Source organism: Defluviimonas sp. D31, assembly GCF_033436765.1.
In the GTDB taxonomy this organism is placed as follows: domain Bacteria; phylum Pseudomonadota; class Alphaproteobacteria; order Rhodobacterales; family Rhodobacteraceae; genus Albidovulum.
In genome coordinates, this window is record NZ_JAWQFN010000002.1 from 1 (window position 1) to 108,325 (window position 108,325).

The 108,325-nt window shown below is 67.2% G+C and carries 116 protein-coding genes, 1 tRNA gene and 1 pseudogene (1 of these 118 cut by a window edge); 68 read left to right on the plus strand and 50 right to left on the minus strand.

Going from position 1 to position 108,325, the window contains the following annotated elements:
* Positions 1-172: 172 nt before the first annotated feature.
* Positions 173-355 (minus strand): hypothetical protein, encoded by a 183-nt coding sequence (locus R5H32_RS03650; RefSeq protein ID WP_318337343.1) that lies wholly within the window; start codon positions 353-355, stop codon positions 173-175.
* 150 nt (positions 356-505) lie between these two features.
* Between R5H32_RS03650 and R5H32_RS03655 the strand changes: the two genes are divergently transcribed.
* A complete protein-coding gene (locus R5H32_RS03655; RefSeq protein WP_318337344.1) occupies positions 506-1,243 on the plus strand; it encodes a helix-turn-helix domain-containing protein in 738 nt (245 codons plus the stop codon).
* Positions 1,244-1,771: 528 nt separating this feature from the next.
* Positions 1,772-3,109, plus strand: coding sequence for an 8-oxoguanine deaminase (locus R5H32_RS03660; protein WP_318337345.1), 1,338 nt, complete (start codon positions 1,772-1,774; stop codon positions 3,107-3,109).
* 175 nt (positions 3,110-3,284) lie between these two features.
* Here the strand turns inward: R5H32_RS03660 and guaD are convergent, their stop codons facing one another.
* Entirely contained in the window at positions 3,285-4,565 is a 1,281-nt protein-coding gene (guaD, locus tag R5H32_RS03665) for a guanine deaminase (protein WP_318337346.1), read from the minus strand.
* A 130-nt stretch (positions 4,566-4,695) separates the two neighbouring features.
* Here guaD and mgtE point away from each other — a divergent pair, with 130 nt between their 5' ends.
* A complete protein-coding gene (gene mgtE, locus R5H32_RS03670; protein WP_318337347.1) occupies positions 4,696-6,078 on the plus strand; it encodes a magnesium transporter in 1,383 nt (460 codons plus the stop codon).
* Positions 6,075-6,629 carry a 5-formyltetrahydrofolate cyclo-ligase gene (locus tag R5H32_RS03675; protein WP_318337348.1) on the plus strand — a complete coding sequence of 185 codons (555 nt, stop codon included), beginning with the start codon at positions 6,075-6,077 and terminating at the stop codon, positions 6,627-6,629. Before mgtE ends, R5H32_RS03675 begins: the two co-directional genes overlap by 4 nt.
* Before the next feature lie 9 nt (positions 6,630-6,638).
* Here R5H32_RS03675 and eda read toward each other — a convergent pair whose 3' ends face one another.
* The gene (gene eda / locus R5H32_RS03680; protein ID WP_318337349.1) at positions 6,639-7,280 is read right to left on the minus strand and encodes a bifunctional 4-hydroxy-2-oxoglutarate aldolase/2-dehydro-3-deoxy-phosphogluconate aldolase; all 642 of its coding nucleotides are present in this window, start codon (positions 7,278-7,280) and stop codon (positions 6,639-6,641) included.
* An 82-nt stretch (positions 7,281-7,362) separates the two neighbouring features.
* Positions 7,363-9,162, minus strand: a complete 1,800-nt coding sequence (edd, locus tag R5H32_RS03685; protein ID WP_318337350.1) for a phosphogluconate dehydratase — start codon at positions 9,160-9,162, stop codon at positions 7,363-7,365.
* Positions 9,163-9,353: 191 nt separating this feature from the next.
* Here edd and R5H32_RS03690 point away from each other — a divergent pair, with 191 nt between their 5' ends.
* The 3 genes from R5H32_RS03690 to R5H32_RS03700 all read left to right on the plus strand — a co-directional run bounded on the left by R5H32_RS03690 (position 9,354) and on the right by R5H32_RS03700 (position 11,357).
* Positions 9,354-9,518, plus strand: a complete 165-nt coding sequence (locus tag R5H32_RS03690) for an RSP_7527 family protein (protein ID WP_318337351.1) — start codon at positions 9,354-9,356, stop codon at positions 9,516-9,518.
* Between the two features lie 97 nt (positions 9,519-9,615).
* Positions 9,616-10,818: an RSP_2647 family RNA methyltransferase gene (locus R5H32_RS03695; protein WP_318337352.1), complete on the plus strand. Its 1,203-nt coding sequence runs from the start codon at positions 9,616-9,618 to the stop codon at positions 10,816-10,818.
* On the plus strand, positions 10,815-11,357 hold the full coding sequence (locus R5H32_RS03700) for an RSP_2648 family PIN domain-containing protein (protein ID WP_318337353.1): 543 nt from the start codon (positions 10,815-10,817) through the stop codon (positions 11,355-11,357). The genes R5H32_RS03695 and R5H32_RS03700 overlap by 4 nt, the downstream gene beginning before the upstream one ends.
* A gap of 7 nt (positions 11,358-11,364) precedes the next feature.
* On the opposite strand, the gene serS is transcribed toward R5H32_RS03700, so the two are convergent.
* The gene (gene serS / locus R5H32_RS03705) at positions 11,365-12,654 is read right to left on the minus strand and encodes a serine--tRNA ligase (RefSeq protein WP_318337354.1); all 1,290 of its coding nucleotides are present in this window, start codon (positions 12,652-12,654) and stop codon (positions 11,365-11,367) included.
* A 445-nt stretch (positions 12,655-13,099) separates the two neighbouring features.
* Here serS and yajC point away from each other — a divergent pair, with 445 nt between their 5' ends.
* From yajC to R5H32_RS03750, 9 genes are all read left to right on the plus strand, one after another.
* Positions 13,100-13,429, plus strand: a complete 330-nt coding sequence (gene yajC, locus R5H32_RS03710) for a preprotein translocase subunit YajC (RefSeq protein ID WP_318337355.1) — start codon at positions 13,100-13,102, stop codon at positions 13,427-13,429.
* A gap of 36 nt (positions 13,430-13,465) precedes the next feature.
* On the plus strand, positions 13,466-15,136 hold the full coding sequence (gene secD / locus R5H32_RS03715; protein ID WP_318337356.1) for a protein translocase subunit SecD: 1,671 nt from the start codon (positions 13,466-13,468) through the stop codon (positions 15,134-15,136).
* An 11-nt stretch (positions 15,137-15,147) separates the two neighbouring features.
* Complete coding sequence (secF, locus tag R5H32_RS03720) at positions 15,148-16,122, plus strand: protein translocase subunit SecF (RefSeq protein ID WP_318337357.1); 975 nt, start codon at positions 15,148-15,150, stop codon at positions 16,120-16,122.
* Positions 16,122-16,478 (plus strand): Mth938-like domain-containing protein, encoded by a 357-nt coding sequence (locus R5H32_RS03725; protein ID WP_318337847.1) that lies wholly within the window; start codon positions 16,122-16,124, stop codon positions 16,476-16,478. The genes secF and R5H32_RS03725 overlap by 1 nt, the downstream gene beginning before the upstream one ends.
* 40 nt (positions 16,479-16,518) lie before the next feature.
* A complete protein-coding gene (gene ccmA, locus R5H32_RS03730; protein ID WP_318337848.1) occupies positions 16,519-17,145 on the plus strand; it encodes a heme ABC exporter ATP-binding protein CcmA in 627 nt (208 codons plus the stop codon).
* Positions 17,146-17,224: 79 nt separating this feature from the next.
* On the plus strand, positions 17,225-17,881 hold the full coding sequence (gene ccmB / locus R5H32_RS03735; protein WP_318337358.1) for a heme exporter protein CcmB: 657 nt from the start codon (positions 17,225-17,227) through the stop codon (positions 17,879-17,881).
* Between the two features lie 56 nt (positions 17,882-17,937).
* Positions 17,938-18,666 (plus strand): heme ABC transporter permease, encoded by a 729-nt coding sequence (locus tag R5H32_RS03740; RefSeq protein ID WP_318337359.1) that lies wholly within the window; start codon positions 17,938-17,940, stop codon positions 18,664-18,666.
* Positions 18,666-18,821, plus strand: coding sequence for a heme exporter protein CcmD (ccmD, locus tag R5H32_RS03745; RefSeq protein ID WP_263336475.1), 156 nt, complete (start codon positions 18,666-18,668; stop codon positions 18,819-18,821). Before R5H32_RS03740 ends, ccmD begins: the two co-directional genes overlap by 1 nt.
* Positions 18,814-19,353 (plus strand): DsbE family thiol:disulfide interchange protein, encoded by a 540-nt coding sequence (locus R5H32_RS03750; RefSeq protein WP_318337360.1) that lies wholly within the window; start codon positions 18,814-18,816, stop codon positions 19,351-19,353. Before ccmD ends, R5H32_RS03750 begins: the two co-directional genes overlap by 8 nt.
* Positions 19,354-19,361: 8 nt before the next feature.
* Here R5H32_RS03750 and R5H32_RS03755 read toward each other — a convergent pair whose 3' ends face one another.
* Both R5H32_RS03755 and acnA read right to left on the minus strand, forming a co-directional pair.
* On the minus strand, positions 19,362-19,667 hold the full coding sequence (locus R5H32_RS03755; protein ID WP_318337361.1) for an antibiotic biosynthesis monooxygenase family protein: 306 nt from the start codon (positions 19,665-19,667) through the stop codon (positions 19,362-19,364).
* Positions 19,668-19,845: 178 nt separating this feature from the next.
* Positions 19,846-22,536: an aconitate hydratase AcnA gene (gene acnA, locus R5H32_RS03760; protein WP_318337362.1), complete on the minus strand. Its 2,691-nt coding sequence runs from the start codon at positions 22,534-22,536 to the stop codon at positions 19,846-19,848.
* Positions 22,537-22,761: 225 nt separating this feature from the next.
* On the opposite strand from acnA, the gene R5H32_RS03765 reads away from it, so the two are divergent.
* Positions 22,762-23,469, plus strand: a complete 708-nt coding sequence (locus tag R5H32_RS03765; RefSeq protein WP_318337363.1) for a DUF1223 domain-containing protein — start codon at positions 22,762-22,764, stop codon at positions 23,467-23,469.
* Between the two features lie 21 nt (positions 23,470-23,490).
* Here R5H32_RS03765 and R5H32_RS03770 read toward each other — a convergent pair whose 3' ends face one another.
* The 6 genes from R5H32_RS03770 to purB all read right to left on the minus strand — a co-directional run bounded on the left by R5H32_RS03770 (position 23,491) and on the right by purB (position 28,338).
* Complete coding sequence (locus R5H32_RS03770) at positions 23,491-24,366, minus strand: lysophospholipid acyltransferase family protein (protein WP_318337364.1); 876 nt, start codon at positions 24,364-24,366, stop codon at positions 23,491-23,493.
* 233 nt (positions 24,367-24,599) lie between these two features.
* Positions 24,600-25,598 (minus strand): flagellar motor switch protein FliG, encoded by a 999-nt coding sequence (locus R5H32_RS03775; protein WP_318337365.1) that lies wholly within the window; start codon positions 25,596-25,598, stop codon positions 24,600-24,602.
* Between the two features lie 163 nt (positions 25,599-25,761).
* A complete protein-coding gene (locus R5H32_RS03780) occupies positions 25,762-25,929 on the minus strand; it encodes an adenylosuccinate lyase (RefSeq protein ID WP_263336464.1) in 168 nt (55 codons plus the stop codon).
* A 204-nt stretch (positions 25,930-26,133) separates the two neighbouring features.
* Complete coding sequence (locus R5H32_RS03785; RefSeq protein ID WP_318337366.1) at positions 26,134-26,718, minus strand: imm11 family protein; 585 nt, start codon at positions 26,716-26,718, stop codon at positions 26,134-26,136.
* Positions 26,678-26,890 carry a hypothetical protein gene (locus R5H32_RS03790; protein WP_318337367.1) on the minus strand — a complete coding sequence of 71 codons (213 nt, stop codon included), beginning with the start codon at positions 26,888-26,890 and terminating at the stop codon, positions 26,678-26,680. Before R5H32_RS03790 ends, R5H32_RS03785 begins: the two co-directional genes overlap by 41 nt.
* Before the next feature lie 143 nt (positions 26,891-27,033).
* On the minus strand, positions 27,034-28,338 hold the full coding sequence (purB, locus tag R5H32_RS03795; RefSeq protein ID WP_318337368.1) for an adenylosuccinate lyase: 1,305 nt from the start codon (positions 28,336-28,338) through the stop codon (positions 27,034-27,036).
* Between the two features lie 433 nt (positions 28,339-28,771).
* On the opposite strand from purB, the gene R5H32_RS03800 reads away from it, so the two are divergent.
* Positions 28,772-29,188, plus strand: a complete 417-nt coding sequence (locus R5H32_RS03800) for a DUF6314 family protein (RefSeq protein ID WP_318337369.1) — start codon at positions 28,772-28,774, stop codon at positions 29,186-29,188.
* A gap of 21 nt (positions 29,189-29,209) precedes the next feature.
* On the opposite strand, the gene R5H32_RS03805 is transcribed toward R5H32_RS03800, so the two are convergent.
* Entirely contained in the window at positions 29,210-30,433 is a 1,224-nt protein-coding gene (locus R5H32_RS03805; RefSeq protein ID WP_318337370.1) for a bifunctional alpha/beta hydrolase/OsmC family protein, read from the minus strand.
* 218 nt (positions 30,434-30,651) lie between these two features.
* Between R5H32_RS03805 and R5H32_RS03810 the strand changes: the two genes are divergently transcribed.
* Positions 30,652-30,870 (plus strand): hypothetical protein, encoded by a 219-nt coding sequence (locus R5H32_RS03810; protein ID WP_318337371.1) that lies wholly within the window; start codon positions 30,652-30,654, stop codon positions 30,868-30,870.
* Between the two features lie 45 nt (positions 30,871-30,915).
* Here R5H32_RS03810 and dddP read toward each other — a convergent pair whose 3' ends face one another.
* Complete coding sequence (dddP, locus tag R5H32_RS03815) at positions 30,916-32,259, minus strand: dimethylsulfonioproprionate lyase DddP (protein ID WP_318337372.1); 1,344 nt, start codon at positions 32,257-32,259, stop codon at positions 30,916-30,918.
* A 314-nt stretch (positions 32,260-32,573) separates the two neighbouring features.
* Here dddP and R5H32_RS03820 point away from each other — a divergent pair, with 314 nt between their 5' ends.
* Complete coding sequence (locus tag R5H32_RS03820; protein ID WP_318337373.1) at positions 32,574-32,885, plus strand: hypothetical protein; 312 nt, start codon at positions 32,574-32,576, stop codon at positions 32,883-32,885.
* A gap of 65 nt (positions 32,886-32,950) precedes the next feature.
* Here R5H32_RS03820 and glnA read toward each other — a convergent pair whose 3' ends face one another.
* Both glnA and R5H32_RS03830 read right to left on the minus strand, forming a co-directional pair.
* Complete coding sequence (gene glnA / locus R5H32_RS03825) at positions 32,951-34,357, minus strand: type I glutamate--ammonia ligase (RefSeq protein WP_318337374.1); 1,407 nt, start codon at positions 34,355-34,357, stop codon at positions 32,951-32,953.
* A gap of 73 nt (positions 34,358-34,430) precedes the next feature.
* Positions 34,431-34,769: a P-II family nitrogen regulator gene (locus R5H32_RS03830; protein ID WP_263336444.1), complete on the minus strand. Its 339-nt coding sequence runs from the start codon at positions 34,767-34,769 to the stop codon at positions 34,431-34,433.
* 178 nt (positions 34,770-34,947) lie between these two features.
* Here R5H32_RS03830 and R5H32_RS03835 point away from each other — a divergent pair, with 178 nt between their 5' ends.
* The 3 genes from R5H32_RS03835 (at position 34,948) to tig (ending at position 38,289) form a co-directional block, all read left to right on the plus strand.
* Positions 34,948-36,690, plus strand: a complete 1,743-nt coding sequence (locus tag R5H32_RS03835) for an NAD(P)H-hydrate epimerase (protein ID WP_318337375.1) — start codon at positions 34,948-34,950, stop codon at positions 36,688-36,690.
* Positions 36,691-36,850: 160 nt separating this feature from the next.
* Positions 36,851-36,935 (plus strand) — tRNA-Leu (locus R5H32_RS03840).
* 19 nt (positions 36,936-36,954) lie between these two features.
* Positions 36,955-38,289, plus strand: coding sequence for a trigger factor (gene tig, locus R5H32_RS03845; protein WP_318337376.1), 1,335 nt, complete (start codon positions 36,955-36,957; stop codon positions 38,287-38,289).
* Between the two features lie 67 nt (positions 38,290-38,356).
* On the opposite strand, the gene R5H32_RS03850 is transcribed toward tig, so the two are convergent.
* From R5H32_RS03850 to R5H32_RS03870, 5 genes are all read right to left on the minus strand, one after another.
* Positions 38,357-39,337, minus strand: coding sequence for a S8/S53 family peptidase (locus R5H32_RS03850; RefSeq protein ID WP_318337377.1), 981 nt, complete (start codon positions 39,335-39,337; stop codon positions 38,357-38,359).
* 223 nt (positions 39,338-39,560) lie between these two features.
* Positions 39,561-40,184 carry a hypothetical protein gene (locus R5H32_RS03855; RefSeq protein WP_318337378.1) on the minus strand — a complete coding sequence of 208 codons (624 nt, stop codon included), beginning with the start codon at positions 40,182-40,184 and terminating at the stop codon, positions 39,561-39,563.
* Positions 40,185-40,328: 144 nt separating this feature from the next.
* Entirely contained in the window at positions 40,329-40,964 is a 636-nt protein-coding gene (locus tag R5H32_RS03860) for a class I SAM-dependent methyltransferase (RefSeq protein WP_318337379.1), read from the minus strand.
* Positions 40,965-40,998: 34 nt separating this feature from the next.
* Positions 40,999-41,757: a CDP-diacylglycerol--serine O-phosphatidyltransferase gene (gene pssA, locus R5H32_RS03865; RefSeq protein ID WP_318337380.1), complete on the minus strand. Its 759-nt coding sequence runs from the start codon at positions 41,755-41,757 to the stop codon at positions 40,999-41,001.
* A 3-nt stretch (positions 41,758-41,760) separates the two neighbouring features.
* On the minus strand, positions 41,761-42,453 hold the full coding sequence (locus tag R5H32_RS03870) for a phosphatidylserine decarboxylase (protein WP_318337381.1): 693 nt from the start codon (positions 42,451-42,453) through the stop codon (positions 41,761-41,763).
* Positions 42,454-42,647: 194 nt separating this feature from the next.
* Between R5H32_RS03870 and R5H32_RS03875 the strand changes: the two genes are divergently transcribed.
* Entirely contained in the window at positions 42,648-44,534 is a 1,887-nt protein-coding gene (locus R5H32_RS03875; protein ID WP_318337382.1) for a PhoX family phosphatase, read from the plus strand.
* Between the two features lie 27 nt (positions 44,535-44,561).
* On the opposite strand, the gene R5H32_RS03880 is transcribed toward R5H32_RS03875, so the two are convergent.
* A complete protein-coding gene (locus R5H32_RS03880) occupies positions 44,562-45,746 on the minus strand; it encodes an aminotransferase class I/II-fold pyridoxal phosphate-dependent enzyme (RefSeq protein WP_318337383.1) in 1,185 nt (394 codons plus the stop codon).
* A gap of 287 nt (positions 45,747-46,033) precedes the next feature.
* Here R5H32_RS03880 and R5H32_RS03885 point away from each other — a divergent pair, with 287 nt between their 5' ends.
* A complete protein-coding gene (locus R5H32_RS03885; protein ID WP_318337849.1) occupies positions 46,034-46,459 on the plus strand; it encodes a GFA family protein in 426 nt (141 codons plus the stop codon).
* A 120-nt stretch (positions 46,460-46,579) separates the two neighbouring features.
* Here R5H32_RS03885 and rplI read toward each other — a convergent pair whose 3' ends face one another.
* The 4 genes from rplI to R5H32_RS03905 all read right to left on the minus strand — a co-directional run bounded on the left by rplI (position 46,580) and on the right by R5H32_RS03905 (position 48,695).
* Positions 46,580-47,158 (minus strand): 50S ribosomal protein L9, encoded by a 579-nt coding sequence (gene rplI / locus R5H32_RS03890; RefSeq protein ID WP_318337384.1) that lies wholly within the window; start codon positions 47,156-47,158, stop codon positions 46,580-46,582.
* A 12-nt stretch (positions 47,159-47,170) separates the two neighbouring features.
* Entirely contained in the window at positions 47,171-47,398 is a 228-nt protein-coding gene (rpsR, locus tag R5H32_RS03895) for a 30S ribosomal protein S18 (RefSeq protein WP_105514010.1), read from the minus strand.
* A gap of 28 nt (positions 47,399-47,426) precedes the next feature.
* Positions 47,427-47,798, minus strand: coding sequence for a 30S ribosomal protein S6 (rpsF, locus tag R5H32_RS03900; protein WP_318337385.1), 372 nt, complete (start codon positions 47,796-47,798; stop codon positions 47,427-47,429).
* A gap of 120 nt (positions 47,799-47,918) precedes the next feature.
* On the minus strand, positions 47,919-48,695 hold the full coding sequence (locus R5H32_RS03905; RefSeq protein WP_318337386.1) for a cytochrome b: 777 nt from the start codon (positions 48,693-48,695) through the stop codon (positions 47,919-47,921).
* A 128-nt stretch (positions 48,696-48,823) separates the two neighbouring features.
* Between R5H32_RS03905 and fabD the strand changes: the two genes are divergently transcribed.
* The 11 genes from fabD (at position 48,824) to cysE (ending at position 60,036) form a co-directional block, all read left to right on the plus strand.
* Positions 48,824-49,753 carry an ACP S-malonyltransferase gene (gene fabD, locus R5H32_RS03910; RefSeq protein ID WP_318337387.1) on the plus strand — a complete coding sequence of 310 codons (930 nt, stop codon included), beginning with the start codon at positions 48,824-48,826 and terminating at the stop codon, positions 49,751-49,753.
* Positions 49,754-49,827: 74 nt separating this feature from the next.
* The gene (fabG, locus tag R5H32_RS03915) at positions 49,828-50,565 is read left to right on the plus strand and encodes a 3-oxoacyl-ACP reductase FabG (RefSeq protein WP_318337388.1); all 738 of its coding nucleotides are present in this window, start codon (positions 49,828-49,830) and stop codon (positions 50,563-50,565) included.
* 184 nt (positions 50,566-50,749) lie between these two features.
* The gene (locus tag R5H32_RS03920; protein WP_128515501.1) at positions 50,750-50,983 is read left to right on the plus strand and encodes an acyl carrier protein; all 234 of its coding nucleotides are present in this window, start codon (positions 50,750-50,752) and stop codon (positions 50,981-50,983) included.
* Positions 50,984-51,050: 67 nt separating this feature from the next.
* A complete protein-coding gene (locus tag R5H32_RS03925; protein WP_318337389.1) occupies positions 51,051-51,575 on the plus strand; it encodes a GNAT family N-acetyltransferase in 525 nt (174 codons plus the stop codon).
* Positions 51,576-51,751: 176 nt separating this feature from the next.
* Positions 51,752-52,495, plus strand: a complete 744-nt coding sequence (locus R5H32_RS03930) for a 1-(5-phosphoribosyl)-5-[(5-phosphoribosylamino)methylideneamino] imidazole-4-carboxamide isomerase (RefSeq protein ID WP_318337390.1) — start codon at positions 51,752-51,754, stop codon at positions 52,493-52,495.
* A 302-nt stretch (positions 52,496-52,797) separates the two neighbouring features.
* Positions 52,798-54,060: a beta-ketoacyl-ACP synthase II gene (fabF, locus tag R5H32_RS03935; protein WP_318337391.1), complete on the plus strand. Its 1,263-nt coding sequence runs from the start codon at positions 52,798-52,800 to the stop codon at positions 54,058-54,060.
* Positions 54,060-55,217 (plus strand): endolytic transglycosylase MltG, encoded by a 1,158-nt coding sequence (mltG, locus tag R5H32_RS03940; RefSeq protein ID WP_318337392.1) that lies wholly within the window; start codon positions 54,060-54,062, stop codon positions 55,215-55,217. The genes fabF and mltG overlap by 1 nt, the downstream gene beginning before the upstream one ends.
* Before the next feature lie 269 nt (positions 55,218-55,486).
* Positions 55,487-55,765, plus strand: coding sequence for a hypothetical protein (locus tag R5H32_RS03945; RefSeq protein WP_318337393.1), 279 nt, complete (start codon positions 55,487-55,489; stop codon positions 55,763-55,765).
* Positions 55,766-55,877: 112 nt separating this feature from the next.
* Positions 55,878-58,145, plus strand: coding sequence for a phage tail protein (locus R5H32_RS03950; RefSeq protein WP_318337850.1), 2,268 nt, complete (start codon positions 55,878-55,880; stop codon positions 58,143-58,145).
* Positions 58,138-58,848, plus strand: a complete 711-nt coding sequence (locus R5H32_RS03955) for a DUF2793 domain-containing protein (RefSeq protein WP_318337394.1) — start codon at positions 58,138-58,140, stop codon at positions 58,846-58,848. The genes R5H32_RS03950 and R5H32_RS03955 overlap by 8 nt, the downstream gene beginning before the upstream one ends.
* Positions 58,849-59,226: 378 nt before the next feature.
* Positions 59,227-60,036: a serine O-acetyltransferase gene (gene cysE, locus R5H32_RS03960; RefSeq protein ID WP_318337395.1), complete on the plus strand. Its 810-nt coding sequence runs from the start codon at positions 59,227-59,229 to the stop codon at positions 60,034-60,036.
* A gap of 56 nt (positions 60,037-60,092) precedes the next feature.
* Here cysE and R5H32_RS03965 read toward each other — a convergent pair whose 3' ends face one another.
* The 6 genes from R5H32_RS03965 to R5H32_RS03990 form a co-directional block, all read right to left on the minus strand.
* The gene (locus R5H32_RS03965; RefSeq protein WP_318337396.1) at positions 60,093-61,376 is read right to left on the minus strand and encodes a pyruvate dehydrogenase complex dihydrolipoamide acetyltransferase; all 1,284 of its coding nucleotides are present in this window, start codon (positions 61,374-61,376) and stop codon (positions 60,093-60,095) included.
* 12 nt (positions 61,377-61,388) lie between these two features.
* Positions 61,389-62,750 carry a pyruvate dehydrogenase complex E1 component subunit beta gene (locus R5H32_RS03970; protein ID WP_318337397.1) on the minus strand — a complete coding sequence of 454 codons (1,362 nt, stop codon included), beginning with the start codon at positions 62,748-62,750 and terminating at the stop codon, positions 61,389-61,391.
* 13 nt (positions 62,751-62,763) lie between these two features.
* Complete coding sequence (pdhA, locus tag R5H32_RS03975) at positions 62,764-63,753, minus strand: pyruvate dehydrogenase (acetyl-transferring) E1 component subunit alpha (RefSeq protein ID WP_263336364.1); 990 nt, start codon at positions 63,751-63,753, stop codon at positions 62,764-62,766.
* A 403-nt stretch (positions 63,754-64,156) separates the two neighbouring features.
* A complete protein-coding gene (locus tag R5H32_RS03980; RefSeq protein WP_263336362.1) occupies positions 64,157-64,459 on the minus strand; it encodes an FtsB family cell division protein in 303 nt (100 codons plus the stop codon).
* 103 nt (positions 64,460-64,562) lie between these two features.
* The gene (locus R5H32_RS03985; RefSeq protein WP_318337398.1) at positions 64,563-65,456 is read right to left on the minus strand and encodes a fructose bisphosphate aldolase; all 894 of its coding nucleotides are present in this window, start codon (positions 65,454-65,456) and stop codon (positions 64,563-64,565) included.
* Positions 65,457-65,553: 97 nt separating this feature from the next.
* Positions 65,554-66,348, minus strand: a complete 795-nt coding sequence (locus R5H32_RS03990; protein ID WP_318337399.1) for an SDR family oxidoreductase — start codon at positions 66,346-66,348, stop codon at positions 65,554-65,556.
* A 166-nt stretch (positions 66,349-66,514) separates the two neighbouring features.
* On the opposite strand from R5H32_RS03990, the gene R5H32_RS03995 reads away from it, so the two are divergent.
* A complete protein-coding gene (locus R5H32_RS03995) occupies positions 66,515-67,357 on the plus strand; it encodes an isocitrate lyase/phosphoenolpyruvate mutase family protein (protein ID WP_318337400.1) in 843 nt (280 codons plus the stop codon).
* Positions 67,358-67,393: 36 nt separating this feature from the next.
* On the opposite strand, the gene R5H32_RS04000 is transcribed toward R5H32_RS03995, so the two are convergent.
* Complete coding sequence (locus R5H32_RS04000) at positions 67,394-68,584, minus strand: phosphoglycerate kinase (protein ID WP_318337401.1); 1,191 nt, start codon at positions 68,582-68,584, stop codon at positions 67,394-67,396.
* 150 nt (positions 68,585-68,734) lie between these two features.
* Between R5H32_RS04000 and R5H32_RS04005 the strand changes: the two genes are divergently transcribed.
* The 3 genes from R5H32_RS04005 (at position 68,735) to R5H32_RS04015 (ending at position 70,921) form a co-directional block, all read left to right on the plus strand.
* A complete protein-coding gene (locus tag R5H32_RS04005) occupies positions 68,735-69,241 on the plus strand; it encodes a peptidylprolyl isomerase (RefSeq protein ID WP_318337402.1) in 507 nt (168 codons plus the stop codon).
* Positions 69,234-69,848, plus strand: coding sequence for a peptidylprolyl isomerase (locus R5H32_RS04010; protein ID WP_318337403.1), 615 nt, complete (start codon positions 69,234-69,236; stop codon positions 69,846-69,848). Before R5H32_RS04005 ends, R5H32_RS04010 begins: the two co-directional genes overlap by 8 nt.
* A gap of 86 nt (positions 69,849-69,934) precedes the next feature.
* Positions 69,935-70,921, plus strand: coding sequence for a DUF3179 domain-containing protein (locus tag R5H32_RS04015; protein WP_318337404.1), 987 nt, complete (start codon positions 69,935-69,937; stop codon positions 70,919-70,921).
* Between the two features lie 204 nt (positions 70,922-71,125).
* Here the strand turns inward: R5H32_RS04015 and R5H32_RS04020 are convergent, their stop codons facing one another.
* Positions 71,126-71,881 (minus strand): heparan-alpha-glucosaminide N-acetyltransferase, encoded by a 756-nt coding sequence (locus R5H32_RS04020; protein ID WP_318337405.1) that lies wholly within the window; start codon positions 71,879-71,881, stop codon positions 71,126-71,128.
* 41 nt (positions 71,882-71,922) lie between these two features.
* Complete coding sequence (gene tyrS / locus R5H32_RS04025; RefSeq protein ID WP_318337851.1) at positions 71,923-73,173, minus strand: tyrosine--tRNA ligase; 1,251 nt, start codon at positions 73,171-73,173, stop codon at positions 71,923-71,925.
* Positions 73,174-73,236: 63 nt separating this feature from the next.
* On the opposite strand from tyrS, the gene R5H32_RS04030 reads away from it, so the two are divergent.
* Positions 73,237-74,358 (plus strand): anhydro-N-acetylmuramic acid kinase, encoded by a 1,122-nt coding sequence (locus R5H32_RS04030; protein ID WP_318337406.1) that lies wholly within the window; start codon positions 73,237-73,239, stop codon positions 74,356-74,358.
* Here the strand turns inward: R5H32_RS04030 and rarD are convergent.
* Both rarD and R5H32_RS04040 read right to left on the minus strand, forming a co-directional pair.
* Complete coding sequence (gene rarD / locus R5H32_RS04035; protein WP_318337407.1) at positions 74,321-75,244, minus strand: EamA family transporter RarD; 924 nt, start codon at positions 75,242-75,244, stop codon at positions 74,321-74,323. The two genes, R5H32_RS04030 and rarD, sit on opposite strands and share 38 nt — an antisense overlap.
* Before the next feature lie 95 nt (positions 75,245-75,339).
* Positions 75,340-76,275: a fatty acid desaturase gene (locus tag R5H32_RS04040; protein WP_318337408.1), complete on the minus strand. Its 936-nt coding sequence runs from the start codon at positions 76,273-76,275 to the stop codon at positions 75,340-75,342.
* A 121-nt stretch (positions 76,276-76,396) separates the two neighbouring features.
* Between R5H32_RS04040 and R5H32_RS04045 the strand changes: the two genes are divergently transcribed.
* Positions 76,397-76,813, plus strand: coding sequence for a globin domain-containing protein (locus R5H32_RS04045; protein WP_318337409.1), 417 nt, complete (start codon positions 76,397-76,399; stop codon positions 76,811-76,813).
* Between the two features lie 7 nt (positions 76,814-76,820).
* Here R5H32_RS04045 and R5H32_RS04050 read toward each other — a convergent pair whose 3' ends face one another.
* From R5H32_RS04050 to R5H32_RS04060, 3 genes are all read right to left on the minus strand, one after another.
* Positions 76,821-77,153, minus strand: a complete 333-nt coding sequence (locus tag R5H32_RS04050; protein ID WP_318337410.1) for a YrdB family protein — start codon at positions 77,151-77,153, stop codon at positions 76,821-76,823.
* 14 nt (positions 77,154-77,167) lie between these two features.
* Complete coding sequence (gene eno, locus R5H32_RS04055) at positions 77,168-78,445, minus strand: phosphopyruvate hydratase (RefSeq protein WP_318337411.1); 1,278 nt, start codon at positions 78,443-78,445, stop codon at positions 77,168-77,170.
* Between the two features lie 75 nt (positions 78,446-78,520).
* Positions 78,521-79,396 (minus strand): DMT family transporter, encoded by an 876-nt coding sequence (locus tag R5H32_RS04060; protein ID WP_318337412.1) that lies wholly within the window; start codon positions 79,394-79,396, stop codon positions 78,521-78,523.
* Positions 79,397-79,538: 142 nt separating this feature from the next.
* On the opposite strand from R5H32_RS04060, the gene R5H32_RS04065 reads away from it, so the two are divergent.
* The gene (locus R5H32_RS04065) at positions 79,539-80,840 is read left to right on the plus strand and encodes an FAD-binding oxidoreductase (RefSeq protein WP_318337413.1); all 1,302 of its coding nucleotides are present in this window, start codon (positions 79,539-79,541) and stop codon (positions 80,838-80,840) included.
* Between the two features lie 14 nt (positions 80,841-80,854).
* Here the strand turns inward: R5H32_RS04065 and R5H32_RS04070 are convergent, their stop codons facing one another.
* Together R5H32_RS04070 and R5H32_RS04075 are read right to left on the minus strand one after the other, a co-directional pair.
* Positions 80,855-81,268 carry a Fur family transcriptional regulator gene (locus tag R5H32_RS04070; RefSeq protein ID WP_318337414.1) on the minus strand — a complete coding sequence of 138 codons (414 nt, stop codon included), beginning with the start codon at positions 81,266-81,268 and terminating at the stop codon, positions 80,855-80,857.
* A gap of 150 nt (positions 81,269-81,418) precedes the next feature.
* Positions 81,419-82,405, minus strand: coding sequence for a calcium/sodium antiporter (locus R5H32_RS04075; RefSeq protein WP_318337415.1), 987 nt, complete (start codon positions 82,403-82,405; stop codon positions 81,419-81,421).
* 190 nt (positions 82,406-82,595) lie between these two features.
* On the opposite strand from R5H32_RS04075, the gene R5H32_RS04080 reads away from it, so the two are divergent.
* From R5H32_RS04080 to R5H32_RS04120, 9 genes and pseudogenes are all read left to right on the plus strand, one after another.
* Positions 82,596-84,128, plus strand: a complete 1,533-nt coding sequence (locus tag R5H32_RS04080; RefSeq protein WP_318337416.1) for a trimethylamine methyltransferase family protein — start codon at positions 82,596-82,598, stop codon at positions 84,126-84,128.
* A gap of 228 nt (positions 84,129-84,356) precedes the next feature.
* Positions 84,357-84,842, plus strand: a pseudogene (rplU, locus tag R5H32_RS04085) (50S ribosomal protein L21); the annotation flags it as partial.
* Positions 84,843-84,878: 36 nt separating this feature from the next.
* Complete coding sequence (rpmA, locus tag R5H32_RS04090) at positions 84,879-85,148, plus strand: 50S ribosomal protein L27 (RefSeq protein ID WP_263336308.1); 270 nt, start codon at positions 84,879-84,881, stop codon at positions 85,146-85,148.
* Positions 85,149-85,440: 292 nt separating this feature from the next.
* Entirely contained in the window at positions 85,441-85,980 is a 540-nt protein-coding gene (locus R5H32_RS04095; protein WP_318337417.1) for a GNAT family N-acetyltransferase, read from the plus strand.
* Positions 85,981-85,985: 5 nt separating this feature from the next.
* Positions 85,986-86,519 carry a GNAT family N-acetyltransferase gene (locus R5H32_RS04100; protein ID WP_318337418.1) on the plus strand — a complete coding sequence of 178 codons (534 nt, stop codon included), beginning with the start codon at positions 85,986-85,988 and terminating at the stop codon, positions 86,517-86,519.
* 392 nt (positions 86,520-86,911) lie between these two features.
* Positions 86,912-87,940 (plus strand): GTPase ObgE, encoded by a 1,029-nt coding sequence (gene obgE, locus R5H32_RS04105; protein WP_318337419.1) that lies wholly within the window; start codon positions 86,912-86,914, stop codon positions 87,938-87,940.
* Entirely contained in the window at positions 87,928-89,043 is a 1,116-nt protein-coding gene (proB, locus tag R5H32_RS04110) for a glutamate 5-kinase (protein WP_318337420.1), read from the plus strand. The genes obgE and proB overlap by 13 nt, the downstream gene beginning before the upstream one ends.
* A 55-nt stretch (positions 89,044-89,098) precedes the next feature.
* Positions 89,099-90,352 (plus strand): glutamate-5-semialdehyde dehydrogenase, encoded by a 1,254-nt coding sequence (locus R5H32_RS04115; RefSeq protein ID WP_318337421.1) that lies wholly within the window; start codon positions 89,099-89,101, stop codon positions 90,350-90,352.
* On the plus strand, positions 90,349-90,711 hold the full coding sequence (locus tag R5H32_RS04120; RefSeq protein ID WP_318337422.1) for a TraR/DksA family transcriptional regulator: 363 nt from the start codon (positions 90,349-90,351) through the stop codon (positions 90,709-90,711). Before R5H32_RS04115 ends, R5H32_RS04120 begins: the two co-directional genes overlap by 4 nt.
* Here R5H32_RS04120 and R5H32_RS04125 read toward each other — a convergent pair.
* Complete coding sequence (locus R5H32_RS04125; protein ID WP_318337423.1) at positions 90,705-91,307, minus strand: histidine phosphotransferase family protein; 603 nt, start codon at positions 91,305-91,307, stop codon at positions 90,705-90,707. The two genes, R5H32_RS04120 and R5H32_RS04125, sit on opposite strands and share 7 nt — an antisense overlap.
* 29 nt (positions 91,308-91,336) lie before the next feature.
* Here R5H32_RS04125 and R5H32_RS04130 point away from each other — a divergent pair, with 29 nt between their 5' ends.
* From R5H32_RS04130 to R5H32_RS04140, 3 genes are all read left to right on the plus strand, one after another.
* On the plus strand, positions 91,337-91,516 hold the full coding sequence (locus tag R5H32_RS04130) for a DUF3553 domain-containing protein (protein WP_318337424.1): 180 nt from the start codon (positions 91,337-91,339) through the stop codon (positions 91,514-91,516).
* 137 nt (positions 91,517-91,653) lie between these two features.
* Positions 91,654-92,439, plus strand: a complete 786-nt coding sequence (locus R5H32_RS04135; protein WP_318337425.1) for a GNAT family N-acetyltransferase — start codon at positions 91,654-91,656, stop codon at positions 92,437-92,439.
* A complete protein-coding gene (locus R5H32_RS04140) occupies positions 92,436-93,275 on the plus strand; it encodes a lysophospholipid acyltransferase family protein (protein ID WP_318337426.1) in 840 nt (279 codons plus the stop codon). Before R5H32_RS04135 ends, R5H32_RS04140 begins: the two co-directional genes overlap by 4 nt.
* 10 nt (positions 93,276-93,285) lie before the next feature.
* On the opposite strand, the gene R5H32_RS04145 is transcribed toward R5H32_RS04140, so the two are convergent.
* Both R5H32_RS04145 and R5H32_RS04150 read right to left on the minus strand, forming a co-directional pair.
* Entirely contained in the window at positions 93,286-93,906 is a 621-nt protein-coding gene (locus R5H32_RS04145; protein WP_318337427.1) for a thiamine phosphate synthase, read from the minus strand.
* 55 nt (positions 93,907-93,961) lie between these two features.
* Positions 93,962-94,297, minus strand: coding sequence for a TfoX/Sxy family protein (locus tag R5H32_RS04150; RefSeq protein WP_318337428.1), 336 nt, complete (start codon positions 94,295-94,297; stop codon positions 93,962-93,964).
* 62 nt (positions 94,298-94,359) lie between these two features.
* Between R5H32_RS04150 and R5H32_RS04155 the strand changes: the two genes are divergently transcribed.
* Positions 94,360-95,097 carry an RNA methyltransferase gene (locus R5H32_RS04155; protein ID WP_318337429.1) on the plus strand — a complete coding sequence of 246 codons (738 nt, stop codon included), beginning with the start codon at positions 94,360-94,362 and terminating at the stop codon, positions 95,095-95,097.
* A 38-nt stretch (positions 95,098-95,135) separates the two neighbouring features.
* Here the strand turns inward: R5H32_RS04155 and R5H32_RS04160 are convergent, their stop codons facing one another.
* Positions 95,136-95,810 (minus strand): hypothetical protein, encoded by a 675-nt coding sequence (locus R5H32_RS04160; protein ID WP_318337430.1) that lies wholly within the window; start codon positions 95,808-95,810, stop codon positions 95,136-95,138.
* Positions 95,811-96,115: 305 nt separating this feature from the next.
* Here R5H32_RS04160 and ctaA point away from each other — a divergent pair, with 305 nt between their 5' ends.
* The 3 genes from ctaA to R5H32_RS04175 are packed head-to-tail and all read left to right on the plus strand — an operon-like array spanning position 96,116 to position 99,933.
* Positions 96,116-97,270 carry a heme A synthase gene (ctaA, locus tag R5H32_RS04165; RefSeq protein WP_318337431.1) on the plus strand — a complete coding sequence of 385 codons (1,155 nt, stop codon included), beginning with the start codon at positions 96,116-96,118 and terminating at the stop codon, positions 97,268-97,270.
* Complete coding sequence (locus R5H32_RS04170; RefSeq protein ID WP_318337432.1) at positions 97,267-98,751, plus strand: carboxypeptidase M32; 1,485 nt, start codon at positions 97,267-97,269, stop codon at positions 98,749-98,751. The genes ctaA and R5H32_RS04170 overlap by 4 nt, the downstream gene beginning before the upstream one ends.
* A 3-nt stretch (positions 98,752-98,754) precedes the next feature.
* Positions 98,755-99,933, plus strand: a complete 1,179-nt coding sequence (locus R5H32_RS04175) for an MFS transporter (protein WP_318337433.1) — start codon at positions 98,755-98,757, stop codon at positions 99,931-99,933.
* Between the two features lie 97 nt (positions 99,934-100,030).
* Here the strand turns inward: R5H32_RS04175 and R5H32_RS04180 are convergent, their stop codons facing one another.
* The gene (locus tag R5H32_RS04180) at positions 100,031-100,819 is read right to left on the minus strand and encodes an enoyl-CoA hydratase (RefSeq protein WP_318337434.1); all 789 of its coding nucleotides are present in this window, start codon (positions 100,817-100,819) and stop codon (positions 100,031-100,033) included.
* Between the two features lie 56 nt (positions 100,820-100,875).
* Between R5H32_RS04180 and R5H32_RS04185 the strand changes: the two genes are divergently transcribed.
* The 4 genes from R5H32_RS04185 to R5H32_RS04200 all read left to right on the plus strand — a co-directional run bounded on the left by R5H32_RS04185 (position 100,876) and on the right by R5H32_RS04200 (position 102,888).
* Positions 100,876-101,298 (plus strand): PaaI family thioesterase, encoded by a 423-nt coding sequence (locus tag R5H32_RS04185; protein ID WP_318337435.1) that lies wholly within the window; start codon positions 100,876-100,878, stop codon positions 101,296-101,298.
* A gap of 184 nt (positions 101,299-101,482) precedes the next feature.
* Positions 101,483-101,947: a 50S ribosomal protein L13 gene (rplM, locus tag R5H32_RS04190; protein WP_318337436.1), complete on the plus strand. Its 465-nt coding sequence runs from the start codon at positions 101,483-101,485 to the stop codon at positions 101,945-101,947.
* A gap of 2 nt (positions 101,948-101,949) precedes the next feature.
* Positions 101,950-102,438 (plus strand): 30S ribosomal protein S9, encoded by a 489-nt coding sequence (rpsI, locus tag R5H32_RS04195; protein WP_318337437.1) that lies wholly within the window; start codon positions 101,950-101,952, stop codon positions 102,436-102,438.
* A gap of 195 nt (positions 102,439-102,633) precedes the next feature.
* A complete protein-coding gene (locus R5H32_RS04200; protein ID WP_318337438.1) occupies positions 102,634-102,888 on the plus strand; it encodes a hypothetical protein in 255 nt (84 codons plus the stop codon).
* Positions 102,889-102,966: 78 nt separating this feature from the next.
* On the opposite strand, the gene R5H32_RS04205 is transcribed toward R5H32_RS04200, so the two are convergent.
* On the minus strand, positions 102,967-103,185 hold the full coding sequence (locus R5H32_RS04205) for a DUF1127 domain-containing protein (RefSeq protein WP_318337439.1): 219 nt from the start codon (positions 103,183-103,185) through the stop codon (positions 102,967-102,969).
* Between the two features lie 85 nt (positions 103,186-103,270).
* Between R5H32_RS04205 and R5H32_RS04210 the strand changes: the two genes are divergently transcribed.
* The 3 genes from R5H32_RS04210 to R5H32_RS04220 are packed head-to-tail and all read left to right on the plus strand — an operon-like array spanning position 103,271 to position 105,988.
* Positions 103,271-104,692 carry a PLP-dependent aminotransferase family protein gene (locus R5H32_RS04210; RefSeq protein WP_318337440.1) on the plus strand — a complete coding sequence of 474 codons (1,422 nt, stop codon included), beginning with the start codon at positions 103,271-103,273 and terminating at the stop codon, positions 104,690-104,692.
* A 4-nt stretch (positions 104,693-104,696) separates the two neighbouring features.
* Positions 104,697-105,326: a DNA-3-methyladenine glycosylase 2 family protein gene (locus tag R5H32_RS04215; RefSeq protein WP_318337441.1), complete on the plus strand. Its 630-nt coding sequence runs from the start codon at positions 104,697-104,699 to the stop codon at positions 105,324-105,326.
* Positions 105,323-105,988: an alpha/beta hydrolase gene (locus tag R5H32_RS04220; RefSeq protein ID WP_318337442.1), complete on the plus strand. Its 666-nt coding sequence runs from the start codon at positions 105,323-105,325 to the stop codon at positions 105,986-105,988. Before R5H32_RS04215 ends, R5H32_RS04220 begins: the two co-directional genes overlap by 4 nt.
* 201 nt (positions 105,989-106,189) lie before the next feature.
* On the opposite strand, the gene R5H32_RS04225 is transcribed toward R5H32_RS04220, so the two are convergent.
* Positions 106,190-106,606 carry a VOC family protein gene (locus R5H32_RS04225; RefSeq protein ID WP_318337443.1) on the minus strand — a complete coding sequence of 139 codons (417 nt, stop codon included), beginning with the start codon at positions 106,604-106,606 and terminating at the stop codon, positions 106,190-106,192.
* 156 nt (positions 106,607-106,762) lie between these two features.
* On the opposite strand from R5H32_RS04225, the gene R5H32_RS04230 reads away from it, so the two are divergent.
* Both R5H32_RS04230 and R5H32_RS04235 read left to right on the plus strand, forming a co-directional pair.
* On the plus strand, positions 106,763-107,362 hold the full coding sequence (locus R5H32_RS04230; RefSeq protein WP_318337444.1) for an HNH endonuclease: 600 nt from the start codon (positions 106,763-106,765) through the stop codon (positions 107,360-107,362).
* Positions 107,363-107,654: 292 nt separating this feature from the next.
* Positions 107,655-108,325, plus strand: the 5' portion of a protein-coding gene (locus R5H32_RS04235; RefSeq protein ID WP_318337445.1) for a hypothetical protein. 94 nt of this gene lie beyond the right edge of the window; only the first 671 of its 765 coding nucleotides appear in the window; the start codon lies at positions 107,655-107,657; its stop codon lies off the right edge, out of view.

The window sequence follows — 108,325 nt, forward strand, 5'->3', positions numbered from 1 at the left end:
ATCGCTGAGCGAATCGACATCTAAACGGAAGTGGCGGGCGGCGCTTGCCGTTCGCCACCCCAGACCGGACCGGCCGCAAACCTTCTGCCAACGGGGCCTTTGAGCCCAGGGTAACCATCTGCAGGGCTACGCCGTCATGACTGCAATCGGATCATGATAGCCATTCGAAATCTCAGGCAATACGGCGCCACAATGCGGACGATGCGTCCGTCAGAGTGACGAACAACATTGCGAAAATGGACCGCGATTTTGCCTGTCTAGGCCGCCCTTTAACGGGAACGTGCCCATTTGCCCGCGATTTACGAATGGCCTCTTTGTACCTCGCTTCAAGTTGAATCAGGTAGATCTCTTTCATGTCTCCATCCTCCGAGGCTTGTCTTAGTTGTGCATATCGAAGGGCGGGGGCGGGCGGGTAGTGCACGAGATGAATCGCGTCCGGTACAGATTGTGAACTGGATCAAGCCGCGCTCGGTAGGGTAAACTTATCCTTGGAGGTATTCGTCCGATGAAGACGCAACCCTATGGCATGATCTGCCCGATTACCCATGCCTGCGAAATTCTGGAACCGAGATGGACGATTCCAATCCTGACCGAACTCTGGGCCGGCTCGACGCGGTTCAACGACCTGCGCCGCGGGATAGGTAGCATATCGCCGGCATTGTTGTCGAAGCGACTCAAGGAGTTGGAAGAATTCGGCCTGGTCGAACGAATCGAAGACCACGCGACGGGAAACGTCGACTATATCCGTACACAGATGGCCATTGACCTTGAGCCGGCGCTGAACGAACTTGCCATGTGGGCACAAAGGCATGTCAAGGCGGAGGTCGCCTTAAGAAACGCCAACCTTTCCTCGCTTATTCGGTGCATGCCCAACATATTCGCCGCCGAGGAACTTCCGAACCGACGAATAGTGCTCCAGTTCCACTTCAGGGACGACTTGGACTACGACACCATCTGGGCAGTCATACAGCCAGCTAAGCCGGTGGAAGTCTGTACGTCGATCCCGGGCTTCGACGTCGATCTGTTTGTAGAGACGAGCGTGAAGTCCTTGACTGCATTGCTCCTGGGGCGGACGAATATTGCTCGCGAGATACGGGCAGATCGGCTGTTCCTGAGCGGCGATGCGCTCCTTGAGAGAACGATGCCTCGGTGGCTGCGCATCTGCGAATATCAGCCTGAACAGGGTGCGGCCATATTATGTCCGGAAACCTCCGGCGAACATGCAGGTCCAGTGACGCACTGATTTTCGACGGCCGGCAAACGAAAACTTTGGAGATCCGCCGCGGAATAACGATCTAGGTTGATCACGTCCAAAGACAGGTCACGCGAATAGCCACTGTCGAGGGTCGCGCGGTCATCCGAAATCTTCCCATCAATGGCGGGATTGTCCGCATAGCCGACCAACACGCTTTGCGGACACCCCCAAAAAAATCACCGAATGTCATCGGTCGCGGCATACCCCAGACCATCTCACCTCTCCCTTGCTGCTGTGAAACGGGCGCTTTTACGGCGCCCCACCGCCGCCATCATGCCCGTCCGGGATCCCGTATCACCTCTCGCTCAGCCGCCCCGCCCGCCGACTTCTGGCCGTCCAGTCTCTCGCGCCATTCGGACGCCGCCGCAAGATATGGACAAACGCGGCGGATCGATTCACAGTCGGTTCGCCCCATCCTGGGATGGGACGAAAACCGATACGACCGCCGCTGCCGAGTCCTTCCCCCTTCTGTCGCGCAGCCGTTCCCGATCCACCGAAGGGGTGGCAGGAGGGAACATGTCAGAGATTCTCATCAGGAATGCCGCACGGGTCGTGACCATGGACGCGGGCCGCACCGAGGTCGAAGAGGGCGACGTGCTGATCCGCGGCGGCGTGATCGCCGCGGTCGGGCCGGGGCTCGCGACCCGCGGCACCGTGGTCGAGGCGAAGGGATGCGTGGTCACGCCCGGCCTGGTCAACACCCATCACCATCTCTACCAGACGCTCACGCGCGCGGTTCCGGGCGGGCAGGACGCGCTCCTCTTCGGCTGGCTGAAGACGCTCTACCCGATCTGGGCGCGGTTCGGGCCCGAGGAGATGCGCGTTTCCGCACTGGCCGGGCTGGCCGAGCTGGCGCTGTCGGGCTGCACGATGACGTCCGACCATCTCTACCTCTATCCGAACGGCGCCCGGCTTGAAGACACGATCGACGCGGCGCGCGAGATCGGGCTCCGGTTCCACCCGACGCGCGGCGCGATGTCGATCGGAACGAGCGCGGGCGGCCTGCCGCCCGACAGCCTCGTCGAGCCGGAGGCGGGGATCCTGAAGGACATGGAGAGGGTGGTGGATGCCTTTCATGATCCGGCCGAGGGGGCAATGGTGCGGGTGGGCCTCGCGCCTTGCTCGCCGTTCTCGGTCAGCCGCGACCTGATGCGCGAGGCGGCGCTCCTGGCCCGCGACAAGGGGGTAATGCTGCACACCCATCTTGCCGAGAACGACGAGGACATCGCCTACAGCCTCGCGCAGTTCGGCTGCCGTCCGGGGCAATATGCCGAGGACCTCGGCTGGACCGGCGCCGATGTGTGGCATGCCCACTGCGTCAAGCTCGATGGTTCGGAAATTGATCTTTTTGCCCGAACCGGCACTGGCGTTGCCCATTGTCCCTGTTCGAATTGTCGGCTCGGCTCCGGCATCGCGCCGGTGCGCGCGATGCGCGATGCGGGCGTCGAGGTGGCGCTCGGCGTCGACGGCTCGGCGTCGAACGACGCCGGCAACCTGATTGCCGAGGCACGGACCGCGATGCTCCTGCAGCGCGTGGCGCGGGGGGCGGACGCGATGAGCGCGCGCGAGGCGCTGGAGATCGCGACACTCGGCGGCGCCAGGGTGCTCGGGCGATCCGATTGCGGCGCGCTCGAACCCGGCAAGCGCGCCGATATCGCGGTTTGGGATATGTCGGGGATCGAGGCCGCTGGAGCACGGGACCCGGTCGCCGCCCTTCTCCTCTGCGGCCCGACCCGGGTGCGTGATCTTTTCGTCGAAGGACGTCCGGTGGTGCGCGGCGGCCAGATCGTGACCTTGGACCTACCCAGGGTGATCGAGACCCAGAACCGTCTGGCCCGGCGGCTGATGGCGTGACGGGGGGCTGTCTGCCCCCCGCCCCCCCCCGAGAGTATTTTCAGACAGAAAGTTGAAGTAGCGGCTTTCACTTTCTGTCCTGAAATACTCCCGCCGGAGGCAGCGGAGCCGCGCTATGCGCGGCGACCCCAGTGAAAGCGTGACGCCGAAGGCGTCTCCGCTGGATCGGCCGGGATCAGACCGGCCGGCCGCCGACCCAAACCGCTTTCACCGCCCGGTCGTCCCCCATCATGATCGTCGGGAAGAGCGCTTCCCAGATGTCCTTGGCGCGCTCGGAGCGTTGCGTGATGGCCGGGGTGGATGCAAGGTCGATCACCGCGATATCGGCCTCCATGCCCGGGGCGAGGTTGCCGATCCGGTCGTCGGCGCGCAGGCTCCGTGCGGCGCCCTGCGTCGCGAGCCACCAGAGTTCTGAGGGATGCAGCGGCCGCCCGCGCAGCTGCGCCACCTCGTAGGCCGCGGCCATCGTGCGCAGCATCGAGAAGGACGACCCGCCGCCGGTGTCCGTGGCAAGGCCGATCCGGTGGCCCGAGCGCGATAGCCCGTCCATGTCGAAGAGCCCCGAGCCGATGAAGGTGTTCGAGGTCGGGCAGTGGATGAGGCTCGCATCGACCTCCCGGAGCCGGTCGATCTCGCGCGGCTCCAGGTAGATCGCATGGCCGAAAAGCGCACCGGGGCCGAGAAGGCCGAATTGCTCGTAGGTGTCGAGATAGTCCCTGAGCGTCGGGAAAAGCGACTTGACCCACGCGACCTCGTCGGTCTGCTCGGAAAGGTGCGTCTGCATCAGGCAGTCCGTGTGCTCCTTCCAGAGTGCGCCCATCGCGTCGAGTTGCTCGGGCGTCGAGGTCGGCGAGAAGCGGGGCGTCACCACATAGGAGAGCCGCCCGCGCCCGTGCCATTTCTGCAGGAGCCGCTTGCTGTCGTCATAGGCCGTCCGCGGCGTATCCGTCAGCGCCTCTGGCGCGTTGCGGTCCATGCAGGTCTTGCCGGCGAAGGCACGCAGGCCGCGGCGCTCGGCCTCGGTGAAGAATGCATCGACGCTTTCGGGATGGATCGTGCAGTAGGAGCAAACCGTGGTGGTGCCGTTCGAGAGCGTCAGGTCGAAGTAGCGCGCGGCAATCTCTGAGGCGTAGGCCGGGTCGGCGAACTTCATCTCTTCGGGGAAGGTGTAGGAATTCAGCCAGTCGATGAGCCGCTTGCCCCAGCTCGCGATCATCGCGGTCTGGGGGTAATGGACATGGGCATCGACGAACCCGGCCGAGATCAGCGCGTCCCCATAGTCGGTTATCCTCGCGTCGGGATGGGCGCGGCGGAGGTCATCCGCCTCGCCCACCTCCGCGATGCGCCCCGACTCGACAAGCACGCCGCCGCGGGCCGAATGCCGCGCCGCTTCGATACCCTCGGTCATCGGGTTGCCCCCGAACCGCAGCACCTGTCCGATCAGGAGATCCGCCATTTCGCCTCGCCATCATCATTCCGTTGCCTGCGCAGTCTAAAGCCATGACGGGCACGGGGAAATCCGCCCCTTGCCCCCTGTTTCTTTGAAACTCCTTCCGATAATGTCGCGGTAATCGAGCGGGGGCGGAATGGCGGAAACCGAGGAAGACGGCGTCGAGCGCGACGAGGACGAGTACAGCCTCGATCCCCGCATCGTGGACGCTATCCTCGAAGCCGTCGAAGCGGGCGATTCTGCGGCGATCGACGAACTGATGGAGCCCTTGCACGCGGCCGACATCGCCGACCTTTTCGAACAGATCGGCTACAATGATCGCGCCGCGCTGATCGGTCTCTGGTCGCGCGGCATCGACGGCGAGATTCTCTCCGAACTCGATGAATCGATCCGCGAGGAGGTTATCGAACTCCTGCCGCACGAGGTCCTGACCGAGGCGGTGAGGGAGCTCGATTCGGACGATGTCGTCGACCTCATCGAGGACCTCGAGGAGCCGCAGCAGGAACGCATCCTGGGCGCGCTCGCGGAGAGCGACCGGGCCGCCGTCGAGCAGTCGCTCACCTATCCGGAATACTCCGCCGGTCGCCTCATGCAGCGCGAGGTGGTGACCGCGCCCGACCACTGGACCGTCGGCGAGGCGATCGACTTCCTGCGGAACGCCAAGGAACTGCCCGATCAGTTCTATCACATGATCCTGATCGACCCGCGCTGGCATCCGACCGGATATGTGACGCTCGGCAAGCTTCTGTCGTCGAAGCGCGCGGTGAAGCTGACCGACATCACCGAGGACAGTTTCCGCACCATCGACGTGATGGAGGAGGAGGGCGACGTCGCCTATGCCTTCAACCAGTACCACCTGATCTCGGCGCCCGTGGTCGATGCCGATGATCGGCTCGTCGGCGTCATCACCATAGACGACGCGATGGCGGTTCTCGACGAGGAGCACGAGGAGGACATCCTGCGACTCGCCGGCGTCGGCGAGGGTTCGCTTTCCGACAGCGTGGTCGAGACGACGAAGCAGCGGTTGCCCTGGCTCGCCGTCAACCTCGTCACGGCGATCCTCGCCTCGATCGTCATCGCCCAGTTCGAGGGCGTGATCGGCCGGATCGTGGCGCTCGCGGTGCTGATGCCGATCGTCGCCTCGATGGGGGGCAATGCCGGGACCCAGGCGCTGACCGTCGCGGTCCGGGCGATCGCGACGCGCGACCTCACCGGCTCGAACCTGTGGCGGGTGGTCCGGCGCGAGGCGACGGTCGGGCTTGCCAACGGCGTGATCTTCGCCGTCGTGATGGGTGCGGTCGGCTGGTTCTGGTTCGGCTCGGCGATGATCGGGGTGGTGCTCGCTGCCGCAATGGTGGTCAATCTGGTCGTTGCCGGGCTCGCCGGGATTCTGGTGCCCGTGGCACTGGAGAAGGCAGGCGTGGACCCCGCGCTAGCTTCGGGCGCCTTCGTGACGACGGTGACCGATGTGGTGGGGTTCTTCGCGTTCCTCGGACTGGCGGCGGTGGTGCTTCTGTGAACCTGACTGAAATCAAGGCGGCTGCGCGGGCGGAGGCCTTTGCCCGGCGCAAGGTGGCGTTCGCGGCGCGGGCGGCGGAGGATTGCGCCCGCCTGAAGGCGGTGCTGGCGGAGCATTCCGGCAAGGCGCTCGCGGGCTACATGCCGATGCGGACCGAGATCGACTGCCTGCCGGCGATGGCGGCGCATCAGGGGGCGGTCGGCGTGCCGGTGATCCTCGGGGCCGGGACGCCCTTGAAGTTCCGTAGCTGGAGCCCGGAGGCGACGATGGTCGCAGGCGAGTTCGGCGCGCTGATCCCCGAGAGCGGCGACTGGGTCGAGCCCGACGTCCTGATCGTGCCGCTTCTGGCCTTCGACCGTCGCGGCTACCGCCTCGGCTATGGCGGCGGCTTCTACGACCGGACGCTCGAGGGGCTCCGTGCGCGAAAATCCGTGACCGCGATCGGCTTCGCCTTCGCGGCGCAGGAGGTGGACGAGGTGCCGATCGAGCCGACCGATCAGCCGCTCGACCTGATTGTCACCGAGGCCGAGGTCTTCGCGCCGGGCCGTTGATCCGGCGCGTCAGGGCCGGAGCGACGAGGCCTCGCGCGCGAGCGCGGTGATGGCGTCCCAATCGCCTGCCGTGACCCGGTCTTTCGGCGCGACCCAGCTGCCTCCGACGCAGAGCACATTGGCAAGCTTCAGGTAGCTTCCGACATTGGCCGGGCCGATGCCGCCAGTGGGGCAGAAGCGGACCTGCGGGATCGGCGCGCCAATCGCGGCGAGCGCGGGAGCGCCGCCCGAGGCTTCGGCCGGGAAGAACTTCTGCACGGTGTAGCCGCGTTCCAAGAGCCGCATCACCTCGGTCGCGGTCGCGGCTCCGGGAAGGAGCGGGAGCCCCTCGTCCTCGCAGGCCTTTAGGAGGCCGTCTGTCGCGCCCGGCGAGACGCCGAAACAGGCGCCTGCGGCCTTGGCGGCCTTCACATCTGCAGGCGTGAGCAGGGTGCCCGCGCCGACGACGCCGCCCTCGACCGCGGCCATGGCGCGGATCGCGTCGAGCGCGGCGGGGGTGCGCAGCGTGACCTCGAGCGCGGGAAGGCCGCCGGCGACGAGAGCACGCGCGAGCGGGGCGGCGCTGGTCGCATCCTCGACCACGAGCACCGGAACGACGGGGGCGAGGCGACAGATCTCTTCGGCCTTGGCCGATTGCGCGGCGGGTGTCATCGCTCATCCTTCTGCGGTTCGGCGGGAGGCGGTGTCGGACGCCTCCGGCGGGGGTATTTGGGCAATGAAGAAGCACACGCGCCTAGAGGAGCGCCGAGGCGCCTTCGGTGGCGGCGCCGACGTTGCGGCGGAATGTCTCGAAGAGTTCGCGGCCCATGCCGTGGCGGTTGGCCGAGAGATCGGGGGTCTCGGGGGTGCGGGTGGCCAAGTCGAAGCCCTTGACCGCAAGCTCCCCGGTCGTGGCGTCGAGCCGGATCACGTCGCCGTCGCGAAGCAGGGCGAGCGGGCCGCCGGCGGCGGCCTCTGGGCTGACATGGATCGCCGCCGGTACCTTGCCGGAGGCACCCGACATCCGCCCGTCGGTCACGAGCGCGACCTTGAGGCCACGGCCTAGGAGCACCGACAGCACCGGGGTCAACGAATGCAGTTCCGGCATGCCGTTGGCCTGCGGTCCCTGGAAGCGCACGACGACGACGGTGTCGGCAGTAAACTCGCCCCTCGCGAAGGCGGCCTTGACCTGGTCCTGGTCGGAGAAGATCCGCGCCGGGGCCTCGACGACCTGGTATTCCGGTGCGACGGCCGAGGCCTTGATCACCGCGCGGCCGAGATTGCCGGTGAGTTCCCTGAGCCCGCCGGTCGGCTGGAAGGGGTCGGCCGCGGGACGCAGGATCTTGTCGTTCTCCGTCCTGGTTGGCCCGGCCCGCCAGCCAAGCGTGCCGTCCTTCAGGACCGGCTCCTCGGTATAGCGGCGCAGCCCGTCGCCAGCGACGGTGCGGACGTCTTCGTGCAGGAGCCCGGCTTCGAGGAGTTCGCCGATGAGGAAGCCAAGCCCGCCCGCGGCGTGGAAATGGTTCACGTCGGCGAGCCCGTTCGGATAGACCTTGGCCATCAGCGGCACGATCTCCGAGATGGCGGCGAAATCCTCCAGTTCGAGCGCGATTCCGGCCGCCCGTGCCATAGCCGGAAGGTGCATCACGAGGTTCGTCGACCCCCCGGTCGCCATCAGCCCGACGATGCCGTTGACGAAGGCGCGTTCGTCGAGGATCTCGCCCGCCGGGCGGAAGTCGTTGCCGAGCGCGGTGATCGCGGCCGCGCGGGTGACGGCGGCGGTGGTGAGCGCCTCGCGGAGGGGCGTGTTCGGGTTGACGAAGCTCGCGCCGGGCAGGTGCAGCCCCATGAACTCCATCAGCATCTGGTTGGTGTTCGCGGTGCCGTAGAAGGTGCAGGTGCCGGGGCCGTGATAGGCTGCCATCTCGGCCTTCATCAGCTCGTCGCGGCTGATCTCGCCCGCGGCGAAGCGGTTCCGGATCTTGGACTTCTCGTCATTGGGCAGGCCTGAGGGCATCGGCCCGGCGGGGACGAAAATCGCCGGCACATGGCCGAACGTGGCCGCCGCCATCACGAGGCCGGGAACGATCTTGTCGCAGACGCCGAGATAAAGGGCCGCGTCGTAGCAGTTGTGGCTCATCGCCACCCCGGCGGCGAGCGCGATCACGTCGCGCGAGAAGAGGCTGAGTTCCATCCCGGCCTGGCCCTGCGTGACGCCGTCGCACATCGCCGGCACACCGCCCGCGACCTGGGCGGTGGCGCCGGCCGCGCGGGCGGCGGCACGAATGAGGTCGGGATAACGCTCGTAGGGCTGGTGTGCCGAGAGCATGTCGTTGTAGGCGGTGACGACGCCGATGTTCGGCGCGCGTCCGGCCGCGAGGCGGTCCTTGTCCTCCGCCATCGCGGCATAGGCATGGGCCTGGTTGCCGCAGCTCAGGTGCACGCGCGCGGGACCGTCCTCGGCCGCCCGGCGCAGCCTTTCGAGATAGGCGGAGCGGTTCTCGGCCGATCTGCGTCGGATGCGATCGGTGATCTCGGCAAGGCGCGGATTCATGGTACGGTTCCTCGAACGTCCGGGGTGGCGGGACCTTAGCCGCCTCGCCGCGCCATAGCATGTTCCGTTATCGCTAACAACCGCTTGGTCCTTCACATGCGCTTTCAGCATGGCAGGATTGCGCATCTGTCCATGGCGCTTCCCTGCAGCATCGCCTACCTCCCCGCCGACCTGGATATAAGGAGCCCGTCATGGCCCAGACCCCGAAATACGCGCTGCCGACCCATGAGGAGCAGCGGAAGATCATGGCCCGCGCACGCCAGATGCAGGGCGACGCGATGGCGGAGATGTTCCGTGCGCTGGCCCGTACCATTGCCCGCCTGCTGAAGCCAAGGACCGCCGCGGCAGCCCGCTGACGCGCGGCAAGGGCAGGGCGCTTCGGTGTATGCGCTCTTTCCCCCACGCGGCGTTCCGACTAGATGAGGTTGAACCCCTCCTCACCGGATCCGTGCGATGACCGACAGCCCGAGCCTTCCCACCGTCCGCCTGCGCCCCAAGGCCGAAGCCCGCGCCATCCGCCACGGCTTTCCCTGGGTCTATGCCGACGAACTCGTGACCGACCGGCGCACGCAGGGCCTCGTGCCGGGCACCATCGCCCGGCTCGAGGATGCCGAGCGACGGCCGCTCGGCGTGGTCACGGTCAACCCGAAGTCGAAGATCATCGCCCGGGTGCTCGACCGCGACGAGAGCGCGGTGATCGACCGCGCCTGGATCGCTGCCCGCATCGCCCGCGCGCTGGCCCTGCGTGAGCGGTTCTACGACGCGCCCTTCTACCGGCTCGTCCATGCCGAGGCTGACGGGCTGCCGGGCGTGATCATCGACCGCTTCGGCGAGGCCGCCGTGGTCCAACCCAACGCCGCCTGGGCCGAGGCGATGATCGGTGACCTTGCCGCCGCCCTGGCCGAGGTCACCGGGGTCACCACGATCATCAAGAACGGGACCGGGCGGGCGCGCGGGCTCGAAGGGCTGGCGGAGGAGACCACGGTGCTCGCGGGCGGGCTTGACGGGCCGGTGCCGGTGCCGATGAACGGTGCCGTCTACATGGCCGACCTTGTGGGCGGGCAGAAGACCGGGCTCTTCTTCGATCAGCGCGACAACCACGCTTTCGCCGCGCGGCTTGCGAAGGACGCGCGGGTGCTCGACGTCTTTTCGCATGTCGGCGGCTTCGCGCTCGCGTCCCTCGCTGGCGGGGCGGAGAGCGCGCTTTCGGTCGATGCCTCGGCCGCGGCGCTGGAGCTGGCCGGGGCGGGCGCCGAGGCCGCGGGCTCTGGCGCGCGGTTCGCGACGCGGAAAGGCGACGCCTTCGCGGTGATGGAGGCGCTGCAGGCCGAGCGTGCGAGCTTCGACCTCGTCGTCTGCGATCCGCCGGCTTTCGCGCCCGCGAAACCGGCGCTCGAGGCCGGGCTTCGCGCCTATGAGCGGGTGGCGCGCCTCGCCGCGCCGCTGGTGGCGCCGGGCGGGTACCTAGTCCTATGCTCCTGCTCGCACGCGGCGGACCTCACGCAGTTTCGCAACGCCTCGGCGCGCGGCATCGGTCGGGGCGGTCGGCGTGGGCAACTCTTGCACACCGGCTTCGCCGGGCCCGACCATCCGCAACTGCCGCAACTCGCCGAGAGCGGCTATCTCAAGGCGCTGTTCTTTCGGCTCGACGGATGAAGGTCGTCCTCGACGCTTGCGTCCTCTATCCGACGGTGCTGAGGGAGATCCTGATCGGCGCCGCGCGGGCGGGGCTTTTCACGCCGCTCTGGTCCGACCGCATCCTCGAGGAATGGGCGAGGGCCAGCGTCAAGCTCGGCCCCGGTGCCGAGACGATCGCGCGGGGCGAGATCGCGGTGCTGCGCGCCGGTTTCCCGAAAGCCTCGGTCGCGCCGCATGAGGGGCTCGCCGCGCGGCTCTGGCTGCCCGATCCCGCCGATATCCATGTGCTGGCCGCCGCGATCGCGGGCCATGCCGACCTGATCGTCACCTTCAACGCCGCCGACTTCCCGCGCCATGTGCTGGCCGAGGAGGGGGTGCGGCGCGAGGATCCGGACAGCTTCCTTCTCGACCTCTGGCGCACCGACCCCGGCGCGGTCGCGGGCGCCGTTGCGGCGGTTCAGGCGGAGGCGGAGCGGCTCTCGGGTGAGCCGCAGCCGCTTCGCGCACTTCTAAAGCGAGCGAAGCTGCCGCGACTCGGCAAGGTTCTGGCCGGCTGACCTAAGGTCAGACCAGCGTGCCCTCGGCCGTGAGCCGGGACTTGCCGCCAAGCCAGGGATGCAGCGCCTCGGGCAACATGACAGAGCCGTCGGCCTGCTGGCCGTTCTCCAGGACCGCGATCAGGCAGCGCCCGACGGCGAGGCCGGAGCCGTTCAGCGTGTGGACGAAATCCGGCTTGCCGCCCGCAGGGCGGAAGCGGGCGTTCATCCGCCGCGCCTGGAAATCGCCGCAGACCGAGACCGAGCTGATCTCGCGGTACTTGTTCTGACCCGGCAGCCAGACTTCGAGGTCATGGGTCTTGCGCGCGCCGAAGCCCATGTCGCCGGTGCAGAGGACGATCGTGCGGTAGGGGAGCCCCAGCCGCTCCAGCACGGCCTCGGCGCATTTCGTCATCCGCTCATGCTCGGCGAGCGACGTGTCGGGCGTGGTGATCGACACCATCTCGACCTTTTCGAACTGGTGCTGGCGGAGCATGCCCGAGGTGTCCTTGCCGGCCGAACCGGCCTCGGAGCGGAAGCACTGGGTATGGGCGGTCATGCGGATCGGCAGCGCGGCTTCATCGAGGATATCGCCCGCGACGGTGTTGGTCAGCGTCACTTCCGAGGTGGGGATCAGCCACCAGCCGTTGGTGGTCTGGTAGCTGTCCTCGGCGAATTTCGGCAGCTGGTTGGTGCCGTACATCGCGTCGTCCTTGACCAGCACCGGAGTCATCGTCTCTGTCAGCCCGTGCTCGCTCGTGTGCAGGTCGAGCATGAACTGCGCCAGCGCCCGGTGGATGCGGGCGACGCCGCCGCGCAGGAGCACGAAACGCGCGCCGGAAAGCTTCGCTGCCGTCTCGAAATCCATGCCGGGCTTTACGCCCGCGATCTCGAAATGCTCGACGGGCTTGAAGTCGAACTCCCGCGGGGTGCCCCAGCGGCGGATCTCGACGTTGTCGTTCTCGTCCGCGCCCTCGGGCACGTCCGCGAGCGGCAGGTTCGGGATCGTCATGAGAAGATTGCGCAGCCGCGCGTCCTCGGCCTCCGCTTCCTCGTTCAGCCGCGCCACCTCGGCCTTCTTCTCGGCGACGAGGGCGCGCAGCCGCTCGAATTCTGCCTCGTCACCCTTGGCCTTGGCGGCACCGACCTCCCTTGAGGCGGCGTTCTGCGCGGCCTGCGCGGTCTCGGCCGCAAGGATCTTCGCGCGGCGCGCCTCGTCGACACCAAGGATCTCTGCGCTGAGCCCGGACAGACCCCGGCGCCCGAGGGCGGCGTCGAAGGCTTCGGGGTTCTCTCGGATCGCGCGGATGTCGTGCATGATGGGCCTCTTCGGGGTCGTTCGGGCCAGATATGCCCGATCCGGCCGGGAAGGGGAACCGGGAATCTGTGCGCCAGGATAGCTGCGTCATCTTCGGTGGAGTGTTTGAGGGGATTCATTAAGAAAGCCATATAAAATATTGAATATAAATATTAATATTAAGATTGATGTTACGGTAGGTTTCGGCCGGTTTCGGTTTACCGCCCCGGCAGGGTGGGACCGTTAAAGTCGTCGGCGGCGGGCCACTGGGTGCTTTGAGGCCGATCGTTGCTATCGGCTTCGGACCCTTTCTGCCGGGGCTGGCCGCGTCGCGCGCCGCCCGCGGCTTTCCCGAACGGGCGCGGCGACGGGGCTGCTCCTTGCAAAGCCCCTTTCCCGCCTATAGGTTCCCCGCGACAAAAAATCCGGGCCGCTAGCGCCCCACCGACCGAGAGGACGCCTTTCCATGATCATCACTCCCGCCTATGCGCAGGCCGCCGGTGGCGGTGGCGCTGCCGGTCTCGCGCAGTTCCTGCCGCTGATCCTGATCTTCGCGATCATGTATTTCCTGCTGATCCGTCCGCAGCAGAAGAAGCTGAAGGAACACAAGGCGATGGTCGAGGCGCTGCGACGCGGGGACCAGATCGTCACCCAGGGCGGGATCATCGGCAAGGTGGCCAAGGTCAAGGATGACGGCGAGCTCGAGGTCGAGATCGCCGAGGGCGTCAAGGTGCGTATTGTCCGCGCCACCGTCACCCAGGTCCTGTCGAAGACCGAACCTGCGGCGACCAAGTAATCCCGACAGACCAGAACCGAGACCGGATCCCCGATCATGCTGCAATTTCCCCTCTGGAAGCGGATCATCATCCTGGGGCTCTGCGCTCTCGGGCTGCTGACGGCGCTGCCCAACGCCTTCTACACCCGCGCCGAGCGGCACAACGACGCCGTCACCGCGGCCGAGAAGGCCGGGTTCGAGACGCCGGAGCAGGAGGCCGACCGGGCGCTCTGGCCCGATTTCCTGCCCTCGAACGTGGTCAATCTCGGCCTCGACCTGAGGGGCGGTGCGCATCTTCTCGCCGAGGTCCAGGTCGCCGATGTCTACAAGGCGCGGATGGACGGGCTCTGGCCCGAGATGCGCAAGGCGCTCGCGGACGCGCGGGGCGAGATCGGCGGCATCCGCCGCGCGCCCTCGGATCCCTCGGAACTGCGCATCCAGATCGAGAAGCCCGAGGCGATGGCAAAGGCGGTCGAGGTCGCGAATGGCCTTGCCTCCAATGTCGTCAGCCTGACTGGCGTAGGCCAGAAGGATCTCGACATCACCGCCGAGGGCAAACAGCTCATCGTCCGCCTCTCGGAGGCCGAACGCGCCGCGACCGATGACCGGACGATGCAGCAGTCGCTGGAGATCATCCGCCGGCGCATCGACGGCGCGGGTACGCGCGAACCGACGATCCAGCGCCAGGGCACCGACCGAATCCTGATCCAGGTGCCGGGCGTGGGCTCGGCCGCCGAGCTCAAGGCATGGATCGGCACCACCGCGCAGCTCACCTTCCACCCGGTCGTCGGCCGCGGCACCGACGGCAGCGCGATCGCCAAGCCCGGCACGATAATCGTGCCCTCGATCGACGAGGACGAAGAGGGCGTCTTCTACACGCTCGACGAGGTGCCGGTGGTGACCGGCGAGGATCTCGTCGACGCGCGCCCCGAATTCGACCAGAACGGCCGCCCGGCCGTCGGGTTCCGCTTCAACCCGTCCGGCGCACGCAAGTTCGGCGACTACACCGCCACCAATGTCGGCCAGCTCTTCGCCATCGTGCTCGACAACGAGGTGATCTCGGCGCCGCGCATCAACCAGCACATCCCAGGCGGCTCGGGGATCATCACCGGCTCGTTCACGGTGGAAAGCTCAACCAGCCTCGCGGTGCTGCTGCGCGCGGGCGCGCTGCCGGCGAAGATGACCTTCCTCGAGGAACGCACGATCGGGCCCGAGCTTGGCCAGGATTCGATCGACGCGGGACGCGTCGCCGCGATCGTCGGCATCGTGGCGGTCGTCGCCTTCATGATCGCGAGCTACGGGCTCTTCGGCGTCTTCGCGACCGTCGCGCTCGCGCTCAACATCTCGATGATGTTCGGCATCCTGTCGATGATCGGCGCCACGCTGACGCTGCCCGGCATCGCCGGCATCGTGCTGACGGTCGGCATGGCGGTCGACGCCAACGTGCTCATCTTCGAACGTATCCGAGAGGAGATGAAGACCGCCAAGGGCCCGGCGCGGGCGATCGAGCTCGGCTATGAAAAGGCCATGTCGGCGATCGTCGACGCCAACATCACCACCTTCATCACCGCGCTGATCCTCTTTTTCCTCGGCTCCGGCCCGGTCAAGGGCTTCGCGGTCACGCTCGTCATCGGCCTCGTCACATCGGTCTTCACCGCGATCTATGTGACCCGGCTCTTCGTAACCACCTGGTTCGACCGGAAACGGCCGAAGACGATCACGGTCTGAGGGACATCACCATGGCATTCCGTCTCAAGCTCGTCCCCGAAACCACCAACATCGACTTCTTCCGCTGGGCCTCGGTCACCTTCGGCGGCTCCGTCGCGCTGGTCATCGCTTCGATCATCCTGAGCGTCATCATGGGGCTCAACTTCGGCATCGACTTCAAGGGCGGCACCACGATCCGCACCGAGTCGACCTCGCCGGTCGATGTCGGCGCCTACCGCGCGGCAGTGCAGCCCCTCGGCCTCGGCGACGTGCTGATCTCCCAAGTCTACGACCCGACCTTCCGCGAGGACCAGCATGTCGCGATGGTGCGCATCCAGGCGCAGGAGGGCGACGAGGCCATCACGCCGGAGATAATCGGGAAGGTCGAGGCGGCGTTGAAGGGCGTCGATCCCTCGATCACCTTCCCGTCGGTGGAATCGGTCGGACCCAAGGTTTCGGGCGAGCTGATCTGGACCGCGGTGCTCTCGGTTCTCGCCGGTACGGCCGCGATCTGCTTCTACATCTGGCTCCGCTTCGAATGGCAGTTCGCGGTCGGCGCGGTGGTGGCGCTCATCCACGACATCGGTCTCACGATCGGGATCTTCTCGCTCTTCCAGCTCAAGTTCGACCTCACGATCATTGCGGCGCTGCTGACGATCCTCGGCTATTCGATCAACGACACTGTCGTCGTCTTCGACCGGCTGCGCGAGAACCTCATCAAGTACAAGACCACGCCCTTGCGCGATCTCTGCAATCTCTCGGTCAACGAGACCCTGAGCCGGACGGTGATGACCTCGGGCACGACGCTGATGGCGCTGATCGCGCTTCTCGTCTTCGGCGGCGACGTGATCCGTGGCTTCGTCTTCGCGATGACCTGGGGCGTGATCGTCGGCACCTATTCCTCGGTCTATGTCGCCAAGAACGTCGTCCTGATCCTCGGCGTCAAGCGCGACTGGGGCAAGAAGGAGGACGGGCCGGCGGGAACCCAGTTCGCGGCCGGGAAATGATCCGGCTGAACGAGATCCCGTTCGGCGCCGCCCGTCCGGTGGATGGTTACGGGCCGGGCTTTTTCCGCATCGGCGGCGAGGTCATCCACGGCGCGGTACTCGTCACCGCGCGCGGGGCGCAAGCCTGGGGCGGCTATGATGACGACGGCCCGCTCCTGTCGCTCGCCGGAGAGATCGACGTCCTCCTGGTCGGCACCGGCCGCACGATCGCCCATCCGCCGGCCGCCTTGCGTGAAAAGCTCGATGCGGCCGGGATCGGCGTCGAGCCGATGGCGAGCGACGCGGCGGCGCGGACCTACAACGTTCTCCTGTCCGAGGGGCGGCGGATCGCCGCGGCGCTCCTGCCGGTCGATTAGGCGCTTTGCCTTCCCGCCCGGATCGGCTAACCCCTTGACCATGATGCTCTCGGTGCATGACCTCGCCGTCTCGCGCGGCGGTATCACGATCCTCGAACGGGTAGGCTTCGCGCTGGCGCCGGGCGAGGCGCTGGTGCTGCGCGGACCGAACGGAATCGGCAAGACGACGCTATTGCGCGCAGTGGCGGGCCTGCAGCCGCCGGTGGCCGGACGGGTCGACCTTCCGCCAGAAGGTGCCGCCTATGCCGGCCATGCCGACGGTCTGAAGGCAACACTCAGCGTGGCCGAGAACCTGACCTTCTGGGCGAGGATCTATGGCCAGGGCGACATCTCAGCCGCCCTTCACGCGATGGACCTCGAAGGCCTCGCCGAACGCCCGGCGCAGAACCTCTCGGCCGGCCAGAAGCGCCGCCTCGGCCTCGCGCGGCTCCTCGTCACCGGCCGCCGGCTCTGGCTCCTCGACGAGCCGACCGTCTCGCTCGACACCGCGTCGGTCGCACTCTTCGCCGCCGCGATCCGCGCCCATCTCGCGTCGGGGGGGGCTGCACTCATGGCCACCCATATCGATCTCGGTCTCGAAGAGGCGCGGATTCTCGACCTCACGCCCTTCCGCGCGACGCTGCCCGCGCCGGGGCAGGGCGGTGGCTTCGACGAGGCCTTCGCATGATCTGTTTCTTCATTGCCGAAATACCCCGGGGGTCCGGGGGCAGGGCCCCCCGCGCCCGCCACCGGGGAGAGACCTACCCATGCTAGCGCTCCTCCTCCGCGACCTGCGCCTTGCCACCCGCGCCGGCGGCGGCTTCGGGCTCTCGCTCGCCTTCTTCCTCATCGTCACCGTGCTCGTCCCGTTCGGCGTCGGCCCCGAGGGTGGCACGCTTTCGCGCATCGCGCCCGGCATCCTCTGGGTCGGCGCGCTCCTCGCCTGCCTCCTGTCGCTCGACCGGATCTTCGCGCTCGACCGCGAGGATGGCTCGCTCGACCTCCTCGCCACCGCGCCGATCCCGCTCGAAGGCGTGGTCGCGGTGAAGGCGCTCGCGCACTGGCTGACGACGGGGCTGCCGCTCACGCTCGCCGCCCCGGTCCTTGGCGTGCTGCTGCACCTGCCGGGCCCGGGGTTTGCCTGGCTCACGCTCTCGCTCGCGGCCGGCACGCCGGCCCTCTCCATCATCGGCACCTTCGGCGCGGCGCTCACCGTGGGGCTGAAGCGCGGCGGGCTTCTGCTGTCGATCCTCGTCCTGCCGCTCTACATCCCGACGCTGATCTTCGGCGCCGAGGCGGCGCGGCGCGGGGGCGAGGGGCTCGCCACCTTCACGCCGCTCCTGATGCAGTGGGGCATCACCCTGGGCGCGCTCGCGATCCTGCCTTTCGCCGCGGCTGCGGCAATCCGCGTCAATCTGCGCTAGGGGAGCGCGTGTTATCAATGTTGAGAGCACGGTCCGGAACGGTTAGCAAGGGCGCCATGTCGATCTGGGAATACGCCAACCCGAAGAAGTTCATGCAGACCTCGGCCAGGGTGCTGCCCTGGGTGACCGGGCTTGCCGTTCTGACACTGATCACCGGCCTGGTCTGGGGTTTCTTCTTCACGCCCGACGATTTCCGCCAGGGCGCGACCGTGAAGATCATCTACATCCATGTCCCCTCGGCGATGATGGCGATCAATGCCTGGGCGATGATGCTGGTGACCTCGATGATCTGGCTCGTCCGCCGCCACCATGTCTCGGTGCTCGCGGCCAAGGCAGCCGCCCCGATCGGTGTCACGATGACGCTGATCGCGCTCTTCACCGGGGCGATCTGGGGCCAGCCGATGTGGGGCACCTGGTGGGCCTGGGATCCGCGGCTGACCTCTTTCCTGATCCTCTTCCTCTTCTATCTCGGCTACATCGCGCTCTGGGAGGCGGTCGAGGACCCCGACACGGCGGCCGACCTCACCTCGGTCCTCTGCCTCGTCGGCTCGGTCTTCGCGCTCCTGTCGCGCTATGCGGTGCTCTTCTGGAACCAGGGCCTCCACCAGGGCGCCTCCCTCTCCCTCGACGCCGAGGAGCATGTCGCCGACACCTTTGCCTGGCCCCTCTGGGTCTCGATGGCGGGCTTCGTCCTTCTCTTCGTCACGCTCGTCCTGATCCGCACGCGGACCGAGATCCGCGCCCGCCGGCTCAGGGCGCTCGAGGCGCGGGAAAGGATGGCGTGATGGTGGACCTGGGCAAATACGCGGGCACCGTGCTCGGCGCCTATGGGGTGACGATCCTCCTGATCCTGGGCCTCGTCTGGCTGTCGCTCAGGAAGGGCGCCGAGATGCGCCGGCGGCTCGAGGCACAGGAAAAGAGGATGGGACGCAATGGCTAGGATCTCGCCGCTGATGGCGCTGCCGCCGGCGATCTTCGCCGGGCTCGCGCTGATGTTCATCCTCGGCATGCAGCGCGAGGATCCCGACGCGCTGCCCTCGACGCTCGAAGGCCGCGAGGCGCCTGCCGTCGTGGTGACGCCGCTAGCCGACCTGCCGGTGTTTTCCGACGCCGATCTCAGGGACGGCAATGTCAAGCTCGTGAACTTCTGGGCAAGCTGGTGCGCGCCCTGCCGGGCCGAGCATCCCAACCTCACGAAACTCGCCGGAGAGGGCGTGACGATCTACGGCGTCAACTACAAGGACAGGCCGCAGGCCGCGTTGAAGTTCCTTGCCGATCTCGGCAATCCCTTCGCCGCCACCGGTGTGGACGAGAGCGGGCGCATGGGGATCGACTGGGGACTCTACGGCGTGCCCGAGACCTTCGTGATCGACGGCGAGGGCAAGGTGATCCTGCGCTTCGCCGGCCCGATCACCGAGCGCGTGCTGGCGTCTGACATCCGACCGGCGATGGAGAAGGCCGCGGCCGAATAGACCGCCGCTCAGGCGGTGATCAGCTGCGCGAGATCGTAGTGGTGGAGCGCCCGGTCGGCGACCAGCTCCGCCTCGTCGGGATGGATATGCGGGTTCTGCCAGTCCTCGCCGGCGAAGGCCTTCAGCGACTCCACATCCTTCCAGACCATCACCATGCAGAATTCGCGCGGGCTTTCCGGTCGCGGCAGGCCGGGCGTGGCCGAGACGAGGCCGGGCTGGCTTTTCACCAGGGGCAGTGCGGTGTGGAGAAAGAACTCGCGGAACTCCGCCTCCTTGCCCTCGTGGATGGTCGCGCGAAATATGCGGATGATCATGGTTCGCCTCCCTTTTCACTGGGGAAAGGATAGCACAATCGCGCCCGACCCGGCGGCCTCGACCGGTCGAGGCCATCGTTCTGAAGACCTGTCCAAACGGCGATGGCCCATGCTGCCATTGGAATCAAAGAGGGCTCCGCCGGAGCGGAGCCCTTTACGAGGCCCTTTGAGACCAAGGTCAGGCGCGGGCGAGATTCCTCAGCACATAGTGCAGCACGCCGCCGTTCTCGACGTATTCGATCTCGACCTCGGTATCGATCCGGCACTTGATCTTGATCACCTTCTCGCTGCCGTCCGCGTAGCGGATCGTGCAGGGAACGAGCGCGAGCGGCTTCAGGTCGCCGGCAAGGCCCTGGATCGAGATCACCTCGTCGCCTTTGAGACCGAGGGTCTTGCGGTTGTCGCCGCCGGTGAACTCGAACGGGATCACCCCCATGCCGACGAGGTTGGAGCGGTGGATGCGCTCGAAGCTCTCGGCGATGACCGCCTTGACGCCGAGAAGGTTGGTGCCCTTCGCCGCCCAGTCGCGGCTGGAGCCCGCGCCGTATTCGATGCCGCCGATGACTATGAGGGGCGTGCCCGCCGCCTGGTATTCCATCGAGGCGTCGTAGATCGAGGTCTGCTTGCCGTCGGGCCCGAGCGTGTAGCCGCCCTCGACCCCGTCCAGCATCTCGTTCTTGATGCGGATATTGGCGAAGGTGCCGCGCATCATGACTTCATGGTTGCCCCGGCGCGAGCCGTAGGAGTTGAAATCCTTCGGCGCCACCTGCCGCTCGGTCAGGTACTGGCCGGCGGGTGTCGTCGGCTTGAAGGACCCGGCGGGCGAGATGTGGTCGGTCGTGATCATGTCACCGAGCAGCGCAAGGATGCGGGCGCCCTCGATGTCGTGGATCTCGCCCTTCTCCTTGGCCATGCCTTGGAAGTAGGGCGGGTTCTGGATGTAGGTCGAGGTCGGCGGCCAGTCATAGGTCTCCGATTCCGTGACCTTGACGCCCTGCCACTTGGCATCGCCCTTGAACACGTCGGCGTATTTCTTCTGGAACGCCTCGCGGGTGACGGTGGCGTGGACGAGATCGGCGATCTCCTTGTTGGTCGGCCAGATGTCCTTGAGATATACAGGCTTGCCGTCCTTGCCGGTGCCGAGGGGCTCCGTCGCGAGGTCGATGTTCATGTCGCCCGCGAGCGCATAGGCCACGACCAGCGGCGGGGAGGCGAGGTAGTTGGCGCGGACGTCGGGGCTGATGCGGCCCTCGAAGTTGCGGTTACCCGAGAGGACCGCGGTCGCGACGAGGTCGCCCTCGGCGATGGCGGCCGAAATCTCCGGCTGCAGCGGACCGGAGTTGCCGATGCAGGTGGTGCAGCCGTAGCCCACGAGGTTGAAGCCGATGGCGTCGAGGTCGTCCTGCAGGCCGGCGGCCTCAAGGTATTCGCTGACGACCTGCGAGCCGGGCGCGAGCGAGGTCTTGACCCAGGGCTTGCGGTTCAGCCCAAGCTCGCGCGCCTTGCGCGCCACAAGCCCCGCGCCGATCAGCACGTAGGGGTTCGAAGTGTTGGTGCAGGAGGTGATCGAGGCGATCACGACCTTGCCCGAGGACATGGTGTAGTCCTCGCCCTTCACCGCCACGTCTTTGCCCATCGGGCGCTTGAACGTCGCCTCCATCTCCCTGGCGAAGGCGGATTTGGCGTCGGTCAGGGCGAGGTAGTCCTGCGGCCGCTTCGGGCCCGAGATCGCCGGGACGATCGTGGACATGTCAAGTTCGAGTGTCGAAGTGTAGATCGGGTCGTAATCCGCGCCGCGCCAGAAGCCGTTCTCCTTGGCATAGGCCTCGACGAGCGCGATGCGGTCCTCGTCGCGCCCCGTTTGCCGCAGATAGCGCAGGGTCTCGGCGTCGATCGGGAAGAAGCCGCAGGTCGCGCCGTATTCCGGCGCCATGTTGGCGATCGTCGCGCGGTCGGCGAGCGGCAGGTGGTCGAGACCCGGCCCGTAGAACTCGACGAACTTGCCGACGACGCCGTGCTTCCTGAGCATCTGGACGACCTTGAGGACAAGGTCGGTCGCGGTCGTGCCCTCGACCATCTCGCCGGTAAGCTTGAAGCCGACGACTTCGGGAATCAGCATCGAGACCGGCTGGCCGAGCATCGCGGCCTCGGCCTCGATCCCGCCGACGCCCCAGCCGAGGACGGCGAGGCCGTTGACCATCGTGGTGTGGCTGTCGGTGCCGACGAGCGTGTCGGGGTAGGCGACCGTGTCACCGTTCTGGTCGGTATCGGTCCAGACTGTCTGCGCGAGGTATTCGAGGTTGACCTGGTGGCAGATGCCGGTGCCGGGCGGCACGACGCGGAAGTTCTGGAACGCGTTCTGGCCCCATTTCAGGAAGACGTAGCGTTCCATGTTGCGCTCGTATTCCAGATCGACGTTCTTCTGGAAGGCGCGGGGATTGCCGAACTCGTCGATCATCACCGAGTGGTCGATGACGAGGTCCACCGGGTTCAAGGGGTTGATCTTCTGCGCGTCGCCGCCGAGCGCCTTGATCCCGTCGCGCATCGCCGCGAGGTCGACGACCGCGGGGACGCCGGTGAAATCCTGCATGAGCACACGCGCCGGGCGGTAGGCGATCTCGCGCGGGTTCTGGCCACCCTGCTTGCCCCAGTCGGAGAATGCCTTGATGTCATCGACCGACACCGTGCGGCCGCCATCCTCGAAGCGCAGCATGTTCTCCAGCACCACCTTCAGCGCGGCGGGCAGCTTGGAAAACTCGCCGAGCCCCGCGGCCTCTGCCGCCGGGATGGAGTAATAGGCGACGGACGTACCGCCGGCGGAAAGTGTCTTGCGCGTCTTGGCGGTGTCCTTGCCGGTGACGATGGGCATCGGGATCTCCCTTCTCGTTGAGGGTGTCGCTCGGGTCTCTCGGCTTGCGTTGTGCCGCAACCTAACGGGCCGATCAAGTGCGATACGGCGCATTGTATACCATTGTGCACAAACGCCTGCAAGTAGGTCTCAAGCAGTGCTCGCGATCTCTCGCAAAACCTTGATTGGCCATTTGGAAAGCGTTTGGCTACGAAGATAGAGATCAGGGAATACGGAACAGGTGTAATGCGCAGGATTGTCGGCGCCGCGCTCGGCTTCTGGCTTGGGCTCATGGGATCCGCATTGGCCGAGGAGCACAGTGTCGAGCCGGTACTTGTCGAACTTTACACATCTCAAGGTTGTTCGTCCTGCCCTCCGGCGGACGCCCTGCTCGCCGGACTGGCGGCGCGCGACGACGTGATCGCGCTGGCGTTGCATGTCGACTACTGGGACTACATCGGCTGGAAGGATCACTTCGCGAGCCCGCGCTATTCGGACCGCCAACGCGCCTATGCGCGCGCCGCGGGCGCGCGGACGGTTTACACGCCGCAGATGATCGTCGCGGGGCGCGACCACCTGATCGGGGCGCGACCCGCCCAGTTGGAGCAGTTGATTCGGAACTTCGCGGCCCAACCGAGCCCGGTCACGCTCGATGTCGCGCGTTCGGGTGGGGCAGTCCGGGTCCGGGCAGTGGCCCGGTCGCCACTGGCGCATGGTGCATTTGTGCAGATCGTGCGCTACAGGCCCCTCGAGCGGGTCGAGATCGGTCACGGCGAGAATGCCGGCCGAACTGTCGACTATGCCAACATTGTCACCGACTGGAAGAAGGTCGCGGACTGGGACGGTGCGCGTATGCTTACGCTCGATCTCGCGGCGCCGGGCGACGAGCCGGTCGTGGTGATCGTCCAGGAGCCGGGCCCGGGACCCGTTCTCGCGGCGCGGCAACTGCGCTAGAGCGCGGATCGTTTCGGGAAGTCATTTCCAGCGTCGGTGGATCCAGAACCACTGGTCCATGTGCTGGCGTGTAAGCCGTTCAAGGCTGTCGTTTGCCGCCTGGGTCATGGTCATCGGATCGGATGGCGGAATCGGCGCCTCGACGATCACGTCGAAATTCAGCCCGTCGGGTTTGCGAATGCCGTAGACCGGGATCATGGCCGCATCGTACTTCAGGGCCAGATCCGCGGCCGATGTCGCTGTGTGCGCGGTGCGGCCGAAGAAACGGAGCGGTGCTCCGTGTCCCATGTGCTGGTCGAGCAGAATCCCGAGCATGCCGCCCGACTTGATGAAGCGGAGCATCGCGCCCATGCCCTGCTTGCCGCGCGGGAAAAGGGGCGAACTGATACGCTGCATCGCATCGACGTAGTGCGCGTTGAAAAGCGGGTTCTTCATAGGCCGGTACAGCCCGCCGAACTGGTATCCGCGGGCCACCAGAGCGGCACGGGCGGCATTGTAGTTGCCGAAGTGGCCGGTGACGAGGATGACCGGCCGGCCGGTGCGCTTCGCTTCGGCCAGGGCTTCGACGCCCTCTCCCCGTAGCGTCACTTCGCGCTGGCGATCGGCAAATTCCTCGCCCGAATACATCTCGATCATCGATCGGCCAACATTGTCCGGAACCGCCCGGACCAGCCGTTCGATTTCGGCCGTGGGGAGGTCCGGGCAGACATGGGCGAGGTTCTCCCGGATCCGCTTGTTCCAGCCGGCGAGCGGCGCCGCGATCCGCGAGACGATCCAGCCGGCGACCGGGATCCTGATCCTGTAGGGGAGCGCCCGCGCGACGCCGAGAAGCACGCGGAAGGCCGCGTCGGTCAGCCGGTCGCTGCGGCTCGGGGTGGGTTCGGGCGTTGCCGTCATTCGTCTTTGATCGCTACGCGCGGCGTCGGCATGGCCCGCGTTTCCCGCGCCAGACATAGCCTCCGGCGCCAGCGACCACAAGCGTACCTGCGTCGGGAACGGGCCGCATCTGTTTCGCACGGAGCCGCCTCGGGGGCTGTCGAAGCCCCGCTCGGCGGCGCTGCCGCGGGTCGGACCTGAAGCGTGGCCGCCCGGAGCGGCGGTTTGTTCTGGCGTCAAGGGTCATCTCCTGATCAGGTATCGGCATCGTCCACGACCCGGAGCGCCAGTGCGCCCGATGTCTCGAGGCTGCGGATCGCGACGATCATCATGGTCATTGCGGCTTCGGCATCCTTGTCGCGGATCGGGCCTCGCTCGGCCATCTCCTCGCGCAGGGAAGCCGCCATGCGCTGGGACATGTTCGCGAGGATGAACTCGGCTGCTGCGGCGGCGTCGGGCGCTGCCGCGCCCGCCAGCGCCGTGACCAGTGTCGCTTGGTCGACGCCCCGGATCACCTTCGCGATATCGCGCGCCTCGACCCGGGCGGGGATGTCGGCGAAGGTGAAGATCGATCGCCGCACCTGTGCTGCGAAGTCCGAATCCGCGGCCGTCAGGCCTTCGAGCACGTCATCCCGGGTTGCGGCGGGCGAGAGGTTGAGGATCGCGCCGACCCTTTCGTGCGGGCCGGTCTCGAAGGCGCGGATCGGCTGCGCCTCGAGCTGCGAGACGAGCGAAAGGCCGATCTGGCGCACCGTCTCGGGGTCGATGTTGCTGGTCCGGCTGACCGCGTAGGCGATGCGGCGCGCCCGGTCGCCGGGCAGCTTGCCAAGGAGTTCCGCGGCGCGCGACACCGCCAGCTTCGAGAGCATCACCGCGCCGACCTCGACGCTTTCCTCGGTCAGCACCAGCATCAGCTTTTCGGGGTCGAGTGCCGCGATCCGGTCCCAGGGATCGGCCTTGGCCGAGGCGCCGGCGAGGCGGCGGAGGCGGCTCGCCGCCGTGGCCGAGATGTGACCGTCGAGCATCTGGAGCGCGCCGTCGATGCCGCCGGGGAAGCTGAGGCCGACCGAATCGAGAAGCGAGATGAACTCCTCCACCACGGCCCTTAGCGTCGCGCGGTCGACGCTGCGCATGGAGCCGATCTGTTCGGTCAGAGCCGCCTGAAGGTGGTCCGGCAGGCCGCGGAGCGGTATGTCGCCACCCTCGCTGAGAAGGAGCCGCACGATGATCGCGGCCTTCTGCCGCCCGCTCATCGTAAGCACCGGGGGCGCGAGGGGGGAAGGCGGCGCGCCCGTCGCCGGACGGCTGTTCCGCAGCGGCAGATTCGCGAGTGCTGTCATGGCCTTGCCCTCCGGTGCCGGGTTCGGGGCAAGGGTCTCAGAAAGTCGTTAACGGGGGCTTATCGCTCTCGGGAGATCAGCTTCCGACCGTGATGCAGCTCTGGGTGGCGGCGTCCCAGGTCTTGCCGTCGGCGCAGCTGACCTGCGCCTGGCGGTCGCTGTGGCCGCAGCCGCCTGAGCCGGCAAGGGCCGGGGTGAGGGACGCGGCGAGTGCGGTCGCCGTCACGATGGCCTTGAGTAGCATGGCATCCTCCATCCTGTCGGGGCGGATTGTGCCAGCCGCGCGCCGGTCGGGGCAAACAAAACCTGCCCGGCGGCGCGATTGTTCACGGGATCGTGTGCAATTCCGAGGCGTCGGTCCTGTGCAGTCCCGCACGACGATGGCGGCTATTCGGGGTGTGGTGCAGTGACGCCTTTCCTATGGACTGTCACAATCCGGAAAGCCCGGTCACACCGATTTCATCTCGTGGTTCGGCGGCAGGCGCAGCCCGGCCGCGATGATCTCTTCCTTCAACCGGTCGGAAATGAAGAAAGTCGGGCCGCTCAGATGGCGTTCTCGCCACAGATGCGCATCGCCGATCACGGCCTGCGCCATCGCGGCGCCAGCGCAGCACTTCTTGTCGAAGGAGCTGAGGGTGGAGAAATCGGGCCTCTTGTCACGCAGGCAGTCCGGATCGCTTTCTTCCAGCCGGAAGCTGCTCAGCCAGCGGCCCACCACCATCATGTAGTGGGGAACCGGATGCTCCACCCCCTTGGGCAGCAGGACCCGGATCGGGTTGAACTGATGCACCCCGGGCTCCAGCCGTTCGATGATCTCACGCAGGGGCCCGGTCACCGCATACATGCGGTTGGTGTACATCACCATTGCCGCGTCGCGTTTGTAGGCCTTCTGATAGACATATTCGGCCGGCCATTCATGCGGCAGAACCGGATCGAGCGGGGGGCGATGTGGGCGCCGGACACCTAGTTCGCGGTGAAACTTGTCCGACGTATCACCCCTTGTAGTCGACAAAGGTGGAATATGGTTGTCCATCGCCGTCCAACGGACGCTCCGACGTGAACACAAAGGCCGGGGGGTGTTTCGGGGTCCGACCGGGCCGCTGCTCGGCCTTGTAATGCGCCGCCAGCGCCTCGTCGTACCCCCGGAAGCTTCCGCGCGGGAAAAATTCGTTGAACTCGGTTTCGAATCTGATTGCCCAGACCATCTGTTTCTCCCTCCGTCGGCGGGGCCGTCACCAGCCGCCCGAGTCGATCTGGTTTCCCACCTGCGCGGCGACATCCGCATTAAAGTGGACCCGGATCGCGGATCCCGCGAGGCCGGTCGGCGATCCGGGTTCGACGCAGGCCGTTACGCGCCGAACACCCGGGCGAAGATCGTGTCGACGTGCTTGGTGTGGTAGCCGAGGTCGAACTTCTCCTCGATCTCGGCGGGCGAGAGGGCGGCGGTCACCTCGGCGTCGGCTAGAAGCTCTTCCCTGAAGTCGGCGCCCTTCTCCCAGACCTTCATCGCGTTCCGCTGCACCAGCCGGTAGGCGTCCTCGCGGCTCACGCCCGCTTGCGTCAGCGCGAGGAGCACGCGCTGCGACATGACCAGGCCTTTGAACTTGTTCATGTTGGCGAGCATGTTCTCGGGGTAGACGACCAGCTTTTCCACGACGCCTGCCAGCCGGTTCAACGCGAAGTCGAGCGTGATCGTCGCGTCCGGGGCGATGCCGCGCTCGACCGAGGAATGCGAGATGTCGCGCTCGTGCCAGAGGGCCACGTTCTCCATCGCCGGGATCACCGCCATGCGGACGAGGCGGGCGAGGCCGGTGAGGTTCTCGGTCAGCACGGGGTTGCGCTTGTGCGGCATCGCCGAGGAGCCCTTCTGGCCGGGGGAGAAGAACTCCTCGGCCTCCAGCACCTCGGTGCGCTGCATGTGGCGGATCTCGATGGCGATGTTCTCGACCGAGGAGGCGATGACGCCGAGGGTGGCGAAGAACATGGCGTGGCGGTCGCGCGGGATCACCTGGGTCGAGATCGGCTCGGGGCGGAGGCCGAGCTTTTCACAAACGTGCTCCTCGACCGCAGGGTCGATATTGGCGAAGGTGCCGACGGCGCCGGAGATGGCGCCGGTGGCCACCTCCCAGCGGGCCTTTTCCAGCCGGTTCTTGTTGCGGCCCATCTCGGCGTAGAAGCGCGCGAAGGTGAGGCCCATCGTCGTGGGCTCGGCATGGATGCCGTGGGAGCGGCCGATGCGCACGGTGTCCTTGTGCTCGAAGGCGCGTTTCTTGAGCGCCGCGAGCACCTTGTCCATGTCGGCCAGAAGGATGTCGGCGGCGCGGACGAGCTGGATGTTGAGCGTGGTGTCGAGGACGTCCGACGAGGTCATGCCTTGGTGGACGAAGCGCGCGTCCTCGGAGCCGATATGCTCGGCGAGATGGGTAAGGAAGGCGATGACGTCATGCTTGGTGACGGCCTCGATCTCGTCGATGCGGGCCACGTCGAACTCGACGTCCTTGGCACGCCAGACCGCCTCGGCATTGGCCTTCGGGATCACGCCCAGAGCGGCCTGCGCGTCGCAGGCGTGGGCCTCGATCTCATACCAGATCCGGAACCTGGTTTCGGGCGACCAGATGGCGACCATTTCGGGGCGGGCATAGCGAGGGATCATCCGGGTGGCCTTTTTCTTTGTGAGACGGGCGCGGTTGTCCTAGACTGGTAGGGCTTGGGTGGCAAGAAGGGGCGCAGGTATGGAGCTGCGTTTGCTCCTGTCTGAATACATGGTTCGCGGGTCTTGCGGGCGCGGCCGTGGTGCGGGAGTGGCCAAAGTTATCCTCCGCCGGACCTTCCGAAGTGCCAACCAGGCGACGTCTGCACCTCTTGTATGGCGCAAGCCGATCGTTCCGCGATGGCCGCGGTACGATGTGGGGCGCCGGTGCGGCATGGAGCGAGGCATGCAGGCCGGTCGGGAACGACCGGATTTGTTCGGCCTGGGTGTCCTCGAAATCGTGGAACTGCCGCATGCTGATGCGGTCGACAGTGAGCGGTCGGCCGCGAATTGTTAGTGGCGGCAGGTGGGTAACGGTAAGGGAGTATTGAGAGAAATGAGCTTTATTCCAAAACTGACTGATTTTACAGGAGAATGGCAGGTCGGACGTGTGATCCAGGATCGACTTGGCCACGCCGAGGGGCGGTTCGAGGGGCGGGCATTCTTCCGCCCGGTCGAGATCGGCCTTGCCTATCACGAGGAGGGCGAACTTCGGCTCGGGCCGGGACCGTCGATGACGGCCGTACGGGATTATCTCTGGCGGATCGATGGCGAGCGGATCGCGGTCGATCATGGCGACGGCAAGCCGTTCCATGCCTTCGATCCGGCCTTCCCCGAGGCGCATCACCTCTGCTCGCCGGACGATTACCGGGTGCATTACGACTTCTGCGACTGGCCGGACTGGCGGGCGGTCTGGGTGGTGATGGGCCCGCGCAAGGACTACACGATGATCAGCCGCTATTCTCGGGTCTGAAGCGCCGCGGAGCGGGCGAATCTATTCAGCCGGGACCAGTCGGGTCTCGATCCGGGAGCTGTGTTCGAGCGTCCGGTGGACCGGGCATTTGTCCGCGATTTCCAGAAGTTTCGCACGTTGATCCTCATCCAGATCGCCTTCGAGCGTGATCTCGCGCAGGAAGCGATCGATCCGGGCGCCCTTCTCGCAATCGGCGCAGTCCTCGGCATGGACCTTGCCGTGGCTGACGTCGACCCGGACATGGGCGAGCGGCCATTTCTTTCGCCGTGCATACATGCGGACCGTCATCGAGGTGCAGGCGCCGAGCCCGGCGGCGAGGAAGCCGTAGGGCGTCATGCCACGGTCGGTGCCGCCATAATTTTCGGGCTCGTCGGCGAGCGTGTGGTGGCGGGGCCCGTGGTTGACGTTCTGCAGGAAGCCCGACGGGTCAGCCTCGGAGACGCGCACGATGCCTTCGGGTGCGCCCTTCGGCGGTTCGGGAGCCTTCAGGTCGAGATAGCGCGTGGCCCAGGCGGCGATAACTTCGGCGGCGTAGTCGGCATCCGTCGCGCGGCTGATCAGGTGGTCGGCATCGTCGAGGGTGACGAAGCTCTTCGGGTGCCTGGCGGCCTTGAAAATCTCGGCCGCGTTCTCGATTCCGACGATCGCGTCGCGCGGCGCGTGCAGCACGAGAAGCGCGCGTCCGAGGTTGGCGATGGGTGCGGAAAGCTCTTCGGCGGTCACCTCGCGCACGAAGTCGCGGCCGATGCGGATCGGGCGGCCACCGAGATCGACCTCGGCCACGCCCTCGGCCTCGATCCGGTCGAGGGCGCTGGCGAAATTGTGGGTGACATGGCCCGGATCGAAAGGCGCGCCGATGGTGACAACGGCACGGGCGCTGTCGATACCGCCGGCCGCCTTCAGTACCGCGGCGCCGCCGAGCGAATGACCGATGAGGAGCGCGGGCGCCATGCCGCGGGCCGCAAGCTGGGCAGCCGCGGCGTTCAGGTCGGCGACGTTCGAGATGAACCCGGTCGCGGCGAAATCGCCCTCGGACTGGCCGAGCCCGGTGAAGTCGAAGCGCAAGGTGGCGATCCCCCTTGCCGCGAGCGCCCCGGCGATGCGGCGGGCGGCGACGACGTCCTTGCCGCAGGTGAAGCAATGCGCAAAGAGCGCGGTCGCAAGATGCGGCCCCTCGGGCAGGTCGAGCCGGGCTGACAATTCGGCGCCGGAATGGCCGGGAAAGGTGATCCGTTCGGTTGCCATGGTCGTGTCCTCTCTCCGCGATCCGGTCAAGACTGGGGGCGCGGGTCCGGCGCGGCAAGGGTCGGCGTCGGCATGTCACGGACAGGTGAGGGAGCGTCAGCGGGTGCGGTTGGAGAAACTCATCACTTATCGTGATCTTTAAAATCAATTACATTCGTTTTTATTATGGTTTGGGAGTGCCTACTTTCCTGGCAAGACGAAGCGAAAGGAGGCAACCCATGAAGAGCACGATACATGGCGCGCGGCACCATATCATCGATCGGCGCAAGAGGACCGACCCTATCGTGGGCGTGATCGTCCTCGCCGCCCTCGGGGTGTTCGTGCTTCTGCTTTCCGAAGGCGATACGGACCGGCGCGGCAGCGGAGACCCCGCGGTCGGCGGGATCTCCGAGGACTGGCACGGCAATGTCCGGCGCTCGAACTGGCCGGAAGACTGAGCGTTCGGCCGGGCAGCGATTTTTCGGCGAAAAATCGGGGCTGGTTCAGGCTAGCCCCATGAGCCGTTCGTCGAAGGGGTATTTCGTCAGGTTCTCGTAACCCGTCTCGGTGATCAGCACCTGGTCCTCGAGCTTGATCGAGAAATCACCGTCCTCGGGTGAGACCAGCGCCTCGACGCAGAGCACCATGCCGGGCTCGATCACATAGTCGAAGGCGCCGTCGACCCAGGCATCGGGGTAGGAGACAAGCGGCCACTCGTCGCAAAGCCCGACCCCGTGCATCTTGCAGCCGTATTTCTGCTTATGGAACTGCTCGTCGAGGTGGTGGCCGCCGAAGGTCAGCTCCTTCAGCGAGACGCCGGGCTTCAGCATCTCCATGTTGGTCATGATGTGCTCGTGCGCGTGGCGCATGGCATAGATCATCGCGTTGGTGGGCTTGGCGTCGCCGACCCACCAGGTGCGCGAGATGTCGATGCAGATGCCGTAGGAGCCGATCAGGTCGGTGTCGAAGGCGACGATCTCGTTCGGCTGGATGAGGCGCGGCCCGCATTCCTGGAACCAGGGATTGGTGCGGGGCCCGGAGGCGAGGAGACGGGTCTCGATCCATTCGCCACCGCGCCTGATGTTCTCTGCGTGAAGCACGGCCCAGACGTCGTCCTCGCTAATCTTGCCGCCGGGCACGCCCTCGCGGCAGGCGCGCTCCATCTCGGCCACCGCCTTCTCGCAGGCGTCATGGGCGCAGCGCATCGCGAGGATCTCGTCGGTGCCCTTGATGGCGCGGGTCTTCTCGGTCGCCTCCTCGCCTTCCATGACCTCGAAGCCCTGGCTTTCCAGCGCGCGGAGACCGTGCAGCATGATCTTGTCGACGCCGAGCCGGGTGTTGGCGCCGCCATGCGCGGCGATCAGGTCCTTCACCTCGGCGGCGAAGCGGCGGGCGGCGTCGCCGGCCTTGTCGCCGCGGTCGAAGTAGAAGAAATCCGCGCCCGAGCGCTGTTCGCGGACGAGCGGGTTGAACTCGGAGAGAAAGGGCGACTGCTTGTAGTCCCAGATCACCATGTAGCCGTCGGCGCAGAGAAGGAGCGCGCGGAACGGGTTGTGGGTATTCCAAAGCTGCATGTTGGTCGAGTCGGTCGCGTAGCGGATGTTAAGCGGGTCGAACATCAGAAGACCGCCCCAGTCGCGATCGACGATCGCCTTCGTCAGGCGCTTCCAGCGATGCTCGCGCATCCGTTCGAGATTGGGCAATGCGAGCCCCGCCGCTTCCCATTCACGAAAAGCGAGCTGCGTCGGCCCGATCTCGACGCGGTTGTTGTCGTTCGGGGTACCGTCGCCGAGCGTGGAGCCCTTCGAGGGATCGATCTTGCGACGGTCTGAATAGTGCTGGTCCATGCGAGCCTCCGGTTTCAGCGGCACAATGGAAGCCGTTCCGGGCGCCGTCCCACCCGATTGCGACGCGCGGCGGGTCAGATTCCGTCCTTCATCCTTCCGCCGCGCGTATTCCCGCCGGCGACAATTTCATCCGCCAGTCGCGTCGCTACGAGGCGCCCCCGTCCATGCGCCGAAAATGGCCGAATGGAGCGCAGATCCTACGCCGCCATGTCAGAATCGGCCGGGTTTCGCTATCCTTTCGCCGTCGCCTCCGGGCGCGAACAGGGTGCCCCGAGACGATCTTTCCACAATCGTTCAAGGAGGGGGCTTTCGCGATGCATGTCATGTTACGCAGCTATGCCGGCAAGGGCGTGGAGGAGCTTACGAAGCTCCTCATCTCGCGCCGGAGCGAGGTCGAGAAGCTCATCTCGGGCGTGCCCGGCTTCGTCAGCTACGATCTGGTCGAGACGAAGGACGGATGTTTCACCGTGACGGTCTGCACCGACAAGGCGGGGACCGACAAGAGCCTCGCCGTGGCGAAGGAGTGGCTGAAGGCCAATGCCGCGCATATCAGCGCGGCGGCGCCGACCGTGTCGGAAGGCAAGGCCCACATCCACATCGGCGCGAAAGCGGGCGCACACGCCTGAAGCTGCCGCGAGAGGGAAAAGAAAAAGGGCCCCGGATCGGGGCCCTTTCCATGCCGGGCAATGCCTCAGCAGCTGTAGTACATCTGGTACTCGATCGGGTGGGGCGTATGCTCGTAGGCATAGACCTCTTCCCACTTGAGCGCCATGTAGCCGTCGATCTGGTCCTTGGTGAACACGTCGCCAGCGAGCAGGAAGCCGTGGTCGGCTTCGAGCGCCTCGAGCGCCTCACGCAAGCTGCCGCAGACGGTCGGGATGCCCGCCAGTTCTTCCGGCGGCAGATCGTAGAGGTCCTTGTCCGAAGCCGGGCCCGGATCGATCTTGTTCTTGATGCCGTCGAGGCCGGCCATCAGAAGCGCCGCGAAGGCGAGGTAGGGGTTCGCCGCCGGATCGGGGAAACGGGCCTCGACGCGCTTGGCCTTCGGGCTTTCGGTCCACGGGATCCGGACGCAGCCCGAGCGGTTGCGGGCCGAGTAGGCGCGCAGGACCGGGGCCTCGAAGCCCGGGATCAGGCGCTTGTAGGAGTTCGTCGACGGGTTGGTGAAGGCGTTCAGGGTCTTCGCGTGCTTCAGGATGCCGCCGATGAACCAGAGCGCTTCCTGGCTGAGGTCGGCATACTTGTCGCCGGCGAACAAGGGCTTGCCGCCCTTCCAGATCGACATGTTGACGTGCATCCCCGAGCCGTTGTCGCCCTTCATCGGCTTCGGCATGAAGGTCACCGACTTGCCGTAGGCGGCGGCGACGTTGTGGATGACGTACTTGTACTTCTGGATGTTGTCGGCCTGTTCGACGAGGCCGCCGAAGATGAGGCCGAGCTCGTGCTGGGCGGTCGCCACCTCGTGGTGGTGCTTGTCGACCTTCATGCCCATGCGCTTCATGGTCGAGAGCATCTCGCCGCGCAGGTCCTGGCTGGCGTCGATCGGGTTGACCGGGAAATAGCCGCCCTTGTGGAGCGCGCGGTGGGCCTGGTTGCCCATCTCGTATTCGGTGTCGGTGTTCCAGGCCGCGTCATGGCTGTCGATCTGGTAGGACACCTTCTGCGGCGTGACCGAGTAGCGCACGTCGTCGAAGATGAAGAACTCGGCCTCGGGGCCGAAATAGGCGGTGTCGCCGATGCCGGTGGACTTCAGGTAAGCCTCGGCCTTGGCGGCGGTGCCGCGCGGGTCGCGGGAATAGGGCTCGCCGGTATCGGGCTCGGCGACGTTGCAGTGGATGCAGAGAGTCTTTTCCGCGTAGAACGGGTCGATGTAGACCGAGGAGGTGTCCGGGATCAGCTTCATGTCGGACTGGTCGATCGACTTCCAGCCGGCGATCGAGGAGCCGTCGAACATGAAGCCTTCCTCGAAGAAGTCCTCGTCGATGATGTCGACGATCAGCGTCACGTGCTGCAGCTTGCCCTTGGGGTCGGTAAAGCGGACATCGACGTATTCGATTTCCTCGTCCTTGATGAGCTTGAGAACGTCCTTGGCGCTCATGTCTCTTCCTTTCGGTTGGGTGTTGCGGGGCCGGGTGCAAGGCGGGTTGGACCCTGACTTGCGGATCCGGAAATCAGATCGCGTCCTCGCCGGTCTCGCCGGTGCGGATGCGGATAACCTGTTCGACGGGGGTGACGAAGATCTTGCCGTCGCCGATCTTGTCGGTGCGCGCGGCCGAGATGATCGCCTCGATCGCGGCCTCGACCATGTCGTCGGACAGCACGACCTCGATCTTCACCTTGGGCAGGAAGTCGACGACGTATTCGGCGCCGCGGTAGAGCTCGGTATGGCCCTTCTGGCGGCCGAAGCCCTTGACTTCGATGACGCTGAGCCCCTGGACGCCGACATCCTGAAGCGCCTCCTTCACCTCGTCGAGCTTGAAGGGCTTGATGATGGCTTCGATCTTCTTCATGGGCCGACTCTCCCCGGGGCAATTTCCTGCGGTCGCGCCCCTGTCACCACTTCCGCCGGGCCGGCACAATTGGCTAGGCTCCGCTCGGGGCCTGTGCGTCGGGGATTCCTGTGTTGCTGCCCAAAATTTGAGCATTTCGCCCGGATCGAGGGCAGTTTGCGAACATCGAGGTTTGAGCATGACCGAACTCCTCACCGCCGCGCAGATGCGCGCCATCGAACAGGCGGCGATCGCCTCGGGCGAAGTGACCGGGCTGGAACTGATGGAACGCGCCGGGAGGGGCGTCGTGGAGGCGATCTTCGAGGAATGGCCGGAACTGAAGGCGGGCTCGCACCGGGCGGTGGTGCTCTGCGGTCCGGGCAACAATGGCGGCGACGGATTTGTCGTCGCGCGGCTATTGAAGGAATGGGGCTGGGAGGTGGAGGTCTTCCTCTACGGCGACCCCGGAAAGCTGCCGCCGGATGCCCGGGTGAATTATGAGCGGTGGTTGACACTTGGGCCGCTACATCCGAGCGAACAATACGATCAATTTGATTGGGGTGGAGCTGACCTAAAATGCGACGCGCTTTTCGGGACGGGGCTTGCACGGCCGCTGACGGGCGAAGCAGCGCGTCTGGCGAACTCAATGGCGGGCGGCGAGCGCGTTGTGGCCGTCGATGCCCCATCCGGAGTTTGCCTCGACAGCGGTCGTCGGTTGCTTGATCCGTACGAAGGTGGACCTGAAGCCGATCTCACTGTGACTTTTCACGTCAGGAAGATAGGTCACGTATTACATGACGGTCCTTGCCGCTGTGGAACGCTGCGAGTTGCTGACATCGGCCTCGACTCGCGACGTTCCCGTCTGCTGCTCGGGGATATGTCGGATGTTCGTATCGGTCGGCGCCGCGACCCTGCCGCAGTAGTTCATGAGGTGGATGGTGCACGTTACGTTGCCGCAACATACCAACGGCAGGGCACGCCGCCGCTCTCGAAACGCTCACAAACGCACAAATACACCCACGGCCATGCCTTGATCCTTTCCGGTGGCGCCGGCCGGGGCGGGGCCGCCCGTCTCGCCGCGCGGGGGGCGCTTCGGATTGGGGCGGGTCTCGTCACCGTGGGCTGTCCGCCCGAGGCGCTGACGGAGAATGCGGCGCGGCTGGATGCGGTGATGCTTAAACCGGTGGCGGATGCCGATGCCCTGGCGCGGGTGCTTGACGACAAACGGATCAACGCGCTTAGCCTCGGGCCTGGGCTCGGGACCGGGGCGCGGGAAGTGGCGCTGGTGGCGGCGGCGCTCGGCGTTGGCGCCCATGTCCCCCCACCCCCATCCCCTCCCCACGAGGGGGAGGGGAGCCGTGGGGAGGCTGGCGGTGCTACCGGGGTGGAGGCGCTTCCCCTCCCCCTCTTGGGGAGGGGAGAGGGGCGGGGGGCTGCGCGTGCCGTCGTCCTCGACGCCGACGCGCTGACGATCCTCGCTTGCGAACCTGGCCTTTTTGCCGCGCTCCATGACCGTTGCGTCCTCACCCCCCATGCCGGGGAGTTTGCCCGGCTTTTCCCCGACATCGCGGAGAAGCTCGCGGCACCGGCAACGAAGGGACCCGCCTATTCCAAGGTGGACGCGACGCGCGAGGCAGCGGCGCGGGCGGCTTGTGTGGTGCTCTACAAGGGGCCGGACACGGTGATCGCCGATCCGTCTGGGCGCTGCTCCGTCAACTCGGCGCATTACGACCGCGCGGCACCCTGGCTCGCGACCGCGGGCTCTGGCGACGTGCTCGCGGGCTTCATCGCCGGGCTCCTGGCGCGCGGTTTCGCGCCGATGCAGGCGGCCGAGACCGCGGCCTGGCTCCATGTCGAATGCGCACGGAAGTTCGGTCCCGGCCTCATCGCCGAGGACCTGACCGAAGAGCTTCCTGCGGTGTTCCGCGATCTCGGGCTCTGACCGCCGGATTTCCGCGGCTCCGAAGCGTCTCCACCGGGCGGAACCAATGGCCCGCGGAACCGGCGCGGAGACACTTTTCCGCTCGCATCGCCCAAGGACTCTTGCTAGAAGGACGCCGATTTCGTGGGCGGTTCCGGTCGGATCCGCTCCGGGGGGCATTGCGGGTGTGGCGAAACTGGCAGACGCACCAGATTTAGGTTCTGGCGCCGCAAGGCGTGGGGGTTCAAGTCCCTCCACCCGCACCATGAGGAAAAGGACGAAGGAATGCAGGTCACCGAGACCCTGAAAGACGGCCTGAAGCGCAGCTACACGATCACCGTGCCGGCCGCCGATCTGGACGCGAAAGTGAACGAGAAGCTCATCGAGGCGCAGCCGGAAGTCGAGATGAAGGGCTTCCGCAAGGGCAAGGTGCCGATGGCGCTTCTGAAGAAGCAGTTCGGCCAGCGCATCCTCGGCGATGCGATGCAGGACGCGATCGACGGCGCGATGAAGTCGCATTTCGAAGCCACCGGCGACCGTCCGGCGCTGCAGCCCAAGGTCGAGATGCAGGGCGGCGAGACCTGGAAAGAGGGCGACGACGTCGTCGTCGAGATGTCCTACGAGGCGCTGCCGGAGATCCCGGAGGTCGACACCTCGGCGCTCAAGCTCGAGAAGCTCGTCGTGAAGGCCGACGAGGCCGCCGTGGCCGAGGCGCTCGAGAACCTCGCGAAGTCGGCGAAGAACTTCGAGGACCGCAAGAAGGGCACCAAGGCCAAGGACGGCGACCAGGTCGTGATCGACTTCGTCGGCAAGATCGACGGCGAGGCCTTCGAGGGCGGCGCGGGCGAGGACTACCCGCTCGAGCTCGGCTCGGGCTCGTTCATCCCCGGTTTCGAGGACCAGCTGGTCGGCGCCAAGGCCGGTGACGAGGTCGCGGTGAAGGTCTCCTTCCCGGCGGAATACGGCGCGAAGCACCTCGCCGGCAAGGAAGCGGTCTTCGACTGCACGGTGAAGGCCGTGAAGGCGCCGAAGCCGGCCGAGATCGACGACGAGCTGGCCAAGCAGTTCGGGGCCGAGAGCCTCGAGGCGCTGAAGGGCCAGATCGGCGAGCGGCTGGAGGCCGAGTACCACGGCGCGGCGCGCGCGGTGATGAAGCGGGGACTTCTCGACGCGCTCGACAAGCTGGTGAAGTTCGACCTGCCGCCGAGCCTCGTCGAGGCCGAAGCCGGTCAGATCGCCCACCAGCTCTGGCATGACGAGAACCCGGACGTGCATCACCACGACCACGGTTCGATCGAGCCGACCGACGAGCACAAGGCGCTCGCCGAGCGCCGCGTGCGTCTTGGCCTCCTCTTGGCCGAGATCGGCCGCAAGGAGAAGGTCGAGGTTAGCGATTCCGAGATGACCCAGGCGGTGATGATGCAGGCGCGTCAGTATCCGGGCCAGGAGCGGGCCTTCTTCGAATTCGTGCAGAAGAACCCGCAGATGCAGCAGCAGCTGCGCGCGCCGATCTTCGAGGACAAGGTCGTCGACCTCGTCGTCTCGGGCGCGAAGGTCACCGAGAAGGAAGTCTCGAAGGACGACCTGCAGAAGGCGGTCGAGGCGCTCGACGAACTCTGATCGGCATCCGATCCGGAACACCGAAGGCCGCGCGATCCGCGCGGCCTTTTTCGTTGCGGGCGACCGTCTACTGGATCGAGGCGGGGGCGAGCGCGCGCTCGATGCTTGCCTCGCCGCGGCCGTGTAACTGCGGGTCGTAGAGCAGGAGCGTATCCTGCCGCGCGGTCGAGAGGAGCTGGTTCGCGATCTGGGTTTCGCTGGCGGACTTGAACTTGCTCGACAGCACCGCCGCATAGCCGCTGATGATCGGCGCTGCGAACGAGGTGCCGGCAAGCCCTGTCGTGGCGCTGTCGACGCCGACCACGAGGAACTGGTTCTGGATTGTCGTGTTGGCGCCCGGGTAGTTCGAATAGCCCGCGAGCAGGGCCGGGGCGCTCACCGTGCCGTTCCAGTCGGTCGCGCCGACGAAGATCGCCGATTGCGTGCCGACGAGGCCGAGCGAGAGGAAGTCCTGGCTGCCGTCGGCGAGGACGGAGCCGATCGGCAGGCCGTTATTGCCGGCGGATTTCGAAATGACCGCAGTGCCGTTCCGGGCCGCGTCGATGATCGACTTTTCCTGTGGATAGGCGTTTTCCCAGCCGGTGCTGTAGAGGCTGGCCAGTTCCTGGAACCCGTAGCTGGCGTTGATCACGTTCATGCCGGACCGGAGCGTGACCGCGGATTCGACGGTGAATTCGTCGGCGAAGGTCAGCGCCTCGGGCGCGATCATGCCGGCCTGCTTCAGCGTCCATTCGCCGTGGCGCTTGCGGCTGATGCCATCACCGAGGTTCCCGAAGCCCTTGTTGCGGCTGTTGAAGTCGTCGACCACGGTGATCGATACGTCCTGGCCGAGGTAGCCCGCGTCCCACGCGGCCTGGATCTCGGGGCTCATCCAGGAATAGTAGGTGGGCGCGCTCGGCGTTGCGCCGTCGTTGCCGCCCGGCTTGCCCTTGCCGCCCCTCGCGTGGAGGAAGAGGTCGGGCTCATCCGCCGCAGCGGGGGCGATCGGGGCGGCAAGCGCCAGAAGGCTGGCCGCGGCGAAGCTCAGGATTGTACCGTTGAAACGCAAGGATCCGTCTCCTTTCGGTCGAGGAGCAGCCCTGGCGCCGGGCTGGCCGGTAGGGCCGCTGGGCAAAGGTTTCTGGTGTCTGATGTGACATTGTGGGTGAAGCCGGTCCGGACCTGTCAAAGAAATTGCGCGCTTTGCCGTCTCGGGCCGGAGATTGGCGCTCCGGGCAACGTCGTTGTTCTGATTTTGTGATCAATCCTCGTAACGCAGTGAATTTGTTGAGTTAGAACGAGAGCCGGTAGCGCAGAATCAGCTCTAAGCGGTCCGCCGGATTCTCATGGACGAGATAGGCCAGGGTTTCTTCCGGCGGCAACACCGAGGCCGCGAGCCGGCAGTTGACGGTCTGCGTCCCGCCGATCGCGCCGTAATCGGCGGTACAGGTGCCCTCGTTGAAAGCACCTCCGATCACCGTGGTCGCCGAGAGCGAAAGCGTCCCGTTCCGCGAGACCGGCTGAAGCACGATCAGGCCGAGCTTCAGGCTCGGTTCGATCTCGTACTTCGGGCCACGCTCGCCGGTGCCGAAGCCCCAGTAGACGCCAAAATTTTGGCTCAATTGCGTGACCCAGGTGAGGCGGAGGTCGGTCCAACTGCTCGAATACCAGTCCGAGAACGAGACCGGTGTGCCATCCGAAAGCTCGTACCCACCGGTTCCGAGTTGCCGGGCGACGTCGCCCAGGCTCGTGCCCGCGCGCGCGTCAACGAGCTGCGTCATCTCCCAGAACTGCTGCGACATGGCTTTGTGCGGGATGAGCGCCACCACGAGGCACATCGCTCCGGCGAGGCCGGGGCTTGACTTGCGACGGTCCGCGCGCGGATCGCCGGCATTCCGACGGGTTCGAGCGTTCATCCTCCGCCCCGCAGCTCAAGCCCCCGGCATCGCCCCGGCCCTTACGGAGCGGTCGGGGCGGCACGAGCTCAGGGTGCAGCGGCAATGTGGCGGGCATGAGGCGTCCGGCTGCCGGGCGCCTGTCGTTCTATGGAGAGGGCTGCGTCAGGCCGCGGCCGATTCCGCGTTCAGCTTGCGCTGCCTGAGGAAGGTGAACAGGCCGAAGGGCGCGATGTCCTGCACGCTGACGGTTTCGAGCGCGTCAGCGCCGAGCACCCGCTCCATCGCGAAATCCGAATGCCAGCCGATGATATGCGCGAGCGGGGCGAAGAGCCGCTCGATCGCGGCGAGCACGCCCTTGTCGCGGGCGAAGTGGTTGACGATCAGCACCTCGCCGCCCGGCTTGCAGACCCGCGCCATCTCGGCAAGCACACGCTCGGGCTCTGGCACGACGGAGACGAGGTACATCGCCACGACGGTGTCGAAATGGTCGTCGGGGAAGGAGAGCGTGCGGGCGTCCATCTCGGAGATCCGGGTGACATGGGTCAGCCCCTTCTCGACCACCTTCTGCCGCGCCTTGTCGAGCATGTCGGGCGAGACGTCGATGCCCATAACCTCAAGATGGCTGCCGTAGCGGTGCAGCGACAGGCCGGTGCCGACGCCGATCTCGAGCACGCGGCCCGAACGGGTGTTGATGTAGTCCACCGTGCGTCGCCGTCCGGCACGGGTAATCGCGCCGAAGGTGTAGTCGTAGACCGGAGCCCAGTATTTGTACGATGTCTTTACGGCGGCGAGTTCCAATTCCTGTCCTTTCCTTTGGCCGGAGGCGGCGGTGTCAGCCTCGCCCGTGCCGGAATGCCTTATAGAACGAATGTAACAACGAAAGTCCGTAGACAGCCGTGAGCAGGATCAGCGAGAGCCAGAACCAGGCCAGCAGCGCGCCGATAACCAGCGCCATAGCGATCATGATCCATCCGGTCTTCGCCTTCGGGACGCGCAGCGACTTCGGCGAGAAGGTCGGCAGCCGGCTGACCATCAGGAGGCCGACGCCGAGGAGATAGGCCCCGGTCAGGAGCGGCGGCGCAGGTTCGGCGCCGGTTTCGAACGCGACGAAGGCCGGCAGGAGCGCCAGCATCGCGCCAGCAGGAGCCGGGACGCCGACGAAATGCGCAGGCGGCTTGATCCCGGTCACGGCCGCCTTGTTCTGCGTCACGTTGAAGCGCGCGAGCCGCATGCAGGTGCAGCTCACATAGACCAGGACGACAATCCAGCTGCCCATCTTTTCGCTCTCGGCAAGCGCGAACTGGTAGACGAGAAGACCCGGCGCGACGCCGAAATTCAGGAAATCGGACAGGGAATCGAGCTGGGCGCCGATCTCGCTAGTGGCCTTCAGGCGGCGGGCGAGAAGCCCGTCGAGCCCGTCGATCACCGCCGAAAAGATGATCAGGATCACCGCGAGCTCGAACTTGCCGGCAAGCACGAAGCGGATCGCGGTGAGCCCGGCGCAGAGACCGATCATCGTCACGAGATTCGGCAGGAGCGCCAGGAAGGGCTGGGTGTCGCTTTCGGGTTCGGGCTTCGGAAGTTCGCTCATCGGTCAGCGTCTCACGCCGAGGCGCGCTGTCTCGGAGGAGGTGAGGTCGGCGAGCACGGTTTCACCGGCGATCGTCGACTGGCCGACCGCGACGAGCGGGGAAACGCCCTCGGGCAGGTAGACGTCGAGCCGCGAACCGAAGCGGATCATGCCGAAGCGCTGGCCGGTCTGGAGCGGCTGGCCCTCGTTCACCTCGCAGACAATGCGGCGGGCGACGAGGCCGGCAATCTGCACGACGCCGATGGCGCGGCCATCCTCGAGCCGGATCGTGAGCCCGTTCCTTTCGTTGTCGACGCTCGCCTTGTCGAGCGAGGCGTTGAAGAACTTGCCGGGTCGGTAGGCGATCTTTTCCACGCGGCCGGCGATCGGCGCGCGGTTCACATGGCAGTTGAAGACGTTCATGAAGACCGCGACGCGGGTCATCGGCTCGGTGCCGAGGCCAAGCTCCTCGGGCGGCGCGTATTTGCCGATCATCTGTACGATGCCATCGGCGGGAGAGACGATGAGCCCCTCGCGCACCGGCGTCACCCGGTCGGGGTCGCGAAAGAAGTAGTAGCACCAGACGGTGAGGCCGACCCCGATCCAGCCCAGCGGTTCCGCGATCAGGAAAAGCACGAGCGTCACGGCGGCGAAGATGCCGACGAAGCGGTAGCCCTCCCGGTGCATCGGCTTGATGAAGGTCGAAAGCATGGACATCTGCGGACTCCTGGCCGGGATCTTCGGTGTGGCCGGAGAGCCGGCGCCTTTCTTTAGAACGCATCCCGCTCGGGGTGCAACTGGATGCGAGGCGCCGCGGCGGAGCGTTGCGCAGATTTCATCGGAGTAACAAGTTTCCGTTACGGAAGCACACGAAATTGTCGCAGAATTTCTTTACTGCGAGAGGGCATGACATGAAAGACACTGACACGCGCCGCCTGTCCTGGGACGAATGGGACGAATTCAACGATCCGCGCCCGGCCGACTCCGGCTTCGACCGGGTCGTGGAGCGGGCGCTGTCGCGGCGCGGCTTCCTCGGCGGCGTGATCGCCTTCGGCTCGGGCGCGGCGGTGATGGGGGCGGGGACGCTCCTCTCCGCGCCGGCGGCCGAGGCGGCAGAGGGCGCGCGCTTCGCCTTCGCGCCGATCCCGGCGCAGACCGACAATACCGTTCATGTGCCCGAGGGCTACAGCTGGAAGCCCCTGGTGAAATGGGGCGACCCGCTCTTCTCGGACGCACCGGTCTTTGACCACGCGACCGGCGGCAGCGTGCAGGGGTCGGACCGGATCTTCGGAGAGAACACCGACGGGATGGAGCTTTTCGAGATCGGCGGCCATCAGGTGATCGCGGTCAACCATGAATATGCCAATCCGGAGGTAAACCTGCCGCACTCCGTGGACGGCGTGCCGGCCACCGCCGAGGAGGTGGCGAAGCTGCAGAACCTTCAGGGTGTCGCGGTCTTCGAGATCGCCGAGGGGAAGGACGGCTGGTCGATCGTTGTCGACTCGCCCTTCAACCGCCGCATCACACACGGGACGCCGATGCGGCTGTCGGGGCCGGCGGCGGGGCATGATCTTCTGAAGACCGTGGCCGATCCGGAGGGCATGACCGTGCTCGGCACGCTCAACAACTGCGGCGCCGGCCGGACGCCCTGGGGGACCTATCTGACCTGCGAGGAAAACTTCAACGGCTACTTCGGCTCGACCGTCGCCGGGGCGGAGTTGCCGGAAGACTTCAAGCGCTATGGCGTGGGTGACGAGAGCCGCTATGCCTATGAGAAGTTCGACCCGCGTTTCGACATCGCGACGACGCCGAACGAACCGCGCCGGCACGGCTATGTCGTCGAGATCGACCCCGCCGACGCGGCCTCGGTTCCTGTGAAGCGCACCGCGCTTGGCCGGCTCAAGCACGAGAACGCAGCCGTGACGCTCGCGCCCGACGGGCGGGTCGTGGTCTATATGGGCGATGACGAGCGCGGCGAGTTCCTCTACCGCTACGTCTCGCACGGCTTCTACGCGCCGGGCGTGGACACCTCGCGGCTTCTCGACGAGGGCCGGCTCTACGTCGCGCGGTTCAACGACGACCTGACCGGCGAATGGGTGGAACTGACGCCCGAGGCGACCGGCATGACCGGGGCCGAGATCCTGATCTTCACCCGGATGGCCGCCTCGAAGGTGGGCGCGACGACGATGGACCGGCCGGAATGGGTCGCGGTCAACCCGGTCGCGGTCGAGGGCTACTGCGCACTTACCAACAACAAGAACCGCGGCAAGAAGCCGAACGAGGGCGGCGATCCGACCCCGGTGAACGGCCCGAACCCGCGCGAGGCCAATGAATACGGCCAGATCGTGCGCTGGTATCCGGAGGACGACGATCACGGCTCGGACCGGTTCGGCTGGGATCTCTACGTCATGGCCGGCAACCCGACCGTGCACAAGGACGCCTATGCCGGGTCGAAGAACGTCAATGCCGGCAACCTCTTCAACTCGCCCGACGGGATGATGTTCGACACCACCGGGCTGCTCTGGATCCAGACCGACGGCGAGGACACGAACGAGGGCGACTTCGCCGGGATGGGCAATAACCAGATGCTCGCGGGCGATCCGGCCACCTGTCAGATCGAACGGTTCATGACCGGGCCGCTCGGCGCCGAGGTGACCGGTCTCACCTGGTCGGCGGACCGGCGGACGATGTTCGTGGGCATCCAGCACCCCGCCGCGCCCTTCCCGGATGGTGAGGGCAAGTTGCCGCGCTCGACCGTGATCGCGATCAAGCGGAACGACAACGCCCTGGTCGGCTGACCTTGTTGCATGAAGGATGCCCGCGCCTCAGGCGCGGGCATTGCCTTTGGCTGCCTCGAAGGCGGGCAGGCTCGCCTCGATCATCTCGGCGCTGCCGGTCAGGCTGATGCGGAAGTCCGCGTGCCTATCGAAGAGCGTGCCCGGCATGACGTAGACGCCGCGCTCCGCGAGCTTGCGGGTGAAGGCCACCGCGTCGCCGCCCGGCGCCCGGCCCCAGAGGTAGAAGGTGCCGGCGGGGCGGGTCATCCGGTAGCCCCACTGTTCGAGCGCGCCATGCATCCGGTCGCGCTTGGCCTGCAGCGCGGCGATGTCGATCGACAGCGCCTCCAGATCGGCGACGGCATATTGCAGAGGCGCGTCGGGGAAGGTCCAGCCCTGCGCGACCTGGGTCGAGGTCGCGAGCGCCCGAAGCTCCGCCTTGGCGTCGTCCGGCATCAGGGGGCCGATCGCGAGGTAGCCGATCCTGAGGCCGGGCGCGAGCAGGACCTTGCCGTAGCTGTAGTCGATCAGTGTCCAGGGATAGAGCTCGGCCGGGCTGGTGAAGCCCGCGCCGTCGAAGCGGATTCGCCGGTAGGGCTCGTCGGAGAGGATGAAGATCGGTCGCCCGATCTCGGCCGACTTGGCGGCGAGGAGTGCTGCGAGCTCGGCCAGCCGTTCACGGCTGTAGATGATGCCGGTGGGATTGTGCGGCGTGTTGACCACCACGATCCGGGTGCGCGGCGTGATCGCGCGTTCGATCGCGGCGAGGTCGAGGTCGAACGTGTCCTCGGCCAAGGGAACCTTCACCGGCACGGCGCCGCCATTGCTCAGGACGGTTCCATAGCAGAACCAGCCCGGCACCGGGATGATGCATTCGTCGCCGGGATCGAGCAGCATCGCGAAGGCAAGCGCGATCGCGCCGAAAGCGCCGGTGGTCATTGCGATGTCCTCGGGAACGAAGCCGAGGCCGAGTTCCTGCGAGAGCGCTCGGGCCAGGACGTCACGAGCGTCCTCCTCGCTGGTCTTGTATGCGAACCAGTCGGTGCGCTGCGGCTCGCTGTGGGTCTTGAGCGCGGCGACAAGGCCCGGCAGCGGCATCTCGTGCGGATTGCCGAAGGTGAGGTCGGCGACGACCTGGCCGTCGGCGGCGTCGGCCCGGTAGGAAGAAAAGAAGTCGAAGACCGTCTTGATCTCGTCGGCTGCGGCGCGGGCGTGGTGCGAGATGATCGACATGGAACCTCCTTTCAACGTGTACGCGGCGATGATGCGCCAGAAATCGCTAGAACGCGACCCATGACGGCATGCCGGGCAAGACAAACGGTAGCCCTTTGCCGGTGAATGGTCGCTCAATCCGGATTCCTCAGAAGGCGTTCGAGCAAGTTCGCCTTCAAGACCGCGTCGCAATGTGCAACGCTTCGCGGTGGCAGCCGATTAAGGAAGCCTTACAAAACCGGGATGCAGCAATGACGAGAAACGAGGGAGCGTGCCTGTGCGGCGCTATACGCTACGCAACTCTTGCGATGCCCAACCGAGTGACTGTCTGTCACTGCCGGTTTTGCCAGAAGGCCACGGGATCGGCCTATATGGTCGAGCCGATCTTTGACGCCGACACGTTCGTCGTGCTTGCCGGCTCGCCCAAGACTTTCGATCAGGTGTCGGCGGGATCGGGAAAGCTGGTCCACGTCCATTTTTGCCCGGACTGCGGCACGAAGCTTTGGCTCAGCTTCGAGCGGTTTCCGAATGCGGTTGGCGTTTATGCCGGCACTTTCGACGAACCGTGTTGGTTCCCGATCGATCCGGCAACCTCGAAGCACATATTTCTCGGAGCTGCGCGCTCGGACACGGTCGTTCCTGCCGGCCTGCCAACCTTCTTCGAGCACGCCACGACAAATGATGGCGCCGCGCAAGAGGCGACTGTGTTCGAGACCTGTCACCAGATCGGGTAAACGATAGGTTCAGATGGCGGCTTTCTCCGCAAAGAGAACCCAAAAAGTCCAAGGCTAGGAAAAAAGGAAAACCGCGCCGGACGGGCCGGCGCGGTTCGGTGTCGTGAGTGGTGGTCGGTATTATTCCGCGTCGGCGTCCTGGCCGGCCGAACCGATATCGTCGAATAGCTCGGCGATCTCGAAATCGGCTGCGGCCTCGGCTTCGGCCGCCAGTTCCTGGATCGACTTGCCGGATGCCTGCAGTTCGGCTTCCTCGGCCGAACGGGCGACGTTCAGCTTGATCGTCGCCGAGACTTCCGGGTGCAGAACGACTTCGACCTCGTGGAGGCCGAGTTCCTTGATCGGGCGGGTCAGCACGACCTGCTTGCGGTCAACGGTGAAGCCGGCCTCGGTTGCCGCTTCGGAGGCGTCGCGCGGCGTGACCGAGCCGTAGAGCGCGCCGGCGTCGGAGGCCGAGCGGATCACGACAAATATCTGGCCGTCGAGCTTCTCGGAAACCTTCTCGGCTTCCTTACGGGTCTCGAGGTTCTGCGCTTCGAGCTGGGTCTTGCGCGATTCGAAGCTCTGGATGTTGGCTTCCGAGGCGCGCAGCGCCTTGCCCTGCGGCAGAAGGAAGTTGCGCGCGTAGCCGTCCTTCACTTTGACGACTTCGCCCATCTGGCCAAGCTTGGCCACGCGTTCGAGCAGGATGACTTGCATGGGTCGGTCTCCTTACTTCACGGCATAGGGCAGAAGGGCGAGGAAGCGGGCGCGCTTGATGGCGCGGGCCAGTTCACGCTGCTTCTTCGCCGAGACGGCGGTGATGCGGGCGGGCACGATCTTGCCGCGCTCGGAGATGTAGCGCTGGAGAAGACGGACGTCCTTGTAGTCGATCTTCGGCGCGTTGTCGCCCGAGAAGGGGCAGACCTTGCGGCGGCGGAAAAACGGTTTGTTCGCCATGTGTTAGGTTCCTTTCCTCAGGCTTCGATCAACGGCGGTCGCCGCGGTCGCGGCGGTCGCCACGATCACCGCGCTCGTCGCGCTTCTGCATCTGGACCGAGGGGCCGTCCTCGTGCGCGTCAACCTTGATCGACATCACGCGCATCACGTCGTCATGCAGACGGGCAAGGCGCTCCATCTCCTGCACGGCGGCCGAGGGCGCGTCCGAACGCAGGTAGGCGTAGTGGCCCTTTCGGTTCTTGTTGATCTTGTAGGCCATCGTCTTGACGCCCCAGTACTCGTGGTCGACGACCTTGCCGCCGTTATCCGCGAGGACGGTGGAGAAGTGTTCGATGAGGCCTTCGGCCTGCGCGTTGGAAAGGTCCTGACGCGCGATGAGGACATGCTCGTAAAGCGGCATGCATACTCCTGTCGTTTCGGGCGGCTTCAACGGCGGGTTCAGACCTTCCGCGACCCGCCACGAGAGGCTTCGCCGGTTTCGTGAAAGCGGAAGGATGCGGCCTTATAGAGGAATCGGCGGCTATTGCAAGGGCGCGCTGCCCGGAAGCACCGGTTCGCCGAGACCGTCGATTTCGTCAAGGCCGTCGAAGCCGTCGAGTGTTCCGAACGGGTCGGGGTCCGGCTTTGGGGCGAGGTGGAGGCTCGCGGCGATGATGGCGGTCCAGAGTCCCACGGCAAGCGCGGCCGCGAACCGACCGGTGCGGGCTGGCGGAACCGGCGGGCCATCGCCCGTGACCATGCGGGCCAGCGTCGCGTCGCGGTCGACGAGCGCATGTTTCAGCGTGCCGAGGACGTGGAGCGCGAGTGCGCCATAAAGGAGCCAGGACGCCGCCCGGTGCAGGGTTTGCCACTCAAGCGCCCGCGCCTCGTCGGCCTCGATGAGGGGCAGCGACTGGCCGAACGGCCAGAGGATAGGCGCGAAGCCCGGTGCGGCGCTGTGGTGGAGCCAGCCGGTCACCGGCAGCACCAGCATCGCGCCCCAGAGGGTCCAGTGCACGAGGTCGGCGAGGAAGGTCTCGACCCGCCGCGCAGGTTGGAGCGGTCCGGGACCGGGATGGCGGAGCGTCCAGCCGAGCCGGGCCAGGACGAGCGCGAAAGTAGCGATGCCGAGAGTCTTGTGAGCGGAAAAGGCGCTGTAGATGGCGGCGACCTCGGTCTCGGAGCCGGCGGGCAGGCGCAGCATGACAAGACCTAGCGCCGCAGTCGCGATGATCGCGAATGCGCAAAGCCAGTGGAAGCCGCGGGCCGCGCGGCCAAAGCCGTGGCGGGGGGCGGCCGGGCCCGGCGCTCGGGGCATGGCGGTCTCCGTTTGGGGGCCTTTGGTGCATCATATCCGAGTGTCATGGCGGCGCCAGCCGGGCGCTCGTGGATTGCGCGGCGGGGCCGGGCAGGCTATGCGGTCAGAAACCGTTGGGGAGATGGATCATGACGCGCGCTTTCGTATTTCCGGGCCAGGGGGCACAGGTCATCGGCATGGGCAGGGCGCTGGCCGAGGCTTATCCGGCGGCGCGGGCGGTCTTCGACGAGGTCGATGCGGCGCTTGGTGAGAAGCTCTCGGCGCTGATCTGGGAGGGGGCGCAGGAGGAACTGACGCTGACCCGGAACGCGCAGCCGGCGCTGATGGCGACGTCGATCGCGGCCCTGCGGGCACTCGAGGCGGAGGGGATCGAGGTCGGCTCGGCGGCCTTCGTCGCGGGGCATTCGCTCGGCGAGTATTCGGCGCTGTGCGCGGCGGGGGCCTTGAACCTCGCCGACGCGGCGCGGCTCTTGCGGCTGCGGGGGCAGGCGATGCAGGAGGCGGTGCCGGTCGGCGTCGGCGCTATGGCAGCACTTCTCGGGCTCGATTTCGAGGCGGCGACGGCGGTCGCGGCCGAGGCGGCGATGGGCGAGGTCTGCCAGGCGGCGAACGACAACGATCCGGCTCAGGTCGTGGTCTCGGGCCACAAGGACGCGGTCGAGCGGGCGGTGGAGATCGCCAAGTCGAAGGGCGCCAAGCGGGCGATCCTGCTGCCGGTCTCCGCGCCCTTCCACTGCGAGCTGATGGCGCCGGCCGCTGCGGCGATGGCCGAGGCGCTGAGCCATGTCCATATCGACGAGCCGAAGGTGCCGCTCGTCGCCAATGTCACCGCCCATGACGTCACCGATCCGGCGACGATCCGCTCGCTTCTGGTCGAGCAGGTGACGGGTTCGGTGCGCTGGCGCGAGAGCGTGGTGTTCATGGTTTCCAAGGGCGTCACCGAGTTCTGGGAGATCGGCGCCGGCAAGGCGCTGTGCGGCATGATCCGCCGGATCGCCAAGGAAAGCGAATGCCGCGCGGTCGGCACGCCGGAGGATGTCGCCGCGGCGAAAGGATAGGGCGGACGGGGAGGGCGCTGCCCTCCCCGAACCCCACCCGGAGTATTTGAGGACAGAAAGCGAGGGGCTGAGGCATGTTCGATCTGACGGGAAAAGCGGCGCTGGTCACCGGCGCGTCGGGCGGGATCGGCGGCGAGATCGCGCGCGCGCTCCATGGTGCGGGCGCGGTGGTGGCGCTGTCGGGAACGCGCGAGGCGCCGCTCCAGGAGCTGGCGGCGGAACTGGGCGAGCGGGCGCATGTCCTGCCCTGCAACCTTTCGGACCCGGTCGCGGTCGAGGCGCTGCCGAAGCGGGCCGTCGAGGCGATGGGCGCGGTCGACATCCTCGTCAACAATGCCGGGATCACCCGCGACAACCTCTTCATGCGGATGTCGGATGACGAGTGGCAGTCGGTGATCGACGTCAACCTGACCTCGACCTTCCGGCTCTGCCGCGGCGTCCTGCGCGGCATGATGAAGGCGCGCTGGGGGCGGATCGTCAACGTGACCTCGATCGTGGGGACGACCGGCAATCCGGGGCAGGGCAACTACTGCGCCGCGAAGGCGGGTCTCACTGGCATGTCGAAGGCGCTCGCGCACGAGGTGGCGAGCCGGGGCATCACCGTCAACTGCGTCGCGCCCGGCTTCATCGCCACGGCGATGACCGACAAGCTCAACGACGAGCAGAAGGCGCGGATCTCGGCGCAGATCCCAGCCGGGCGGATGGGAGAGGCGCGCGAAATCGCGGCCGCGGCGCTTTATCTCGCGAGCCCCGAGGCGGCCTATGTCACGGGGGCCACGCTGCATGTGAACGGCGGCATGGACATGGCCTGAGACGGTCCGGGGTGAACGTTGCGAAAGCGTTTGCCTCGGGATTAGACTGTGCTATAGGCGGCGACGACGTGCCGGGGGATGCGCAGGCATCGCCGGTGGCCTTCGCGAGGATGCGGGGCCGGAGCCGCTCGCTGAGAGCAAGGGACCAGGAGGCGGGAAAGGCCCGCGAAAATGAGGATTTGACATGAGCGACATCGCAGATCGCGTGAAGAAAATTGTCGTCGAGCATCTGGGCGTGGAAGCGGACAAGGTGACCGAGAGCGCCTCGTTCATCGACGATCTGGGCGCGGACAGCCTTGACACTGTCGAGCTGGTGATGGCCTTCGAGGAAGAGTTCGGCATCGAGATCCCGGACGACGCGGCCGAGACCATCCAGACCTTCGGCGATGCGGTGAAGTTCATCTCCGAAGCCGCCTGACCGGCGACTCGAGACGGATTTGAAGCGGCGTCCCGACGGGGCGCCGCTTTGCTTTTGGGGGTGCGCGATGGTGCCGGTGATCGAGACGGAGCGGCTCAGGCTCAGGGCCATGGTGCGGGAGGACTTTCCAGCCTTCGCCGCGCTCTGGCAGGAGCCGGAAGTCGTGCGCTACATCGGCGCGAAGCCGCGCTCCGAAAACGAAAGCTGGACGGTCTTCTTGAAGATCGCGGGGAACTGGGTGATCGAGGGATTCGGCCAGTGGGCCATCACCCGGAAGGCCGATGGCGCGTTTCTCGGCCAGACCGGGTTCTTCACCGGCCGGCGCGGGATAGGCGAGGATTTCGACGCCGCGCCAGAGGCCGGATGGGTTCTGAGCGCGCAGACGCACGGGCAGGGTTACGGGCGTGAGGCGGTGACGGCCGCACATCGCTGGTTCGACGCACAGCCTTTCGGCGGTCGGAGCCACGCGATGATCGAGGTCGGTCATGCGGCGTCCTTCGCGATCGCGGAGAGGCTTGGCTATGTCGCGATGCGCGAATGCGAGGATCTGGGCGATCGGGTAGTGCTCCTGGCGCGCGACTTCCGCGCCTGAGGCTTGTGAAGGTGTTGTGCGGAATCTGACGGATTCTTTGCAAAAGCGTCGGAATCGCCTTTGGGTTTAGCGCCAACAGCCATAAACTTCGAGGGAAGGCCGCCGCCCGATGCGCGGCGGCTTCCCAGAGATCCGGACCGCTCCGGTCAAGGGACAAACTGCATGGAGGCGCTGACATGATCCTGTACCCCACGATCGAAATTCAGAACGGCCGTTGCGTCAGCCTGGCGCGTGGCCGGATCGAGGAACCGTCGATCTGGCACGTCGATCCCGTCGCCAAGGCGCAGGAATTCGCCCACGCCGGCGCGGAGTGGATGCATGTCACCGATTTCGACGCCATGCATGGCAGCAACGAGAATCACGACCTGATCCTTAAGATCATTCGCGAGGCGGGTATTCCGGTCCAGCTCGGCGGCGGCTTCCGGTCTCGGGACCGGATCGAGGAGTGGATCGATCACGGAGCGGGCCGGATTGTCGTCTCGACCGTCGCCGCGCAGAATCCGCATCTTGTAAAGGAACTGGCCAGCCATCATCCCGACCAGATCGTTCTGGCGGTCGATGTCTGGAAGGGCCATGTGATGACGCATGGCTGGAAGACCCAGAGCGCCTATACGCCGGAGGCTTTCCTCGACGCGTTCGAGGGGACGCCCTTCGCCGCCATCATCGTCACCGATATCGACTACGATCTGCAGGAATCGGATGCCGCCCTAGGCGTGATCTCCGCGATCGCGGCGAGAACGCGGATCCCGGTGATCGCGAGCGGGATCGTGCGTACGATCGACGACGTCTCGCGGCTGCGGCTCCTTGGCGAGGTCTCCGGCGCGATCGTCGGTCGGGCGCTGTTCAACAAGACGCTCGATCTGAAGCAAGCGCTGCGGGAAGCGCGGCCGGACACGTCTCACGTCGCGGAGTTCATCTAGCCGTGGCCGGCGCGGCGGCGGCCGGTTCCAGGCCGCCGTCCGCCTTACATATCCTTGAGTTTTCAAAACTGGCCACCCGATATCCGCGGGGGCGATTTGCGGCGCGCGGGTCCGGTGCCGCGAATGTGGGGCAGTCGGTGGATCCGAAGGCCGAGGTCGGGTGTCCGATCCGGGCTTGGCCGATGGCGCGCGCAAGTGCGGGCGTCAGGTGGCGCGCTCCGGCCGAGGTGGTGAACTGGTCTTGCCCGCGTCTGCCTTGGACGTGTATCAATCCCCGGATTGCAAACTGAGTGAGGATCGCAATGAGGCGGGTCGTCGTAACAGGGCTGGGTATGGTCACGCCGTTGGCATGTGGCGTGGAGGAGACCTGGGGCCGTTTGATCGCAGGGAAATCCGGGGCCGGGCCGATCACCCGGTTCGATGCATCGAACGTCACCACGACCTATGCCTGCGAGATCCCGTTCGGCGACGGCACGGACGGCACGTTCAATCCCGACGACTGGATGGAACCGAAGGACCGCCGCAAGGTCGACGATTTCATCCTCTACGGCATGGCTGCCGCCGATCAGGCCGTGAAGGATTCTGGCTGGATGCCGGAAGACGAGGAAGGGCGGCTGCGCACGGGCGTTATGATCGGCTCGGGGATTGGCGGGTTGTCCTCCATTGCCGAGACGGCGGTCTTGATCAAGGAGCGGGGGCCGAAGCGGGTTTCGCCTTTCTTCATTCCGGGCGCGCTCATCAACCTTATCTCGGGTCAGGTCTCGATCCGCTACGGGTTCAAGGGACCGAACCACGCGGTCGTGACCGCCTGCTCCACCGGCGCGCATGCGATTGGCGATGCGGCGCGGCTCATCCAGTGGGGCGATGCCGACGTGATGGTCGCGGGCGGCGCGGAGAGCCCGATCTCGGAAATCGGGATCGCCGGGTTCAATGCCTGCAAGGCCTTGTCTACCAAGCGGGCCGACGATCCGGCCAAGGCATCGCGGCCCTATGACGCCGATCGCGACGGGTTCGTGATGGGCGAGGGTGCGGGTGTTGTCGTGCTCGAGGAATACGAGCACGCCAAGGCGCGGGGCGCGAAGATCTATGCCGAGGTGCTGGGCTACGGGCTTTCGGGCGACGCCTATCACATCACGGCGCCCTCCGAGGACGGCGACGGCGGCTATCGTTCGATGCAGGCGGCCCTGGTGCGGGCGGGGATCACGCCGGACCGGGTCGACTACATCAACGCGCATGGCACCTCGACCATGGCAGACACGATCGAGCTTGGCGCGGTCGAGCGTCTGATGGGCAATGCGGCGGCGAAGGCCACGATGTCGTCGACGAAATCGGCGATCGGGCATCTTCTGGGCGCGGCCGGCGCGGTCGAGGCGATCTTCTGCATCCTCGCGATCCGCGACCAGGTGGCGCCGCCGACGATCAATCTCGACAATCCCGCGGTGGAGCCGAAGCTCGACCTGGCGCCGAACAAGGCGGTCAAGCGCGAGATCAACGTGGCGCTGTCCAACTCGTTCGGCTTCGGCGGGACGAATGCTTCGCTGGTGCTGGGGCGGGTCTCGGACTGATGTGGAAGCACATTGCCGCGAATTTCCTCACGATCTCCATCGTCCTCCTGATGGCGGTCGCCGGAATCGTGGCCTGGGGGCAGCGGCAATATGCCGGGCCGGGACCGCTGGCCGAGGCGATCTGCGTCAAGGTTCCGAAAGGCGGGACGCTCAGCGGGTTTGCGGACGACCTGGCGGCGCAGGGGGCGATCTCGAACCGCTACATCTTCAGGGTCGGCGCGGATTACTCGGACCGGTCCGGGCAGCTCAAGGCGGGCTCCTACCTGATCGCGCCGGGTGCCTCAATGGAAGAGATCATCGCCGAGGCGACGGGGCTTGGGGTGTCGACCTGCGGGACCGAGGTCAACCTGAGGATCGGTGTCGCCGAGACCAATGTCGTGGTCAGCGATCTCGACCCGGCGACGGGGCAGCTGGCGGAGCTTGCAAAGTTCGATCCGGCCAAGGGGCCGGTGCCGGACGATTTCGCGGCGCTCGTCGAGGAGCCCGATGTTCGGCTGCGGGTCACCGTGGTCGAGGGGGTGACGAGCTGGCAGGTGATCGACGCGCTGTCGCGCGTGGACTTCCTGTCCGGGGAGATCAAGGAAATCCCGGCCGAGGGCACGCTCGCGCCCCAGCAGTATGAGGTCGAACGCGGGGCGGTGCGCGCCGACCTCGTCGCGCGGATGAGCGCAGCGCAGGAAAAGACGCTGGCCGAGCTTTGGGAAAACCGGGCAGACGGGTTGCCCTATGCCTCGCCGGAAGAGGCGATGATCATGGCCTCGATCGTCGAGAAGGAGACGGGTGTTCCCGAGGAGCGCGCGCTTGTGGCGAGCGTGTTTCTCAACCGGCTGGAGCAGGGCATGAAGCTTCAAACCGATCCGACCGTGATCTACGGGATCACCAAGGGGCAGGGGGTGCTGGGGCGCGGACTGAGGCAAAGCGAGCTCAGGGGGCGCACGCCCTACAACACCTATGTGATCGACGGTCTGCCGCCGACCCCGATCGCGAATCCGGGCGCGGACACCATCGCGGCGGCGCTCAATCCCGAGAAGACCGATTACCTGTTCTTCGTCGCCGATGGTTCGGGTGGGCATGCCTTTGCCAAGACCCTGGCCGAGCACAACGACAATGTCGCGCGCTGGCGGGCGATCGAGGCGGAGCAGGGTACCGGGAACTGAGCCGGGCGGTCGACCACCCGGCTCGCGGAAAGGTTAACGCGCGGTAAAGGGGGCGCGCGCCAAGCCTCTGGAATCAAATACTTTTCTTCTTGACTTTGCGAACGGTCCCGGATATACCTTCGGGCATGCTAGAAGAAGTGGGCGAGCGGCGCAGGGATGACCCTATCGCCGCTTTTTCATTTCTCTCGTGCGGGCGGGCATGAGAGGCGGGCGCTGACTTAATGACAACAGAGCTTCCGGCTGAAGAGCCGCCTTCCAGGACCTTGGTCGTGGAAGCGGATGAACTGTTTCGCGGCTACGCGTCGGAAATCGCCGCCGCGATCCGTCGGATCGAACGGGGTGAATTCGACAGGCTGAAGGACGGGATACAGGCCGTCAAGGACTTGCGATCCGCACTCAGGATCGTGTTCGAGGAAAGGGCAAGGGTTGCACAATTCGACGAAGCGGAAGGCGGATGCGTCGCTGGCGCGGCGCTCGACCTCGACGCCGCAAGGGATGAGATCTGCCGCCGCCTGGCTCGCCTCCGCGAGGCCGGAGGTTGTGGATGAGTTTCTCGGGGGGCTGAGTGACGAGGCGCTGGCGGCGCTGCCCTGGCTCTTCGAGTTCTGGGCGCTGCCGCATCAGCTGCCGCCCGAGGGCGCCTGGAAGAGCTGGGTGATCATGGGCGGGCGCGGCGCGGGCAAGACCCGCGCCGGGGCCGAATGGGTGCGCGCCGAGGTCGAGGGCGCGCGGCCGGAGGATCCCGGCCGCGCGCGGCGGGTCGCGCTCGTGGGCGAGACGGTCGATCAGGTCCGCGAGGTCATGGTCTTCGGCGAGAGCGGCATCCTCGCCTGTTCTCCGCCAGACCGGCGACCGCTTTGGGAGGCGGGGCGCAAGCGGCTCGTCTGGCCGAACGGCGCGGTGGCCGAGATCTATTCGGCGCATAATCCCGAAAGTCTCCGGGGGCCGCAGTTCGATGCCGCCTGGGTCGACGAGTTTGGCTGCGCGGCCATCGAAAAGGGCGCCAACGAGCCCAACAAGTTTCTCGACCCGAAGTCCTCGGAATCGGTGCTGCCAGCCTATTCGAACGGACGCCGCGACGACCTGATGCAGATGCAATATCTGCGTGCGATGATCGACTACTGGACCGATCCCGCTAATAACCCGATATCCCAAGAATACCAGGCGCCGATGATCGATATGGGGCGGGCCCATGCATGGGCTTGGGATGCGCGGCCCTTTCCGCAGTTTCCGGCGCTCGACTCCATCTGGTCGGATGGCGACAACTATGCGCGCGGCCACTGGATCACTGGACGCGTCTCGGCCCAGCCGCTGTCCAGCGTCGTCGGGGAGATCTGCGCACGATCCGGGCTCGAGCCCGTGGACGTGTCCGGGCTTTACGGTCTGGTCCGAGGCTATCAGGTGGCGGATGTCGGAAGCGGCCGGGCCGCGCTGCAGCCATTGATGCTTAGCTATGGATTCGATGCGGTCGAGCGTGACGGGGTTCTCAAGTTCCTTATGCGCGACGGCTTGGCGGACGCGGTAATCGGTGCCGATCAGCTCGCCGTCGGTGACGACACCAACGGCTGGGTCGAGACATCTCGTGCCACGGAGGTCGAAATCGCGGGTAGGGTTCGGCTGAACTATGTCGAGGCGGAAGGCGACTATGAAGCACGAGCCGTCGAGGCGATCTTTCCTGACGAGGAGGCGCGTACAGCGACGCAGTCGGAGGTCGCGCTTGCTTTGACCCGGTCGGAGGGGCAGGGAATCGTCGAACGCTGGATGAGCGAGGCGCGGGTCGCACGCGATGGCTTACGTCTTGCGCTGCCGCCTACCATGGGACATCTCGGCGCAGGCGACGTCATCTCGCTGGACGGTGGCGGGCTGTACCGGATCGACAGGGTCGAACAGGCCGGAACAATTGCGGTCGAGGCCGTGCGCGTGGAGCCAGCGGTTTATCAGCCGTCTAACGAAGCGGAGGAGCGCGTGACGCCGCGGGCCTTTGCGGCGCCCGTGCCTGTCTTTTCGCTGTTCATGGACCTGCCTTTGATGAGCGGCCAGGAGGCTCCGCATCGGCCCCATGTAGCGGTCACGGCTTCGCCCTGGCCGGGGGCGGCCGCGCTCTACGCATCGGACAGCGACGATGGATACCAAATCAACCTCCTCATCCGGGCTGCGTCGGTGATCGGTCAGACCGAGAACGCCCTGAGCCGGGCACGGTCCGGGCTTTGGGACAGAGGGGCGCCGTTGAGGGTGAAGGTAACCGGTGGGCCGCTGAATTCAGTGAGCCCGAGCCAGCTTCTCAATGGGGCGAACGTGATGGCTATCGGAGACGGAACCTCGGCGAACTGGGAACTTTTTCAGTTCGCCGAAGCCGCGCTGATCGCAAAGGATACCTACGATCTTTCGATGCGCCTTCGCGGTCAGGGGGGCAGCGATGCGGTTGCGCCCGACGCGTGGCCGCCAGGAAGCTATGTGGTTCTGATGAACGGTGCGCCGCAGCAGATCAAGCTCTCTGCGGCGGAGCGCGATCTCGCCCGACATTACCGGATCGGCCCGGCGAAGCGCGGGTACGGCGATCCGTCCTATGTCCATCGGATTGAAGCTTTCGCCGGAATCGGACTTCGCCCCCTGTCCCCGGTTCATCTTCGAGCGCGTCGGAATTCTCTGGGCGATCTGGACATCGGCTGGATTCGCAGGACCCGCATCGACGGAGACACTTGGTCTGGTTTCGAAGTGCCACTGGGCGAGGCGTTGGAGATCTACGAGCTTCGAATCGTGCAGGGTGCAGCCACCCGGCGCGCCGTGACGCTTGCGGAGCCCGGCTGGATCTACCCGGCGGGACTTCAAGCCCTCGATGGAGTCAACGCTCCATTTGAGATCCATGTCGCCCAGTTGTCCGACCAGTTCGGAGCAGGGCCCTTCACGAGGATCAGCATCGATGTCTAATACGAAACAGCTTGGCTTGCCGCTTCTTCAGCCCGCACAGGCTCAGAAACATGTGACGATCAACGAAGCGCTCACGCGGCTCGACGGGCTCGTGTCGCTGACACTGGTCTCGCGTAGCGTCTCGATCCCACCTGCGGTCGTCGTCGACGGCACATGCTTCGGCGTGCCGGTCGGTGCCGTGAACGAGTGGTCGGGTCAAGAGGGCAAGGTGGCGATCGGCACAAACGGCGGGTGGGAGTTCGCCTTGCCCCGGCGGGGTTGGCGCACGGTGATCCTCGACGAGGGGGCGCAGGCACTGCACGACGGTTCTGGATGGCGGGCGGGCATGATGACGCTGTCGCCAGCAAATGCGGGGTTGAGCGTTGCCGTGGCAGAGATCGACCATGTGATTACGGCCGGTCCAGTCTCGACGACGTCGGCTGTGATCCCGCCCAATTCCGTGGTCATCGGCGTGTCGGCGCGGGTTATTGCGGCGGTAACGGGATCTCTTACGAGTTGGTCACTCGGCAATCCTGGGTCAGCCGGTCGGTATGGGGCGGGGCTGGGGCTCCAGGTTGGTTCCTGGGCGCGTGGAGTTCTGGGGCAGCCGACCGCATTCTACGCACCGGAAGCTATGCAACTCGATGCGACAGGAGGAACCTTTTCTGGCGGAAAGGTTCGTATCGCGGTTCACTACCTGGAAATCGCAGTTCCGAGTCTGTGATCCATGCGCACTCTTACCCACGGCGACTTAGTCGCGGCCGCATGTGCTGTAAGGCTCTTACCGAGGGAGGAATGGCGCACGACAGCCAGGAGATTCCTTGAGCGAGCCCATGTAGCGGATCTGTTCCGCAAGCGCACTGGACGCAACCATCCGTTCTGGGGAAACGGCAGTCTTTCGGGCGCGATCCCGCCCGGAGAGCGGCAGATATCGGAACCGTTCCTTTCCGATCCTCGATACCTGGAAGCAATGGCGTCTGTCTTTGAAGTACTTCTCGATTGGCGTCGTCGCGAAGTTTAACCTTCGCACGCCACCGCCTCTTCCAGTTTCGCACTCTGGTCCTATCTGATATAAGTTCGATGGAAATCGGAGGGAGCTGTCATGGCCGAAACAAAACCGAAAGTTGCACAGGTTGATCCGGTCTGGACGCATATCTGCGAGGAGGCGCGGGCGGCGGTTCGCGACGAACCACTCCTCGGCGGGTTCATTCATTCCGGGCTTCTGCACCACGCGACTCTGGAGCGGGCGCTCGCGTATCGTTTCTCGCTCAAGCTCGCCTCGGGCGAGATGAGCGAGCAGATTCTGCGCGAGATTGCCGACGAAGCTTATGCTGACGATCCGGAAATTGGCCAGTCGGCGCGGGCCGATATTGTTGCGGTGTACGATCGTGACCCGGCATGCCATCGCTTCATGCAGCCTATGCTGTTTTTCAAGGGCTTCCAGGCTGTTCAGGCCTACCGGATTGGTCACTGGCTCTGGACGCATGGTCGCCGAGACATTGCGTATTTCGTCCAGATGCGCGTCAGCGAGGTCTTTGGCGTGGACATTCACCCGAACGCCGTCATCGGCAAGGGGATCATGATCGATCACGCTCACTCGATCGTCATTGGTGAGACTGCGGTTGTAGGCGACAATGTCTCGATGCTGCATTCGGTCACGCTCGGCGGAACCGGGAAGGAGGATGGCGACCGGCATCCAAAGATCGGTAATGGCGTTCTGATCGGTGCGGGAGCCAAGATCCTTGGCAATATCCATATCGGCGATTGTTCGCGCGTTGCGGCGGGATCGGTGGTGTTGCACGAAGTTCCGAGAAACACCACGGTTGCTGGAGTTCCCGCAAAAGTGATTGGTGAGGCCGGTTGCGCCCAACCTGCTCTGACGATGGATCAGCTCATCGACGACGATATCTGACGGCACTCCGGACGGAGGCAAAGGCCGGGGCCGTGCGCCCCGGCCTTTTCTTACGGTCAGGCCAGCATCGCCATCGGATTTTCGAGGTTTTCGATAATGGCTTTCAGCAGTTCCGCGCCAAGCGCGCCGTCGATTACCCGGTGATCTACCGAAAGAGTCATCGACATCAGAGTTGCCACGCCAATTTCGCCGTCGGCTTTCACCACCGGCTTCTTGACACCGGCCCCTACGGCAAGGATTGCGCCATGCGGCGGGTTTATGACCGCGTCGAAGTTGTCGATACCGAACATGCCGAGGTTGGAGATCGCGAAGCTGCCGCCCTGGTATTCATGGGGTGCGAGCTTGCGGGATCGGGCTCTGACGGCCAGATCCTTCATCTCGGCTGACAGCGCGGAAAGCGACTTCTGATGCGCATCTTTTAGCACCGGGGTGAACAGCCCACCGTCAATCGCGACGGCGACCGCAACGTCCGAAGGCTTGAGCTTGAGGATCCGGTCGCCGGCCCATACCGCGTTGGCGTCGGGCACCGCCTGCAACGCGTTGGCGCAGGCCTTGATGATGAAGTCGTTGACCGAAAGCTTGACGCCTCTGCTTTCGAGCTGAGCGTTGAGTTGACCTCGGAACTTCATCAGCGCGTCGAGTTGCACATCACGCCGGAGGTAGAAGTGCGGGATCGTCTGCTTGGCTTCGGTAAGTCGGGCTGCGATGGTCTTCCGCATCCCGTCGAGCGGCATCTCCTCGTAATCGCGGCCCTCGTACAGCTTCGCGACGCTCGCCGCCGACGGCCCTGCGGGCATCGCCGCTGGGGCGGATGCGGCTGCCGCTGGGGTTTGCACCGCTGCGGTCGGCGTCTTGGTGGCCGGCGAGGACGAAGCGGCCTCGACATCAGCCTTCACAACGCGACCGTGCGGGCCAGAGCCGGTCAGCGCCGAGAGGTCGATGCCCTTCTCTTTTGCCAGACGCCGCGCGAGCGGCGAAGCAAGGACGCGTGCGCCGCCCGACACCGTCGCGGCCGGAGCCTCCGCAGTTGGCATCGCAGGCGCTGCCGGAGCAGCGGCCGGCGCCGCCTTGGCGGCAGGAGCCGCATCGGCGCTCTCGCCTTCCTCGACCAGGACCGCAATGGGAGTGTTCACTTTCACGCCCGACGTGCCTTCCGCGACCAAGAGCCTGCCGACGATGCCTTCGTCGACCGCTTCGAACTCCATCGTGGCCTTGTCGGTTTCGATCTCGGCCAGGATGTCGCCGGACGACACCGTGTCGCCCTCCTTCACGAGCCACTTAGCGAGCGTGCCCTCCTCCATCGTCGGAGACAGCGCCGGCATCAGGATTTCGGTTGCCATGTGTTTGCCTCCTTACCGATAGGTGACTTGCTTAACCGCCGCCACAACCTCATCCGAGGTCACGAGCGCCAGCTTTTCGAGGTTGGCCGCATACGGCATCGGCACATCCTTGCCGGTGCAGTTGATGACGGGCGCGTCGAGGTAATCGAAGGCCTCTTGCATCACGACCGCCGAGAGGTGGTTGCCGATCGAACAGACCGGCCAGCCTTCCTCGACCGTGACGCAGCGGTTGGTCTTCATCACCGATTTGATCACGGTTGCCGTGTCGATGGGCCGGAGCGTCCTGAGGTCGATGACTTCGGCGCTGATCCCCTCCGCCGCGAGCTTGTCAGCGGCTTCGAGCGTATGGCTCATGCCAATCCCGAACGACACAAGCGTCACGTCCGTCCCCTCGCGCCATACCTTCGCCTTGCCGAAGGGAATCGTGAAGTCTTCGAGATCAGGCACTTCGAACGAGCGGCCATAAAGGATCTCGTTCTCGAGGAAGATCACGGGGTTCGCATCCCGGATTGCGGTCTTGAGGAGGCCCTTGGCGTCAGCCGCCGAGTAGGGTTGCACGACCTTGAGACCCGGAATTTGCGCATACCATGCCGCATAATCCTGACTGTGCTGTGCAGCCACGCGGGCGGCGGCACCGTTCGGACCGCGGAAGACGATCGGGCAACCCATCTGGCCGCCAGACATGTAGAGGGTCTTCGCCGCCGAGTTTATGATGTGGTCGATCGCCTGCATCGCGAAGTTGAAGGTCATGAACTCGACGATCGGACGAAGCCCGCCAAAGGCCGAACCCACGGCGATGCCGGCGAAGCCATGCTCGGTGATCGGCGTGTCGATCACGCGCTTCGATCCGAACCGGTCGAGCAAGCCCTGGCTAATCTTGTACGCGCCCTGATACTCGCCGACCTCCTCGCCCATGAGATAGACGTCGGCATCGCGCGTCATCTCCTCTTCCATCGCCTCTCGCAACGCCTCGCGCACGGTCATCGTCTTCATCGTGGTGCCTTCCGGCCAGTCGGGAGACGAGTCGACCTTGGGCGCCGCAGGAGGCGCCGCTGCAACGGCCGGCGCCGGGGCAGGGGCTTCGGCGGCCGGCGCGGCGGCTGCGGCCGAAGGCGCGGCATCGGCGCTCTCGCCCTCCTCGACGAGAACCGCAATCGGCGTATTGACCTTCACGCCCTCGGTCCCCTCGGCAACAAGGATCCTGCCGACGATACCCTCGTCGACGGCCTCGAACTCCATTGTCGCCTTGTCGGTCTCGATCTCGGCGAGGATCTGACCGGACGACACCGTGTCGCCCTCCTTCACCAGCCATTTGGCGAGTTTGCCTTCCTCCATCGTCGGGGAAAGCGCCGGCATCAGAATTTCGGTAGCCATGTGCGTGTCCCCCTTACGCGTAGATATCGGTCCAGAGTTCCTCGAGCGCGGGCTCGGGGCTCACCTTGGAGAATTCGGCCGCCTCGTTGACGATCGCCTTGATCTCCTTGTCGATGGCCTTCAGATCGTCTTCGCTCGCATGCTTGCCCTGCAGCAGAAGCTCGCGCACGTTTTCGATCGCGTCGCGCTCCTCGCGCATCTTCTGCACCTCCTCGCGGGTCCGGTACTTGGCCGGGTCCGACATCGAGTGGCCGCGGTAGCGGTAGGTCATGACCTCAAGGATGTACGGGCCCTTGCCGGCGCGGCAATGCGCCACCGCCTTCTCGCCCGCAGCCTTCACGGCCAGCACGTCCATCCCGTCAACGGTTTCGCCCGAGATGCCGAAGGCGAGGCCGCGCGTATGCAGGTCCGGCGTCGACGTCGAGCGCTTTTGCGACGTGCCCATCGCATATTGGTTGTTCTCGATCACGAAGATCACCGGCAGTTGCCAGAGCGCGGCCATGTTGAACGTCTCGTAGACCTGGCCCTGGTTCGCCGCGCCGTCGCCGAAGTAGGTGAAGGTGACGCGGCCATTTTCCTTGTACTTGTCCGCGAAGGCGAGACCGGCGCCAAGCGGCACCTGGGCGCCGACGATGCCGTGGCCGCCGTAGAAATGCTTCTCCTTGGAGAACATGTGCATCGAGCCGCCCTTGCCCTTGGACAGTCCGCCCTCGCGGCCGGTGAGTTCGGCCATCACGCCCTTGGGATCCATGCCGCAGGCCAGCATGTGGCCGTGGTCGCGGTAGGAAGTAATCCGCTTGTCACCCTCTTCAGCTGCCGCCTCAAGCCCGACGACCACCGCCTCCTGACCAATGTAAAGGTGGCAGAAGCCACCGATCAAACCCATGCCGTAGAGCTGGCCGGCCTTTTCTTCGAATCGCCGGATCAGAAGCATCTCGCGGTAATACTTCAGCAGATCTTCTTTGGATGTGTTTGATGTTGCGGCGCTTTTTCTTGCGGCCATGCCGAGAACCTCCCATTGGCGAGAAAGTAGTTCAACGTTAAACTACCCTATAACGCAAATCTCCGAGAATCGCGAGACATATTTGCTGGTGCCGTGCCTTTCGAGTGGTGGCCGACCGCCCGGCAAATCGAATGATCCCGATACAGCGGGCCTGTGCTGTCAGTTGCGGGAAGATATCCCGAATCCCGTACTGTGCAAAATGGTCAACCGCAATCCTGCCTCCATCGCGGGCATGGTCCACGACATCGTAATAGGGCGAGTGACAGACGGGAAAGACATGCGGATCTTCCGTTGCGTCCACGCAACCGAGCCGCCTCGCCGGGCTGGTACCGGCTGCCGGTTCATCGCCCGATGATCGCAATCATTTCGTCAGATCTGACGCGTGGAGACGCCGCGCGAAGCGTCAGTGGATGACGATCTCGTCGGCGCGGATCAGGCCGAGCACGTCACGGGCGCGCTCGTCCAGCAGATCAAGGTCGAGGTAGTCGTCGGAAAGGCGGCGGGTCAGGTTCTCCATCCGCGCCACCTCGATCTTCAGCCGGTCGCGCTCGGCTGTCAGCGCCGCCTTCTCGGCCGTCGCCTGAACCCGGCGGAACACCCCGTAGTCACCCTGGACGGCGGCGAAGGTGAAATAGAAGCCAAGTCCCGATGCGAGGGCGAAATAGACGACGACACCAAGGGCGGGACGGCTCCGCGATACACTCATGATCTGCCTCTTCGCGCCGCCTTCGTCGGGCGGCTGCGAGAATCATGGCACAAGTGATTCGCGAAGGGAATCCCCCGCATCGCGTTTCGCCAGACCGGCGTTGTCAGCCGGCCACCGAGGCGTCGCGGATCGACTGGATCGTGGCGTCGAGCGTGCGGTTGAACTCGGCGTCGTCCTGCTTGGCCGAGAGCCCTTCGGTCAGCGCGCGAGAGAAGCTGGCGATCATGCCGGCGTTCTGCGCCAGAAGCGCGTTCGCCTCGTCGCGCGAATAGCCGCCCGACAGCGCGACGACGCGCATCACCCGCGGATGGTCGATCAGCGGCTTGTAGAGATTGGCCTTGGTCGGCAGCGTCAGCTTCAGCATCACGTCCGCGCCTTCCGGCAGCGCGTCGAGCTGCTTTTTCAGCTCCGCGAGCAGGATGTCCTCCGCTTCGGCCTTGTCGGCGATCGAGATCGTCACTTCCGGCTCGATGATCGGCACCAGTCCCTTGGCCAGCACCTGGCGGCCGAGGTCGAACTGCTGCGCCACGACCGCCGCGATGCCCGAGGCCGAGGCCGCGCCGATCACCGAGCGCTCCTTTGTGCCGAAGATTCCCGCTTTCACCGCCCGGTCGAGAAGCGCGTCGAGCCCGCCGATCGGCTTCATCAGCTGCACGCCGTCGGCCTTGTCCTCAAGGCCCTTGTCGATCTTGAGGAACGGCACCACGCCGCGCTCTTCCCACAGGAACTGGGCGGCGGGCTTGCCGCCGATCTCGCCGTCCATGGTCTTCTCGAACAGGATCGCTCCGATCACCCGCTCGCCGGTGAAGGCGGGAGAGGTCGCGATGCGGGCGCGCATCTGGTGGATCAGCGCGAACATTTCGTCGTCGTTGGACCAGGCGCCTTCTTGGACCCCGTAGAGCTTCAGCGCCTTCGGCGTCGAGCCGCCGCTCTGGTCGAGCGCGGCGATGAAGCCCTTGCCGGAACGCATCTGTTCTGCCTGATTTTGCCGTGCCATGTCCGTCTCCGCGCGAAAGCTTGAAATACCATGGGCGCGCCCAGCGCCCTTCCATCGCTTCTAGGCGACAGTCGGGTCGCATGCAAATGTGGTGGCGCTAACGTGCGCGAATGCGGCCGGGCCGCAGGAAAAGCGCCGTGATCCGCGTCGTCAGCGCCCGCGGCGAAAGCCGCGGCGCCACCGCGAAGAACCGGTTGAACGATCCGGTGACACAGATCCGCCGGCCGCGCTGCATCGCCCGCCAGCCGGCCCGGGCGACCGCGCCGGCCTCGGCCACCGGCAGGATCCGCAGCAAAAGCGCGTTCTCCATCTGCGCGACGCTCTGGAACCCGGTGGCCGTCGCACCGGGGCAAAGCGCCGTCACGGTGACGTTGCCGCCCCGCAGTTCCTCGGCCACCGCCTCGCTCAGCGACAGGACATAGGCCTTGGTCGCGTGGTAGACGGCCATGTTCGGCCCCGGCATGAACCCCGCCGTGGAGCCGACGTTCAGGATCCGCCCGCCGCCTTGCGCCCGCATATGGCCGACCGCGTGCTTCATCAGGATCGTCAGCGCCGTGACGTTGACCGCGATCGAGGCCAGTTCGCGGGCCAGGTCGGTCTCGGCGAAGGCGCCGTTCAGCCCGAACCCGGCATCGTTGACCAGCACCTCGATCTGTCGCCGGTGCGCGGCGCGGCGCCACAGGGCCTCGACCGCGGCGGGGTCGGACAGGTCGGCCGGCATAACCTCGACCGCGATCCGGTGGCGGGCACGCAGCTCCTCGGCCAGAGCCTCCAGCCTCTCGGCGCGGCGCGCGACGAGGATCAGGTCGCGCCCCTCGGCCGCTGCGATCCGAGCAAACTCGCGGCCGAGCCCGTCCGAGGCCCCGGTGATCAGCGTCCATTTCGCCGCCATATTCCTGCTTTCTCGATCCCGCCCGATTGTTGACCCCTTCTATCCCGCCGCCCGAGGCAAAACTGTGGCGGTGCGTGGCGGACGTCGCGTCATCGCGCGGGTTTGCCGGGGCGCCGGATGCGCCTACGCTACCGCGCGACGCTTCTCACTGCGACCGGAGGACAGGATGCAGGATCAGACCACCAGATTCGAGCGGTTCCGGGCGCTCCACGCCCGCGCGGGGGCGTTCGTCGTCGGCAATGCCTGGGACGCGGGCTCGGCGCGCATCCTCACAGATATAGGCTTCGAGGCCCTGGCGACGACCAGCGCGGGCTATGCCTTCTCCACCGGGCGGCGCGATTCCTTCGCGGCGCTGACGCGCGAGGAGGTCCTGCTCAATGCCGCCGCGATCGCCCGCGCGACCGACCTGCCGGTCAGCGCCGATCTCGAGGACGGCTTCGGAGCGGCGCCCGAGACCTGCGCGCATACGGTCACGATGGCCTGCGACCTCGACCTAGCGGGCGGTTCCATCGAGGATGCGACCGGGGATCCCGGCGATCCGATCCATGCGTTCGATCTTGCCGTCGAACGGATCCGCGCGGCGGCCGAAGCGGTGCGCGGGCGTCCGTTCCTCCTGACCGCGCGGGCCGAGAACCATCTCTGGGGGCGACCCGACCTCGACGATACGATCCGCCGCCTTCAGGCCTTCGCCGAGGCCGGAGCGGATGTGCTTTTCGCGCCCGGCCTGCCCGATCTCGACGCCATCCGCACCGTCTGCCGCTCGGTCGACCGGCCGGTCAATGTCGTGGCCGGGCTCTCGGGGCCCGCCTGCACGGTTGCCGACCTCGCCGCCGCCGGCGTAAGGCGCATCAGCGTCGGCGGCTCCTTCGCCCGCGCAGCGCTCGGTGCTCTCGCCCGGGCCGGGCGGGAAGTGCTGCGCGAGGGCACATTCGGCTATGCCGCCGAGGCGATCCCCGACGCGGAGGTGGCGCGTCTGATGTCGCAGGAACGGCCCGATAGTCGGGCCTGAGGCGCCGCCGCGCGGGGCAGGGCGGCGCCGCCGGCCTCAGTCCTCGAGCGCGGCGACGCCCGGCAGGACCTTGCCCTCCATCCATTCGAGGAAGGCGCCGCCCGCGGTCGAGATGTAGCTGAAATCCTCGGCTACCCCGGCCTTGTTCAGGGCAGCGACGGTGTCGCCGCCGCCGGCGACCGAGACCAGCCGCCCACCGCGGGTAAGTTCCGCCGCCTTCCGCGCCGCCATCGTCGTCGCGGCGTCGAAGGGCGGGGTCTCGAACGCGCCGAGCGGGCCGTTCCAGATCAGCGTGCGGCAGCGGGCGAAGACCTCGGCGATGAGGTCCACCGTATCCGGCCCGGCATCGAGGATCATCTCGTCGGCCCCGCACTCGCCCGCCGCGACGGTGCGGCTTTCCGCCCCGGCCTTGAACTCCTTGGCCACCACGACATCTGTCGGCAAGACGATGGCGCAGCCCGCACCCTCGGCCTTGGCGAGGATCTCCTTCGCGGTCTCGGCCATGTCGCGCTCGGCGAGCGATGTTCCGACCTCGATCCCCTTCGCGACGAGGAAGGTATTGGCCATGCCGCCGCCGATGACGAGGTGATCGACCTTCTGCACGAGGTTGCCGAGCAGATCGAGCTTGGTCGAGACCTTGGCGCCGCCGACGATCGCCACGACCGGCCGCTCGGGATCGCCGAGCGCGGCGTTCAGCGCCTTCAGTTCCGCCTCCATGAGCCGCCCGGCGCAGGACGGCATCCGGTGCGCGATGCCCTCGGTCGAGGCATGGGCACGGTGCGCGGCCGAAAAGGCGTCATTGACATAGACCAGCCCGAGTGCTGCCAGCGAGGCCGCCATCGTCGGGTCGTTCTTCTCCTCGCCGGCATGGAACCGGGTGTTCTCGAGCAGCAGGACGTCGCCCGGCTCCATGGCCGCCACCGCCTTCTTGGCCGTCACACCGATGCAGTCCTCGGCAAAGGCGACCTTCTGGCCGAGCGCCGCCTCGAGCGCGGGCAGCGTGACCCTGAGGCTCATCTCCGGCACGACCTGGCCCTTCGGCCGCCCGAAATGCGCCAGGAGCACGACCTTGCCGCCCTTCTCCTGGATGTCCTTGACGGTCGGCACGATCTTCTCGATCCGGGTGGCGTCGGTGACACGTCCGGCCTCGACCGGCACGTTGATGTCGACGCGAACCAGGGCGACCTTGCCCTTGAAGTCCATGTCGTCGATGGTTTTCCAGCTCATCAAGAGAATCCTTTCGGGCCGTGCGTTTTTTCAAGACTTACGCGCCAAATCGCCCGAAGCATAGGCGAAGGTCAACCGACCGGAACGCTTTGGCCTTTTCTTGCGCCGCGCCGCGCTCTAGGGTCGCCGCCGAAATCGAAGGAGGCGTTCATGCCAGAGATCAAGGACCCCGAAAACACCATCATCATGACGCTGAAGAACGGCGACGTGGTGATCGAGCTTCTGCCCGACGTCGCGCCCAAGCATTCGGCGCGCATGAAGGAACTCGCCCGCGCCGGCAAGTATGACAACGTGGCCTTCCACCGGGTGATCGAGGGCTTCATGGCCCAGACCGGCGACGTCCAGCACGCCAACATGGAGCAGAACTACAACCCCGGTCGCTGCGGCACCGGCGGCTCCGACCTGCCGGACCTGCCGGCAGAGTTCTCCAAGCTGCCGCACGATCGCGGCACGCTCGGCGCGGCGCGGTCGCAGAACCCCAACTCGGCCAATTCGCAGTTCTTCATCAACTTCAAGGACAACCATTTCCTCAACGGCCAGTACACCGTCTACGGCCGAGTGATCTCGGGGATGGAGCATGTCGACAAGATCGCCCGCGGCGAGCCGCCCGCGTCGCCCGACCGGATGATCTCGGTGAAGGTTGCGGCCGATGTCTGACGCCCGCGTCATCATCGGCGGGGTCGCCGCCGCCGCGGTGGCTGTCGGCGCCGCGTTCTTCCTCTATGTCAAGTCCACCGGCAGCGCCTCGGCGGCCGAGGACGGACCGGGCCCGAACCTCGTGATCGAAGTCGCGGGCGAGGCCAACGGCGCTATCACGATCGACCTTCTGCCCGACATCGCGCCGAAGCACGTCGCCCAGGTCACCGAATTGGCGCGCCGTGGCGCCTATGACGGCGTGGTCTTCCACCGGGTGATCGAGGGATTCATGGCCCAGACCGGCGACGTCCAGAACGGCAAGGCCGGCGGCGACCTGTCGCTCGCCGGAACCGGCGCGTCGGACCTGCCGAACATCCCGGCGGAATTCTCCGAGCATTCCTTCATGCGCGGCGTCGTCGGCATGGCCCGCTCGGCCGATCCCGACAGCGCGAACTCGCAGTTCTTCATCATGTTCGCGCCTGGAGAGTTCCTCAACGGCCAGTACACCGTGATCGGCCATGTCATCGGCGGCATGGAAGTGGTCGACGCGATCAAGAAGGGCAATCCCGACCTGAACGGCACCGTGAGCGAGCCCGACCGCATGGTCAAGGTGACGGTCGAGGACTGACACGACTTTTCACCTTCGGGTGAGACCGGCGCCCCGGCGCTGGCAAAATACCCCCGCCCGCGCCAGACTGCCGGGCGGGGGTTTCCATGTCCACGATCCGCCTGTCGGCCGGGTTGCTCCCGGCCCTCATCGCAGCCTTAGCGCTCGCCGCCGCAGCCCTTGCCGCGCCCGAAAGCTGGCGCTCCGAATGGCCGCGCACCGACTTCTCCCGTACATCGGTGGATTTCGCCGAGATCCTCTCCGGCGGCCCGCCGAAGGACGGCATCCCCGCGCTCGACGGCGCAAGGATGATCCCCGCCGGTTCGGAACGCCGCCTCGACGACCGCGAGCCGGTGATGGTCCTCGAACTCGGGAAGGCCAAGCCGCGCGCCTGGCCGATCCGCTACCTGACCTGGCACGAGATCGTCAACGACGAGGTGGCGGGCGTGCCGGTGGCGGTGACCTTCTGCCCGCTGTGCAACGCCGGGATTATCTTCGACCGCCGCCTCGGCGGGCAAACCCTGAGCTTCGGCGTCTCGGGCAAGCTGCGCCATTCCGACCTGATCATGTACGACCGCCAGACCGAGAGCTGGTGGCAGCAGGCGCTCGGCGAGGCGATCGTCGGCAAGCTGACCGGGCGCAAGCTCACCCAGCTTCCGGGCTGGATGGAAAGCTGGGGCGCGTTCCGCGCCCGCAATCCCGACGGGCTGGTGATGGGCGAGCCCGACTGGCCGCGCAGCTACGGCCGCAATCCCTATGCCGGCTACGACAGCCTCGCGCGGCCGTTCCTCTACAACGGCGAGATGCCGCCCCACGGGATCGAGCCCCTGTCCCGCGTGGTGCGCGTCGGCAACCGCGCCTGGCCGCTCGACCGGGTGGCGCGGGCGGGCGAGATCGCCGAGGCCGGGGTGCGGATCGGCTGGAGCCGGGGTCAGGCCTCGGCGCTCGATTCGGGGCGCATCGCCAAGGGCCGAGAGGTCGGAAACATCCGCGTGAGCGACGCGGCAACCGGCCGCGACCTCGTCCACGACGTCATCTTCGCCTTCGCCTTCCATGCCTTCCACCCGGACGGCACATGGATGATCGGCGACTGAGCCGGTTCCGAATGCGCGCCTGCGGCGCAAGACTTTCTTCTCGTCGTCGGCCTTCCGGCCTCCTCCTCGGCGGCCTCCGGCGGGAGTATTTGAAGACAGAAAGTGACGCATCGCCGCTCACTTTCTGTCTTCAAATACTCTCGGGGGGAGCCCCCGACCCGTCGGGGGCGTGGGGGGCAGACAGCCCCCCCGCTCCGTCGAAGCTCAGCGCGACGCGACCGTTGCCGCCCAGACGAGGCCGTAGAGTACCGGTTGATGGATAAGGTAAATGGCAAGGCTGTGGCGTCCGGGCCAGGCGAGCGCCTGCAACGAGGCGGAGGGCAGGTGCGCTTCGGTCCGGCGCAGCCGGTCCCAGACCCCTGCCTGCCCGGCCAGCCGCGCGAGCGCGATCCCGGCGAGGCAGGGGGCGAGCCAGGGAAAGACCGGCACGAAATCGACCGACGGCCGCGTCGTCGTCGCGAGGCCGAGCCAGTGCAGCCACGGCGCCTCGAAGACCTCCGGGGCCGGCATCCGCGCGATGGCGACAACCGCCGCCGCCGCCGCAAGCGTCACGAGCGCCGGCAGGCGCAGGAAAGCGAGCCCGATCACGCTCGCCACGGCGATGGAGTGGAGGATGCCGAAATAGACGAACTGCTCGGGCAACGCCATGTAGGTCGCCCCCGTGACCAGCAGGGCCGCGCCCGCGATCATCGCGAAGCGGCGCCCGAAGGCGCGCGGGCGCATGCCCTGGCCGTGCGCGAGTTCGAGGCTCACGCCCGCGAGGAAGAGGAAGCTGCCCGCGACGAGGCGCGCGAAGATCGCCCAGCTGCCCATGGCGGTGGTGCCGGGCGCGAGATGGCCGAACATCTGCAGGTCGAAGGTGAAATGGAAGACCGCCATGCCGACCAGCGCCAGCGTCCGCGCGATGTCGAGCGTTGCGATCCGCTCCGGCCGTCCCGCCATCTCGGCTCCCATCTCCATCGTCCCGCCCCGGCGCCCGGCCTGCCGGCGTCCGCTTGGGCTCAGTCCAGCACCACGAGCGCGTGGCGCTTCTTGCCGGCGGTCAGCTTCAGCGGGGTATCGAAGTGCCCCGCGCCGAACATCTGACCGGCATCGGCGGCGATCTCGTCGTTCACCCGCGCGCCGCCCTCGGCGATGAGCCGCTTGGCATCCTTGCCCGACTTCGCAAGGCCCGAGCGCACGAAGAGCTGGGCGAGGCTGATCCCGTCCGCAACATCCCCGGCCGAGAGCGCCAGCGTCGGCAGGTCCTCGCCCACGCCGCCGCGCTCGAAGACCTCGCGCGCGGTGGCCTCGGCCGCCAACGCCGCCTCGGTGCCGTGGGCAAGCGCGGTCACCGCGTTGGCGAGCACGATCTTGGCCTCGTTGATCTCGGCGCCTTCAAGCGCGCCGAGCCGGTCGCATTCCTCGACGTCGAGCTCGGTGTAGAGCTTGAGGAACCGCCCGACATCGGCATCCGTCGTGTTGCGCCAGAACTGCCAGAACTCGTAGGGCGAGAGCATCTCGCCATTGAGCCAGACCGCGCCGGACTGGCTCTTGCCCATCTTCTTGCCGTCCGAGGTGGTCAGCAAGGGCGAGGTCAGCCCGTAGACCTCGTCGTCGAGGATCCGGCGGGTGAGGTCGATGCCGTTGACGATGTTGCCCCACTGGTCCGACCCGCCCATCTGCAGCAGACAGCCGTAGCGGCGGTGCAGTTCGAGGAAGTCGTAGGCCTGCAGGATCATGTAGTTGAACTCGAGGAACGACAGCGACTGCTCGCGGTCGAGCCGCGATTTGACGCTCTCGAACGACAGCATCCGGTTGACCGAGAAATGCCGCCCGATGTCGCGCAGGAAATCGAGGTAGTTGAGCGTATCGAGCCACTCGGCGTTGTTCAGCATCAGGGCGTCGGTCGGCGCGTCGCCAAAGCTGACATAGGCCGAAAAGACCCGCTTGATGCCGGCGATGTTGTCGTCGATCTGGGCGGGCGTCAGCAGCGGCCGCTCCTCGGCCCGGAACGACGGATCGCCGACCTTGGTCGTGCCGCCGCCCATCAGGACCAGAGGCTTGTGGCCGGTCTTCTGCAGCCACCTCAACATCATGATCTGGATCAGCGAGCCCACGTGCAGCGAGGGCGCCGTCGCGTCGAAGCCGATGTAGGCCGGCACCACGCCCTTGGCCAAAGCCTCGTCCAGCCCCTGATAATCGGTGCAGTCGGCGAGGAAGCCGCGTTCCATCATCACGCGCATGAAATCGGATTTCGGGTGGTAGGTCATCGCGGTCTCGTCCATTCTCGTGCCGCAACCGCTATATCGGCGGGCGGGTGCGAGGGAAAGGGCATGATGAAGGCAAAGGCGGTCTGGGCTCTGGGTGCCATGTCGGGAACCTCGCTCGACGGGGTGGACGCGGCGCTGGTGAAAACCGATGGCGAGCGCATTCACGCCTTCGGCCGCACCGCCTACCGCCCCTATGCGGAGGCCGAACGCGAGGTGATCCGCGCCGCGCTCGGCCGCTGGCCCGGCGAGGCCGGCGTCGCCGAGGTCGCCGAGGTCGTCGAGACCGCCCATGCCGGGCTTCTCTCCACCCTCGCGGGCGAGGCCGAGATCGTCGGTTTCCACGGCCAGACGCTGGCCCATGATCCGGGCGGGCGCGGCACCCATCAGGCCGGCGACGGCGCGGTCCTGGCCGAGGCGCTCGGCCTGCCGGTCGTGTGGGACTTCCGCTCGACCGACGTGGAGATGGGCGGGCAGGGCGCGCCGCTCGCCCCCTTCTTCCATTTCGCCTGCGCGAAATGGATCGGCGCCACCCAGCCCCTCGCCTTCCTCAATCTCGGCGGGGTCGGCAACCTCACATGGCTCGACCCATCGGCCCCGGCGCCGGAAGCGCCCGGCGCCTGTCTCGCCTTCGATACCGGCCCCGCCAACGCGCCGGTCAACGACCTCATGCAGGCGCGGCGCGGCCTCGGCCTCGACGAGGGCGGTGCGCTCGCCGCCGGGGGCAGGCCCGACGAGGATGTCGTCGCCCGCTTTCTCGATCACCGTTATTTCCGAAAGATGCCGCCGAAATCGCTCGACCGGAACGATTTCCACGGCCTCCTCGCAGCAGTCGAACAGCTCGCCGACGCCGATGCCGCCGCGACGCTGACCGCCGCCGCCGCCGCCGCCGTGGCGCGCGGAGCGGGGCATTTCCCGGCCCCGGTCGCGCGGATCCTGGTCACAGGCGGCGGACGCCACAACAGGACGCTGATGGCGATGCTGGCGCGCCTGGTGGAGTGCCCGGTCGAGCCGGTCGAGGCGGCGGGCCTTGATGGCGACATGCTCGAGGCGCAGGCCTTCGCCCACCTCGCGGTGCGGGTGATGCGCGGACTGCCGACCTCCTGCGCCACGACCACCGGGGTCGCGGCCGCGGTCGGCGGCGGCCGGGTCAGCCGGCCCGCCGCCGCCGCTTCCGCGACTGTCTGAGCATCGAGCCGGTATAGAGGAAGAGCGCCGCCCAGATCATCGGGAAGGCCAGTGCGCGGGCGCTGCCGAAGGGTTCGCCGAAGACGAAGACCGCGGTGAGGAGGATCATCGTTGGTGTGATGTACTGCATGATCGCGATGGTCGAGAGCTTGAGGAGCTTCGCGCCATTGGCATAAAGGATGAGCGGCACCGCCGTCACCACGCCGCAGCCAAGCAGCATCAGGGTGTCGAAGGGCACGCCATGCAGGAAATGGCTCTCGCCCCTGGCGGCCAGCCAGAGCACATAGAACAGTGCCGGTGGCGTCAGCAGCAGCACCTCGAGCATGAAGCCCTGGTTCGGTCCGATCGGCAGCTTCTTCTTGAGGAACGCGTACCCCCCCCAGGTCAGCGTCAGCGCCAGCGCGACGATGGGCAGCCGCCCCGCCTCGAAGGTCAGTATCGCGACAGCGACGGCGGCGAGGCCGATCGCCAGCCATTGCGCCGGGCTCAGCCTCTCGCGCAGGAGGACCGCGCCGAGAAGGACCGAGATGAGCGGGTTGATGTAGTAGCCGAGTGCTGCCTCCAGCGCCTGGCCCGAGCCGATCGCCCACACATAGATGCCCCAGTTGAGCGAGATCAGCACCGCCGTCACCGCCGCCATCGCCACCATGCGCGGGTTGCGGAGCGCGGCACGCAGGTCCGCCGTGCGGCCGAGCGCGACGAGGATCAGCCCCGCGACCGGCACCGACCAGAGTACCCGGTGGGCGATGACCTCGGCCGGCGTCACATGGGCCAGCGCCTTCATGTAGAGCGGCAGGAAGCCCCAGAGCAGATAGGCCGAAAGCGCGAATCCGAAGCCGGCAAGGCTGTCGTCGCTCTTCGGGGCGGGGATCGGGGCGTCTGTCATCGGCGGCTCGGGGTCGGGAACGCCGCCTGCCTACCGGATAGGGCGGGACGACGCCATGCGAACATTGTGGCGGGTACATTCCCGCCCGGAGCCGTTCAGTGCCGCCGCGCGAGATAGTCGCGGGTGAAGGCGGCGTAGCCGTCGGCGGTGACCTTCAGCTCGTTCCGGATCAGCCGGTGCAGCGCGGGCAGCTTGTGGAACGGGACCGCCGGAAAGACGTGGTGCTCGACATGGTAGGGCATGTTCCAGGCGAGGAACCGCACGATCCGGTTGGTGAAGGTGGTTCGGGTGTTCTCGAACATGTTCGCGACCGTCGGGCAGTCGCCGTGCTCGGCGAGAAGATAGAGCCGGAGGAACGGCTGGCCGAGGAGGACCGGCACCAGCCAGACCCAGATGAGGACCGGCGACCAGAAAAGCGTGAGCGCCGCCACCGCGTAGAGCGCGAGCATCACCCGCGCCTCGCGCTCGGCGCGGCCGCGCGCGGCGTCGGGCAGGAAGGCGGGCCGCTCGCGCCCGAGCACCAGCCGCCAAAGAAGCCGCGCGTTGGCCCACCAGACCGGCAGGCCCGAGAGATGCCGGACCCAGCCGCGAATATCCGCCGGCTTCTCACCCTCGAGCTCGGGGTCGCGGCCGGGAAGGTTGGTGAAGCGGTGATGCGCGAGGTGGAAGTAGCGGAACCACTCGAAGGGCAGCAGGATCAGGAGGCCGCAGACGCGACCGACCCAATCACTGAGGCGCGTCGACTGGAACGGCGTGCGGTGGGTGCATTCATGCTCGAGCGTGAAGAGGAAGATCACCAGCACGCCCTGGACCGGCAAGAGGAGCGGCCAGACCGGCACGCGAAGCGCGATGAGCGCGCCTGTCAAAAGGATGAGCCCGCCATGCAAGGCCAGATGGACGAGCCCGGCATGGTCGCTCGTCTCGGTCAGCGCCGCCTTCTCGGCCGCGGGCAGCGCGGCGAGAAACGACCGGTGGTCGATCTCCCCCTGCGGTTTTCCACCCTGATGCGCTATACTGGTCTGGGACGTCATGGCGCATCCTCGCCGAAACTCCACCCTCCGGCAAGCGGGAGCGTGGGACTTGAGATGGGTCAAGGCGCGCCCGTGCCCGGTCCGGCAAAGTGACGCGAAAACAAACAGAAAGGAAGGTTCGATGTCGCTATCCAAGCGCCAGGTCGCGATGATCCGCGAGAGCTTTCACCGGCTCAGGGAACGGCTCGAGCCCGCCTCGGTCTATTTCTACGAGGCATTGTTCCGCCTCGACCCCTCGCTCCGGACGATGTTCCGTGACGATCTCGCGGGACAGGGCATGAAGTTCATGACAACTCTCGGGATCGTGATCGAGAACCTGGATCACCCCGAGGCGCTGGGCGAGCGGTTCGCCGAACTCGGTCGCGGCCATGCGCTTATCGGCGTCAAGGCCGCGCATTTCGCACCGATGGGCGAGGCGCTGATCGAGACGCTGCGCAACGAACTCGGCGGCGAGTTCACGCCCGAGCTGGAAGAGGCCTGGCGCGCCGCCTACGCGGAGCTTTCCGAACGCGTGATCCGCCGCGGCGGGATCGAATGATCGAGGTTCACAGCGCGCCGAGCCGCAGAGCGATCACAAGATGCAAGATCGATGCCGCGGCGAAGGCCGCGGCCCAGGCCGGGCCGTGACTGGCCGCCAAGGCGACGCTTCCCGCCGCGAACATCACTGCCTTGAACGCCAGCAGCCCCGCGCCGGTCAGCCGGTGCCCCGATTTCGGTGCGGCGAAATATCCCCAGAGCGCCATCGTGGCGAATGCCGCCAGCGCGGCCAGAACCCAGCCCGCAATCCCTGCCCCGCCGAGCCCGTAGCCGAACCGCGCGACCGCGACGACCAGCATGAGTTCCAGCAGGAACGCCAGCGCCATGTTGGCCGCGCGCATCGGACCGCTCGGCCTCAGCCCCTCAGGATCGAGGCGCCGGCGTATTCCGCCGTCTCGCCCAGCATTTCCTCGATGCGGATGAGCTGGTTGTACTTCGCGAGCCGGTCGGAGCGGGCGAGCGAGCCGGTCTTGATCTGGCCGCAGTTGGTCGCTACCGCGAGGTCGGCGATGGTCGCGTCCTCGGTCTCGCCCGAGCGGTGCGACATCACGTTGGTGTAGCGGGCGCGGTGGGCCATGTCGACGGCCTGCAGGGTTTCGGTCAGCGTGCCGATCTGGTTGACCTTCACAAGCATGGAGTTGGCGCAGCCCTTCGCGATGCCTTCGGCGAGGCGGGCGGGGTTGGTGACGAAAAGGTCGTCGCCGACGAGCTGGCATTTCGCCCCGAGGACGTCGGTGAGATGCTTCCAGCCCGCCCAGTCATCCTCGGCGCAGCCATCCTCGATCGAGATGATCGGGTAGTCCTTCACCAGCGCTTCGAGATAGGCGACGTTCTCTTCGGAAGAAAGGGTTTTCCCTTCTCCGGAAAGCACATACTTGCCGTTCTTGAAGTATTCCGTCGAGGCGCAGTCGAGCGCGAGATAGATATCCTCGCCCGGCGTGTAGCCGGCCTTCTCGCTCGACTTCAGGATGAAGTCGAGCGCGTCGCGGGTTGACGATAGGTTCGGCGCGAAGCCGCCCTCGTCGCCGATCCCGGTGGAGAGCCCGGCCGCCGACAGTTCCTTCTTCAGCGTGTGGAAGACCTCCGAGCCCATCTGCACCGCGCCGCGGATGTCGGGGGCGGCGACCGGCATGATCATGAATTCCTGGATGTCGATCGGGTTGTCGGCATGTTCGCCGCCGTTGATGATGTTCATCATCGGCACCGGCAGGACCCGCGCCGAGGTGCCGCCGACATAGCGGTAGAGGGGCTGCATGGTGAAGTCCGCCGCCGCCTTGGCGACCGCGAGCGAGACGCCGAGGATCGCGTTGGCGCCGAGCCGGCCCTTGTTCTCGGTGCCGTCGATCTCGATCATCAGCCGGTCGATGGCGACCTGCTCGGTCGCGTCCTCGCCGATCAGGTTCTCGGCGATCTCGCCGTTGACGGCCGCGACCGCCTCGAGGACGCCCTTGCCCATGTAGCGCGACTTGTCGCCGTCGCGCTTCTCGACCGCCTCGTGGGCGCCGGTGGAGGCGCCTGACGGGACCGCGGCGCGGCCCATCGTGCCGTCTTCCAGCGTCACGTCGACCTCGACCGTCGGGTTGCCGCGGCTGTCGAGGATCTCGCGGGCGTGGATGTCGATGATGGTGCTCATGTTCGTCGGTCCTTTCGGCGGGAAATGGCTTTTGGCCGGGTGTTTACGCGCTCGCGCGCCGTGAGGGAAGAGAGATCACGCCGCCACCGCGGCGCGCGCCACCTTCCGCTCCCTGAGATAGGTGTAGAAGGCCGCCGAAAGGATCAGCGCCGCGCCGGCGAGCGTCATCGCGTCGGGCCGTTCGGCGAAGACCGCGACGCCGATCGCGAGCGAGAAGACCAGCCGCGCGTAGCGGAACGGCATCAGCGCCGAGGCCTCGGCGTCGCGCATCGCCGCGACGATCGCGTAATAGCCCGCGGTGCCGCAGAGGATCGCGGCGCCGATCTGCGCGCCCGCGGTGGCGGTGATCGCCGCCGGCGCCGGCCCGAGGACGAGCAGGAGCCCGCCCGCGACGACGAGCGCGAAGAAGCCGTGGAACGACACCGCGAGCGAGGGCACCTCGGCCGGGATCCGCCGGGTGACGAGGTCGCGGAGCGCGATCGCCGCCACGCTGACGAGGACGAGCCCGGCCTCGGGCCGGAAGCCCTCGAGACCGGGGCGCAGGATCATCAGGACGCCCGCGAACCCCGCGCCGACCGCGCCCCAGCGCCGCCAGCCCACGGCCTCGCCGAAGACCAGCGCCGCGCCTGCCGTGACCGCGAGCGGCGTCGCCTGGAAGACCGCGGCGACCGTCGAGATCGGCACCAGCGACAGCGCGGTCACGAAGGAGACCGCCGCGACCGCCTCGGCGAGGCTGCGCAGCGCCACCTGGCGCACCGCGAGCGCCGCCCCGATCCGCCGCCAGCCCGCGGGTCCGGTCAGCGCCGCGAAGACCGCCGCACCGCCGAAGCCGAGGCAGATGAGCACCTGGCCGACCGGCAGGCTCGCGGTCAGCACCTTGATGAAGGCGTCCTCGACCGAGAAGGCGGCCATAGAGAAGAGGACGAGAAGGATGCCGTGGAGGTTCTTCATGCGGGCCACCTTGCACTCGGACGCGCCGTGCAGAGCGCAATCGGGCGTCGCGCGCAAGCGAATTCGGACCCCGTCGCGGAATGAAAAGCCCCCTTGGCGGGGCGGCAAGTGCGCTCTACCACTTGCGAAAACGGGGAGGACAATGGGACTCGAGGACAGAAGCGGCTGGATCGCGCTGGCGGGGCAGGCGGCGGCGTTTCCCGCCGTGGCGGGCGATGTGACGGCAGATTACGCGATCGTCGGCGGCGGCGTGACCGGCCTCGCCGCGGCGCGCAGGCTGGCCGAGATCGCACCCGGAAAGCGGATCGTGCTGATCGACGGCAAGCGGCTCGGGCAGGGCGCCAGCGCGCGCAATTCGGGCTTCGCCGTCGCCCATGAAAGCCCGGTCCATGCCGACCTCAATTCTCCGGAAGGACGCGCACGCTACGCTCTGACGAACCGGATCGACCGCGCCGGCGTGGCCGAGCTTCACCGCCTCGTGGCGGCACATCGCATCGACTGCGACTGGGAGGACACCGGCACGATCTACGCCGCGCACAACATGGCGAATTTCGCCACCCTGCGCCGGCACTGGAATAGCTTCACAGAGCTCGGGATCGACGCAGACCTGATCGAGCGCGACGCCCTTGCGCGCCGCCTCGGAACCGGTCATTACGGCCTCGGCGTCGAGACCCGGGGCGGCGCGCTCCTGCAACCCGGCAAGCTCCTGCGTGGCCTCGTCGAGGCCCTCCCGCCCGCGGTCGAAGCCTTCGAGAATTCGCCCGTTCGGCGGATCGCCCGCGCTGGCGCGGGCTGGGCGCTTGAACTCGACTTCGGCACCGTCCGCGCGGCAAAGGTCATCGTCGGCGTCAACGCCTTCCTGCCGAGGCTCGGGCTGAAACGGATGCGGGTCTTCCCTCTCGCTTTGACGGCGAGCCTGACGCGCGCCCTGAGCGCGGAGGAGGAGGAGCGGATCGGCCGCCCCGACAGCTGGGGCATCCTCTCGCCGCGCCCGCTCGGGGCCACGGTGCGGCTGACACGGTCGCGCCGAATCCTGATCCGCAACACCGCAGAATATGCGCCCGGCGGGATAACTCCGTCGATGCTCGCGGCGCGGCGCCGGGTTCATGCCGAGGGGCTCGCCCGCCGCTTCCCCTTCCTCGGGGAGGCTGATATCGAGCACAGCTGGTCCGGCGCGGTCTGCATCAGCCGCAACGAACGGCCCGTCTTCGAGGAGACCGCGCCCGGTCTCTTCCTTTGCGGCTGCTACAACGCCTCGGGACTGTCGCGCGGCACGATCCTCGGCCGCCTGATCGCGGATCTGGCCGAGGGCGGTGCTGACCCGCTCCTTGCTGACGCCATCGCGCTCGGCGGGCCGAACCTGATCCCGCCGAGGCCGGTCTTCGATATCGGAGCGAAGTTCAGGCTCGCCTGGGAGCGGCGGCGCGGCGCGACCGAGATCTAAGCCCGAGCCCCGCGTCAGGTCTTCTTCAGCGGCACCCCGAACAGCTCCAGCCGGTGGCCCTTCAGCCGGTAGCCGAGGCGCTTGGCGATTTTGTCCTGCAGCGCCTCGATCTCCGCGTCGACGAACTCGATCACCTCGCCGGTCGTGAGGTCGATGAGATGGTCGTGATGCTCGCGCTCGGCATCCTCGTAGCGCGCCCGGCCGTCGCCGAACTCGAGCTTGTCGAGGATCCCCGCCTCGTCGAAGAGCTTCACCGTCCGGTAGACCGTCGCGAGCGAGATCTTCGGATCGACGGCGCAGGCGCGGGCATAGAGCACCTCGGCATCCGGGTGGTCGTCGGATTCCTCCAGCACGCGCGCGATGACCCGCCGCTGCTCGGTCATCCTGAGGCCCTTGGCCTCGCAGCGTTCGATGATCGACAGGCGCATGGCCGCTCCGGATTGCGTGGTCCTAGCGGTTTAGGGGAAATCTCGCGGGGGGTGAAGGCCGAAATGCCGGGGCGGCGGCTGCGGCGCCGGGGGCAGGGGACGGCGCGCCGCCTCCGTGACAGGCACCCGGGGCCCCGGGAGGCTGCGGGCTCAGACCGGCCAGATCCACCAGACATAGCCGCCGTAGCCCGCGAGCAGCGCGGCCCCCTCGCGTCTCGTGATGCGAAACCCGGTAAGGGCGGCGGCGATCAGCAGGGCGGACGCCACGACCATCGCCGGGCTGTCGAACCGCACGATCTGCTCGGGCACCTCGGTCGGCGCGATCAGCGCGGTGACGCCGCCGATGCCGAGGATGTTGTAGATGTTCGAGCCGACGATGTTGCCGAAGGCGACGTCGCTCTGGCGGCGGATGGCGGCGACGACCGAGGTCACCAGCTCGGGCATCGAGGTTCCGACCGCGACGATGGTGAGCCCGATCACGGTTTCGGAGATCGCCATCGACCGCGCCAGCGCCACCGCGCCGTCGACCAGGAAGCCGCCGCCGATCACGACGAGGACGAGCCCGCCAATGGCCGTCGCGAGCGACTGCGGCATTCCCGGCCCGGCGACGGGCGAGGGGGTGACCGCGGGATCGACGGCTTCGAGCGCCGCGGCCTTGTCGTAGGCGGCGCCGTGATCGGCGCCCGCCGAGACCCGCTCCATCCGGAAGGCGAGGTAGACGTAGAGCGCGAGTGCGGCGACGAAGACCAGCCCGACGCCGCGCGACATCGGCATGGCCCAGACGATCGCGGCGAAGGCCAGGGCGACGCCAAGCATGACGCCGCCGTCGCGGCGGAGCGCGGCCGAACTGACCGCGATCGGCGCGAGCAGCGCCGCGGTGCCGCCGATCAGGAGGATGTTGGCGATGTTCGAGCCGACGATGTTGCCGTAGGCGATGCCCGGAGATCCGTCGAGCGCGGCCCGGACCGATGTCACCAGCTCGGGCATCGAGGTGCCGAAGCCCACCAGCGTGAGGCCGATCACCAGCGGCGAGACGCCCAGCCGCTCGGCGACGCGCACCGCGCCCCGCACCAGAAACTCGCCGCCAAGGACGAGGAGAACGAGACCGCCGAGGAGCGGAAGCCAGATGTCGAACATGTTGGGCCTTTATGTGTCGGTGGGAGCCGTCGGCCCTAGATGCGGATCGCGCCACCACAGCTGCAAGGGGGCGCCGGAAATAAAGCGCCGGGCGGGGGCAATCGCCCGCGCCGACCGACAGGGCCGATGTCGCGAACGGGAAAGACCGCCCGCCGTCCCGCTGAAAGGCTGGGCCCGACAAGGAGGCGCCATGGACGAACAGCATCGCCGCCGGGGCCGGGCCGCGCGCCGCACCGAGGCGCCCGCGCGGGTCGCGGACTACCGCCATCTCCGCCACCCCTTCGCGCCGCAGAAGGTGCTCTCCGACGACGCCGTCGCCGCCATCCACGAGATGGCGCTGCGCCTGCTCGAAGAGCTCGGCCTGCGCGTCCTTTTGCCGGAGGCACGGGCGCTCTACGCCGCCGGCGGGGCGCTGGTCGACGAGGGGACCGAGATGGTCCGCCTCGGCCGCGACATCGTCGCCGCCGCGCTTGCCTCGGCGCCGCGCAGCATCCGCATGCGCGCCCCGAACCCCGGCCGCGACCTGACCTACGAGGAGGGCGCCCTCATCTTCTCGCCCGCCGGCGGCTGCCCCAACGCCACCGACGCGCTGCGCGGCCGCCGCCCCGGCAATCTCGCCACCTTCGAGGAGACGCTGAAGCTGCACCAGAGCTTCGACGTCATCCACAAGCTCGGCCCCTCGGCCGAGCCGCAGGACGTGCCCGCGCCCCTGCGCCACTACGCGATGATGAGGGGCCAGCTCACGCTCTCCGACAAGCCTCTCTTCGTCTATGCCCGCGGCCGCGCCCAGGTCGCGGAGAGTTTTGAGATGATCCGCCTCGCGATGGGGCTACCGGAGGAGGACTTCGCCGCCGCCGCCTGGGCCACGACGGTGATCAACACCAACTCGCCGCGCCAGATCGACAAGCCGATGGCCGAAGGCATCATCGACTTCGCCCGCGCCGGCCAGCTCTCGATCATCACGCCCTTCTGCCTCGCCGGCGCGATGGCCCCGGTGACGGTCGAGGGGGCGCTGGTCCTCCAGCACGCCGAATGCCTCGCCGGGATCACGCTCGCCCAGCTCGCGCGTCCCGGCGCGCCGGTCAGTTACGGCGGCTTTTCCTCCAACGTCGACATGAAGTCCGGGGCGCCCGCCTTCGGCACGCCCACCCATATCCGCATGGCGATCGGCACCGGCCAGCTCGCCCGCCATGTCGGCCTGCCCTGGCGCTCGGCCGCCGGTTCCGCCTCCAACACCGCCGACATGCAGGCGGCGGGCGAGAACCACATGGGGCTCTGGGCCAACCTCATGGCCAATGCCACGCTGACCGTCCATTCCGCGGGCTGGCTCGAGGGCGGGCTAACCTTCGGCTACGAGAAGTTCATCAACGACATCGAGGCGCTGCAGACCATCGCCGAACTCTGCGCGCCCCTGGCCTCCACCGAAGGCGACCTCGCCTGGGACGCCTTGCAGGATGTCGCCCCCGGCGGCCATTTCTTCGCGACGCAACACACGATGGATCGCTTCGACCGCGCCTTCTACGCGCCCCTCGTCGCCGACCTCTCGAACCACGGCACCTGGGAAGCCGCCGGTGCGCGGACCTCGACGGAGCGCGCGACGCAGATCTGGCAGCAGGTGCTCGCCGACTACCGCCCGCCCGAGGGCGCGGCCGAACGCGGCGACCGTATCGCCGCCTTCATCGCCCGCCGCAGCGCCGAGGGCGGCGCGCCGCCTGCGGATTGACCGGCCGCGAACGCTCGGAAAACCACCTCCTAAACGACTTCACGCCGGACTTGACTTTGCGGCGCTCCTGCCCGATAAGCCCGCATCCCGGCGAGGCCATGCCCCGACCGGGATTCTTAAGTTTGAAACGATCGTCCCCGAAACGGGGGCGCGCTGTCCGAGGCGGGGACACCCGAAACACCGGTCGAGACCGGGGCCACAGGGCGCGGCAGAGAAAAGGAAAGACCCATGTTCGCGGTCCTCAAGACCGGTGGCAAGCAGTACAAGGTTCAGGCGGGCGACGTGCTCCGCGTGGAACTCATCGCCGCCGCCGCTGGTGAAAAAGTCCAGTTCAACGAGATCCTGATGGTCGGCGGCGACAAGCCGGTGCTCGGCGAGCCGCTCGTCAAGGGCGCGGCCGTGCAGGCCGAAGTCATCGACGACATCAAGGCCGACAAGGTCATCACCTTCTGGAAGCGCCGCCGCAAGCACTCCTCGCAGCGCACCCGCGGCCACCGCCAGAAGCTGACGCTCGTCCGCGTCACCGACATCCTCGCCTCGGGCGCGGAAAAGTCGGGCGTGAAGGAAGCGATCGGCACCGCCGCCGCCCGCGTCGCCGCGCATGACACCGCGCCGGCCGGCGAGGCCAAGGCCGAGAAGAAAGCCGCCCCGGCGAAGAAAGCTCCGGCCAAGAAGGCCGAGGCGAAAGCCGCCCCGGCGAAGAAAGCCCCGGCCAAGAAGGCCGCGGCCAAAGCGAAGGAGTAACGCACCATGGCACACAAGAAGGCAGGCGGTTCCTCCCGCAACGGCCGCGACTCCGCTGGTCGGCGTCTCGGCGTGAAGCTCTATGGCGGCCAGGCCGCCCAGCCGGGCGCGATCATCGTGCGCCAGCGCGGCACCACCTGGTGGCCGGGCGAGGGCGTCGGCATGGGCCGCGACCACACGATCTTCGCGACCGCCGAAGGCCGCGTGACGTTCCGGAAGGGCCTCAAGGGGCGCACCTTCATTTCGGTCCTCCCGGCGGCGGAGGCAGCCGAGTAAGCCGAAGCCTTACCGTTCGATCGTAAGGGGGACCGGCCGAAAGGCCGGTCCTTTTCGTTTCGGCGGGACCGTGCGGCCCTGCGGTCCCGTTCGCGCGATTGCTGCATGTTCGTCGGCGGCGGGCGCGGTCAGGGATTGATCCGGCCATGCTCCCGCCCCATTTCGGATGTATCGGAAAACAAGGCGCCGCCACCGGAAAGCCGGGAAAGGCGTCGATGTGAGAGTGATGCAGGGTTCGGGGCCGGTAGGGGGCCACGTTCCGGCCTTTGTGTTTCTCGGGAGGAAGGAAGGCATGATCCAGGAACCCATCGTTGTGCAACCCGCCCTGGCGGCCGAACGTTTTGTGCTCCGCGCGCTCCGGCGCTCGGATGCCGGTCTGATCGCGATGTACATGGCCGACCGGCGGATCGCCGAAGGCACCCGCGCGATCCCGCATCCGCTGCCGCCTGGCGCGACCGAGGCGTTCATCACCCGCGCCCTGTCAGAGGGGCGCGGCGCCGATGTATGGGTGCTGGACGGTTCCGAGCGCGGCCATGCCGAGGTGCTGGGCCTCGTCAGCCTGACCCATATGGAGCGCGAGCAGAGCGAGATCACCTACTGGGTGGCGCCCGCCTTCTGGAACACCGGCTACGCCTCCGAGGCGGTCCGCGCCATCGTCGAGGCGAACCCGCACCGCTCGCGCACGCTCTTCGCCGAGGTCTTCCAGGACAACCCCGGCTCGGCCCGGGTGCTGACGAATTGCGGCTTCGAATATCTTGGCGATGCCGAGGCCTTCTCGGTCGCGCGCGGCGCCACGGTCCCGACCTGGACCTACCTGCGCAAGATGGACTGACACAGATGCCTGTCCGCGCCGTGATCCATACGGCGCGGCTCACCCTGCGCCCTCCGACCCCGGACGACGCGCCCGCGATCGCCGCGGCGCTCGCGGACTGGGAGGTCACGCGCTGGCTCTCCGCGCCACCCTGGCCCTACGGGCTCGACGACGCACTGAGCTTTCTTTCGGGCGCCACCACCACCGGCCATTGGGCGATCGACCGCGACGGCGCCCTCGCGGGGCTGATCGGCACGAAGCCCGATCTCGGCTACTGGCTCGCGCGCCGGTTCTGGGGCCAGGGCCTGATGCGGGAAGCGGCGGGCGCGGTCGTCGCGGCCCATTTTACCGATCCCGATGCGGGCCCGCTGGCATCCGGCCATTTCGAGGGCAACGACCGCTCCGCCCGGGTGCTGCAACGGCTGGGCTTTGCCTATCGGGGCACCGGTCCCGCCTTCGCCCGCCCCCTCGGCCGCGAGGTCGCGATCCGCCGGATGGAGCTGACCCGCGCGGACTGGTGCGCCGCCGCTCCTCCCGGCACCGAGCGGCCGGCGCCGTAACCCGTCGCGCCCGACCGGGACGTGGCGCGGCGTCCCCGAGAGCCGCGGCTTCCCGCGGGACCGGCACCGGTCCGGATCCGGCGTCGCCCCACCTCATCTTTTTCATTGCCGAAATACCCCGGGGGGTGCGGGGGGCTGGCCCCCCCCGCCNCGGCTTCCCGCGGGACCGGCACCGGTCCGGATCCGGCGTCGCCCCACCTCATCTTTTTCATTGCCGAAATACCCCGGGGGGTGCGGGGGGCTGGCCCCCCGCTCCTTTAGCCCGAGGCCGACCCCTTAACCCGCCGCACGCCCCTGCCATACCATGTGCCGACCCTTCGCCGACGCCCCGCCGCCCTTGCGAAAACCGCCGCCACGGGCTATCGCCACTCGACCCCAAGGAAAGCGCTGCCATGAAGTTCCTCGACCTCGCCAAAGTCTACATCCGCTCCGGCGGCGGCGGTGCGGGCTGCGTCTCGTTCCGGCGCGAGAAGTTCATCGAGTTCGGCGGCCCCGACGGCGGTGACGGCGGCAACGGCGGCTCGGTCTGGGCCGAGGCGGTCGAGGGGCTGAACACGCTCATCGACTTCCGCTACCAGCAGCATTTCTTCGCCAAGTCCGGCCAGCCCGGCATGGGCTCGCAACGCACCGGCAAGTCGGGCGACGACATCGTGCTGAAGGTGCCGGTCGGCACTGAGATCATCGACGAGGACGAGGAGACGCTGATCGCCGACCTCACCGAGGTCGGACAGCGGGTACTCCTGGCGCAAGGCGGCAACGGCGGCTGGGGCAACCTGCGCTTCAAGTCCTCGACGAACCGCTCGCCGTCCCGCGCCAATCCCGGCCAGGACGGTGTGGAGCGCACGATCTGGCTGCGCCTCAAGCTCATCGCCGATGCCGGGCTTCTGGGGCTCCCGAATGCCGGCAAGTCGACCTTCCTCGCCGCGGTCTCGAACGCGCGGCCGAAGATCGCGGATTACCCCTTCACCACGCTCGTGCCGAACCTCGGCGTCGTCGGCATCGACGGCAAGGAATTCGTCATGGCCGACATTCCCGGCCTGATCGAGGGTGCCTCGGAGGGCCGTGGCCTCGGCGACCAGTTCCTCGGCCATGTCGAGCGCTGCTCGGTGCTCCTCCATCTCGTCGACGGCACCTCCTCGACGATCGCCAAGGACTACCGCACGATCATCACCGAGCTCGAGGCCTATTCCGAGACGCTGGCCGAGAAGCCGCGGATCACCGCGCTGAACAAGATCGACGCGCTTGATGCCAAGACGCTCGCCAACCGCAGGCGCAGCCTGGAAAAGGCCTCCGGCGGCCCGGTCCACGCGATCTCGGGCGTCTCCGGCGCGGGCGTTCCGGAAGTGCTGCGCGCGCTTCACCGGGTGATTTCGGCGGATCGGGCCGGGGACGGCCCCGAGGAGGGGACATGGCAGCCCTGACCCCCGACATCGGCGCCGCGCGCCGGCTCGTCGTCAAGATCGGCTCGGCGCTTCTCGTCGACCGCGCCGGCGGGCTGAAGCGCGACTGGCTCGCCGGGCTCGCCGAGGACGTGGCCATGATCAAGGCGCGCGGCGCCGACGTTATCCTCGTCTCCTCCGGCTCGATCGCGCTCGGCCGCGGCGTCCTCGGCCTGCCCGCGGGCGCCCTCACGCTCGACCAGAGCCAGGCCGCCGCCGCGGTCGGCCAGATCCGCCTCGCGCGGGCCTACGAGGAGGTGCTGGCGCCGCACGGGCTGACGGCCGGGCAGGTGCTGGTGACACTCGAGGATACCGAGAACCGCCGCCGCTATCTCAATTCCCGCGCGACGATGGAGATGCTGCTCGGCCTCGGCGTGGTGCCGATCGTGAACGAGAACGACACGGTCGCGACCGACGAGATCCGCTTCGGCGACAACGACAGGCTCGCGGCGCAGATCGCGGTGACGATCGGGGCCGACCAGCTCGTGCTCCTGTCGGACGTCGACGGGTTCTACTCGGCCAACCCGAAGGAGGATCCGACCGCGCGGCGCTTCGACCTCGTCGAGCGGATCACGCCCGAGATCGAGGCGATGGCGGGCGATCCGGTCTCGGGCCTGTCGAAGGGCGGGATGAAGACCAAGCTGATGGCGGCCAAGACCGCGGTCGCCGGCGGCTGCGCGATGGCGATCATGGAAGGTTCGGTGATGCGGCCGCTCTCGACGCTGGCGGCGGGGGCGGCGAAGACCTGGTTCCTCGGACAGGGCGACCCGCAGGTCGCGCGCAAGCGCTGGATCGCGGCAATGAAGCCCAGGGGCGAGATCCGGCTCGATGCCGGCGCGGTCGCGGCCCTCGGGGCCGGCAAGTCGCTTCTGCCCGCCGGGGTGACGGCGGTCGCGGGCGCCTTCGGGCGCGGCGATCCGGTGGCGATCCTCGGACCCGAGGGCGAGGCGCTCGCCAAGGGGCTCGTGCGCTACTCGGCCGAAGAGGCGCGGGCGATCGCCGGGCGGCGCTCGGGTGACATCGAGGCCATTCTCGGCTATGCCGGGCGCGGACCGGTGGTGCATCGCGACGACATGGCGTTCTGAGGGGAGCGCGCGGGCGCGCGCTGCCTCCGGCGGGTATATTTGGGACAAGATGACGATGAAGGATTCTTCCGATATCGCCGAGCTGATGGCCGGGATGGGCCGGGCCGCGCGGGCGGCGGCGGCGGAGCTTGCCTTCGCGGCGCCGGAGGCGAAGCGCGCCGCACTCGAGGCGGCGGCGGACGCGGTCTGGTCGGGGCGCGAAGCGATCATCGCGGCCAATGCCGAGGATCTGGCCTTCGGCCGTGACAAGGGTCTCAGCCCGGCGATGATGGACCGGCTGATGCTCGACGAGGCGCGGATCGGCGGCATCGTCGCCGGGCTGCGCTCGGTCGCGGCGCAGGCGGACCCGGTCGGCGCGGTCATCGCCGAGTGGGACATGCTATCGGGGCTCCATATCCGGCGGGTGCGGACGCCGCTCGGCGTCGTCGGCGTGATCTACGAGAGCCGGCCGAACGTGACCGCCGATGCCGGCGCGCTCTGCCTCAAGTCCGGCAACGCGGTGATCCTGCGCGGCGGGTCGGAGAGTTTCCATTCCTCCCGCGCGATCCATGCCTGCCTCGTGGCGGGGCTGAAGGCGGCAGGTCTGCCGGAGGCGGCGATCCAGCTCGTGCCGACCCGTGACCGCGCGGCGGTGGCGGAGATGCTCAGGGCGGTCGAGTTCATCGACGTGATCGTGCCGCGGGGCGGCAAGGGGCTCGTCGGCCTCGTGCAGAAGGAGGCGCGGGTGCCGGTCTTCGCGCATCTCGAGGGCATCTGCCACATCTATGTCGACAAGGACGCCGACCCGGAGAAGGCGCGACGGGTGGTGCTGAACGCCAAGACCCGGCGCACCGGGATCTGCGGCGCGGCGGAATGCCTGCTCGTCCATCGCGATGTCGCCGCGACGCTCGGGCAGGGGATCGTCGATGCGCTGATGGCGGCGGGGGTCGAGGTCCGGGCCGAGGGGCTGCGGGGCAGCAAGCCGGCGGCGGAGGAGGATTTCGGCCGCGAGTTCCTCGACATGATTATCGCTGCCCGGGTCGTCGACGATATCGACGCGGCGATCGCCCATATCCGCCGCTACGGCTCCTCCCATACCGAGGCGATCGTCACCGAGAGTGACGCGGCGGCCGAGCGGTTCTTCACCCGGCTCGACAGCGCGATCCTGATGCGCAATGCCTCGACCCAGTTCGCCGATGGCGGCGAGTTCGGCATGGGCGCGGAGATCGGCATCGCCACTGGAAAGATGCATGCCCGCGGCCCGGTCGGCGCCGAGCAGCTTACCTCGTTCAAGTATCTCGTCACCGGCGACGGCGCCGTGCGGCCGTGACGGCGGAGCCGATCGACGCCGAACTGGCCGCCCGCTACCGGCCGCGGATCGAGGCCGAGCTGGCCGAACTCGATGCTGCAAGCGAGGCGACGAGCGGCGACCGCGCGCCGGTCACGCTCGACCAGCAGAGCGTCGGACGGTTGAGCCGGATGGACGCGTTGCAGGGGCAGGCGATGGCGGCGGCGCTGGAGGCGCGGCGCGGGCAGCGGCGGCTGGCGCTCGAGGCAGCACTCAGGCGGATCGGCGAGGGCGAGTTCGGCTGGTGCGCCCGCTGCGGCGATTTCATCGGCGAGGGCCGGCTCGACATCGACCCGGCGGCGATGACATGTGTCGTGTGCGCCGGAGAAGCGCGTCAGTAGCCGATCGCGATCCGGCCCTCGGCGCGGGCCACGCGCAGGCGCCGGCCGAGTCGGGTGGCCTCCTCCGGCAGGAGCGCGAACTGGACATGGGCGGGGGCGATCTGCGCGGCCTCCGGCGCCGCGCCGTCGAGCCGCACCCAGAGCGCGTCGTCGATCTTCATCTTCTCGGCCTGCGCCTCGATCCGCCAGCCGCAGTCGTCGGCCGTGACCGTGATGCGCCCACCGAAGGGCAGGGCGGTTTCGAGGCACTGCAGCGCGAGGAAGGCGAGCTTGGTCTCGGGCCGCGGCGGATCGCCGGGGATGCGCCAGTCGATGTTGAGCCGGCCGCCGCGGGTCATGTCGTCGAGGATCGAGCGAACCTCGCCCCGTGACACGGTCTGGCCGGGCGGTGCCATCCCGTAGGCGATGCGGAAGAAGCGTATGCGCGCGGTGGCGTTAGACACGCTTTCGGAGATCAGCGCGATCTCGGGGCCGGTCGTGTCGCCCGACATCATCAGAAGCTCGACCCCGTTGCCGATCGCCCCCAAAGGGCTGATAAGATCGTGGCAGATGCGCGATCCGAGAAGGGCCGTCAGGTCGGGATTGTCAAATGCCATCGGGGACTCCTTGGGCTGGAGGGCGGGTCGTGAACGAAGTGCTGGAGCCGGGAATGCTGGTGCGCCATCCGGTCCATGAGGACTGGGGGCTCGGCCAGGTGCAGTCGCGCATCGGCCTGAAGATTACGGTGAACTTCGAACACGCCGGCAAGGTCGTGATCGACGGGACGCGGGTGGAACTTGTACTGGTCATGGACCCCGATGCATAACTTCCGGCTGTCAGGAGTACGGTAGCACAACCTATGGGGGTGTCAACGCGAGGTCGCGACGGCCCTCTGTTGCAAATGGCCGGGGCGCCGCCTAAAACCTCCGGCATTCTTTGGGACGCAATATCCGGGCGCCTGTGATGATCCCCGACACCACGCACTTCCAGGTCCGCCTTGCCGCCGGAGAGACCGACTTTCTGGCCGCGCAGCGTCTGCGCTACCGTGTCTTCGTCGAGGAGCTTGGCGGCGACGGGCCGCTCGTCGACCACGAGCGAAGGTTTGAGCGCGATGCCTTCGACCCGGTCAACGATCACCTGATCCTCGTCGACCGCCGCCGCGATGCCGCGGCGCTAGATCATGTCGTGGGGGTCTACCGGCTCCTGCGCGGCGACCAGGCGGAGGCGTTCGGCCGCTTCTACTGCGACAGCGAGTACGACCTCGCGCCGCTCCGCTCCTCGGGCCGGCGGTTGCTGGAGCTGGGCCGGTCTTGCGTCGATGCCGGGTATCGCGGCGGCACGGCGATGTTCCTCCTGTGGAACGCGCTCGCCGATTATGTGCTCGAGCACGGGGTCGAGGTTCTGTTCGGGGTCGCGAGCTTCCACGGCACCGATGTCGAGGCGTTGCGGATGCCGCTGTCGTGGCTCCATCACCACCATCTCGCGCCCGAGGCATTGCGCGTCCGCGCCCTGCCGGAGCACTTCCAGCGCATGGATCTCGTCGCGCGCGACGCACTCGAACGGCGCGCGGCGATGGTCGAGATGCCGGCGCTGATCAAGGCCTATCTCCGGCTCGGTGGCTTCGTCGGCGAGGGCGCGTTCATCGACCGCGATTTCAACACGACCGATGTCTGCCTCCTGATGGACACCGCCGCGATGAGCGACCGCCACAAGGGGTTCTACACCCGCAAGCACGAGGCGCGGGCGTGACCACGTGGCGCGCCGAGGCGCCGGGCGACCGGATGCGCGTCGGCCCGGTCGGGATCGCGATCGCGACCCTGCGCGGCGGGGTGCTCGGCGCGGTGACCTACGGCGGGCTCGCGCTCCTCCTCGCGATCCGGCTGGTAGAGCGGCCCTTCGCCGGGCAGGACCGTCCGGTTTCGCCGCATGTCACGCGCATCGTCTGCCGCGCGGCGCTCGGGATCATCGGGCTCAGGTTCCGGGTCGAGGGCACGCCGATGCAGGACCACGGCGCGATCGTCGCCAACCATGCATCCTGGCTCGATATTTTCACGCTGAATGCCTGCCAGTGCGTCTATTTCGTCTCCAAGTCGGAGGTGGCGGGCTGGCCGGGGATCGGCTGGCTCGCGCGGGCGACGGGGACCGCCTTCATCGCCCGCGATCCGCGCGCCGCGAAGGTCCAGCAGGAACTCTTCGCCGACCGGATCCGCGCCGGCCACCGGCTTCTGTTCTTCCCCGAGGGCACCTCGACCGACGGCCGCCGGGTGCTGCCCTTCAAGTCGACGCTCTTCGCGGCGTTCCACGATCACGGGCTCGAGCACGAGATGCGGATCCAGCCGGTAAGCGTCCTCTACCGGGCGCCCGAGGGCCAGAGCCCGCGCTTTTACGGCTGGTGGGGCGACATGGCCTTCGCGCCGCATCTCCTGAAGACGCTGGCGCAGCCCCGGCAGGGCTCGGTCGAGGTGGTGTTCCATCCGCCGGTGCGCGTCGATGCCTTCGCCTCGCGCAAGGATCTCGCGCGGCACTGCGAGGAGGAGGTCCGGGCGCGGATCAAATCCGCGCTCGGCACCGACTACGGCACCTGAGGCGCCGACGTCAGGCGATCGGGGCGAGGAGCCGCCTGAGCGCCGCCACCGGGTCGGCGTCGGACCAGATCTCGGCGCCGATGCCGAGGAAATCGGTGACCGGGGCAAGGGCCGCGACGAGCTCCGGCGTCAGCCCGCCTTCGGCGACGACCGGCACCTCGATCATCTCGGTCCACCAGTCGAAGAGGTCGGGCTCGGCCCGCGCGCCGGTTCCGAGCGCCGTCTCGCCCACCGGGCCGAAGGCGACGTAGTCGGCGCCGGCCTCGCCCGCCGACATGCCGTCATGCCGCGAGGCGCCGCAGAAGGCGCCGACGATCGCATCCGCCCCGAGCGCCTTGCGCGCCTCGCGCACCAGACGGGCGCCATCGGTGAGGTGAACGCCGTCGAGCCCGTGACGTTCGGCGATCTGCAGGTGGTTGTCGATCACGACCGCCACGTCGCGCTCGTGCGCGACGAGCCGGGCGGCGTCGGCGGCGCGGCCGATCCGGTCGGCGTCCGAGCCCGCCAGCGCAAGGCGCAGACAGGCGATCTCGGTCGCATCGAGCACCCGCGCGAGCTGGTCGGGGAAGGTCTCGAGCACGAAGTCGGGAGGCGTGATGAGGTAGATCTGCGGGCGGTCTTCGCTGGCCATGTCCGGCTCCGGTGTCTCTGGTCGGATGGGCCTTAGCGCAGAAATCCCGGCTTGGCTACCGCGGCGCTTTGGGTGGCAGCGATTTCACGAAAGAAAGCGCCAGCGTCATCAGCCGGCCGCGGCGGGCGTCGTCGGCCACCGCCTCGTCCGCGAGGTCGATCATGCCGCCCATCTTGCGGCCCGTGAAGGCCATCGGCGCCGCACCCGGCACCGAGAGGGCCGCGGCTTCGTTCGCCTTGCCGACCCGGAACATCGCGCCGTCCTTGTGGACGCCGCAGACCATGTGGCCGTCCAGCAGGAAGGCGAGCCCGCCGAACATCTTCCGCTCGGTCACCCGCTCGCCGGCCAGATCGTCGCGCATGAGCTGTGCCAAGCCTTCGTCAAAGGCCATCGCCGCCTCCTTGCGATATGGGTCGGTCCATCGTATCAGGCCGCGAAACCCACGGATATGCCATGTCAGAGCTTCAGCCCGCCTTCATCCTCGTGCGCCCCCAGATGGGCGAGAACATCGGCGCCGCGGCGCGGGCGATGCTGAACTTCGGGCTCTCGCACATGCGGCTCGTCGATCCGCGCGACGGCTGGCCCAACCCGCGCGCCGTGGCGATGGCCTCGGGTGCGGCGGGGCGGGTCCTCGACCATGCCGGGGTGTTCGAGACCCTGCCCGAGGCGATCGGGGACTGCGCCTATGTCTTCGCCACCACGGCGCGGAACCGCGACCTGACGAAGCCGGTGATGACGCCCGAACGGGCGATGGAACACGCCCGCGCGCTGTCGGCGGCGGGGCAGAAGGTGGCCTTGCTCTTCGGCCCCGAGCGCGCCGGGCTCGAGAACGAGGACGTCTCGCGCGCAAACGCGATCATCTCGGTGCCGGTGAACCCGGAGTTCGCCTCGCTCAATCTCGGCCAGGCGGTGCTGCTCTGCGCCTATGAGTGGCGGCGGCAGGGAGACGCGACGGCGCCGGAAGTGTTGGCGCTCGCCGGGACCGAACTGGCGCCGGCGATCGAGGTCGAGCGGCTCGGCGACCATTACGAGGAGCGGCTGGAGGAGGCAGGGTTCTTCTTCCCGGCCCAGAAGGCCGAGGGGATGAAGCTGAACCTGCGCAACCTCTGGAGTCGGATGCCGCTGACGCGGGCCGATGTCCAGACGCTGCACGGGATGCTGAGGCAGATCGTCCGGCGCCGGGACGGGTAGGGGCGCCGACCGTCCTTCCGGGCGTTGCCGCGCCGGGGCTAGTTGCACTGCCGGTAGGTGTAGTCGCCGAATTCGAGCCAGTCCTCGCCGGCGTCGCTGAACACCAGCATCTCGCCGCGGTCCTCGAGCAGCAGTGCAAACTGGAAACCCTTCGGTACGGGGCTGTTGCCGAAATAGCTGTATGCCGTCATCGCTCTTTGGGTTTCGCCGTTCACCGTGACGATGGCATCCCATTCACCGTCGCGCTGCGCGAGGATCGCGTATTCGATCTGCCGCTTGATGGCGTCGCCACCGCAATACACGATGCCTTCGGGTGCTTCCATCGAAGCCGACCCCGTTGAGGTGGAGGAGGCCGGCGCCGCCCCGGAACCGCAGGCTGCCCGCAACGAGCGGATCGCGGCACCCGATCCCTTGAGGTCGAACAGGCCGTAGGTGACGTCTCGGTCGATCATGGAAAGGTTCAGCACCGCATTTCGGGCTATCCCGTCGAGAACGAAGGCATGGTCCGCGGCGTCGCGAAAGACGATCTCGACGGGGAAGTTGTCGACGATGCCGACGGAGGCGTTGTCCGCCCCAACCTGGAAGGCGCCGGCCTCGGTCGATCCGTTCTTCATGAACCTGATCGACAGTCCCTGCTTGGCGACGATGTCCTGAGCGTCCTCGTAGGCGGCGGGGGCAAACCGGATGCGGTCGCACTGCACCTCGACCGTCATGTCCCCCGATTGCACGAAAGCGTTTGGCAACGGATCGCCGCTGAATCCCCATTGTGCATGTGCCGGTCCGCCTGCAAGAACAAGGGCGGTGAGAAATATGGCGCATCTCTTCATGTCACGTCTCCTGTTGGTCGCAAGTCTGGTGCCGCATCGCGGTTGCGGGCGAACTTCTACTAGTCCATAGCTCGCCCTTCAGGGCAATTCCCTCAGGTATAAGCCATTGGTATGGGTGTGGGTGGCGTTCACGGGCACTTGAAGCTCGTCCGGCCGACGCCTAGTGTCCCGCGCGTTGAACGGAGGGGCGCATGGCCGGCAAACGCAGCATCTTCGAGGACGTCGGGCAGGGGGCGAAACCCGCGGAAGGCCCGCAGGGCGGCATGATCGACAAGGACCGCGGCGACGCGCGGGGGGCGATCCGGGTCTGGCTCGCGGTGCTCTTCGCGCTCGTCGTCGCGATGATCGCGGTGGGCGGGCTCACGCGGCTGACCGACAGCGGGCTCTCTATCACCGAGTGGCGGCCGGTCACCGGCGCGCTGCCGCCGATGGACGAGGCCGCGTGGCAGGCCGAGTTCGAGAAATATCAGGAAAGCCCGGAGTTTCAGCTCCAGAACCGGCTGATGGACCTTGAGGCTTTCAAGTCAATCTACTGGTGGGAATGGGGGCATCGCCAGCTTGGCCGGGTCATCGGTCTGGTGTGGGCGGCGGGCTCCGTCTTCTTCTGGGCGACGAAGCGGCTGCCCGCCGGCTGGACCGGGCGGCTTCTGGGGCTCGGGGCGCTGGGCGGGCTGCAGGGCGCGATCGGCTGGTGGATGGTGGCCTCGGGGCTGACCGGCCGGATGGTCGATGTCGCCTCCTACCGGCTCGCGATTCATCTCGGCCTCGCCTTCGTGATTCTCGGGCTCATCGCCTGGTACATGCTGTCGCTCGCCCGGCGCGAAACGGAGCTTCTGCAGGCGCGCCGGTCGCGCGAGGCGAAGCTCTTCGCGCTATCGACCGGGGTGATGCATTTCGCCTTCCTGCAGATTCTGCTTGGCGCGCTTGTCGCCGGGATCGACGCCGGCCGTGCCTTCCCGACCTGGCCGCTGATGGGCGAGAGCTTCTTTCCCGCCGATGCCTTTTACCTGCCGGACGGCGGGCCGGCGGTGCTGGCCTTCTTCGAAAATCCGGGGCTGGTGCAGTTCACCCACCGGATGGCGGGCTATCTCCTCTTCGCCTTCGGGCTCTTCGCCTGGTGGCGCGCGCGCGGCTCGGCGCATCCGGCGACGCGGACCGCATTCGACTGGATGGCGGCGATGCTCTTCGGGCAGGTCGTTCTTGGCATCGTCACGGTGCTCCATGCCGCGCCGCTCGCTCTCGGGCTCGTCCATCAGCTGGGCGCGGTGGTGCTCTGGGTCCTGATCCTGCGGGCTCGCCACCGGGCGCAATACCCGATCGTCGCAACCATAAGGGGCCGCAAATGACCGCCTTCGCCGCTCTCATGGCCTACCAGCGCGAGACCGAGGCGCTGGCGCAGATCGCCGGCCGGCTGGGCTGGGACCAGGAGACGGTGATGCCCGAAGGCGCCGCCGAACAGCGCGGCGAGGAGATGGCGGCGATCGAGGGCGTGCTCCATGCCCGCCGCACCGATCCGCGCGTGGGCGACTGGCTCGCCGCGGCCGAGGCGCCGGATCCGGCCGGTGCGCGGGCGATCGAGCTCATCGGCCGCGCCTACCGGCGAAACGCCGCGGTCCCCGCGCGGCTCGCTTCGGAATTCGCGCGTGTGACGAGCCTCGCGCAGGGCATCTGGGCCGAGGCGCGGGCGCGGGACGATGTCGCGCATTTCCTGCCGACGCTGGAAAAGGTCGTGGCGCTGTCGCGCGAGAAGGGGCAGGCGCTGGCCGCTGCCGGGTTCGGCGGCGGGGATGCCTATGACGCGCTTCTCGACGATTACGAGCCGGAGGCGACCGCCGAGAGCATCGCCGCGATGTTCGACCGGATGCGGCCGCGGCTCGTGGCCCTGCGCGAGGCGGTCCTCGGCGCGGCGAACCCGCCCGCGCCGCTCACCGGGCAGTACGCCGAGGCGCGCCAGATCGGGCTTGCCCGCGATCTCGCCACGGCCTTCGGCTACGACTGGAGCCGTGGACGGCTCGACCTCGCGGTGCATCCCTTCTCCTCGGGGTCGGGCAACGATGCGCGGATCACCACGCGGGTCGTGGAGACCGACCCCTTCAACTGCTTCTACTCTACGATCCACGAGGTCGGCCACGCGACCTACGAGCTTGGCATCGATGCCGCGCATTTCCTCACGCCGCTGGGTCAGGGCGTCTCGATGGGCGTGCACGAGAGCCAGAGCCGGATCTACGAGAACCAGCTCGGCCGCAGCCGCGCCTTCACCGGCTGGCTTCACGGCCAGATGCACGCGGTCTTCGGCGGGCTCAGCATCGGCTCGGCCGAGGAGTTCTACCGCACCGTGAACCGGGTTTCGGCCGGCTTCATCCGCACCGAGGCGGACGAGGTGCATTACAACCTCCACATCATGATGCGCTTCGATCTCGAACGCGCGCTGTTCGGCGGCGGGCTAGAGGTCGCCGATCTCGAGGATGCCTGGAATACCCGCTTCGCGAGGGATTTCGGTGTGGCGGTGGATCGCCCGGCGCACGGGGTGCTGCAGGACGTGCACTGGTCGGTGGGGCTTTTCGGCTACTTCCCGACCTATACGCTCGGCAATGTCTATGCGGGCTGCCTCCATGCCGCCTTGCGGGCGGATCTGCCGGATCTCGATACCGCGCTCGGCTCCGGCGACGCGCGGCCCGCGACCGGTTGGCTTCGCGAGAAGGTGCAGCGTCACGGCGGGCTTTACCGCCCGGCCGAGGTGATCGAGCGGGCCTGTGATGCCGCGCCCTCGGAGGAACCGCTTCTCGACTATCTCGAGGCGAAGTTCCGCGCCATCTACGGGCTCTGACCGATGGCGCGGGCGGAGCGTCTCGGCGTCTGGCTGCTCGCGATCGGCCAGACGCTCGGGTTCGCCTCGCTCGTCTATGTCTTCGGCGCGATCCTGCTCGCGCTCGAATCCGGCAGCGGCTGGAGCCGGGCGGAGCTGTCGCTCGGGCCGACGCTGGCGCTCCTGACCCAGGCGCTGCTCGCGCCGTATTCAGGGCGGCTCGTCGACCGCGGGCTTGGCGGGCTTCTCCTCGGCGGCGCGGCGGCCCTGGGCGCGGCCTGCCTCATCGCGCTGTCGCAGGTGACCCATCTCGGCCTCTGGCTCGGTCTCTGGGTGGTGATCGGCGCGGCGCAGGCGGCGAGCCTTTACGAGACCTGCTTTTCCTTCCTGACCCGGCGGCTCGGCCGCGACGCCCGGCCGGCGATCATCCGGGTGACGCTGGTCGCGGGCTTCGCCTCGACGCTCGCGTTCCCGATCGGGGCCTGGTCGGGCGCCGAGTTTGGCTGGCGCGGGGCGCTTGTTACCTTCGCGATCCTGCAGGTGCTGATCACGGTGCCGGCGAATGTCGCCGGGGTGGCGCTGCTCCGGCGCGGCGAGCGGCGTGGGGCGCCTCTTTCGGAGACGCCGAAGGGCGCGATCCGGGCGGCGCTGCGGCGGCCGGAGTTCTGGGCGCTTGCCGGGCTCTTCGGGCTGATGATGGGCAATCACACGATGCTCTTCACCTTCGCGCTGCCGGTCCTGACCGACCGCGGAGCGGCCCCCGGCCTTGCGGTGCTCGTGGCCTCCTCGGTCGGACCGATGCAGGTCGCGGGGCGGGTCGCGTTGATGCTTGGCGGGGCGCGGATCCATGCCGGGGCGGCGGCGCGGGCGATCGCGCTCGTCATGTGCGCCGCGAGCGTGGCGCTGCTTGTTGCCTCCGGCGAGGCGTGGCTCCTGTTCTTCTACGCGGTCTGCCAGGGATCGTCGATCGGCATCGCCTCGATCCTCCGGCCGCTCCTGACCGCGGAGGCCCTGGGTTACGAGAACTTCGGCGCGCTGAGCGGGGCGTTGGCGATCGCGCCGCTGACTGCCGGGGCGGCGGCGCCGTTCCTCGGGGCTTTGCTGATCGGGGCGGGGGGAGTGACGCTCCTGCTCTCGGTCACGCTGCTCCTCGCGCTCGGCGCGGTCGCGCTGGCCGTGTGGCTCAGGACGCGCGGAATCTGAGAGTCTGGCGCCTGGCGAGGACGGCGGAGGGGGCGCTGCCCCCTCTGCGGCTATCGCCGCATTCACCCCCGGGATATTTGGGAAAAGAAGATGAGGGTCAGGACCAGTCGGGTCGGCGCTTTTCGAGGAAGGCGCTGATCCCCTCCTCGGTATCGCGCCAGAGCATGTTTTCGACCATCACGGCGGCGGCGTGGTCGTAGGCGGCGGCGCGGGTCATCTCGATCTGGTCGTAGAAGGCGCGCTTGCCGATCTTGACGGCGGCCGTGAGTTTATGCGCCACAGTCTCGGCGAGCGCGCGGGTCTCGGCGCCGAGCGCCTCGGGTGCCACGACGCGGTTGACGAGACCGACCTCGGCGGCGCGGGTGGCGTCGATGAACTGGCCCGTTGTCAGCATCTCGAAGGCGACCTTGCGCGGCACGTTGCGCGACAGCGCCACCATCGGGGTCGAGCAGAAGAGCCCGATGTTGACCCCGTTCACGCCGAAACGGGTGCCTTCGGCTGCAACCGCCATGTCGCAGGTCGCGACCAACTGGCAACCGGCGGCGGTGGCGATGCCGTGGACCTCGGCGATGACCGGCTGGGGCAGGGCGGGGATCATCTGCATCACCTCGGCGCAGCGCGCGAAGAGATCGGCGAAATAGGCGCGGCCCTTGTCGGGCGCCTGCCGCCCCGCCTGCATCTCCTTGAGGTCGTGGCCGGCGCAGAACGCCTTGCCCGCGCCCTTGAGGACCACCGTGCGGATCGCCGGTTCCTCGGCGAGTCGGGCAAACTCGGCCCTGAGTGCCGCGAGCATCGCATCGGAAAGAGCGTTGAGGCTCGCGGGCGCGTTCAGCGTCAGCGTGGCGATGCCGCCATGGTCGTCGCGCAAAAGGATCGGGTCGCTCATCTTGTCATTCCTTGCCGGTTTCGTGAAATCTACGGGCATGGGGGAGGAGAGGGAAGATGGCGACGGTGATGAATGAGGCGGAGCTTGCCGCCTTTCTGGTGCGGGATTTTCCCCAGGTCGAATCCGATTTCGTGATCGAGCGGCTGACCGAGGACGGAATCGTGGTACGGCTCAAGGTCGCCGAACGGCACCTCAGGCCGGGCGGAACCGTCTCGGGCCCGTCGATCTTCGCGCTCGCCGACGTGGCGGTCTATCTCGCGATCCTCGCGCGGATCGGGCCGGTGGCGCTTGCGGTGACGACGAATGGCGGCGTCGATTTCCTGCGCAAACCACTCGCCGGCGCCGATCTTATCGGCTCGGCGCGGCTCCTGAAGCTGGGCCGGGTGCTCGCGGTGGGCGACGTTCTGATACGTTCCGACGGTCAGGACGAACCCGTTGCGCGGGCCTCCATGACCTATTCAATACCGCCTAGGCACTGAGTTCGGATGGGGCGGTGCCTGGATTTGTGGGGTATTCTAATACCTATTTTGCAAGTTATTGAAACTGCTTGTTTAAATCATAAACAAGTCTCTTGACGCGGCTGTGCGAATTGCGGAAAAGCCCCCATCCGAATTCCGGGCGCCCTCGGGGCGTCCTTTCGATCCCGAACTCGAAGGGCTGACAATGAAAACCTATACCGCGAAACCGGCGGAGATCGAGAAGAAGTGGATCCTGATCGACGCAGAGGGCGTCGTTCTGGGCCGCCTCGCCACGATCGTCGCCATGCGCCTGCGTGGCAAGCACAAGGCGACCTTCACGCCGCACATGGACATGGGCGACAATGTGATCATCATCAACGCCGACAAGGTGCAGATGACCGGCAACAAGCGTGCCGACAAGCGCTACTACTGGCACACCGGCCATCCGGGCGGGATCAAGTTTCGCACTGCGGGCCAGGTGCTCGACGGCGCCCATCCCGAGCGCGTTGTGATCAAGGCCGTCGAGCGCATGATCTCGCGCAACCGCCTTGGCAAGCAGCAGATGTCGAACCTGCGCGTCTACGCCGGGGCCGAGCATCCGCATGAGGCGCAAGCCCCCGAAGTCCTCGACGTCAAGTCGATGAACCCGAAGAACACCCGGAGCGCATGAGCATGGCCGACGAAATCAAATCCCTCGACGATCTGAAGTCGGCGGTCTCGGGCACCGCTGCCGCCGTCGAAGCCGAGGCTCCGCGCGAGCCGGTCCGTGACGAACTTGGGCGCTCCTACGCTACCGGCAAGCGCAAGGACGCGGTCGCCCGCGTCTGGATCAAGCCGGGCTCCGGCAAGGTGACCGTCAACGGCAAGGACATGGGCGCCTATTTCGCGCGTCCGGTGCTGCAGATGATCCTGCGCCAGCCGTTCCAGGTTGCCAATGTCGAAGGCCAGTTCGACGTGATGGCGACCGTCGTCGGTGGCGGTCTCTCGGGCCAGGCCGGCGCGGTGAAGCACGGAATCAGCCGCGCGCTGCAACTCTATGAGCCGAGCCTGCGCTCGGCGCTGAAGGCCGCCGGCTTCCTGACCCGCGACAGCCGCGTCGTCGAACGGAAGAAATACGGCAAGCGCAAGGCGCGCCGGTCCTTCCAGTTCTCGAAGCGCTGATATCGCTTCCGGCACTCGCCGGACCGCAAGATCTGGGGCGTGGCCTGTGGGCCGCGCCCTTTTTCGTATTTTCATAATGTGTTTACGATGTTGCGGCATTGACGCGCTCACGCGGATGTGTGGGGTGGGCGGATTGACGCTAGGCCAGGCATGCCCCCATGTTCGTTTCATAGAGGCAGATAAAACGAGCAGAAAATGCCCATCCAGATGTCGTACCACAGCTCTCTCGGGGGCTTCGATTACCTTGCGCTCCGCAGGGCGCCGTCGGGTGCCGTCGAGATCGTCTATGACGATGGCGTCAAGCGGCGCATGGTCTGGCGCGTGCGCTCGCAGGCGCAGGAGAACGTGATCGGCGACGTGTTGCGCCACGCGGTCAACCAGACCCGGGTGCTTCCGGCGCTCTATTCCGAGCTGAAGCGCCGTTCGATCGCGATCGAGGCCGTGGCCTGACGCAGCGATAAAAAAAGTGGCCGGGCAGGGCCCGGCCGAGGAAGAGGGTCAGCCGTCGGGGAGGGACGGGACCCGGGTCTAGCGCCAGAACGGCGCAAGGACTTCGCGGTCGCGCGCGAGGCGGTCGACTCCGATATCCTTCAAAAGCCGGTCGTCGAGGCGGGCAAGCGCATGTCGGCTGCGGCGCCGCGCCGCCCAGTCCACGACTGTCCGGTAGCCAAGCTGGTACAGCGCCACAAACGAAACGTGTGCCAGGGGGGTGGCAGCGTTCGGGGAGGGTTTTGCGAGCTGGTCCATGATGCACCTTTTGTATTGATACAATCGAAAATAACTGATATTTGTATAAGTACATTGGTGAAAGCATGAACGCCACAGGTACATTGTGACGGATACAAGTTGGCTCCCGGACCTCGGAGGTTTTGACGGGCCGAAATACCTCGCCCTGTCGCACTCTCTGCGCGAGGCGGTGCGAATGGGCGAGTTGCCCGAGGGTGCGCGGCTACCGCCGGTGCGCGATCTTGCCTGGCGGCTCGGCATGACGCCCGGCACCGTGGCGCGGGCCTACCAGATCGCGACCCAGGAGGGGCTGCTCGAAGCCTCCGTTGGACGCGGCACGTTCGTGGCCTCTTCGCGGCCGAGATTCGGCCCATCTCAACCGCTTATGGCGGAATATCGGCCGGTCGGGCGACCGGCGGCCGAGCCGGCGACCGGCCCAGTCGACCTGCGCACCTCGCAATTGCCCGAGGTCGGGCAGGGGGTGGCGATCCAGGCTGTGCTTGCGCAACTCGCAACAGGTGCCTGCACGGACTATCTCGGCTATCCTGGATTGCGACGCGACGGCCCGGTTCGGGCGGCCTTCGTCGACTGGCTCTCTGACCGGGTTCTCGGCCCGATCACTGCCGAGGACATTGTATTGACACAAGGTGGCCAGAACGGGATCAACCTCGCCCTGCAATGCTGCCTAAAGGGAGCACGGCCGCAGGTGCTTTGCGAGGAGCTGGCCTATCCGGGCTTCCGCCACGCCGCGCGGCTCAACCGCGCCGAGATCGTGTCGGTGGAGATCGACGACGCCGGCATGTCCGCCAAGGCGCTGGACGCGGCCTGCCGCCGTTCCGGCGCGCGGATCGTCTGCGTCACCACCGATGCGCAGAACCCCACGACCGTGCGGATGCCGCCCGAGCGTAGGGCCGCCATCGCCGATGTGGCGCGGCGCCACGACCTGCAGATCATCGAGGACGACTGCTATTCGGTCCATGCCACCGCCGACCCCGCGCTCCGGGCGATCGCAGCGGAACGGACCTGGCATGTGACCTCGATCTCGAAATCCTTGGTGGCGGGTCTGCGCTTCGGTGCCATCGTCTGTCCGACCGGGCTTGGCGAGGCGGGCCGCCTGGCGATGCAGCATTCCTGCTTCGGTCTCGCCCGCCCGGTGACCGACATCGTCCACGCGCTCCTCGCCTCGGGCGAGGCGGCGCGTTTGCGCGACCGCGTGCAGGAGGTCTTTGCCCGCCGGCTGGAGATGACGCTCAATATCCTCGGCGCTTTCGACCTATCGTGGCAGAAGGGTCTCGCCTTCGTCTGGCTGCGCCTTCCGCAGGGCTGGCGCGCCTCGACCTTCGCCCGCGAGGCCGAGGCGCAGGGCGTGCTCGTGCGCTCTGCCGACGAGTTTGCGCTGATCGAGAGCCACACGCCGAACGCGGTGCGGATCGCGCTGAACGGGGCGCTGAGCGAGGCAGAGTTCAACCGGGCGATCGGGACGATGGCGCGGCTCCTGCGCAATCCGCCCGGCGATCTTCCGGTCTGAGCCGATGGTCGGCCGCATCATCGAGACGCCCGCCTGTGTCGCCGAGGGCGCCGCCTGGCTCGCCACGCGCGAACCACGTTTCGCGGCGCTCCTTGACGAAACCGGACCGCTGCCCTTGCGCCGAAAGACCGACGGCTTCGCCGCCCTCCTCGATGCGATCCTCGGCCAGCAGGTCTCGACGGCTTCGGCCGCGGCCCTCTGGGAGCGGCTCGAACTCGCCGGCCTTGTCACCGAGGACGCCGTTGCAGCAGCCGGCGAAGCGGCGCTGCGGGACTGCGGCCTCAGCCGGCAGAAGATCCGCTATGCCCGGGCGCTGGCCGAGGCGCGGCTCGACTATGCCGACCTGCGGGAGGCACCGGATTCCGAGGTCATCGCCAGGCTGACCGCGCTGCCCGGCATCGGGCGCTGGACGGCGGAGATTTATGCGATCATCTCGCTCGGCCGGGCCGATGTCTTCGCGCCCGGCGATCTCGCGCTGCAGGAGGCGGCGCGGATGCTCTTTGACCTGCCCGACCGGCCGACCGAACGCGCGCTCCGCGCGATGGCCGAGGACTGGAGCCCGTGGCGAGCCATTGCGGCGCGCGCGCTCTGGGCCTACTACCGGCACATGAGGAGCCGCGAGGGGATCAGATGACACGCGAACTGCAATTCGGCCGCAAACCGGCACGCTCGGGGCGGGCGACCTCGCTCATCGTGTTCCTGCACGGCTATGGCGCGGACGGTGCCGACCTTCTCGGCCTCGCCGATCCGCTGGCGCCGCATCTGCCCGACACCGCCTTCGTCGCCCCCGACGCGCCTGAGCCCTGCGCCGGCAACCCGTTCGGCCGGCAATGGTTCCCGATCCCCTGGCTCGACGGCTCCTCCGAGGCCGAGGCCGCGTCGGGCCTGATCCGCGCCTCCGCAGATATCGACGCCTTCCTCGATGCGCGCCTTTCCGAGGAGGGGCTCGCGCCCGACCGGCTCGCCGTGATCGGCTTCTCGCAAGGCACGATGATGGCGCTCCATGTCCTGCCGCGGCGGTCCCTGCCGGTCGCCGGCCTCGTCGGCTTCTCCGGCCGCCTGCTCGAGCCGCAGCGCCTCGCGGCGGAATCGCAGTCGCGACCGCCGGTTCTGCTCGTGCACGGCGACGCCGACCCGATGGTGCCCTTCGCCGAGATGGGGCTCGCCGGGCAGGCACTGACGGATGCCGGGTTCGAGACCTACGGCCATGTGATGAAGGGAACCGGCCACGGCATCGCACCCGACGGGCTGTCGGTTGCGCTCGCCTTCCTCAAGGAGAAACTTCCGGGGGCTTGAAACCTCCGCGCGGGACGCTAGGTTTCCAGTTACGAACCTGAAGGAGAGCCCGACATGGAATTCGCCGCAATGACCGCCCTTGCCCTCATTGCCGTTGTTTTCGCGGTTTTCCAGTCCCGTCCGCAGCCGCAGCGCCTGCCCGTCCGCGTCGATCGCCGCGACCGCCGTCGCTGAACCGGCGCCCCCGCCAGCCCGAATCGCTCAGAACCAGAGCGCGGGCTCGGCGAATTCCACCGAGTTTCCCGCCGGATCCCGCACATAGACCGAGCGCGCGCCGTTCGGCCAGCGAAAATCCGCCTCTATCTCGATGCAGGCAGCTTCGAGATGCGCCCGCCAGGCATCGAGCGCCTCGGTCGCGACCTTGAAACAGTAATGCCCCGGCCCGCTGGCGCCATGCCCAGGCACCGGCAGCGGCGATCCAGGGTGCGGCGGATGCGCAGTCGATTCGGGGTTGAAGACCAGCAGGAGCGAGTCGCCCACGCGGAAGAAGACATGCCGTCCCTCCTGCCGGGTGACCACCGGAAGGCCCAGCGTTCCGGCATAAAAGGATTCGGCGGAACCGAGGTCATCGACGTAAAGCGCGGATTCGAGCGTTCCGAGCACGGGTGGGACCGGCATTTTGCTGTCACTCCCCTGTCACTTTGCTGCGATACCAGCTTACAGCAGATAGCGGGGCTTGCCAGAGCCGATACGCCAGATATAGTTGTGGATAAGCAGGGGCGGGCGCTCCCGCCCCAGGTGCCGAAGGGCACGCAGGGCGAGGACGTTGTTGAGATGCTCGACAGACCGGCCGAAACCGAGTTCAGGACCAGCTTCGTGCGGGAGCCGTCGGCCCTGAAGCATTATCCGGCGCTTGTGCTCAACGCCGACTTCCGCCCGCTCTCCTACTACCCCCTGTCGCTCTGGCCCTGGCAGGAGGCGATCAAGGCGGTCTTCCTCGACCGGGTGATGATCCTCGCGGAGTATGACGAGGTCGTGCGCTCCCAGCGCGCCGCGATCCGAATACCGTCGGTGGTGGTGCTGAAGGACTACGTCAAACCCCAGAAGCGCGTGGCCTTCACGCGCTTCAATCTTTTTCTGAGGGACGAATTCTGCTGTCAGTACTGCGGCTCGAAGGGCGATCTGACCTTCGACCACGTCCTGCCCCGGTCGCGCGGCGGGATCACGAGCTGGGAAAACGTCGTCGCCGCCTGCGCGCCCTGCAACCTCAGGAAGGCGAACAAGCCGCTGAAACAGTCGGGCCTGACGCTGAAACGGCCGCCCTACCAGCCCTCGGCCGAAGACATGCAGCGCGCCGGCCGGCGCTTCCCGCCGAACCATCTGCATGACAGCTGGGTCGATTTCCTCTACTGGGACGCCGAGCTCGACGCCTGAGACGCGGTTGCACAATCTCTTGTTTGTGAAGGAAGGCGAACTGCGGCTGCATCCGCAGATCGGCGGGCTTGTGGAGGGGGCGACGCTGGCGAACGTCAATGCTTCCCAACCCGAAAAGGCGGAGTGACGGCATATCTTCCCCGGCCGCCTGCCTGCGGCGGCCAGGAAACTCACCCAACCCCAGAAAGTCGGATGGAATGACGAAAGTAGGAACGTCTGGCCGCGCCTTTCGACCCGGCACGGCGCAGGTGCGCGAGATGGTCCGGCTTCATCGCCGCGAGGGCATCGTGGCATGAGCACGATCCTGAAGTGGGGCGCGGTCGCCATTCTGGTACTGCTGGCCGCGGTCATCGCCCACGACTGGCCGGTTCTGCGGCTGGCCCTGCCCTTGCCCCCGTCGGGCTCGGTCGAGGAGAGCTGGCACCAGCGTATGACGGTGGTGATCGAGACGTCCTCGGGCGAAGTCAGCGGCAGCGCGGTGCAGGCCATCCGCTGGCAGGGTCTGGACACGGCGCACCGGACGACGACGCCGAGCAACGGCGCCCGGTCGCGCTTTTACTCGCAGGGCGAGGTGGTGGCGGTCGAGGTGACACCGGGGCGCTGGCTCTTTGCGCTCTTGAAGGGCGCGCAGGGCTGGCGCGGCGAGCCGGGTGCCAAACTCGGTTTTGCGTTGGCGGTGCCGCAGGGTGCCTACGCCAGTTCGGTCGAGGCGATGGCGCTGATCAAGGCCCTGCCCAAGGACCGGCCGGTGACGCTGCCATCCGAGGCATACCCGCTGTTCGTTACCTTCGACGACATCGCCGACCCGAAGTCGGTGCGACAGGTCGACCCGGCGGATCTGGCGGCCACGTTCGGCCCCGGCGTGCGGCTGAAGGCGGTAACGCTGGCGGTGACGGAGGAGCCGGTGACCGAGGGGAATGTGGAAGGGGTGTTGGGGTGGTTCTGCAGCTACGTGAAGCCCTA

Excerpts from the sequence above, each read along its gene's own strand:
- R5H32_RS03650 (WP_318337343.1), bottom strand. The coding sequence starts at position 355 with ATGAAAGAGATCTACCTGATTCAACTTGAAGCGAGGTACAAAGAGGCC.
- R5H32_RS03655 (WP_318337344.1), top strand. The coding sequence starts at position 506 with ATGAAGACGCAACCCTATGGCATGATCTGCCCGATTACCCATGCCTGC.
- R5H32_RS03660 (WP_318337345.1), top strand. The coding sequence starts at position 1,772 with ATGTCAGAGATTCTCATCAGGAATGCCGCACGGGTCGTGACCATGGAC.
- guaD (WP_318337346.1), bottom strand. The coding sequence starts at position 4,565 with ATGGCGGATCTCCTGATCGGACAGGTGCTGCGGTTCGGGGGCAACCCG.
- mgtE (WP_318337347.1), top strand. The coding sequence starts at position 4,696 with ATGGCGGAAACCGAGGAAGACGGCGTCGAGCGCGACGAGGACGAGTAC.
- eda (WP_318337349.1), bottom strand. The coding sequence starts at position 7,280 with ATGACACCCGCCGCGCAATCGGCCAAGGCCGAAGAGATCTGTCGCCTC.
- edd (WP_318337350.1), bottom strand. The coding sequence starts at position 9,162 with ATGAATCCGCGCCTTGCCGAGATCACCGATCGCATCCGACGCAGATCG.
- R5H32_RS03690 (WP_318337351.1), top strand. The coding sequence starts at position 9,354 with ATGGCCCAGACCCCGAAATACGCGCTGCCGACCCATGAGGAGCAGCGG.
- R5H32_RS03695 (WP_318337352.1), top strand. The coding sequence starts at position 9,616 with ATGACCGACAGCCCGAGCCTTCCCACCGTCCGCCTGCGCCCCAAGGCC.
- R5H32_RS03700 (WP_318337353.1), top strand. The coding sequence starts at position 10,815 with ATGAAGGTCGTCCTCGACGCTTGCGTCCTCTATCCGACGGTGCTGAGG.
- serS (WP_318337354.1), bottom strand. The coding sequence starts at position 12,654 with ATGCACGACATCCGCGCGATCCGAGAGAACCCCGAAGCCTTCGACGCC.
- yajC (WP_318337355.1), top strand. The coding sequence starts at position 13,100 with ATGATCATCACTCCCGCCTATGCGCAGGCCGCCGGTGGCGGTGGCGCT.
- secD (WP_318337356.1), top strand. The coding sequence starts at position 13,466 with ATGCTGCAATTTCCCCTCTGGAAGCGGATCATCATCCTGGGGCTCTGC.
- secF (WP_318337357.1), top strand. The coding sequence starts at position 15,148 with ATGGCATTCCGTCTCAAGCTCGTCCCCGAAACCACCAACATCGACTTC.
- ccmA (WP_318337848.1), top strand. The coding sequence starts at position 16,519 with ATGATGCTCTCGGTGCATGACCTCGCCGTCTCGCGCGGCGGTATCACG.
- ccmB (WP_318337358.1), top strand. The coding sequence starts at position 17,225 with ATGCTAGCGCTCCTCCTCCGCGACCTGCGCCTTGCCACCCGCGCCGGC.
- R5H32_RS03740 (WP_318337359.1), top strand. The coding sequence starts at position 17,938 with ATGTCGATCTGGGAATACGCCAACCCGAAGAAGTTCATGCAGACCTCG.
- ccmD (WP_263336475.1), top strand. The coding sequence starts at position 18,666 with ATGGTGGACCTGGGCAAATACGCGGGCACCGTGCTCGGCGCCTATGGG.
- R5H32_RS03750 (WP_318337360.1), top strand. The coding sequence starts at position 18,814 with ATGGCTAGGATCTCGCCGCTGATGGCGCTGCCGCCGGCGATCTTCGCC.
- R5H32_RS03755 (WP_318337361.1), bottom strand. The coding sequence starts at position 19,667 with ATGATCATCCGCATATTTCGCGCGACCATCCACGAGGGCAAGGAGGCG.
- acnA (WP_318337362.1), bottom strand. The coding sequence starts at position 22,536 with ATGCCCATCGTCACCGGCAAGGACACCGCCAAGACGCGCAAGACACTT.
- R5H32_RS03765 (WP_318337363.1), top strand. The coding sequence starts at position 22,762 with ATGCGCAGGATTGTCGGCGCCGCGCTCGGCTTCTGGCTTGGGCTCATG.
- R5H32_RS03770 (WP_318337364.1), bottom strand. The coding sequence starts at position 24,366 with ATGACGGCAACGCCCGAACCCACCCCGAGCCGCAGCGACCGGCTGACC.
- R5H32_RS03775 (WP_318337365.1), bottom strand. The coding sequence starts at position 25,598 with ATGAGCGGGCGGCAGAAGGCCGCGATCATCGTGCGGCTCCTTCTCAGC.
- R5H32_RS03780 (WP_263336464.1), bottom strand. The coding sequence starts at position 25,929 with ATGCTACTCAAGGCCATCGTGACGGCGACCGCACTCGCCGCGTCCCTC.
- R5H32_RS03785 (WP_318337366.1), bottom strand. The coding sequence starts at position 26,718 with ATGGACAACCATATTCCACCTTTGTCGACTACAAGGGGTGATACGTCG.
- R5H32_RS03790 (WP_318337367.1), bottom strand. The coding sequence starts at position 26,890 with ATGGTCTGGGCAATCAGATTCGAAACCGAGTTCAACGAATTTTTCCCG.
- purB (WP_318337368.1), bottom strand. The coding sequence starts at position 28,338 with ATGATCCCTCGCTATGCCCGCCCCGAAATGGTCGCCATCTGGTCGCCC.
- R5H32_RS03800 (WP_318337369.1), top strand. The coding sequence starts at position 28,772 with ATGAGCTTTATTCCAAAACTGACTGATTTTACAGGAGAATGGCAGGTC.
- R5H32_RS03805 (WP_318337370.1), bottom strand. The coding sequence starts at position 30,433 with ATGGCAACCGAACGGATCACCTTTCCCGGCCATTCCGGCGCCGAATTG.
- R5H32_RS03810 (WP_318337371.1), top strand. The coding sequence starts at position 30,652 with ATGAAGAGCACGATACATGGCGCGCGGCACCATATCATCGATCGGCGC.
- dddP (WP_318337372.1), bottom strand. The coding sequence starts at position 32,259 with ATGGACCAGCACTATTCAGACCGTCGCAAGATCGATCCCTCGAAGGGC.
- R5H32_RS03820 (WP_318337373.1), top strand. The coding sequence starts at position 32,574 with ATGCATGTCATGTTACGCAGCTATGCCGGCAAGGGCGTGGAGGAGCTT.
- glnA (WP_318337374.1), bottom strand. The coding sequence starts at position 34,357 with ATGAGCGCCAAGGACGTTCTCAAGCTCATCAAGGACGAGGAAATCGAA.
- R5H32_RS03830 (WP_263336444.1), bottom strand. The coding sequence starts at position 34,769 with ATGAAGAAGATCGAAGCCATCATCAAGCCCTTCAAGCTCGACGAGGTG.
- R5H32_RS03835 (WP_318337375.1), top strand. The coding sequence starts at position 34,948 with ATGACCGAACTCCTCACCGCCGCGCAGATGCGCGCCATCGAACAGGCG.
- tig (WP_318337376.1), top strand. The coding sequence starts at position 36,955 with ATGCAGGTCACCGAGACCCTGAAAGACGGCCTGAAGCGCAGCTACACG.
- R5H32_RS03855 (WP_318337378.1), bottom strand. The coding sequence starts at position 40,184 with ATGAACGCTCGAACCCGTCGGAATGCCGGCGATCCGCGCGCGGACCGT.
- pssA (WP_318337380.1), bottom strand. The coding sequence starts at position 41,757 with ATGAGCGAACTTCCGAAGCCCGAACCCGAAAGCGACACCCAGCCCTTC.
- R5H32_RS03870 (WP_318337381.1), bottom strand. The coding sequence starts at position 42,453 with ATGTCCATGCTTTCGACCTTCATCAAGCCGATGCACCGGGAGGGCTAC.
- R5H32_RS03875 (WP_318337382.1), top strand. The coding sequence starts at position 42,648 with ATGAAAGACACTGACACGCGCCGCCTGTCCTGGGACGAATGGGACGAA.
- R5H32_RS03880 (WP_318337383.1), bottom strand. The coding sequence starts at position 45,746 with ATGTCGATCATCTCGCACCACGCCCGCGCCGCAGCCGACGAGATCAAG.
- R5H32_RS03885 (WP_318337849.1), top strand. The coding sequence starts at position 46,034 with ATGCCCAACCGAGTGACTGTCTGTCACTGCCGGTTTTGCCAGAAGGCC.
- rplI (WP_318337384.1), bottom strand. The coding sequence starts at position 47,158 with ATGCAAGTCATCCTGCTCGAACGCGTGGCCAAGCTTGGCCAGATGGGC.
- rpsR (WP_105514010.1), bottom strand. The coding sequence starts at position 47,398 with ATGGCGAACAAACCGTTTTTCCGCCGCCGCAAGGTCTGCCCCTTCTCG.
- rpsF (WP_318337385.1), bottom strand. The coding sequence starts at position 47,798 with ATGCCGCTTTACGAGCATGTCCTCATCGCGCGTCAGGACCTTTCCAAC.
- R5H32_RS03905 (WP_318337386.1), bottom strand. The coding sequence starts at position 48,695 with ATGCCCCGAGCGCCGGGCCCGGCCGCCCCCCGCCACGGCTTTGGCCGC.
- fabD (WP_318337387.1), top strand. The coding sequence starts at position 48,824 with ATGACGCGCGCTTTCGTATTTCCGGGCCAGGGGGCACAGGTCATCGGC.
- fabG (WP_318337388.1), top strand. The coding sequence starts at position 49,828 with ATGTTCGATCTGACGGGAAAAGCGGCGCTGGTCACCGGCGCGTCGGGC.
- R5H32_RS03920 (WP_128515501.1), top strand. The coding sequence starts at position 50,750 with ATGAGCGACATCGCAGATCGCGTGAAGAAAATTGTCGTCGAGCATCTG.
- R5H32_RS03925 (WP_318337389.1), top strand. The coding sequence starts at position 51,051 with ATGGTGCCGGTGATCGAGACGGAGCGGCTCAGGCTCAGGGCCATGGTG.
- R5H32_RS03930 (WP_318337390.1), top strand. The coding sequence starts at position 51,752 with ATGATCCTGTACCCCACGATCGAAATTCAGAACGGCCGTTGCGTCAGC.
- fabF (WP_318337391.1), top strand. The coding sequence starts at position 52,798 with ATGAGGCGGGTCGTCGTAACAGGGCTGGGTATGGTCACGCCGTTGGCA.
- mltG (WP_318337392.1), top strand. The coding sequence starts at position 54,060 with ATGTGGAAGCACATTGCCGCGAATTTCCTCACGATCTCCATCGTCCTC.
- R5H32_RS03950 (WP_318337850.1), top strand. The coding sequence starts at position 55,878 with ATGGGCGGGCGCGGCGCGGGCAAGACCCGCGCCGGGGCCGAATGGGTG.
- R5H32_RS03955 (WP_318337394.1), top strand. The coding sequence starts at position 58,138 with ATGTCTAATACGAAACAGCTTGGCTTGCCGCTTCTTCAGCCCGCACAG.
- cysE (WP_318337395.1), top strand. The coding sequence starts at position 59,227 with ATGGCCGAAACAAAACCGAAAGTTGCACAGGTTGATCCGGTCTGGACG.
- R5H32_RS03965 (WP_318337396.1), bottom strand. The coding sequence starts at position 61,376 with ATGGCAACCGAAATCCTGATGCCGGCGCTGTCTCCGACGATGGAGGAG.
- R5H32_RS03970 (WP_318337397.1), bottom strand. The coding sequence starts at position 62,750 with ATGGCTACCGAAATTCTGATGCCGGCGCTTTCCCCGACGATGGAGGAA.
- pdhA (WP_263336364.1), bottom strand. The coding sequence starts at position 63,753 with ATGGCCGCAAGAAAAAGCGCCGCAACATCAAACACATCCAAAGAAGAT.
- R5H32_RS03980 (WP_263336362.1), bottom strand. The coding sequence starts at position 64,459 with ATGAGTGTATCGCGGAGCCGTCCCGCCCTTGGTGTCGTCGTCTATTTC.
- R5H32_RS03985 (WP_318337398.1), bottom strand. The coding sequence starts at position 65,456 with ATGGCACGGCAAAATCAGGCAGAACAGATGCGTTCCGGCAAGGGCTTC.
- R5H32_RS03990 (WP_318337399.1), bottom strand. The coding sequence starts at position 66,348 with ATGGCGGCGAAATGGACGCTGATCACCGGGGCCTCGGACGGGCTCGGC.
- R5H32_RS03995 (WP_318337400.1), top strand. The coding sequence starts at position 66,515 with ATGCAGGATCAGACCACCAGATTCGAGCGGTTCCGGGCGCTCCACGCC.
- R5H32_RS04000 (WP_318337401.1), bottom strand. The coding sequence starts at position 68,584 with ATGAGCTGGAAAACCATCGACGACATGGACTTCAAGGGCAAGGTCGCC.
- R5H32_RS04005 (WP_318337402.1), top strand. The coding sequence starts at position 68,735 with ATGCCAGAGATCAAGGACCCCGAAAACACCATCATCATGACGCTGAAG.
- R5H32_RS04010 (WP_318337403.1), top strand. The coding sequence starts at position 69,234 with ATGTCTGACGCCCGCGTCATCATCGGCGGGGTCGCCGCCGCCGCGGTG.
- R5H32_RS04015 (WP_318337404.1), top strand. The coding sequence starts at position 69,935 with ATGTCCACGATCCGCCTGTCGGCCGGGTTGCTCCCGGCCCTCATCGCA.
- R5H32_RS04020 (WP_318337405.1), bottom strand. The coding sequence starts at position 71,881 with ATGGAGATGGGAGCCGAGATGGCGGGACGGCCGGAGCGGATCGCAACG.
- tyrS (WP_318337851.1), bottom strand. The coding sequence starts at position 73,173 with ATGACCTACCACCCGAAATCCGATTTCATGCGCGTGATGATGGAACGC.
- R5H32_RS04030 (WP_318337406.1), top strand. The coding sequence starts at position 73,237 with ATGATGAAGGCAAAGGCGGTCTGGGCTCTGGGTGCCATGTCGGGAACC.
- rarD (WP_318337407.1), bottom strand. The coding sequence starts at position 75,244 with ATGACAGACGCCCCGATCCCCGCCCCGAAGAGCGACGACAGCCTTGCC.
- R5H32_RS04040 (WP_318337408.1), bottom strand. The coding sequence starts at position 76,275 with ATGACGTCCCAGACCAGTATAGCGCATCAGGGTGGAAAACCGCAGGGG.
- R5H32_RS04045 (WP_318337409.1), top strand. The coding sequence starts at position 76,397 with ATGTCGCTATCCAAGCGCCAGGTCGCGATGATCCGCGAGAGCTTTCAC.
- R5H32_RS04050 (WP_318337410.1), bottom strand. The coding sequence starts at position 77,153 with ATGCGCGCGGCCAACATGGCGCTGGCGTTCCTGCTGGAACTCATGCTG.
- eno (WP_318337411.1), bottom strand. The coding sequence starts at position 78,445 with ATGAGCACCATCATCGACATCCACGCCCGCGAGATCCTCGACAGCCGC.
- R5H32_RS04060 (WP_318337412.1), bottom strand. The coding sequence starts at position 79,396 with ATGAAGAACCTCCACGGCATCCTTCTCGTCCTCTTCTCTATGGCCGCC.
- R5H32_RS04065 (WP_318337413.1), top strand. The coding sequence starts at position 79,539 with ATGGGACTCGAGGACAGAAGCGGCTGGATCGCGCTGGCGGGGCAGGCG.
- R5H32_RS04070 (WP_318337414.1), bottom strand. The coding sequence starts at position 81,268 with ATGCGCCTGTCGATCATCGAACGCTGCGAGGCCAAGGGCCTCAGGATG.
- R5H32_RS04075 (WP_318337415.1), bottom strand. The coding sequence starts at position 82,405 with ATGTTCGACATCTGGCTTCCGCTCCTCGGCGGTCTCGTTCTCCTCGTC.
- R5H32_RS04080 (WP_318337416.1), top strand. The coding sequence starts at position 82,596 with ATGGACGAACAGCATCGCCGCCGGGGCCGGGCCGCGCGCCGCACCGAG.
- rpmA (WP_263336308.1), top strand. The coding sequence starts at position 84,879 with ATGGCACACAAGAAGGCAGGCGGTTCCTCCCGCAACGGCCGCGACTCC.
- R5H32_RS04095 (WP_318337417.1), top strand. The coding sequence starts at position 85,441 with ATGATCCAGGAACCCATCGTTGTGCAACCCGCCCTGGCGGCCGAACGT.
- R5H32_RS04100 (WP_318337418.1), top strand. The coding sequence starts at position 85,986 with ATGCCTGTCCGCGCCGTGATCCATACGGCGCGGCTCACCCTGCGCCCT.
- obgE (WP_318337419.1), top strand. The coding sequence starts at position 86,912 with ATGAAGTTCCTCGACCTCGCCAAAGTCTACATCCGCTCCGGCGGCGGC.
- proB (WP_318337420.1), top strand. The coding sequence starts at position 87,928 with ATGGCAGCCCTGACCCCCGACATCGGCGCCGCGCGCCGGCTCGTCGTC.
- R5H32_RS04115 (WP_318337421.1), top strand. The coding sequence starts at position 89,099 with ATGAAGGATTCTTCCGATATCGCCGAGCTGATGGCCGGGATGGGCCGG.
- R5H32_RS04125 (WP_318337423.1), bottom strand. The coding sequence starts at position 91,307 with ATGGCATTTGACAATCCCGACCTGACGGCCCTTCTCGGATCGCGCATC.
- R5H32_RS04135 (WP_318337425.1), top strand. The coding sequence starts at position 91,654 with ATGATCCCCGACACCACGCACTTCCAGGTCCGCCTTGCCGCCGGAGAG.
- R5H32_RS04145 (WP_318337427.1), bottom strand. The coding sequence starts at position 93,906 with ATGGCCAGCGAAGACCGCCCGCAGATCTACCTCATCACGCCTCCCGAC.
- R5H32_RS04150 (WP_318337428.1), bottom strand. The coding sequence starts at position 94,297 with ATGGCCTTTGACGAAGGCTTGGCACAGCTCATGCGCGACGATCTGGCC.
- R5H32_RS04155 (WP_318337429.1), top strand. The coding sequence starts at position 94,360 with ATGTCAGAGCTTCAGCCCGCCTTCATCCTCGTGCGCCCCCAGATGGGC.
- R5H32_RS04160 (WP_318337430.1), bottom strand. The coding sequence starts at position 95,810 with ATGACGGTCGAGGTGCAGTGCGACCGCATCCGGTTTGCCCCCGCCGCC.
- ctaA (WP_318337431.1), top strand. The coding sequence starts at position 96,116 with ATGGCCGGCAAACGCAGCATCTTCGAGGACGTCGGGCAGGGGGCGAAA.
- R5H32_RS04170 (WP_318337432.1), top strand. The coding sequence starts at position 97,267 with ATGACCGCCTTCGCCGCTCTCATGGCCTACCAGCGCGAGACCGAGGCG.
- R5H32_RS04175 (WP_318337433.1), top strand. The coding sequence starts at position 98,755 with ATGGCGCGGGCGGAGCGTCTCGGCGTCTGGCTGCTCGCGATCGGCCAG.
- R5H32_RS04180 (WP_318337434.1), bottom strand. The coding sequence starts at position 100,819 with ATGAGCGACCCGATCCTTTTGCGCGACGACCATGGCGGCATCGCCACG.
- R5H32_RS04185 (WP_318337435.1), top strand. The coding sequence starts at position 100,876 with ATGGCGACGGTGATGAATGAGGCGGAGCTTGCCGCCTTTCTGGTGCGG.
- rplM (WP_318337436.1), top strand. The coding sequence starts at position 101,483 with ATGAAAACCTATACCGCGAAACCGGCGGAGATCGAGAAGAAGTGGATC.
- rpsI (WP_318337437.1), top strand. The coding sequence starts at position 101,950 with ATGGCCGACGAAATCAAATCCCTCGACGATCTGAAGTCGGCGGTCTCG.
- R5H32_RS04200 (WP_318337438.1), top strand. The coding sequence starts at position 102,634 with ATGCCCATCCAGATGTCGTACCACAGCTCTCTCGGGGGCTTCGATTAC.
- R5H32_RS04205 (WP_318337439.1), bottom strand. The coding sequence starts at position 103,185 with ATGGACCAGCTCGCAAAACCCTCCCCGAACGCTGCCACCCCCCTGGCA.
- R5H32_RS04215 (WP_318337441.1), top strand. The coding sequence starts at position 104,697 with ATGGTCGGCCGCATCATCGAGACGCCCGCCTGTGTCGCCGAGGGCGCC.
- R5H32_RS04220 (WP_318337442.1), top strand. The coding sequence starts at position 105,323 with ATGACACGCGAACTGCAATTCGGCCGCAAACCGGCACGCTCGGGGCGG.
- R5H32_RS04225 (WP_318337443.1), bottom strand. The coding sequence starts at position 106,606 with ATGCCGGTCCCACCCGTGCTCGGAACGCTCGAATCCGCGCTTTACGTC.
- R5H32_RS04230 (WP_318337444.1), top strand. The coding sequence starts at position 106,763 with ATGCTCGACAGACCGGCCGAAACCGAGTTCAGGACCAGCTTCGTGCGG.